Source organism: Echinicola soli (assembly GCF_006575665.1).
Classification (GTDB): Bacteria; Bacteroidota; Bacteroidia; order Cytophagales; family Cyclobacteriaceae; genus Echinicola; species Echinicola soli.
The window spans coordinates 1,855,317-1,970,659 of the sequence record NZ_CP041253.1; the positions used below are offsets into that span (position 1 = coordinate 1,855,317).

Sequence of the window (115,343 nt, forward strand, 5' to 3'; positions counted from 1 at the left end):
GACATTTTTGACCACCTCTTTTTTACGCTTTTTGATCATATAGGCGGCCGTTTCCCCCATGACTTTGAAGTCGGTGGACATGACGGTAATACCCAGCAGTTCTTTTAAAGGCGTATCGTTATAGGAGATGACGCCTACGTCTTCCCCCAGTAAGTATTCTTCATCCCGAATCTGTCTCATAAGGTTGACCAAGTCATTTTCTTCGATGAGGATGTAGGCATCATTGGGGCTCAGTTCCATTTCAGGGTAGATGGTGTTGATGATCTCAAATTCCAGTCCAAATTCTACACAAAATTTCTTGAATCCCTGCTTGATTTCTTTGGGATAGGGGTAAATGACATTGTCAGGATAGACCAAAATCAGGGTGTCGTACTTTTGCAGACGAGCTTGTCCTTCTTTCAGTGCTTTATAAATGTCCATTTTAAAATCCTGATAAATGGAAGCCACTTCATCCCCGAGGTCAGGCATGTAGTTATCCATGATGATGAGCTTATCAGGAGAGATTTTTCGAAGGGCATCGATTACATCTTGGTTATAGTTATTGTGGTGTAAATCGTCGTCCTTAAAGTGGGGCATCACTACATAGTAGTCATAGGCGCCGGTATTTTCATTGAGCAGGTTCAGTAGGCTTTTGGGATCACAATGATAGATATGGAGATCTACTTGTGCGTCAGCACCCAGGCTATTGACAAATGAATTGTAAATGCGAAGTTTGTAATTGGACAACTTGTTCAGCAAGAAAAGCACCTTTACCTGGGATTGGGACACGTTTCTGGCAACATAATACCCTTTACCTTTTACAGAAACAATGATCTTCTTTTTCTTAAGAAGATTATAGGCTTTTTCTACGGTATCCCGTGAGAGATAATACTCTTCACTTATTTCATTGATGGAAGGGATCTTTTCACCCACAGATAGGCTGCCTTTTTCAATGTCCTCAATGATGGAATTGACGATTTGCTGGTATTTCGGAATCCTGGACTCCGAATCAATACGGATGGATGTTGGAGCTTCGATCATTTTGGGGGTTAGGTCGTTTGCGCAATCGATTGTAATATAATTAGAACTTGCTATACCAAGCAAGTGCCGTTAAATATTTTATGTGTACGGTAGGGGATTTTTGTCGGTGTTTCAGCATTTGTTGGTTTGAAACATTATCTTTTCGTTGTTTAAACCCTTTTTTTAAAGAAATATAATTTGGGAAGTATTCTATAGAAATTTAGTGATTTTATTGTAAAGAAGAAAGGAAACTGATTTTTTAGAAACCGTTTGCTGTAAATATAAGCTGATAAATTAAGGGATTTATAATACTATTTTGTACAATCGATTGCGCATTTTATCCCTTACTTTACCCAGTGATGGAATCCCCACATTAAAATTTTTGTAGTGAAAAGTTAATTGTAATTTAGTGCGCTTTAAATTGTGCTCATTATTAGTGACCAATATTTTGATTTTGGCGATCAACTACTTTTTACCAATGCTTTATGGCAAATGTAAATACGAATGAACCTATCAGACTTTGAAATAAGAAGTAGCTTTCCAAAAGGAATAACTTTTAAATATCCATGGCGTGCTTACCAGCAGCGAGTTTTGGATGAGCTGGAGACCCACCTTGCCGATGATCACCTGCATATCATTGCCCCGCCGGGCTCAGGGAAAACAGTACTGGGATTGGAGGTGGCACTGCGTATCAATAAACCTACCTTGATTTTGGCGCCGACCATTGCTATCAGAGACCAGTGGATCCAGCGGTTTTGTGAACTTTTTCTCCAGGTAAAGACTGCACCGGAGTGGATTTCCGCTGATATCAAGGAACCTTCCTTCCTCACTGTGGCTACTTATCAGGCTTTGCACGCAGTATGTCGCCATGAAGAGCCGTTCGGACAACTTGATAACGGCAAGCGCTTAACCGCAACTGGTGAGGAGGTCGATGAGATCACTTCCTTTATCAGTAAACTGCAAAAACAACAGCTAGGGACCATCATGGTAGATGAAGCCCATCACTTAAAAAATGCCTGGTGGGAATCGATCGATTGCATAAAACAGCACCTCGACCCGACCATTGTGGGATTGACTGCCACTCCTCCTTATGATGTATCACCGGGAGAATGGCAACGTTATATTTCCTTAAACGGTCCAGTGGATGCAGAAATCACCGTACCGGAGTTGATTGCCGAAAACACCCTGTGCGCGCATCAGGATTTTGTATATTACTCTCTCCCCTCTCCACTGGAAAGCCAGAAGATCTTTGCCTACAGAAAACAGGTCAAGGCCTTGTATCAAGAGCTAAAAGGAGAGGAGATGCTGGTTAATGCCCTCCGTAACCATGCTGTGTTTCAGGCTCCAGAAGACAATCTGGAATGGATTTATAGCAATCTACCTCACTACTCTGCCCTTTTGGTCTTTCTCCATGCAGCAGGAGAGGAAATCCCCGAAATCCACCGGGAGGTGATCGGTGTAAAAGACTTGGTCTTACCTGCGCTGGATTTTAATTGGATGGCACTACTGTTGGATTTTTACTTGTTTAAAGGTATCGAGGATTTCCCCTTGCAGGAATCTTACAGAGAGGAATTGGCCCACCGACTAAGGAGGGCAGGTGTGCTTGAGAAGAAAACAATCAGCTTCTGGCACAGCGACAAGATCAATCGCTATCTGAGCAGAAGCTTAAGTAAACTCACCAGTATACAGCAGATCGTGGAGTTTGAGCAGCAGCAGCTAGGAGATGGACTCAGAATGGTGATCCTTACGGATTATATCCGAAAGGAATTTCTTCCCAATCGGCCTATCAATGACCTGGAACTCAATAGAATTGGAGTAATGCCCATATTCGAAATACTCAGAAGGAAGGCGCAAATTCCCGCCAAGATGGCAGTTTTGACAGGGTCACTGGTGATTATTCCTCGAGCAGCATTAGAGCCACTTCAGCGATTGGCTGCTGTTGATGGAGAAGACAATATTTACTTTTCAGCGTTGCCGTATGACTCGGGGTTTTTGGAAGTAACGGTCAGTACTGGCATACGGCACCGGCTTGTCCACTGGATGACCGAGTTGTTTCAGCAGGGACATGTATCACTCCTTGTCGGTACAAAAGCTTTGCTGGGAGAAGGCTGGGACGCACCTGCGATCAATTCCCTGATCATGGCGAGTTTTGTCGGCTCTTTTGTACTTTCCAATCAAATGCGAGGAAGAGCAATTAGAAAAGGAAAACAAGAACCAGAGAAGACCAGTAATATCTGGCATTTGGCCTGCCTGGATCCTTCTGATGAAGCAGGAGGAGCTGATATGTACGTGCTAAGAAGGCGGTTCAAAACCTTCGTGGGAGTCTCTTCAGAAGCACCGGTTACTATTCAAAATGGCCTGGACAGACTGGGTATGCCAGCCGAAATCAACAGCTTGGAGCAGGCCATGGAAATGAATGCGTTTGTAATGGGTCAAGCCAAAGATAGGAACCTGTTATCGGAAAAGTGGTTGGATGCCATAAAGAATGGACATGTGCTCGTGGAGGACATAAAAATCCCCTTTCCAAAGAACCAAACCTACAAACAGACCAAATCCCTATATTATAACCGGACTATAAAGGCGTTTGCAGGGTTGTTCTTGTCTGCTCTGGGAAGTTTTGGGATTCAGGCCATTTTTGGAATGACGAAGGTGTCCAGATACATTTTTACTATAGTGGATTTAAAGGATTGCCTTTTGGGGCTCGGGGTAGTGGCTATGATTATTTTTGGTCGTTTCAGCTATAAAATGGGGCGTATGTACGTAAAGTATCGTGACATTGGTAAGGATGTGCACAAAATCGCTGAGGCTCTGCTTATTGCTTTGCTCAAAGCAAAATTCATTCGCTCGGACAAGGACTCTCTTCGTGTCATTTCTGATGTAGATGCAGCGGGAACCATTTACTGCCATCTGGAAGGAGGAAGTACATTCGAAAAGTCTCTGTTTATAAAATCCCTACAGGAAATTATAGAACAAATCGATAATCCGAGGTACTTGATCATAAGAAAAAGCTTCTTCTTAAAGTTGCTTGCCCAGCGCGACTACCATGCTGTACCTGAGGCCTTGGGAAGAAATAAGCAATTTGCTCAAATTTTTGAAGCAGAGTGGAGAAGATCTGTCGGTGATTGTGAACTAGTATATACAAGGTCGCTGGATGGCCGTAAAAGCCTCTTAAGAGCCAGGATGAGCTCGTTGGCATCGGAGTTTGAGCAAAAACCAGAACGGATAATGATATGGAAGTGATTGTAAAACAGTGTTATCCAAGTAATCATGCCATGACCTTGAGCCATGGCATGATTACAATCAATGGCAGAAGATCCCCCATCGACCGATAGAAAGGGAGCTATTACTCAAAACACCTCCAGCTCCACTGGCCCTTCCAGTCCGGACGGCATCACTTCCCATGTGGACGCGTCAAAAGGCTTGTAGTTGATGTTTACAAAATTGATTTCATGGTAATTTCTCCATTCTAAGCCTTTTTGGTCCATGTAGCGGATCCTATTGGCCATCAGGTTGGCTATTTGGATTTTTATTTCATTTTTTCCGTCCTTCAGGAATTTTCCTATGCGAAGTTGATAAGGGATACTCCAGGCATAGCCAGCTTCTTGACCGTTGATCCAGATCTTGGCACTTTCATGGACCTTTCCGAGTTTCAGTAGGTAGTGTTTGCCTTCAGCTTTTTGTAGGTCAAATGTGGTGCTGTAAGTGGCCTGTCCTGAAAACTGATCGGCTTTGTCGTCGCCTTTGGCCGTCCAAGGTTGGATGGTTTCGAAGGTCTGGTCTTGAGGAAGTTCCGGTCCACCAGCGTTAAAATGAAGCTTCCATGGCCCTTTGACAGGAATGGTTTTGGCTGCTTTGGTACGGTAAACCCAGGGGGCAGCAGCAGTAGCTTCCGCTGCTGAAGCTTGAAGAAGCAGGCTTTCTCCGGACTCCAAGTGTACTTTGACGACGGTTTTGCCCTCCTGGCGATGGCTTTTTGCCAATCCGCTTTCTCCCGTGAGCGGGTTCATCAGGAATATAGAAGAAGCCCTAACGTTCAGTGTGATTTCTTTATTGATGGTGTTGGCCGTGTGGTTGACCAGAAAGTAATACTTGTCATTGCCAACGGCCCGGCGGATAAATTGGAGACCGCTGTCTGCGAGGGATTCTCTTTCGATGGATTCGCTTTCCAGCGCTTGTCTGACGTTTGCATTGAGGATTACCTTGCCCTTTCCAGTGGCGGCTTCCCCTTGATCATTAAACTGAAGCTGATTCCAAGCGTCGGCCAGCTGCTTTTCTCTTTTTTCCACTTCAAAATGTCCCGGAACATGCTCGGGCACCGCTTCAAAGATCACCGTGGCACCTTCTTTGGCCAGCTGGATGGCCGCTTCCAAGGTTTGGACAGGGAAGTACTCCATTTTAGGGATCAGCAGTGCTTTGGCCGGAGAGGCTTCACCATGGGTAAGGATTTTCCCTTCTTGTACTTTGGCGTCACGGATGAGTTTATCGGATGCAAAGTCAAGCGCAAAGCCTTGTTTCATCAGCTCAGTAGTCTGTTCATAAAAAGCAGTTGGATGCAGCCAATCGTCGATATGGTGGACAGAAATCATTTTGAAAATATTGCCTTCTTCAGCCCATACATCATAGACAGGCCAGTAAACGATCAGCTCATTGTCAGGCTTCCCTGCCTGCAGGACAGATTGGCACCTGGCGATATAATCATTGAAGCTTCTGAAATGTGGCCAGAGGCTGTTTTGCTGGGTAAGGTTCAGGGAGGCGTAAAATAACCAACCTGGAAAATCAATGTCTTTAGGGGAATAAGTGACACCATGATAAAAAACATGGTTGATGCCAGCGAGGAAAGCTTGGTCCACCTCGGGCTTCATCTGAGAGAAGGAAGACTTGAAGTGTTCGCCCAGCCAGGTGAAGGTCTCGCAGGAGATCAGTGGCTTTCCGGCCAGGTGGCCTGCCGAGGAAGCAAACTTCAGCATGATCGGGTCGGGATCCACGTTTCGGATATCGGTACTGTCCCTTCTGAGCCCCGGTATCGGAAAATAGCTGGAACCAAAAGTCTCACATTCAGGGATGTCCACCGTTGCATACAGGTCTATCAGGTTGCCGGGGGAGCCATGGGCTTGGTTTTTGGTTTTCTTGCCCTTGCTGTGAGCCCATGCTGTCCAGTTTGCGGTAAAGTGCTCCAGGAGCAGTTCGTGGAGCGTCTGACGATAATCTGATTTGATACGTGCCACCTCTTCGTTGTTTTCTTTTCCAAGAAGCTGTGGCAAATAGGTTTTTAAGTCATAACCCCTTCGTTGCTGAAATTCCTCAAGGAAGCTCTTGGTGAAATTGGCACCATACACTTCAAAGCTGTCATTGTAAAAGGCCCTTATTCCGGGAATGTCCTCTCCAAAGGCTTTTGCGAAAACATCCAGGTAACTGTTAACTGCTTCTGTCGAAAAGTGATCCAAGGTATAGCCTTGTCCTCCAGGAGCGGCTCTTTTTACCTTTTGGCCTGTTTTGCCATTGTAGATGGCCATGATTTTCCAGTTTCCTTCTGCCTGCCAGTTCAGCTGCCCTTGAGCGGAGACTTGGCTGGTGATTTCTTCTACTTGTCCATTGTCGCCATAAGCCATGACAGCGATAAGCTCAGGACTGAGTTCAGGTCGTTTTTCATCCTCCCAAGTAAGGTCTTGTGAGAAAGTCCCTTGTCCACTATAGTCAAATTCCTTCGTGACCAATTTGGATGCAGCATGGCCGGGGTTGACAAATGGCCCTCCAAAAGGCCAGCCGGTTCCTTGGGTCAGGTCCACTTGCATGTCAAGGCTGTCCGATACATTGATGGTATACTTGAGCATTTCAAGCCATTCGTCAGACAGAAATTCCAGGTAGCGGTCTTCATGACCTTTTGCCCCATAGATGGGGGCGATTTCTACTCCGCCCAGTCCTGCATCTGCGTATTCATGCATCAGGTAGTTGAGGTTTTCCTTATCCACGGCATTGCCCATCCACCACCATCTTGTCCAGGGCTTGGACTGGTTGGTGATGGCTGGCCAGCTGTTCGGCGTTATGGTGGGTTTATTGGCGGCTTCTTCAGAAGGAGCCTGACATGAAATGGCCAGCATACAGGCCGCTGGTATTAGAAGTTTTAAAGTAAGTTTCATTGGTTATAATTGCTGATTGAAATATTGGGCATCCGTTCACCTTTTTCAGGTCGCAAAGGATTGAGAGCAAATGTTAACGATTCCTGCAGTACCATGAAGTGTTACAAGGTGAAAACCTCTTTTAGTGGAACACTTACCGGCGATTGGTCGGGATTGGTTTCCATAATGTCAGCCATGTATGCCCACCATTTTTGAACGATTTTGGTATTGCCCAAATCTTGGGAAGAACTGTTGCCGGCTACAGTTTGTACCGCAAAGAGGGTGGAGGTTTCCTGGTCCAGGTAAATGCTGTAATCCTGCACGCCACTGTCCTTTAGCAAGGTCACCAGTTCAGGCCATATTTCACGGTGCCGTTTTTCATATTCTGCCTCATATCCAGGCAGTAGTTTCATTTTAAAGGCAAGTTGTTTTGTCATTTTTTAAGCGGAATTAGTGTCCCAACTCCTAAGAAACATAATAATGCTGAAATAACTGTTATGATCTGACGGGTATAGGATACAGAGGAGAGATGTGACTGGTGGTGTTAAAACAAAAAAAGATCATGAGCAGTCCAAGGTTTTGCTGGACAGGATCAGTACCCTGGTAGGAAAATAGTTTCGATAGTTTGTTAGGTGTAGGATTTTAAGCTGGTTTGTTGGTTGGTTTTTATTTTGTCAAATGATTTATATGGTGGTTTTTTAATTTTTTAATCGAAGGTGCAGAACAATCATTCAAACGTTTGAAAAGAAGGGTTTACGGGATACTACAGCACAAGCATCAAGGACTTTTCCATTACTTTAGAAGAACAGGGAGTGATTTTCATCGAAATAGTAGGTATTGTGTTTTTACCTGGCAAATCGGTGAGAAAGTGCTCTTAATGGTGAAAGGTGGCTTTTTTGATAAAAGCTGATGTAATGAAAAGATCGGTAAATGAACGTTTGCCGGTATAAAAAACCCTAAAAAATAACCGATGAAAAGACAATTAACCCTTAAGAATCCATGGCAAAAGCGTGCACTTTTGTTCATGTCCATGGCCTACGGTGCTGTGGCGAATGCGGAGGAAATCCCCTTTCCTTCAGGTCATCTGGTCAATGATGATTTAGAAATCACTATTAACAATCTGGAAAAAGAAATTACAGGTACAGTAATCTCCAGTGAAGACAATCTGCCACTGCCTGGTGTGAGTATTCTGCTAAAAGGCACCGGGCGGGGCACCGTTACGGATATTGACGGCAGGTTTACCCTGGAAGTACCCGATGAGGGAGCTGTCTTGACGTTTAGCTCCATTGGATTTGAAACGCAGGAGATCACGGTTGGAAGCCAGACTACCCTGAATGTAACACTCCAGGTGGACATGCAGCAGCTGGGAGAAGTAGTGGTAGTTGGTTACGGTACTCAGAAAAAAGCAAATATTACTGGAGCCATTGCCCAGATGGAACCAGAGAATTTGACGGAGCGGCCCATTCAGCGGGTAGATCAGGCCTTGGTGGGTCAGATGGCTGGTGTAAGGGTGAAGCAGACGACAGGAGTGCCTGGCCAGGGATTTGATATTCAGATCCGAGGAGTGGGCTCCATTACGGCCAATAGCCAACCCTTGTATGTGATTGATGGGTTTCCACTGGAGGCAGCAGGAGGAAATCCCATGGATAATATCAGTCCTAATGATATCGAATCCATCCAAGTGCTAAAAGATGCTGCAGCAGCAGCGATCTACGGATCCCGTGCAGCGAACGGTGTGGTGATGATCAATACGAAAAGCGGTAAATCAGGCAAAGCACAGATCAGTTTAAACTCCTATGTAGGGGTTAACGAAACGGTTAAGAAGCTGGACGTGCTGGGGCCCACCGAGTGGATCGACCGGGCCACCGAGATGATCAATACGCAGTGGGAGCAGTCTGGCGAAGGCCGCAGCGCAGCGCAAAGCCTGGAAGAAAGGGAAGCCATCCTGGGTGGTTTTGATCGAAACTATATGTATGACGAGCGGTGGATGATGGAGGGCTACCCGGGGCTGATGCTGGTGGATTGGCAGGATCACCTTTTCCGTAAAGGGATAGTGCAGAACTACCAACTCAATGCATCCGGAGGAAACGAGAGCGTAAAATACTTTATTTCTGGGGATTACCTTGATCAGGAAGGGATTGCAGTAGGCTTGGACTATAAGCGTTATTCTGCCCGTGCCAATGTGGAGGTGCAGGCGAGTAATAAACTCAAATTTGGCTTGAACCTGAATCCTTCTTATTCCGCCTTGAATGACCCGGGTGTGGAAGGAAAGGATGCCATTACACATACTACTGTGGGCATGGCACCGGTGGTGGAGGCTGATGCCGGCCTCAATACAGGTGTAGGAGATACTCCGCTTTACACCTGGGCAAGTTCACGCTTAAGCCCGATTGCCTATGCCAAGGGGAGATTAAACGAAACGACGATTTTCAGAAATTTGGCCACAGCCTATGGACAGTACGATTTTATCGAGGGACTGGCCTTCAAGACCACGCTAAACGTGGACAATGTAGACCAGCAAAATAAAAACTACACGCCTGCACCGGTTACGCGAAACAAGCAGACAACGGGCGGTTTTAATGGCTACAGGAAATTAACTTTTGTCAATGAAAACACCTTGACCTTTGACAGGTCTTTTGACGAGGTACACAACCTGAATGCGGTCATCGGTATGTCGTACAATTTCAATAAGCGAAATACCTATACCATGGGAGGGAATTTTGATGTGGAAGGCATCACTACCCTCAATGCTGCAGTAATCAATGCGGGAAGTACGAATACCACCGAAACACAAAGCACTTTGCTTTCTTATTTTGGCCGTGTGCAGTACGATTACAAAGGGAAATACCTGATATCGGCTTCTGCCAGAAGGGACGGTTCTTCCCGTTTTGGCGATGAGACCAAGTGGGGCTTTTTCCCTTCCGTATCCTTGGGTTGGAGGCTTTCTGATGAAGAATTCATGAAAGACATGTCCTTGATCAGCGACCTGAAAATAAGAGGTAGCTGGGGTCTTTCAGGCAACAATGGCATAGGGGATTATTCACATATCGCCACTTTGGATTTTGCCAATTACTCTTATGGAGGAGCGCTGAACAATGGGTTGATTCCCGGTAACTTCCCCAATCCTGGACTGGGCTGGGAAGAGTCCGAAATGATGAACGTAGGATTGGACTTAGGTGTACTCCAAAACAGGATTTATGCTTCCTTCGATTACTATACCAGAAAGAACACCAACCTGTTATTGAACATTCCTGTGCCCTCTGCTACAGGATTTACCACGGCACTGACCAATATCGGAGAAGTGATGAACAAAGGCTGGGAACTGGAATTGACCTCAAGGAATATCACAGGGCAATTTGAGTGGACGACCAATGTCAACCTCAGTCATAACAATAATGAGGTAAGACAGCTCGGACCAAACAACACCCCTATTTTGGGCGGAAGCTTTGATATCAACCACCGCATTACCATGGTGGGGCAGCCGATGAATACGTTGTTCCTGGTGCAGAATATTGGCATCCTGACGCAAGAGGAGATTGATAATGGTGCGGCCTTATATGGCAACCAGGAAGAAGGGGATCCACAGTATCTGGATGCTAATAATGATGGGGTCATTGATCCTGATGATAGGATTTTGTCCGGTAATCCCAATCCGGATTATATCTGGGGCATTACCAATAATTTCCGGTACAAGGGCTTTGACCTGAACATCCTGGTTCAAGGCCAATGGGGAGGGTTGATTTATTCCACTTTTGGCCGTGCGATGGACCGTCCAGGTATGGGCTATGTGGAAAATACCCTTGGAAGACACCGCAACAGATGGCGGTCTCCTGAAAACCCTGGTGATGGTGAGACCGGAAAAGCCGTGTCCAGCTTTGGCCGGATCAAAAATACCGACTGGCTGTATCCGTCTGATTACTGGAGAATCAGGAATATTACGCTGGGCTATGACCTGGGCAGGATCATTGCCAACGAAAAATTGCTTTCCGGAGCAAGGGTTTATATGACAGCGGAGAACTTCTTTGGTGGGGACAAGTACACTGGTGGATTTAACCCCGAGGCGGTAAATAGCGACGGGGATGATTATGGTGCATTTCCACTGTCCAAATCAATTGTGTTTGGTGTCAACCTGAAGTTTTAACCCAAAATAACAAGAACAATGAAAAAGTTGAATAAACTATATATCACGCTGATTGGTTTGGCCACTGGAGCAATGGTTTCCTGTGAAAGCAAGCTGGACCAGTCGCCCATATCTTCTATCGGCTCAAATGCCTTTTATCAGAATGAATCAGATTTCCTGAAAGGACTTACAGGTGCTTACAATGGGCTGAATTCCTATCCGATTAATCATTTTGAATTGAGTGAAGTCCGCTCGGATAATATCTATTCCCCCGGTACCGCAGGCGTTAGGGATTACAACCTGATCAATAATTTTAATACGAATCTAGCGACAGCGGGGATTATGAATTCCACTTGGAATGGCCTGTACAATAATATTATGCGCGCCAATACCATTTTGGACAACCTAAGCCCTGATGTGCTTCCGGATGAGGCGGTGAGGAGTAGAATTGAGGCCGAGGCGAAGTTTCTGAGAGGTTTGTACTACTTTGATCTGATCAGGTTTTACGGTAAAGTCCCGCTTTTTGACCGACCGGTGACACCATTGGAAGCATTGGAAATTCCACGCAGTCCTGTAGCGGATGTTTATGGGCTGATCATTTCAGATTTGGAATTTGCGGTTGGCAATTTGCCGGATGAATATACCAGTGCAGGCGATTTGGGACGTGCCACTTCACATGCAGCCAGAGGCATGCTGGCCAGGGTATACATGACCCGTTCTGGTACACAGCTGCATCCTGATGGCCCCGTTCTTGGTACAAACGAATGGAGTCAAGCGTTGACCCTGCTCAACGAGGTAATTAACAGTGGCCAGTTTGATTTAGTGGATAGCTATGAAGATATATTTGCTTATGACAATGAAAACAATGAGGAGATCATTTTTGATATCCAGTTTTTGAGTGGTGGACTCGGCGTAGGCGGTGAGTATGTGCAGTATCACTATCCAGAAGCGTTTGCCCGTTCCAATGGGATTCCTTTTGCAGGCGGGACCTTCCCGGATGCCCCCAAGACTGTTTCGGCAGACCTGATGGGGTCTTATGAAACCAATGATGTGAGAGATGATTTCTCGGTTTGGATAAATTACACCGATGCCAATGGCAATACCGTTCAGGATAGGTTTATCAAAAAGTATCTTGATTTGGACAACTTGGGCGTAGACCGCTTTGACTTTGAGCTGAACTATCCCGTCATCCGCTATGCAGATATCCTGTTGATGAAAGCGGAAGCCCTGAGCAAAAGTGGCGGTTCCCAAGCAGAAATCGATGAGATTGTCAATGACATCCGGGAGCGTGCTGGTGTCAGCACCACGCTTACCAACGTTACCTATGAGCAAATCATGGAAGAACGAAGGAGGGAGTTTGTCGGAGAAGGCCTGAGATGGCATGACCTTGTGCGCTCGGGAATGGCCATCGATGTGATGCTGGACTGGATCGAAATGGATGATTCGGGCAACAAGATTTCTACTGACATCACCTCAGACGACCTGATCTACGCCGTTCCGATCAACCAACTGGATGTGAAGGAAGGGCTGTATGAGCAGAATCCCGGCTATTAGGAGTACAAAGTATAAGGTACGAGGTAAGAAGACAGTATCAAGTAGCTAGATGCAAGTAGCAAGATGTCTCTTCCTCTCCGCCGCGGAGGGGAGGTTAGGTTGTATTGGAGTGAAAAACAATAATTAATCCGGTCTACACTAATCATGGATGTATACATGTAAAGTGGAAGAGGGGATTATTATGAAAGCCATCCGTTAAAGACGGGTGGCTTTTTAATGAATAGATTAAAATAGCACATTTATGAAACGAAGGGATTTTCTGGGATATACAGCAATGGTGCCGGTTATGGGGCTTTTTCCATCGTCATTGGAACCACTGCTCCGTCGGGATCCAGAATCAGCATTTGCCAGCCGGCTGGAGCCATTACACCGTTTATTGGAGACAGAAGGATATTATGTATGGGGCACAAGCCCCATCTATGATGCGGTCGGAAAAGTCCACGTGTTCTATTCACGCTGGAAGGCGGAGTACGGTATGGGTGGATGGATCCATCAGTCGGAAATTGCCCATGCAGTGGCCGATCAGCCGGAAGGGCCGTATACTTTTCAGGAGGTGGTGCTTTCTCCAAGAGGAGGGAATCACTGGGATGCGACTACCTGCCATAATCCGCATATCAAGGAAGTGGGAGGAAAGTATTATCTCTTTTACATGGGCAATCACAATAAACGTACAAATACCAAGCGGATTGGATTGGCCACAGCAGATTCCCTGGATGGCCCCTGGAAACGGCCGGATGAGCCGCTCTTGGAAGCGGGAGAAGAAGGGAGCTGGGACGATCATTGTACCACCAATCCTTCCTTTGTACAGCATTCTGACGGCCGCTGTTTTCTCTATTACAAATCTTGGAACACGTACGAATACGAGCATTATACTGATCCTAAAATCCGGGGCAATAGAAAATACGGCTTGGCGATAGCCGATCAGCCGGAAGGGCCATACCGTAAATATGATGGAAATCCGATCATCAATTATGCCGATAAAGGAGACAATATACAGGCTGAAGACGGCTTTGTCTGGTACCAAGACGGCAAGTTCCGGATGCTGATGCGAGACATGGGGATTTATAACCATCAGTATGGATTATACCTAGAGTCCGAAGACGGGATTCATTTCAGTGATCCGCCGGAGATTGCTTATTATGAGACCGACCATTATTTCAGCCAACCACCAAAACCTGGCCATTTGTCAAAATATGGCCGGTTTGAACGGCCACAGATTCTCTTTAAGGACAATAAGCCTGACTACCTCTTTTTGGCCAGTCAGGGCGGGAAGTTCATGACTTCAAGTACCTATCTCTTCAACATAAAAAGCTAAACCATCATGCATCAGTTAAGGACTGACAAAGCATTATTTACATTACTGCTCATCTGCTTTTTTATAGGCGGTATCCATCAGGTGATGGGACAGGGATATTGGCACGACATCCCCAGAAAGCTGCGTTACTCGCCAAGTGGGCAGGATTTTGTGATCGAAAATGGCGAGCGTAGGTTTAACCGTGCCCTATACGGCTATCATTCTGACTTTCGCACAGAAGCGGGCGACCAGCCACTGTTTTCCTTTTATTTGCCCGGTATGGGTGGGCATTTTAGACTCGGTGTCCAAGTAGGTGATCAATCCAAATGGCTGCATGAGTCATCGCAAGTGAAGGCTAGTTATAGTGCAGGCATGATGAAGTATTCCATCACCGATCAGCTATTGGGAAATGGCGTGATCAGCATTAAGGTAATGCCATTGCGTGAGCAGGAAGGGGCAATTTTTAAAGTTGAATCGGAAGGGCTGCCAGCAACAGCCGAATTGATCTGGGTGTATGGTGGCGTCACCGGCAAGCGGTTTCGAAGGATGGGTGATCTTGGTGCCGATCCACCATCTGTATTTGACCTGACGGTAGAAAAGTGCCAGGGCAATGAAATAATGGTGAATGGCCAGAATGAGTTGGAGTTATTTTATGGTGAGACCAAAGATGGTGCTCCACGGCCAAAGATGCTGGGGTCTTTTCCTTTGAATGCCGAAATCCGTTCCGCTGCACCTCAAATGATGGACCGCCCAGCTGCCCTTTGGGATTCAACGGTGGAGGATGCACCTGTTTTGGTAGGCAAGGTGCCTGCAGGGAATACTCCCCATTACTTTGCGATCTACAGGCCCGGTTTTCAGGATTTGCCTTATCAAGGATTAGCAGAAGCCTATTCACAAGCAGATGGGGCAAGAAAGCAGCTGGCCAATCGCATCCAAGTGAAAACTCCTGATCCCTACATCAATACTGTGGGTGGAGCATTGGGCATAGCAGCAGATGCGATTTATGATGCGCCAGCTTATGTGCACGGTGCGGTGGCGTGGCGGATGCCCTTGCCGGGATGGAGGGGCGCCTATGTGGCCGACTGGATGGGCTGGCATGATCGTGCCAAGACCCACTTTGATGGTTACCTGGCGTCGCAATATTTGGAACCGTATGGAAGTAGAAATGATCCAGATACTGCTAAACATTTGGCTCGTCAAGTGGAGAAAACGGGTAAATCTATCTTTAATCGAGGCTATATCAGCCGACGTCCCGGGGAGCCGTCTTCACCGCATCACTATGATATGAACCAAGTGTTTTTTGACCAGTTGGTCCGTCATTTTGATTGGACAGGAGATGTGCGTTATCTGAAAAAAGTATGGCCTTCCATTGAGCGGCATTTGGCCTGGGAAAAAAGGAATTTTGATCCAGACGGTGATGGGCTTTATAACGCCTATGCGAGTATCTGGGCAAGTGATGCACTTCAGTACAATAGCGGAGGCGTGGCCCATGCATCGGCCTATAATTATTTTGCCAATAAGAAAGCAGCAGAGCTGGCATCGTTTATTGGTGAAGATGGTGAAAAGTATGAAGCCGAGGCAGGTCGCATCCTCCGGGCAATGAATGAGACGCTTTGGTTACCAGGTGGTTGGTATGCAGAATACAAAGATCTTTTGGGACCAAGGAATGTACATCCGCAAGCAGGTGTGTGGTCCATTTATCACACCATTGACAGTGAAGTGCCGGATCCTTTTCAGGCCTGGCAGATGACCCGATATGTGGATACGCAAATTCCACATATCCCCTTGGCAGCAGATGGCCTGAACGAAGGGGAATACCACACTCTTTCGACCACCAATTGGATGCCTTACACGTGGTCGGTAAATAACGTGGCCTTGGCAGAAGTGCTGCACACAAGTTTGGCCTATTGGCAAGCGGGAAATACCAATGAAGCGTTCAGGTTATGGAAAAGTGCCCTGCTGGAAAGTATGTACTTGGGCGGCAGTCCCGGGAATTTTCAGCAGCTGTCCTTTTTGGATGCAATGAGAAGTGAGCTTTACCGTGACTTTGCGGATGCAGTGGGCATGGGGGGCAGATCGTTGATAGAAGGGCTGTTTGGGGTAAAACCGGACTTGATGAACAAGCGATTGGAGATCAAACCAGGCTTTCCTGCCGAATGGGAATATGCTTCCCTTAGCACACCAGATGTGGGAATTGACTTCAGGCAAAAGGACGAAGTGGATCACTATGAAATCACTAATCGGTTTGGAAAAGAGGTTGTATTGGAATTGGTCGTAAGGGCAAAATCAGCGGGGATCGAAGCGGTAAAGGTCAATGGCAAACCTGTAGAATGGAAGCTTTTGGAAAATCAGGTGGGCAAGCCTGCCGTTTTGATCAAAACACCTTTGGGAGAAAATAGTCGCATTTCGATAGCATGGCAAGGAGAGGCATTGAAGGCCTTGCGATTTCCCAAGGAGGTCACCGTTGGTGAAAGCTTGATCATGGAATGGAATGACGCTGAAGTGCTGAAATTACATGATCCGGAGCAATTGTTTACGGCCAATGAAATAGTAGATGGTGGATTTGAGGCCAGTGTAGGCAGCCAAATTGGGGACAAGACCTTCTTCGCCAAACTGAAGCAAGGAGAAATGACCTGGTGGGAGCCCATCGCCGTTAAGGTGTTGCCAAGGTTAGAAATTACGGCAGCCGACAATCAATCTCCTTCGGCATTGGCATTTTCGGTCTCGAATCACCAAGAGGAAGAAATGCCAGTTTCCATTGTGGTGAATGGAAAGGCCTGGAAAGCGCAAGTTAACCTGGTTTCGAATAAGGCGCAGGAATTTACCATCCAAGACCTTTCCCTGCTCCAAACGGGCACTAATGAAGTGGCAGTCTACGATGGAGAAACCCTTTTGGCCCAGCAAATGGTGATCAATTGGGAATTGGATGCTTTAGCAAAAAACCTTGAGACGGTGGATATTTCTTCGGCGATGAATGATAAGGTGACCGCAATTTTCAGGAACGAATACCTAAGTCCCAGGTCCCCGTATCCGACTTTGCAAATACCAGTTCAGGGCATGGGCGATTGGGCATCGTTTGGCGCATATATGGACATTGATGACCGTGGTTTGCGTAAGCTGGCCGGGGAAAAAGGGCGGTTTGCACTTCCCCAGGGAATTCCTTTCGCCACTTCCGGTGACAGCAGTGAAAATAATATCCTGTTTACCGCGCTTTGGGACAATTACCCGGACGGTGTGCGGGTGCCTTTGTCCGGGAAGGCCAGTCATGCTTATCTATTGATGGCTGGATCCACCAACCACATGCAGAGCAGAATGGAAAACGGCCAAGTTGTCATCCATTATAAAGACGACAGCAAGGATGTCCTGTCACTGCGCAATCCTGAAAGTTGGTGGCCGATCGAGCAGGATTATTTTATTGATGATCATGCATTTGAAATAGGAGTTCCGAGGCCTGTCAGAGTACACCTGAAAACGGGCAAGATCAGCCGCAAGGTCCATGACAATTATGAAGCAATTGATCACTTTACCGAATACGCCATTGATGGCGGTGCCGCTACTGTGTTGGATTTGCCCTTGGATCCTGAAAAAGAGCTGGATCATCTGGAGGTAAAAGCGACGACGATCGAAGTGGTGATCGGTTTGATGGCGGTTACGTTGGAAAGGGAGTGAAGGAGTATTAAGTAGTGAGTAGTGAGACTTGAGACAAATTCCTCTCCGCCGCAGCAGGGGAGGTTAGGTGGGGTAGATTGGAGCAGACAAGTACAATTCGTTATGCATGGTTGTAGCTCTCGCTAAAGCAAAAGTCCGGGGAGTTTGAAAGGAATCGGTCTAAAATCCCATCTAGGGAAAGAGCAGTTATTACAGATCAGTCACGAACATAAGGAGGTTGGATTATTTAAGCCCTCTGAGATGGATATCTTAAAAATGCCCGCAGGTTATAAAAATTCCATACGTAAGGGGCTGGAAAAATTATCCACTATTGACTTCCGCTAACCTGCCAATTTTCCAATTTTCCAATCTTTAAATCTTTCAATTTATAATAGCCACGGAAGAAGCTAGTTATTGCAATAACCCACAAACATTAAAACCTTCAACCCCTAAAGCCTTCCAAACTAAGGTTCTATATGGAATACTGTAGTTAGATTATCCACGGGACTGTCCCACTTGTGCGGATAGATCAGGGGAATAGTTTTGTTCCTACGGCACAAAGTGCCCCGGAGGCAACCTGATTTTACCAAGCTTTAATGCTTGGCGGCATTGGCCAGGACTCCCTTCTCACTATTTTAGCCGACAGAAGTGTAAGCAGGGATGCTCCGTTAGGAGCATTAGCTTGGTAACAGAAATTGGATACAGTATCCTAACAGTGCCGTAGGTACTGACCATGGGCAAGGAAAACATATATGATTATCGACTGCATCAGGAGCATGGGCACCCAAATTCATCCTTCCACGCGATGCTTCGATCTCCATAATCCGCTAGCACTCAGTTTGCGCATAGTAAATCATATAGAACCCAAACTAATAACTAACCAACTGGTGTTGTAATAACAATCCCAGCTTGGTCAGGGCGGTGGCAGTTTGCTCGTTCCAGTCCAGACCGAAGCTCAGACGAAGGCAGTTTTTGTATTGGTCGCGCAGGGTAAACATTCTTCCCGGTGCATATTTGATGCCCAGGTTTAGGGCAGGTTCATAGAGCTGCGAGGTATCTATCCGTGGATCCAGTTCGATCCAGAGCAAAAAGCCACCATTAGGGAAAGTGGTTTTGGTGTTTTCCGGGAAATATTCCTGAATGACCTGTAGATATTTGAGCAGGTTATGGTGCAGGGCTACTCTTAGCTGTCGAAGGTGATTGTCGTAGCGGCCCTTGTCCATAAATCTGGCCACCACTTCATGGGAAAGTGAGGAGCTGGAAACATTATGGTAGAGCTTGCTTTTGAGGATTCTATCCGTGTATTTTCCAGCAGCGATCCATCCCACGCGATAGCCGGGAGCCAAGGTTTTGGATACCGAGCTGCACCACAGGACGATTCCTTTTTGGTCGAAGCTTTTGCAGGGAAGAGGCCTTTCTGTGCCAAAAAACACATCTCCGTAAAGGTCTTCTTCGATGAGGGGCACTTGATGGGAAGTACAGATTTTTACCAAGGCCCTTTTGCTTTGTACAGACATGTTATAGCCCAGCGGATTGCTGAAATTACTGACCACGATGACTGCCGCGATGTCGATTTTTTTCATTGTCTTTTTGACTTCTTCTATGTCCAGCCCGTAATTGCTGTGTGTAGGCATTTCTATAACATGCAGGCCCAAGCTTTTGGCCAGCTGTATTGTGCCAAAGTAAACGGGGCTTTCCGTGATGATGCGGTCACCTTTTTTGGTGATAGCCATCATTGCTAAGGCCAAGGCGTTCATACAGCCGTTGGTGGTGATCAAGTCGTCAGGAGAAAGGCCGTTTTCCCAGAGTGAAGTACGCTGGGCCACCTGTCGGCGAAGGTAAGGGTTGCCCATAATGGGTTCATAATGAACGCAGGCATCTGTCAGGTCCAGCATGGTTTCTCGAACGATTTTCTTTAGCCGGGCGATGGGGAGCATCTTTGAGGAAGGTACGCCGATTGAGAAATTGGTGATAGGATCATGTTGGTCATTTTCCCCATAGACCTGTTGGATGGTATCCTCGATATTCCCAGGTCCTTCCTTCGTCGTTGGTCGGTAAACGACCGGAGTTTGGACGTTTTGGTTTGGCGAGAAGGTGACAAAGTATCCACGCTTGGGACGCGCTTCCACCAGCCCCTTGGCTTCCAGTAGGTACATGGTTTGGAGCACGGTGCTGATGCTCATGCTGGTCTCACGGTGGAGCTGCCGCACGGAAGGAAGACGTTCACCAAATTGATATGCCCCGTTTTTGATTTGCTTTTCGAGCTCCTTGGCGAGTTTTTCGTAGAGATTCATCTTTTAGAAGTGAGACTTGAGGTATGAGACAATTAGACTAGAGGAATGAAGTTTTTATTTTAATTAGTTGGAGCTTGAGTTCGACTATATAATCTATTTCAAACCGTCATGGCGAGCGGAATGATAGTGGGGCGAAGCAATCTTTTGATATGATAAAAAGATTGCTTCGTCCTATCGTCCCTGCTTTTGGTACCAGACAGGCCTGTTTGGCTGTAGACAAGCTTGCAATGACGCTCAATGACATGTTTCGCATCCTTTGGGGTAAGGGATAATCGAAGTGCATCAAGGTCCCTGTCCAGTCTACTTTACAAAGACGTTTTTTTATAATCCAACTGAGTTTCTTACCATATCCACATACCACATTCCAAATGCAGCGTCCATATACCTTGTACTTTATAGCCGACACCATCCCTTTGCGCTAATTTTTATCTGTTATGGTCAAAATTACAAAAACTGTAACTGTAATGGTTGGTTTAGGTTCTTTAATTTTGAGAAAAATCAATATAATAACCTGAAATAAGGCGGGTATGGAAATCAAAAAACAGCTAAAATCCCAATGTTCAATCGAACAGTTTAATTTTGACCAGTTTCAGTTTGGTGTGGAAGCCACCGATCATATGCTGGTTGCCAAGTACAGTGATGGAAAATGGCATTCAGCCGCCATTCATCCGTATGTAAAACTGACCTTGTCTCCATTGGCGATGTGCCTGCACTATGGGCAGACGGTCTTTGAAGGCCTAAAAGCATATCGGCAAAGTGATGATACGATCAGTGTGTTCCGTCTTGACCGCCACTACGAGAGGATAAACCAGTCCCTGGGTAGGATGGCCATGCCAGAATTGCCCAAGGAGCTTTTTGAGAATGGAATCAAGGAGTTGGTTGAGGTGGAGCAAGATTGGATCAGGGGAGGTGAAGGAAATTCACTTTATATTCGCCCTTTTGTGATTGCGACAGAGGAGCGATTGGGTGTCAGCATCTCCACAGATTATTTGTTTGTGGTGGTATGTACGCCGATGGCCGCCTATTACTCGAAGCCACTGAAGGTAAAAGTGGAAAAGCACTATACCCGCGCCGCCTCAGGAGGTGTAGGAGCAGCCAAAAATGGCGGGAATTATGGGGCGGCATATTACCCGGCAAAGTTAGCACAACAAGAGGGGTTTGATCAGGTGATCTGGACCGACAGCCGTGACCATGAATATGTGGAAGAATCAGGGACGATGAACTTGATGTTTATCATTGATGGAGTGTTGTTGACGCCACCGGCAGGAGAAACGATTTTGGCAGGTGTGACGAGGGATTCCTTATTGCAAATCGCGAGGGATTTGGGCTGGCAAGTGGAAGAAAGGTCGATCAGCTTAAGTGAGCTGCAAGAAGCTTTTGAATCAGGAAAGAAAGTGGAGGCTTTTGGAGGAGGAACGGCCGCCGTGGTGGCCCCTTTGGAGCTTATCCATTTGGAAGGAAAGGACTACCTGCCTTATGTGGCAGACGATGCCCGGATGTTTCAGTTAAAGGAGAAACTGACCGCTATCCGCTTAGGGAAAGAAAAAGATCCTTATGCCTGGAATTCGATACTGGAGAAAGCGTTGGCGAAGTAATGGTTATTTCTGAAAGAGATGGATAAAAGTCCAAATACTTTTGGGAGTTTGGGTCTAAGTCACCAGACTTAGACCATTTATTTTTTTGAATCCACAAAAATAAATGTGCCTGCTTAGGTGATATTTGGTTAGATTGTGACACATGACAATGTACACCATGGCAATTGAGTATGAAGAAGTTATTGAAGACCAGCAAAGGCAGGGAGGAATTTTTCCTGAAGATGTATTATGAGTCATTTCCAGATGTCGCCCGCTATGTGAGTAAGAGGGGAGGTTCGATGGAGGATGCAAAGGATGTCTTTCAGGACAGTCTGATGATCTATTACGAACAGTTGGTAGCAGGAAAAAAGGTGCACGAGGATGGGGGATATCTCTTTGGTGTAGCCAGGCATCATTGGTACAAGCGTTTTCGTGAAGCCTCAACTTTAGCACTTGGAAAAGATGAAATAGCGTTGTCGCAGGTAGCGGACTTTGAACAGGTCAATACAGATGAGCGCCTGCAACTTATGAGCTTTCTTAAATCGGCAGGTGAAAAATGCATGGATATGTTAAAGGCATTTTATTACGATCGGCTTTCAATGGATGAACTTGCCCAGCGTTACGGATATCGAACCAAGAGATCTGCGACGGTTCAGAAATTTAAATGCCTGGAAAAAGTAAGGGATCAAGTAAAAGAAAAATCATTGACCTATGAGGACTTCGCTACGTGAAATCAAAGAACTGGAAAATTTTATCATGGGAGTGCCCTCTCCGGAAGAGCGGCTCCTAGTGGAAGCTAAGGTGCAATTGGATACTTCCATGACTCAGAAGATTCGGTGTCAAAAATCAGCTTATCAGCTGGTGCGTGACTACGGAAGGGAGAAGTTAAGGGAGGAAATACGAAAAGTCGAGTTTGAGCTTTTCGACACACCCAGACACCAAGGTTTTAGAAAAAGGATTGTTAACCTCTTTAAAAGATAACGGATGATTTCAGCAAATGCTTCACAGGTCGTCCCCATGGTGATCGACCAGAACGATTATAATGGAAGGGCTTATGATATCTATAGTTTATTGCTCAAGGAGCGAATCATTTTTCTAGGCAGTGCCATCAATGACCAAGTGGCCAATTTGGTGGTGGCCCAGCTACTTTTCTTGAACAGTCAGGACACCAAAAAGCCAATTAGTCTGTATATCCAGAGTCCTGGTGGTAGCGTCTATGCGGGGATGGCGATTTATGATACTATACAGATGATTTCTGCACCGGTGATCACGCTGGCAGTGGGATTTACAGGTAGTATGGCGACGGCTTTGCTTACGAGTGGAGCCAAGGGCAAACGTCAGGCGCTTTCCCATGCGACCGTCCATATGCACCCCACCAGCGGAGGATCCAAAGGTTATACGGAGGATGTCAGGATAGCCACTAGGGAGCAAGAGCGGCTGCAGGTCCAGCTCTTTCATATCATTGGCAATAACACCGGTCACAGCTGGCGGGAAATCGAAGAGCTTTTTCTCCGGGACCGTTATATGAGTGCACCGGAAGCTAAGGAATATGGCTTGGTGGATGAGGTGCTGGGCAATACGACAGATATTGTCCAATTAAAAGACATGCCTTTTGGGGTGAAGTTTTATGGGGATTGATAGAGGAAATGTTCTTTTGGGAGTTGTGGGCTCAGTCGGAAGCATTAGATCATATTTGAGTAGCCTTTTTAATTTGTGCATCTGTCGCTTATTTTAAGTTGAACTCCCGAAATTCTTTATCGACTCTGCGAGAAAATGCCTTGTATACAAAAAAAGCCAAAGAAATTAATCCTTCGACTTTTTAAAATCTTCCAATATTTCAATGTTCTAATCTTCCAATAAATATCCTTTCAAGTCACAGTTTTCCAGTTCTTTGATGCCCTTGACCACGGCTTTGGCGTTGTACTCGGCGCCTTTCTGTATGGTGTGGGTGTGGTCGGTGTCGTTGAAGAAATTGGCCTTGACATGGTCTTCTCCCAGTGCGTCATAGCCATCTGCAATGATACTGTTCAGGTCGATAAAATAAGCTTTTCTGGCTTCTGCGGCCTGCTTTGCCCATAGACCATAACTGTCATTGGCACGGTTTACCTTGCCTTCTTTCCAGTTATTTCTTGGGATTAGCGAACAGACGATTGGTGTAGCACCTGCTGCTTTGGTGGCAGTGACCATTTGCTTGAGGTACTGGCCATAGCTGTATACGGTTTCGTACTTCTCGGTGATGGGGTTATAGATTTCTTCTGCTTCTGTACCGGCACTACGGATGGTGCCCCTTGCGCGATGGCTGTCATCCAGCGGACTGCTGTCGTTGTGGCCAAACTGCATGATGACATAATCACCGGGTTCCAGTTGCTTCCGGACGTTTTCCCACAGGCCATAGGTTTGGTAGGTACGGCTGCTGGTACCTCCGAGGGCATGGTTTTGGACTTTGATCTTACCAAGGTCAAAGTAAGGAGCCATGTAATCGCCCCAGCCCCAAAGTCCTCCGGCGCCATCGCCTTGGCCGTTTTTGACAGTGGAGTCACCGATAAGATACAGGGTCGGCTTGTCTTTGGAGAGATAGGCTTTTAGTTCGCAATCTTCCAGTGATTTGATGCCTTGGACGGCTGACCAGGCATTGATGCGCGCACCTGCTTCATTGGTATGGGTATGGTCTTTTTCGAAAAGTGATGGAACGACATTGGGACCCCACTCGTCATACTGATCAGCGACGAGGCTGTTGAGGTCCACGAAATGCGCGCCTGTTTTACGGGCAATTTCTTTTGCCCACTTGCCATAATCTTGGTTGGCACGTTCCACTTCTCCGTCTTGGAATTTATTTCTGGGAATCATCGAGCAGATGATAGGTGTGGCTCCTTTAGCTTTGGCTTCAGCAACAAACTTTTTCAGGTACCAGCCATAGGTATGTACGGTTTCTTCCGTACCGTCAGGCCATGTGAGTTGGACGGTTTCATCACCAGTGCCACGAAGTACTCCCCTGTAGCCGGCCCTTGTCGTATCGGGCTTGCTGCCTTCATTGTGGCCAAACTGCATCATGACAAAATCACCGGGCTTCAGTTCATCCAATACCCGCTGCCATCGGCCTTCCTTGACAAATGTCCGCGTGCTCCTGCCGGCCATGGCCTGGTTGCTTACTTCCAGTTTGCTGCTATCAAAGAAATCATCGATAAAGGTTCCCCAGCCCCACTGTCCTGGGCCACCATCTCCTCGGCTATTGCGGACCGTGCTGTCTCCGATGATGTACAGGGTGTGCTTTTCTTCTTTTGGCGTAAAGGCCAGCAGCATGGTGATCAGTGCAATGACTGCTGAGAGTCCATATTTTACGTTTTTCATGGTTTAAATATCCTTTGATTTGGGTTGGTAATATTGGCTGATCGATACCGCCAAAAGATAAATCTACATAATTGCCCCTAAAATCCTGTACTGTAGTATGGGGGAGTGGAAGTATGATGCAAAAAGTATGAAGCGGAATCAGAAGAAGCATGGTGCCCGCTGTCGGATGCTGGATATCCGGTCGGATGAAATGCCCTATAACTAATAGACAGAAGTGCCTCTTTTAGTCCGCCGTAGGTGGACAAGCTTGGTAACAACAGCAAAAATGGATTCCGGTTCCAATATACCGTAGGTACATACACATTGGAGCAAATAGTCCGCTAAACTGGCAGAAAGCCGTGGACAGGGAATAGTGGAAACCAAATCACTCCTTTGGCAAAGGTTTGCATAGCCATATTCCCCTACAGTACAGCACAGAAATTTTTTGGTAATGCTTAATTTTATATTTTTAACATCAGTCATTTTAAAAAAGACCCAAATTTTACCAAATAATTTATGAACGTTCGACAAATACTCAAGCCAGGAATGATCGGGGCATTGGGCCTCGCCATAGCCTGTTCTCCTCAAACCGAGCAAGACAAAGCCAGCACTGAGCCCAAGGAAGTGCTTACCGATACCAACACGCCATTGCATCTTTTGCAGCCTGATTATCCTGTGCCTTATGGCTTCCCGGAAGAAAAGGAAGTGAAAGCGGTGATCGACCGGGTATATGAATACCTCGATTCGACTACTCCTACGGAAATCTTGACTGGGGAAAACGGGTCGGCTATAGCTGATTTTAGCAAAGTGGATGGAAATAGTGTTTTGAAGCAAGGGGATTTCAGGTTGTTGAGCTATGAATGGGGTGTAACCTATTCTTCGATGCTGCTGGCAGGGGAAGTTACAGGAGATGAGCGTTACACGGATTATACCAAGAAAAGAGTGAAATTCATTGCCGACCTTTATCCACATTTCAAACAGGTGGAAGGAAAGGATCATGCCTTGCATTCGGTATTGTACCCGGGCGCCTTGGATGACGCTGGAGCGCTTTGTGCTTCCTTTATCAAAACCTCCATGACGGGAGTAGATACTGACGTGCGTCCTGTGGTGGACAATTTTATGAACTATATCATGAATGGCCAGTTCCGCTTGGAAGATGGGACCTTGGCCAGAAACCGGCCGTTGAAAAATACGCTTTGGCTTGACGACCTTTATATGAGTGTGCCGGCGATTGTACAAATGGGTAAACTGACCGGAGAGCAAAAGTATTTCGACGAGGCAGTTCGTCAGATCAAGCTGTTTTCTGGACGGATGTTCAATGAAGAGAAGGGCCTTTATATGCACGGTTGGGTGCAGGGAATGGAAGAACATCCACAATTCCACTGGGGACGTGCGAATGGTTGGGCGATCCTGACCAAAGTAGAGGTGCTTAATGCCTTGCCTGAAGATCATCCAGGTAGACCGTTTGTTTTGGATCTCTTACAGAAGCACATCAAGGGATTGGCCAAATTACAGTCTGGGTCAGGTTTTTGGCATCAATTGCTCGACAAGGATGATTCCTATCTGGAAACTTCCGCAACGGCGATTTATACCTACTGCATAGCAAGGGCCGTAAACCAAGGCTGGGTGGATGATCAGGCGTATGCGCCGATGACCTTATTGGCTTGGAATGCCGTGAGTACCAAAGTGAATGACAAGGGCCAGGTAGAAGGTACTTGCGTGGGTACTGGAATGGGTTTTGACCCGGCATTTTATTACCACCGTCCGATCAATCCGTATGCGGCCCATGGTTATGGCCCTGTCATCGCTGCGGGGGCTGAAGTCATCAGAATGCTTCAAATGCATGACTTTGAAATCAATGATAGCTCAGTCCAGTTGCTCGATGAGTCTTCAAAAGGCTAATCCAACATACTAATAACTAACTGTAACCAAAGCCCCGTCACCTAAGCGGGGTTTTGGTATAGCGGGGATTTGTGGAGAAAGAAGTGATAGACCTCTTTTTTTCTTTTTAAGTGATTTTTCAGGAAGTACTCATTTTTATTCTCTTGATTGTTATCAGGTAATTTTTATTTAGTTATCAAATACACCCCATGTTGCAATCATTTCCTTACCATTAGTGAGAAGGATCATTCGTACCTTCAAATTACGATCAAACCAATAAACCCATTTCCTATGAACAAGTTATTTTCCATACTGCTGTTATTGCTTTTAGGCTGCAATTCCAGTTCAAATGGCAGTCCCGCTTCTGAGCCCACTAAGAAGGATAAAATCAGCTCACTTTCAGTGGATGGTACACAACTGGTAGATGAACAAGGAGAGCCCATCATGCTACGTGGTGTGAGTTTTGGGTGGCATAATTGGTGGCCGCGATTTTATAATGCCAGCGCGGTAAAATGGCTCAAGGAGGATTGGAATGCAAATGTGGTCAGGGCGGCTATGGGAGTGGAGCCAGAGGGAGCCTATTTGGATAATCCCGATTGGGCTATCGAAAAAGTAGAAGCAGTAGTAGAAGGGGCCATCGAATCGGGGATTTATGTGATCATCGACTGGCATAGCCACCATATCCATTTGGATGAAGCCAAAGTATTTTTCAGAAAAATGGCAAAAAAGTACGGCGAGCATCCTAATGTAATCTATGAGATTTACAACGAACCAGCATCAGATACTTGGGAAGAGGTAAAAACATACAGTGAGGAAGTGATCAAAGTGATCAGGGAGATTGATCCCGATAACTTGATTTTGGTGGGCTCTCCTCACTGGGATCAGGACGTACACTTGGCTGCTGATGACCCCATTGAGGGAGTGGACAATCTGATGTATACCCTACATTTTTATGCGGCCACGCACAAGAGCTTTTTAAGAGACCGTGCAGATTATGCACTAGAGAAGGGGCTTCCCCTTTTTATATCAGAGTGTGCATCAATGGAAGCTTCTGGGAATGGTGCAATTGATATGGAATCTTGGAAGGCTTGGCACACTTGGATGGAGAAGAATGGCCTAAGTTGGCTTACCTGGTCTGTTTCAGACAAAGATGAAACCTGCTCCATGCTGGAGCCATCAGCTTCATCTGGTGGCAATTGGCAGGAAGCTGACTTAAAAGAATGGGCGGTACTTACCAAAAAATATCTTCATGAGAGTGATAAATAGAAACGCAAGTCAACTAAATCCAATATTATTAAGTGTTAATTTTACATTTTAAACATTCATCTTTAAATTGCTTCTGATTTTAGGAATTTGGTTCATGAATATATGAAGTGATTTTTTCAGTAAATCATTGAAATTCGCACAGTCAAACCTATTACATAAACCCCTGATTAAACATACCTCCTGTCCGGAAGTCCGGACAGGAGGTTTTTGATTTATAATAGAGGAGTTGTAGTGGAGAAATAAGGGTTTATTCCAAAGGGATTTTAATAGGAGCCATACATTTTTGCTAAAACCTGATTTATGCAAATTGTGCATTGTTCCAAAATGGGTTTTGTACCTACAGCACATGGCCAGCGGCAATATGATGGTTTTGGTTACCAGGCTTGTCCACCTATGACGGGCCATTCCGTAGGCATGAACGTTTGGGGTTTATCTGGGGACCAATTTAAACTGTCCACGGGTTTCACTGCATGCCCCGTTCATCGGGGGATTGACACGAAGGAAAGTATTCCAAGAAGGCTCTTGAAAGTACCCATTTACTATATTTTGGGAGTATTTAAAGCCGAAAAACCCGTAATAATTAGTGTAATTAGTGGACCAAAATATCATTCTCCCCAAACTTTTCCGCTTGATCCGCTTAACGTCCAATTATTAACAGGATTCATAGTGGCCCCCTTAAAAGTTCCCAGTTTATAGGTGTATGCAGGACACTTCATAACAGTTGGCCGAGAGCTCCATAATGGTATTTTCAGAAACGGGCTGTGATGTTTTGGGTTTTTGGTTTAATAGTAGAATAAGATTTTAGGTTCGGTATGATTTACTGATTTTATATTTTTTGTTGCGTTTTATAGCGTATTTTTTACCAGTATAGTACAGCACAAGGATTTTTTTAGCCAAGGGTACATTCGTCTTCAACTTGCCCAAAACGGGCTGAATGGTGATTTAACATTCACATGCGCAGGAAGTGTCCATTTCCTGTGGAGTTAGAAACGTTTTTAATCAATAAACATACAATGAGAAAAAAGCAAACCCCAAAAAACCGCATCAACACCAAAAAGTGGGCGTTGATGGCAATGGCTTTTGGAGCTGTGGGAGTGAGTGGAGCATGGTCGTCCCATGCCCAGGCTTCCAGTGCTTCAAGAAGCCTGGAGATGAGCGTTGATCAGATGGATAAGACCATCACGGGCACAGTAACCGCTGCGGCTACTGGAGAAACCCTGCCTGGAGTCAATATCCTGATCAAAGGTACTGGTTCCGGTACAGTGACAGACTTGGACGGTAAGTTTACATTAGATGTTCCAAGTGATGAGACAGTGTTGGTTGTGAGCTCCATCGGTTATGTAAAACAAGAGATCACGGTGGGTTCTCGTACAGCGATCGACATCGCCTTGGAAGAAGACCTTCAGCAACTCGGCGAAGTGGTCGTGGTGGGGTATGGTACCCAAAAGAAGAGTGACATTACCGGGGCTATTTCACAGGTGTCTTCAGAAGAACTGAAAGCGACGCCGATCCAAAATGCCCTTCAAGGGATCCAGGGGCGTGCGGCAGGTGTGGACATCGCCAGTAACGCCCGTCCAGGGGAAGTAGGCGCCATTAGGATTAGAGGTAGCCGCTCCATTGCTGGTGGCAATGATCCGTTGTATGTATTGGATGGAGTGCCGTTGCAGTCTGGGGGGATTGAAATGCTCAATCCCAATGACATCGAGTCCATCGAGGTGCTGAAAGATGCCTCCGCTTCGGCTATTTATGGATCGAGAGCTGCCAATGGGGTGGTGTTGATTACCACCAAAAAAGGTAAGGACGGCCGTGCACAGATTAATTTTGATGCGTCCATGATGGTGCAGAATTTAAGAAATCTGGCCGACTATTATGATGCTCCCGGTTATGCTGATTACAGACGAGATGCAGCCCGTGGCGCAGGAGGTTACAGTACAGCCTATCCCAATCCAGAAGATGATTTTGACTTTTTTGGGGCCGATGCCACAGCGTGGAACAATATCGCGAATGGCTATGATTGGGTGGACAGGGAAAACCTAATTCCTGCCATGCGTCCTACTACTGCTGCTGAGCAGGAAATGTGGGGCGTTTCGGAGGTCCCTGTCTATGATCCCAGCAGACTACAGACGACTGACTGGACGGATTACGTGGAGCAGACGGGGATTACCCAGAATTATAACCTTAGCTCCAACTGGGGAAATGAAAAAACCAAGGCATTTATCTCTGGTGGCTACCTAGATCAGACCGGTACCAACGTCGGTCAAGATTACAAGCGGTACAATGCATTGGTAAACCTTGAAATTCAGGCAGTGGATTGGTTGAAGCTGGGAGGCTCTATCAATGCCAGTTACAGCATCCAGAATTACGGTTATTCAGCTGGGGGCTCCAGAGGTAGTCGTACGATTTTTGAAGCAGCACTGGGTCAATTGCCTTACGCCAAACCGTATGATGCCAATGGCAACTATATATTTAACCCGGGAGGGGATCCGAACATCGTCAATCCCATTCAGGATGGTGAGTATGTGATCAACGAGCGGACAACGTTGCGAGCATTCGGTAGCTTCTTTGCGGAGGCCAAATTGGCCGAGGGCTTACGGATAAAAACCATCTTTGGCCCTGATATCAGAAACTATCGAAATGGTCAGTTCCAAGCGGCTCAGTCCAGTTTGCGTGGAGGGGGATCCGCTTCATCGACCAATTATGCAAGATTGAGCCAAAGCCAGGCTTTTTCCTGGACATGGGAAAACTTGGTTTACTATGACAAAACTTTTGGTGATCATACCTTGAATGCCACTTTCTTACAGAGCTCCTCTTATTGGAAAAGTGAAAATTCTGACATGACCGCTTCAGACCTTCCTTATGACAGCCAGTTGTGGTACAATCTCGGTTCTACTAACCGGGGATCACTGGACGGCTGGGGATCTGGCTTTTCACAATATACCCTGATGTCTTATATGGCGAGGTTTAACTATTCCTTCAAAGATAAGTACCTGTTGACTTTGACAGGGCGTTCGGATGGAGCTTCTGTATTGAGTGAAGGAAACAAATGGGATTTCTTCCCTTCTTTCTCCTTGGGTTGGAAAATCCACGATGAGGGCTTTATGTCAGGTGTGAACTGGGTAAACCAATTGAAACTGCGTATAGGCATGGGTACAGTGGGGAACCAGGCCGTGTCACCGTACAATACCGCCGGTGGTTTGGTGCAGGTACCTTATGTCTTCGGCAGTGATCCTGCCAATGGCTACGTGACCGGTAATCCGAAAGGTTCATCGCAGGGAGCCCTTCCCAACAGGAACCTGGGTTGGGAAAAAACCAGACAGTGGAACTTCGGTTTGGACTTTGGGCTGTGGAAAGATCGCTTGTATGGTAGTATCGAATACTATAATGCCGACACCTATGATCTCCTGCTGGAGAAGACGCCAAACTCCGTGACTGGATACAGCAACATCACCGTCAATGCCGGTAAGACCCGAAACAAAGGGGTGGAGCTGACCTTGTCTTCTGTCAACATCGACAAGAGCGATTTTAGTTGGATCACCGATTTCACCTTTTCCAGTAACAGGACCGAAATCGTAGAATTGGAAAATGGCAAAGTAGATGATGTGAGCAACCAGTGGTTTATTGGTCAGCCCATTAGTGTTTTTTATGACTATAATAAAATTGGGGTATGGCAACAATCCGATGCCGATTTGCTAGAGCAATACAGTGAAAACGGCTCTGATTACGAGCCAGGCGATATCCGGGTACAAGACGTCAATGGTGATAATCGAATAGATCCCAATAATGATAGGGTGATCCTTGGCCAGACTGCGCCCAAATGGACGGGTGGCATCACCAATACCTTTAACTATAAGAACTTTGAACTATCGGCATTTGTCTATGCACGATGGGGTAATTTGGTTCAAGGTGGTGCGGTGGACATGTCCGGAAGATATGCCTCCAGAATCATCGATTACTGGACACCAACCAATCCTACCAATGCCTATCCACGGGCGGATTACAATAACGGGGGGCAGCCCATCCATTACAGTGCGATGAACTACCAAGATGGATCATTTGTGAAAGTTCGCTTTATCTCACTGGGTTATACGTTCCCACAAGACATTATCGGCAAATGGGGTATGAGCAATTTGAAGCTGTACACACAAGTACAGAATCCATTCCTGTTTTCAAAAACAGACTTCATCGATCCGGACAGCAGCTATCAGATCGGCGGCTCCAATCCAAGTGCATCCAGCATTACCACAAGGAGTTTTGTGTTTGGTCTGAACATGACTTTCTAAACCCCTAAAACCTGAATATTATGAAAAAGAATATCTTAATCATAGCGCTGGCAGCCGGTAGCCTCTTCTCTTGTCAGGATTTCCTGCAGGAAGAAATGGTCGCTACCCTGACCCAGGAGAGGTACAATTCGCCTGAAGGAATTGAAGAATTGGTTAATGGTGCCTATGAAGGGCTCCGCTTTCACCATAACTACGAGTGGTCTTATGCATTGACCAACTACGGTACGGATGAATTTACCAATGGTGGTGGTGTAAACCACGTGATGTATAATACGTACACCGGCCTGCTCAACTCCGCAGAGAGCTCGGATTTACGTCCGCTATGGGACAATATGTACGCACAGATCAACGTCTGCAATATTGGTGTCCAGAATATTCCCGAGGTATATACTGATCCCAACTCAGCGATTATCAGGGATACCCATATGGGCGAGGTGTTGTTTTTGAGAGGATTTAATTACCTGAAGTTGGTGGAGCAATTTGGAGCGGTACCGATGAAGCTGACACCTACAGAAGGCGACGAAGCCAATTTTCCTCGTGCTACCGTGGCAGAAAACATGGCCCAGATTATCAGTGACCTGAGAAGGGCAGAGCAGCTGTTGCCTGCTACAGCTTCGCAGGTAGGGAGGATTACCCAATCGGCCGCCCAGCATTACCTGGCCAAGGCCTACCTTTTCAGGGCCAGTGAGCGAAACGCAGAAATTACCCAGGCAAATGACCTGGACAGCGCAGCTTACTTTGCCGATGAGGTGATCAATAATTCCGGCCGAACGCTGGCACCCGACTATCAGGATATCTTCGAATATACAGCAGTAAATGGTCCCAATGAAAGCTTGTCGGAGATTATCCTTTCTTCCCAGTTTGATGATAACCAAGCATTGCTGGGCAGATATGGAAACCAGACCCACATGTACTTCCTGTCCATTTACCGTAACTTCCCTGGCATGACCAGGGATTTGGAAAATGGCCGTGAGTTTGATCGGTTGAAGCCTACTGATTTTGCACTGGACAATTTTGACCGTGTCAATGACTCCAGGTTTTATAAGAGTATCAAGACATCTTATATCGCTTCGTTGAGCAGCGAGAACATCCCTGAGTGGACAGCGGCCAATGCACCAAGTCCTGAATTGGTAGGACAACCAAAATTTGCCCAAGGGGATACAGCGATTATCTACTTAATCAATGAAGCCAACGATCAACGATTTACAGATGAATACAAGGATTCATTCGCGCCTTTGATGCTGGTAAGGAATACGCCAGACGGCACGGATTGGGGCTTGAGTACCTATCCGTCCCTTTCCAAGTACCTGGATCCTTTCCGTACCAATTTTAACGATGCCAAAGGTACACGAGATGGGATTTTGGCCAGACTTTCTGAGACGTATCTTATTGCGGCTGAGGCTTATGGTCGCATGGAGAATTACGGCCAGGCACTCCAGTACATCAATGAGGTAAGGCAAAGAGCAGCTTATCAGGCAGGTGAGGAAAGAGGCAGGGTGTATCATCTTGCTGAGGAAGTGCCTTATGAGGAAAATGGCAGTACTGCGGAAGATATGATCGCGACAGAAGCGGCGTTTACGCCCGGGACGCCAGAAGCTGCCACTGAAATCTACCCTGAAGGAGTAGGATCCAAGGCAGACATGTTTGTGCACTTTATTCTGAATGAGCGAGCCAGGGAGTTGTTGGGTGAATTTCACCGATGGGTGGACCTTTCCCGTACAGGTACATTGCTCCAGCGTGCCAGGGCATTTAATCCAGAAGCGGCTCCTAATATTACTGATCGACATATCTTGAGGCCAGTCCCCCAGAGTTATCTGGATGCGCTGATCATCGATGGCCAGCCATTAACTGCCGCTGAAAAAGATGCCATGCAGAATCCAGGATACTAGGAAAAGTTAAAATGGATTTTATCCATGTAAAAACCAGTTCCCATTGGGGAGCTGGTTTTTTTATGTTCAAATCAAACAACTTTTTATTTATCAGCGGTTTATAAGAATCTCTGTATTTTTCCTTTTATATACATTTTGGGACAAATCAATGTTTTTAGACTTGATATTATCCTTCTTTGAACTGTCTAACCGACAGGTTATGCCCATAAAATATTGGAGGGAAGGTTCTTTGGTGCCAATCGTTAAAACCACACTGTTTTACGGGCTTTTTATCTGAATTTTTTATTTACCATTAATATTTCGATAACCTCAAAATCCATTCGTATGAAAAAATTGACCTTAATTACGGCAATCGTTACAGGAGGCATGTTTTCCTGTCAGGATTATTTGGACGATCCGGCTCCTGGCGGAAGCCATGACACTCCTGATGGTATCCACTCTCTCGTACGGGGAGCTTATAAGGACTTAAGATTTCACCATATCGGGGAATGGTCCTATGCCCTGAACGTTTATGGGACCGACTTATTCCGAAATACTGGCAGGTATGGGGATCCTAGTGAAAATCACGGTCTTTTTGACGAATATACCGAGGCTCTAAATCCTACTGAAAGTAATATTCTTTTGCCTTTTTGGGATAACATGTATCGGCAGATCAACCAATGTAACAAGGGAATAGCAAAAATCCCTGAGGTATTTGACCAACCAGAGAATGCTGCTGCTGGAGATAAGTATATGGGCGAGCTACTATTTATAAGGGCGTTTAACTATTTGGAATTGGTGGAGCAATTTGGCGGGGTGCCCTTGCAGCTGGAGCATGTTTCAGGAGATGATGTAATTGCTCCCAGAGCAGAGGTGGCTGAGAATTTACGTGCCATCATCCATGATTTACGCCGTGCTGAATCCCTGTTGCCGGATATGATCCATTCAAATAAAATCACCAAATCTGCTGCTCAGCATTTTTTGGCCAAGGCATATCTTTTCAGGGCGAGTGAAAGAAACGCTGAGATTACCGAAGTTACGGATTTGGACAGTGCAGCCTATTATGCGGAGCAAGTGATCAACTTTTCAGGAAGGACACTGGCACCTGATTTTAATGATCTCTTTGAATACACCGCCGTCAATGGCCCTAACGAAAGCCTTTCTGAGATTATCTTAGCATCAGATTTTGATGATAGTGACGAATTGTCCGGCAACCAGACACATATGTATTTCCTGAATGATTATACCAAATATCCTGGCATGAGCCTGAACCTCCAAGATGGTCTTCCAAAAAGTCGTATAAGGACTACCATCTATGCACTGGAAAATTTCAGGGGGTCAAGAGATACGAGACTATACAAATCCTTTCAGACCGCTTATATTGCCAATGAACAAAGCGAAGAAATTCCTACATGGAGAGAAGAAAATGCACCACGTCCCGAGTTAGTGGGGACACCGAAATTTGATTTGGGAGATACTGCTGTTTTTATGGTTCCGACCAGACAGGATTTTTATGCCGATGCGGGGGCTTCTTATCAAGATTATAAAGATTCGTTTGCACCGTTGGTGTTATTTAGATGGATGAACATTGATGCAGACATTTGGCAATCTGACTGGAACCATGATGTGTTCATTTCATTGACCAAATACAGGGATCCAATGCGAGCTAGTCCTGATGATACGGAAGGAACCAAAGATGGGATTTTGGCCAGACTCGCAGAGACGTACTTGATTGCAGCAGAGGCTTATGGCCGCAAAGGAGAGTATGGCAAAGCAGTGGAGTATATCAACGTGGTGAGACGAAGGGCTGCGTATAAAGAAGGAGAAGATCGGTACGGTTTCAGGTATCTTATAGAGCCGGTAAGGGAGTTTGATAAACGAGCTTCAGGTATGTCTATTACTGAGGATGTATTTAATCCAAAAACAACAGAATCCAACACGCAAATATACCCTACTAGAAGTTCTTATTTTGTGGAAGACCGATTCATACACTTTATTCTTAATGAGCGCGCCAGGGAATTGATGGGTGAGTTTCACCGCTGGGTGGACCTTTCCCGGACAGCTACTTTGGAAGTACGTGTCCACCGTTTTTACAGAAACTCCATGCGGAGAAACTTAGTGCCCGAAATCCACCAGCTTCGACCTATTCCACAAAGCTACCTGGATGAATTGAAAGTTGACGGAGTGCCTTTGACCCCTGAGGAAAAATCAGCTATGCAAAATCCAGGTTATTGAGTGTTGCGAACAGCTTCGCCTAATGCTGAGCGAAAGATAAGGGTAGGCTCCTCGGGTTCGGTGTACAGGTACAGGCTCCAAACCGCCTCTAAGCTGCTTGGGTTAAATGCCCGGCAATTCGGCTGAAGGAGATCAAGAAGAAAGATGGAGGATTCGTCCAAAGCAGCCTTGCCACCTTCGCTCACTGGTAGATCAGAGCTAAATCAACTACTTACGTGAAGATAATAAGAGTCGTATGAAGCGAGCGCTTCTCGTACGGTTCTGTGAGAATCTCGGGCTGAGATGCCCGGATTTACTCGACGATCGTTTAATGTGGCGTTACTATTTGTCTAAAGCTGGCTTCTTTCGGGGCCAGTTTTTTATCATTTGGAGCCATGAGGAACATAGGGTTTTTGAACCATTGTTGTCCGGTAAACCCGGATATTAGTTAAATTCAATTTTCAACTTCCTGATTATAAAGTGGTTATTTGGTTTTCGTCAGGGGCAAGCCCCCCTCATCTCAGGGAACAGTGTGTTTTGATTTTTCAAAATATCTTCTTGTATGATGGCTCTCCAGCTTCCTTCCGGATCCTCCAGGAACCTATACAAGCTGATATAATTCATTAATTGCTGTCTGACCAGGGATACCAAGTTGGAGAAAGCCCATTTCCTTTTGACCTGGCTTTTGATCAAGGTCAAAAGGAGATTGGCCAACATGGCCGACCATATCTGTATTTCTATGGCATTTTCATTGTCGCCCAAGAAGTACTTTAAAGGGAAGTTCTGCTTAAGCTGTTTGAATAATAGCTCTATCTGCCAGCGTCTTTTATAGATGAGTGCTATCTTCTCTGCTGCCATCTCAAAATTATTGGTAATCAACTCAAACAGGCGTTCACTTTTGCTGTCCCAATAGGCTATTCTCCTGGAACGGTGCTCCTGTTGCTTGTTCTTGCCATATCGTAAGATGATTTCTTCATCCTTGAGTACTCCGGAATCTGCCTGATCAGGAATATTAAACTCCTTTCGGGCCTGATAGACAGCATTGTCTTTTAACCTGGTCACATACCATATCCCGCTTTCGGTCAGGACCTCATATTTTCCATAATCCACATATCCCTTATCAAAAGTGATGATAGAGCCCCCGGGCAGGTTGAAAACCTCATCCAGGAAGGTATGGTCATGTCGGACAGCCGCACTGTAACGGACAAGATAAGGAACATGGTCACTCGCCCTGATGATGGTGTGCGCCTTAATACCTCCTTTCTTTTTGCCCGTTTTCGGGTTCCTGCCTACTCCCTTGAGAATATCCTTGAACAGACTAATGGTGGTAGAATCCATAATATAGAGCCTCTTCATATCAGCATCCTTCAACCGGCTGTCCGTTAAACTGTCACCATGCCTTTGGTACACACTCATGTATATATCGGCGAACACATCGCTCACACGTCGTTTGTTGGCTTCTGATAACGTACTCCGCCTTACCACATAGTTCAGACCCAAATGGGCCAATTTATGGGCATTGGCCAACAAACCGACAAGTGTCTCACGAATGGAATGATAGCCCTCAAATGCTACAAACAGCATTACTATCAAGTGGTTATAAGTCGTGAACTTCTTCACATAACGCTCCGCATTATGCCTGCGGGCTATCTCTCTTACCTCCCCCTTGTCAATGAACTTTATTAACTGATTGAATATCGGCTGTCCGCTAAAATTACTACTTTTGCCCATGGCTTAACTTTTTTGTGTCGTAACTCAAAAGTAGCCACAATGGGCTGGTTCAGCAATGGACTGGCCCTCTTTCATTTATTTTTTACCGGACACCAATGTTTTTGAACATAACGTACCCCAAAAGTGACGCTTACCGATGATGGGTACCAGCAGTGGTTTTTGGAAAGCCTGAACTTAAATGTATTCTTTTCAGTATAACACAGAACACTTTTTCCATGAAGCCATAGTACCTTTACCAAAGGATTGGGCGTACGGTTTTCTGGCGTCTTTTCAATATGCTAACGTAAGCGTTAATACAAATGGGTTTATTTTAACGTTTGAAATGGGAGTGTTTTGAACGTTTGAAAGCCCCGGGAATTTCCCTGGGGCTTTTTGCTTTTTTTCATTGGTGTCCGAGTAAAGATTTTGCTTTGGACGGAAATTCGTTAAAATCCCCTAAAAGGGACTTTCTGATTTCCCCTTCAGAGGACGGGATAGTTTTATGTAATCGAAAAATTTTTTCTCTTTTCGTTTAAACCTACTTTTTCAGCGTATGTGAAATTTAGTCAGACGCAGTAGCTTTTTTTAATGTTTTTTACGACAAAGGCCCGGAGGCACAAGGATTGATCGGGGGCATGCAATCGGTACCTTTATTTACAAAGAGCTTAGTGGCTTGGTGACTTCGTGGTGACAAACCAAATCATTCTTCAGAAATAGCAGTTGATTCAGAATGTTCAGATCAGGTTTTTCTTAAAGAAATCAATGGTCCTTTCCCATGCCAGTTTAGCCGCTTCTTCATCGTATCGTGGAGTGGTATCATTGTGGAAGCCGTGGTTGGCATTTGGGTAAAAGTAGGCTGAGTAGGCCTTTTTATTTTTCTTGAGGGCCTTTTCATAGCCTTCCCATCCGGTATTGATCCGTTCATCCAGTTCGGCATAGTGAAGCATCAATGGGGCATTGATTTGGGATACCAGCTCCAGCGGAGGCTGGCTGCCATAAAAAGGAACTGCCGCTTTGAGTTCAGGCACCTTTACGGCCATCATGTTGGATATCCAGCCTCCAAAACAGAAGCCTACCACGCCGATATTTCCGGTACATTCATCACTTGAACGGAGATAGTCAAATGCCGCGATAAAATCCTCCAGCATCTCATTCCGGTCCCGCTGTCGCTGCAGGGCCCTACCCTCATCGTCATTGCCCGGATAGCCTCCCAAAGGAGTGAGTGCGTCCGGTGCGATGCTGATAAATCCGGCTTTGGCAGCTCTTCTGCCCACGTCAGCAATATAGGGATTAAGCCCACGGTTCTCATGGACGATGACTATTCCCGGTAGTTTTCCCTTGGGATTAACTGGACGGGAGAGCTGGGCAGAAATTTTACCGCCACCTTGGGGAGAGGTATAAGTAATGGTTTCCGTTTTTACGGCGGGATCATCTTGCTTGACTTGAATATTGTCCAGATAATTGGGCATCAAAAAACTGGTCAATGAAGAGAGTGTGATTCCTCCGACCGCGTACACGGAAAGTTTTTCTAAAAAATCACGACGTTCCAGCTTATTGTGGGCATAAGCGTCATAAAGATCAAAAACTTCTTGTTTGATATCTTTCTTGCTGAGCTTTTTCATGTTGGGTGAAGGATGGTTGAAGATGTAAGTTTTTTATAGTGAAATTGGAAAGTGGTGATTAAGTTACGTAAAAATCCATTTAGTCAAAAGAATTGATGACTATGAAGGTTGTGACTGCCAGTGTTTTACTCTGTTTTATACCGAACAGGCCTGTTAGGCACCATACGAACCTTACTTGAAGGATGCTTTGATGGTCATATTGTAATTCCTTTATTGGGGCAGCGGCCTGTCACAATATTGGTTGTATACAATGTAGCCCCATACTCATGACGAATATACTATCATCTTCCGTATCATCTTTCTCTTGGTTTTCTGCTTATCAATTTTTGTAAGGTTTGCTCGTGTCGATGGCAATTGAGTTTTTGGCTTCATCGGGGTCGATGTATTGTGCTAAGTCACTGAGTGAAATGACGTGATAGTGATTGTCCTTCAGGTAATCCAGGTACCCACTAAAGAGCGAAGGCGGGGTATTTACCCACGGGTGCTCGATGTCGGGTACACCGTGAATGGTCAGGATGACGATTTTACCCGCTTTTGCTTCCTGCAATGCAGCCATGATTTCGTCTTTATTGTCTTCTTTGGTAGCCCAGCTGGGAAGGAGGTAGGGATGGTCTTTGAATGGATCGTAAGCCCGTTTTCCACCTGCCCGGGCAAAATCATAACCTTTTTCTTCCAACACCTCAAAGCAGGTTTTACTGATGTCATAAGCCGGGTAGGCAAAGCTTTTGGGAATGGGGATTCCCAATGAATCACATTTGTCCTCAATATAGGCAAGCTGTGCGGTGGTCTGTTGTCTGTTCAGTTCATTGACGTGGGCATGGGAACGGGTATGATTCGCCACTTCAAAGCCCATTTGATCCAATGCCCTGATTTGACGCCAGTTCATGTATTTGGTGCTGTCAGAAAAATTGGGGGGAAACTCACAGACAAAAAATGTCGCTCCAAAGCCATACGCTTTCAGTAATGGTGCCACCACCGAATAGTGGCTGGCAGGAGCGTCATCAAAGGTCAATACGACCAATTTGTCCGGAATGGGCCTTTTCAGGATTTGGGAATAGCCGGTAAATGAGATAAGGCAAAATAGCAACAGAAAGGTTTTTTTCATGGTTATATGGGTATTAGGTAGGCAAAGAGCCCTGATGTTTATTTCAAGTGTGCTTTAATCCAGTCCAAGATCACCCTCCTGGTTTTTTCGGATACCCAATGTTCATTGATTGGTGTGATATACGCTTCTTTTTCTGTATCCAAGGCATTATACACGATATAGCTGGTCGTGGGTGGACAGACATTGTCATTATAGCCCCAGGTCATGAATACGGGCACATCGATCAATTTGGCAAAATTCACTACATCGTAATATTCCAGCGTTTTGAGTTTTTCGGGGGTGTTCATCCCTTCATAATACTTGAACAAATGGGGATATCCACCAGCTCTTCCTGCTTTGTAACCGGCCATATCGCTGAGGGCGGGATGATTGGCCGCACATGCGGTGATCCGGTCATCCAGTCCGGCAGTGATCAGTGCCAAAGCACCGCCCTGACTGCCTCCTTGGGCGATCAGGTTTTTACCGTCCCACTTGGGAAGTGAGATGAGAAAATCCAGTGCCCGCACACAAGAAAGGTACACCTTCTTCATATAATAACTGTCCCTGTCGTCAAGTCCGTTGACCAGATAGCTGTTGTTGCCATGGCCAAAGGAGCGGCTGATCTCTTTATAGGTTTTGGCATCCAGGTCCGGGCGGATACCATGGATTTCCATATCAAAACGGATCACACCGCTTTCTGCATAGAAATAATGCTTCATGGGATCCATGGGTTTGATCCCTGCGCCCGGTGGGGCAAAGACGACCGGGAATTTCCCTTCTTTTTTTGGAATGGTCAGGTACCCGTAGACCTGCTGACCTTTTTTATACGCCTGAAGTTTGACCAGGTAGCAATCCACTAAACCGTTGGAATATTCCGGTACAAATACTTTTTCCACCTCCATGGGAGTGCTGGTCGCTTCTTCCTTAGCCTTATCCCAAAAGGCTTCAAAGTCATCCGGAAACGAAGTGTAAGGCGTTAATTTCTCCGGCTCAAACCCTACCTTCACATGGTGCTTGTATGTCTGCCCATGAAGTTTTACGGTGAGCCAACAGTCCCTAAAACCTGGCTCAGAGGAAGTGCCCATAGAGACCCTTCCTTTGCCGTTTTTCAGGGTTATGCTTCCTTCGGTGTCGGGATCGAGCATTTCAGGACCCACTGCATAGTGTACTTCGACATTATCCACTGGAATGCCAAATTCATAAAGTGATATGGCTACCTCCGCTTCTTCATCGAGGGCATAGAGCCAGTCACTGTGATCAGGTTCGGTGACCCAGAGAATATTGCTTCGGGAAGGATAGTTTTGGGCGGCGGCAGAAAAGATGACCAAAATGGTAAAAAGGATAGAAAGGACGGTTTTCATGGGCTTTTGGTTGGGTTGGTCATGGAAATATAAAAAAGTCACCCTTATCGTACAAAGAGTGACTTTTTCATTCAGAATTATGGTGTTTAAAATTAATACAGAAAGGCTTAATCTACTAACTTATATACTTCCGTAGCGGCAAGGAGAAAGCATCCCAATCCATAGTCTTCGAAATCAGGTTTACTGGTGTAGGTTACCGGTTGGCCGTCTTTGGGCTCTTTGCCGGTGCCTTGAAGGTAGCCCAAAAAACCGTTGTCATGGATAGCTTCCGAGGAGATCGCATTCCAAGCTTTGGTAATGGCCGGCATGTACACTTCTTTTTCCAGAAGGCCATTATTTACACCCCAGGCCATACCGTAAAGGAATAAGGCGGTGCCGGAAGTCTCTTTTCCTTCAAAGTGTGTCGGGTCATGCAAGCTGACGTTCCAGAAACCATCTGTACGCTGCACGGTCAAAACGGCTTTTAGCATACGTTGCAGCATTTGCACATATTCGAAGCGGTGCGGGTCATCAGCCGGTAAGAATTCCAGGGTACGTACCATGGCGGCCACTACCCAGCCATTACCACGGGACCAGTAGCAATCATTGCCATTGGGCTCCTTGTAGGGAGGACGAAAATCACTGTCTCTCCACCAAAGGTCATCTGCAGGGTTAAAGAGTCCTTGGGTTACTTTGGTATCCATATACATTTCGTACATGCGCTCTGAGTACTTCTTGTCTCCGGTAAGGTTGGTCAATTGGGCAAACACCGGCATGGCCATTTGCAGGGCATCGATCCAGTCCCAATCGTTGATTTTGTACGTATCCAGCATGGCGTCGATGGATGCCTGGATATGCTCGATCCGCTCAGGCTTTTGATCCATTTCATAAAGCATGATATAGGTTTGTCCGGCACAGTGGTTATCTGCATGGCGTGTTTGGGTGCCATTTCTCAGGTCCCAGCTATGCGATTCTCCCCATTCTACTGCGTAGTCATAATAGGCTTGGTCCTGTTTCAGCGTATAAAGTGCCATCAGTCCTTCATAATAAACGGCCCGGGTCCAGAGATTACTGGACCGTTCCCTGTTGGTGATGACGGTTTTGCCCGGATCAGGCCATTTTTCCATAAAGTACTTATTGGTAAGTACCATCTGATCCATGACCTCTTCTTTGGAGGGAAGCTCTTGGGCTTTTGAGACACTTGCCAAAAGCATGATGGCGGCAAGCAAGGCGGTTATTCGTCGGAATTGCATTTTTTTAGATTATGATTTATGATTTTAAGAAAATCGTGAAAGCGTCAATGAAGGTACCAAAAAGATATCTTCAAAAATTTGTGCAGGCCTTTCCTGCTAACCTGAGTTCGACCATAAAATCGATGTCAATCCGTCATTGCGCACCCTTTTCAACCGCACAACCGTCCTCAGTGCCCTGTTTGGCTCCAGACAGGCCTGCTTGGCTCCAGATAGGCCTGTTTGGCTCCAGACAGGCTCGTAGTGACGGTTTTTAAAATCAAACTCATGTTACTGGTCAAATATAACCATGATGAAGGATTTTAGTATGCTGATATGTACTGCCATTGATTACTGGAATCTTCCTAAGGTCGCTCACGACATCATAGGTGCTTTTTGACAGGTTTCTATGATCATGGCTTCCATCCCAATGTGCATTTTCCAACCGCGTAGAATTTTTGGCCGTCGACGATACTCATGGCGGTATAGATTACCGTAAAAGTACCGTCCTCTTCTTCAATGATACACAGCGGTGTTCGCATGGCATGGTCTCCGTCTTCAGCCCAAATGTTATCTTCTGACTGGACTTTGAGCCGGATTTCCGGGCCCCAGTGGATGCCGTCTTCTGATATACTGTAGCCGATTTCCTGATCCCCAAATGTATCAAATACCGTCAGGAACCTGCCGTTACCCATTTTGGTTACCTGTGGATTTTCCATAAATTCATCCACTATTGGGACTGGGTTAAATCCTTCCGGCATTCTTGTCCATGGTCCGCTAAGTTTCGAGGCAAAAGCCAGTCCTGTGGGCCAAGGCCCCCGGGGAGTGTGGTTGTGACCGTCATAAAAAGCATACCAGGTATTTCCTGCTTTGTAGGGATTAAAGGTAGCCACTGCTTGCTCCCCTTCCCATTGCTGGGAATTTTCGTCTTGCTGCATAATGATGCCCATATCCGCATAGGGCCCGGCAATACCTCCCTTACCGGGGATGACCGATTTTGCCCGCCAGATTTTACCTTCGTAATCATAGCCTTTCAATTCACCTTTAGCTTCATCCCCGCCACGATAGGCCACATAAAAAATATTCCAGGCATTTTCTTCTTCATTAAACTCTACACCCGTGACCCATACTTCAGAAAGGGGATTGGACGGAGATCTTCCCGGAATGCTTTCTTTTATCGTCACCCGACGGGACCAGTGGATGGCATCTTCGCTGGTCCAGTATGCAATGCGCATGTCCCGGTGTGGGCGTTCGAACATTTCATTGACAAACATGTGGTACTTTCCGTCGATTTTCACGACCTGACCGGTTTCAAATCCTGATTGATTGTCGCTGGCGATTACATCAGGGTGGCTTGGGCCAATGACGGGGTCTTGGTATGCCTCCAAAAGTCCTAGACGATTAGAAGAGGTGTCTTGGGGTGATGAAAAATGATGGGATAATGTGACAGCAAGGACATCTTCCTTCTTCATGATGATACTGGATAAAATAATGGCCAGGCTTATGAAATTTATTTTCCAAAAAGTCTTTTGTTTCTCCATTGGTAAGATGAGGTTGTCTTGGGTTAAAATGATCTATTTAAGAAGTGTTAAAATATAAAAAGCAAGTAACTGCAGTATCCTGTAATATGCTGCTATAGATCTGTAGCGTAAAATACCCTCATACAGCCTTACAGATATTGCTGGTAATTTACATAACTTTCCGTCAGGTCAAATCGTTACCGAGTGCCATGAAAAAACTATCCCTGTTCTGTTCGTTGCTTTTGTTGTTTTTTTGCCATCCTCTATGGGCAAATATCCTTTCCCCTTATAACGTCAGGGATTATGGTGCAGTGGGGGATGGTAAAACATTGGATACCGAAGCGATCAACCAGGCGATCGAAGCAGCCGCTGCGGCAGGTGGGGGAACGGTGTTTTTTCCTGCCGGAAAGTATCTTTCTTATTCGATCCGGTTAAAAAGCAATATTTCTTTATTCCTGGATCATGGCAGTACCCTTATTGCAGCGGGAGAGGGAGATAAAGGTAGGTACGATGATCCAGAAGCTGGCCCGGGCAATAAGTACCAGGATTTTGGTCACAGCCACTGGAAAAACTCCTTGATTTGGGGAATTGGACTGGATAATGTGGCGATTTTGGGAACTGGGATGATTGATGGAAAGGGCCTAAGCCGTGGTTTCTATAGCACTAACAAGCACTGGGAAAATATTGGGGTGGATGCCCGGCCATATATGTGGGACGGTGGTGCTAACAAGGCCATAGCGCTAAAGCTCTGCAAAAATGTCACGTTAAAGGATTTTACCATTGTGCGTGGAGGGCACTTTGGAATACTGGCTACCGGTGTGGATAACCTGACCATCGATAACTTGAAGATGGACACCAATCGGGATGGGATGGACATCGACTGCTGCAGGCATGTGACCATTTCCAACTGCAAGATCAATACGCCAAATGATGATGCCATCTGCCTGAAAAGTTCTTATGCCCTGGGAGAAGCCCGGGCTACGGAGGATGTGGTGATTACCAATTGTCAGGTGAGCGGGTATGATCTGGGAACCTTTATCGATGGGACATACCAGACCGAGGAAGCCGATCAGGTGCCTGACCAAGAAGGGCCTACTGGACGGATTAAAATGGGCACCGAATCCAATGGTGGGTTTAAAAACATCACCATCAGTAATTGCGTCTTTAAACACTGTAGGGGGCTGGCACTGGAAACGGTCGATGGGGCACTCCTGGAAGATATCGTGATCAATAATATTACAATGCGTGATGTGACCAATTCACCGTTTTTTCTGAGGTTGGGAGCACGTATGCGAGGGCCTGATAATGCCAAGGTGGGTAGGCTCCGTCGCGTCAACATCAGTAATGTTAATGTTTACAATGCCGATTCCCGTTTTTCTTCTATCATCAGTGGTTTGCCAGGACATCCGATTGAAGAGGTAAGCCTGAGCAATATCCGCATTTGGTATCGTCCACTGCCTGAAGAGGAGGAAAAGAACATCCAGCAGGAAGTGCCCGAGTACAAAGAGGCTTATCCTGAGCCACAGAAATTTGGTGTCCTCCCCTCTTATGGGTTCTTTATAAGGCATGTGAGAAGCATCGCTATGCATAATGTCCGGGTACATGTTTTGGGAGAGGAAAGACGTACTGCGATTTACTTTGGAGATGTAATAGGTGCCGAGCTACGGGACATAACTTTAGACGTACCGAGCACCGGTGATAAAGTGGTGTCGGAAAATTCCGAACACCTTGATATCCACTATAGCAAAGAGGCAAAGGGAAGAGAAAAGAAGAATGAGTAGAGCCGTTAGATGGTAGGATGTCCTGCGAAGGAGGCCCTATGGGCTGTCAGTACAGTTTGTTAAGGCAGATAGCTATAGCATCTTAAAGGGATATCTTCGTTCGGGATAAGTCAGTTTATAGTTTGGTGGGCAAGGGTTTATGCAGATAATCAACCATTGAGAAATTAAGAGACTTAAGGTGGTCTAGATTTTCTGTTCTTTTCATCAATGGAAATGCGTAGCATTCATAAAGAACTTTTGAAAGCAATTTTACACCTGAATAAAAGAACATAAAATAACATGACCCTTACAATGTTGGGTTGGGTGAAACATTGCGAATACACATAAATATTAAAGTGTTTATTTTACATTTTAAAATTATCCCTCTATATTTCGGGTGTCACAAAGAAATATCCCCTAAATTAGGTATAAGCCTGTTTCAGTTTTCTGAATCGTGAACAACCGATCAAAATTTTTTTGTATTCAGTACAGTATAGTACAGTATAATATTCTCTGTTAAATCCATTAGTTTTAGTTTAATAAGTATTATAACTACAATCGCCATTAGATTTTTATGGTGACTGGTTTTTTATTGGTTTATTCCAATTAGGGGTTTATAATAAATTCAGAAAACCGGCCTTTATTTTAAGGCTGGTTTTTTCCACTGCAAATTAAAATTTATGGATGCATTTTCTTCAGATGGAAGGTGCTCGGGGAAGATTATATCCTGATTTTTTTGAGTGACTTTCTTCAAAGAATTTGCTGCTTTACTATGCTTTTTTTACGAAAACGATTCCGTTAATAATTTTATTAAATTAAGAAATTTAATTCTGTATTTTATTACTTTTGAAGTGTTAGATATAATTATATTATGTCTTTTGAAAAATAAAATGATGGTATGCATATAGGTTTTTGTCCTGTTTTATTGACTCAGATGACAGCGAGAAAGCCTGATCAACCGCAATGATAACCGAGTAAAACTTAGCGTTTCGTAATGATGAGAATTTCTAAACTAATAGCGTTGTTTTTGGTGAGTTGGGCACTGCTGTTACAGTCTTCCCACGCCCAAAGATCAACTTATAATTTTAATCCGGGATGGAAAGTAAAAGTGGGTGATCCAGTGCAAGCAGCTACTGCAAAATTCAATGACAGTGACTGGCAAAAGGTTACCCTTCCATACGCTTGGAACGAGGATGAAGTATTCAAAGTGGATATCCATGATCTGACTACTGGGGTAGCCTGGTACAGAAAGAGTTTTGTATTACCAAAGGGAGCCGAACAACAAAAAGTGTTTTTGGAATTTGAAGGAGTACGGCAGGGCGCTGAATTTTACGTAAACGGACAGCATATCGGCCGGCATGAAAACGGTGCCATGGCCGTAGGGTTTGACCTGACCGCTGTACTCAAACCGGCACCAGCGGAAAATGTCATTGCTGTCAGAACGGACAATGACTGGGATTACCGGGAAAAATCTACGAATACCAAATATCAGTGGAGCGACCGTAATTTTAATGTAAATTATGGAGGTATTCCCAAAAATGTCTACCTGCATATCACCGATAAGTTATACCAAACCCTTCCGTTATACTCAAACCTTGGCACCACGGGAGTTTATGTATATGCTCAAAACATCAACATTGCCGAAAAGTCCGCTGAAATAACTGCTGAGGCACAGGTCAGGAATGAATATCCCGTATCCAAATCATTTCAATATGTAGTGTCCATAAAAGATATGGAAGGCAAGGAGATAAAATCCTTTGAAGGCTGGGAGACCACCCTTTCTCCTGGACAAACCGCGACGGTCAAGGCCAGTGAACGAGTAGAAAAACTTCATTTTTGGAGCTGGGGATATGGTTATCTGTATGATGTGTACACTACGCTGATGGTAGATGGAGTGCCTGTGGATCAGGTAAAGACCACTACCGGATTTAGAAAAACCGCTTTTAAAGAAGGGATGGTGTACCTCAATGACCGTGTGCTGCAGATGAAAGGCTATGCGCAGCGAACCAGTAACGAATGGCCGGGAGTCGGCATGTCGGTGCCGGCATGGATCAGTGACTACAGTAATAGCCTTATGGTAAAAGGGAATGCCAACCTGGTGCGATGGATGCATATCACTCCTTGGAAGCAGGATGTGGAGTCCAGTGACCGGGTGGGGTTGATACAGGCCATGCCTGCCGGAGATGCGGAAGGCGACGTGCAGGGTGTGCGATGGGAACAGCGTAAAAACCTCATGAGAGATGCCATTATCTATAACCGCAATAATCCCAGTATTTTATTTTATGAATGTGGCAACGACAATATCAGTGAGTCCCACATGAGTGAGATGAAACAGATTAGGGATAGGTATGACCCTTATGGGGGAAGGGCGATCGGCAGCCGTGAGATGTTGGACAGCAAGGTGGCAGAATATGGGGGAGAGATGCTTTACATCAACAAAAGTGCGGATCAACCCATGTGGGCTACCGAATATTCACGGGATGAAGGACTCCGTAAGTACTGGGATGAGTACACGCCTCCTTACCACAAAGACGGTGATGGGCCGCCCTACAAAGGTAAAGATGCCAGTTCATATAACCACAATCAGGATTCTCATGCCATTGAAGACATTGTCCGGTGGTATGACTACTACCGCGAACGGCCCGGAACCGGAAAACGGGTAAGCTCTGGAGGTGTCAATATTGTGTTTTCAGATACCCAGACCCATTACCGTGGAGCAGAAAATTACCGCAGAAGCGGGGAGGTAGATCCAATGCGTATCCCAAAAGACGGGTATTATGCCCATCAGGTGATGTGGGATGGATGGGTAGACCCTGAAAAACCGCGGACACATATTATCGGACACTGGAACTATGAGAAAGAGGTAGTAAAAGATATTTATGTGGTTTCCAATGCACAGGAAGTAGCGTTATTTGTGAATGACAAATCCCTAGGGAAAGGGAAGCAGACTCATCGCTTCCTTTTCACTTTCCCTGATGTGGCCTGGGAAGCAGGAAGTATCAGGGCGGTAAGTTATGATGAAAATGGAGATAAGATCAGTGAGGATGAGATCATTACATCCGGTAAACCGCATGCTCTGAAATTGTCCCTGATGCAGCACCCTGAAGGTATGCGGGCTGATGGACATGACCTGGCCCTGGTACAGGTAGAAGTAGTGGATGAAGAGGGCAGACGCTGTCCTACGGCACTGGATATGATCAACTTCTCATTGGAGGGGCCTGCTGAATGGCGGGGCGGTATCGCCCAGGGACCCGATAATTACGTTTTTTCCGAAAATTTGCCTGTGGAAGGTGGTGTAAACCGGGTTTTTGTGCGGTCTACCGACAAGGCCGGGAAGATCAGCTTAAAAGCAGTGGCGAAAGGATTAAAACCGGACACTATCGATTGGACTTCACGACCGTTTGAGGTAGAGAACGGGCTGGCCAAGACCTTACCGGGAGAAGATCTCCCTTCCTATCTGGACAGAGGACCGACGCCCAGCGGGCCTTCGTATCGTCTGTCCAGGGTTCCTGTGGCAGTACGCACTGCCAAAGCGCAGGTCAACAGCGATGAGGTGAAAAAATCCTATGATGACAATGAGCTTTCCAGTTGGGAAAATGACGGGGCACTTTCCACCGGATGGATAGAATATGAGCTGGAGAGAGAGGCGGAAATCAGTGAAATCACGATGAAACTAAGCAACTGGCGTAATCGAAGTTATCCTATTTCAGTCAGTATAGACGGTAGGGAAGTCTATTCGGGCAATACTGAAAAAAGCCTGGGCTACGTGACCCTCGAATTTCCGCCAACCAAAGGAAAAAAAGTATTGATAAAATTGATCGGAGCCAATATTGACGGGGATGCTTTCGGTATCGTGGAAATCACGGGCAAGATAGAGCCTTCCGGTGAAGAGAAGAAAACCAAAGGATCTCTGGATATTGTAGAGATAGAATTTTATGAAAAAGCAGAATAACAGTTTATGATCATAAGTCAATTATCAATATTAAAATATGATAAAGCAATACTGACTGAATTTTAATTAACAACAACCAATATAACCAAATGCTTATGAATCTTTTTACAATTACCGCTCCCGGACCGGGGGGTGGCCGGGGGATTCTCATCCCTCTTCGGAAAAAAACGCTGGCCATAGCATGGACATTTGTAGTATGTTTTTTGAATGTATCGGAAGTTGCAGCCCAAAGGCCGATGGAGTTTTTGGACCGGGGGCTTATAGCGCTGGAAAAAAGTGATGGTGTTTATCTTTCCTGGAGAATGCTGGGAACTGATCCCGATAGCATTGGCTTTAACCTTTACCGGAACGGTGAAAAAATCAACACCGAACCGATTACCGAATCCACAAACTATGAGGACAGTGAAGGAACAGTAGAGGATGTTTATAAGGTGGAAACCCTACATTCCGGTGGTCCGGAGCAATCCGGTGAAGTAGAAGTGTGGAGCCTTAAGCCAGCTTATCGAAATCCTGGTAGACCTAGTTTACCGCATAAGAAAATCCCATTACCAGCTCCTCCCGTTGTGGATACCATATCATACATACCAGGGGATATGAGCGTTGGGGATCTAGATGGCGATGGGAAATATGAATTGGTTTTTGAATGGGAACCGGATGGCGTTTCCATCAATTCGTTCTTAGAAGCCATTGATTTGGAGGGAAACAGCTTGTGGAGGATTGAATGTGGTCCTAACACCACCAAGAACAAGCTGAATATCATGGTGTATGATCTTGACATGGACGGAAAAGCGGAAGTAGCCCTTAAAACCGGCCCGGGTACGAAGGATGGTACAGGAACTTACCTAAGCACCGGACCGGCGGGAAGTGACGATGACTCCTATATTATACCACGGCCTTCAGGACGGATGATGGGAGGCCCTACTTATTTGACGGTTTTTAATGGAGCGTCTGGTGCAGAAATGGCCACGGTGGATTATTTTCCCCAAATAGGGGATTCCAATGACTGGGGGGATGACTATGGTCATAGAGCCAGTTCTCTGAAAACCGCTGTGCTGTATGATCAAGCACTGGGGCCTATTCTTGTCAGTACAAGAGGAATTTATGAAAAAATCGCGATGGGTGCCTATACATGGGACGGTATGAACCTGAATCAGGTTTGGACATTTGATACGAATGATCCGGGTAATGAGGATTATGCTGGACAGGGAAACCACAGTGTAGGGGTCGGAGATGTTGATGGGGATGGCTCTGATGAACTAATGTACGGAGCCATGGCGATTGACAATGATGGGACCGGTCTTTATACTACTGGGAGAGGTCATGGCGATTCCCACCACCTGACAGACCACATGCCCGATCGTCCGGGGTTGGAATATTTCCAGGGGCATGAAAATGACACTTATGGCATTTCCATGCGGGATGCAGGAACCGGGGAGATCATTTGGGAAGTGCTCAGTTCATCAGATGTGGGACGTGCATGGGCCGCAGATGCGGATCCCGGTTACCGGGGCTCAGAAGTAGTGGCCATTGGTTTTCCCAACTATGATGCCCAGGGCAATGAAATCCCAACCAATTATAATGCCTATAACCAGCCGGTGTATTTTGACGGGGATGTGCAACGTGAGCGAAGGGGCGGAGCAAATGTCAATGGTGACTCGAGAATATTTACAGGTTGGTACTACGGGGCATCGACGATTCATGGTTCAAAAAATGATGCCAATCTGGTGGCAGATATATTAGGGGATTGGAGAGAGGAAATTATCCTCAGGAATGGAAATAATGAAGAGCTGCTTGTTTTCTCCACTTGGATTCCTACAGAAAGGAAAAATCCGACCTTGATGCATGATCCCCTTTATAGGATGAATATCGTGGTGCAAAGTATCGGCTATAACCAACCTGCCCATACAGGCTATTACTTTGCTGATGGTTATCCCGAACATGACATTTACATGGTAGGGGTGAAAGACTGTAACGGAGTAGTGGACGGTACAGCTTATATGGACGAATGCGGGACTTGTGTAGGCGGGGATACGGGACTGCAGCCCTGTATGACCCTGACAATGGAAAGTGAGGCTTCCTGCTATAAAAGCGCCATGTTCGACGACCGTTTTGAAGGGTATTCAGATCAGGGGTATTTGATTATGGACAAAAAGACCAATGGAAAAATAGCCTCCTCCATCAATACCTCCATGTCCCAGGAGGTTGAGGTGACCATCCGTTACGCAAATGGCAGCGGGCAATACCTTTCATCTGATTTGATCATGAATAACAGTACCCGTCAGCTTTCCTATACACCGGCCGCTAGCTGGGAAGATTGGCAGGAACTCCATTTGACGCTTACGTTGGAAGAAGGTGAAAATATCCTGGAAATAAAGAAAATGGATGGGTTAGGGCGTGCCAATATCGATTTTATCCAAATCACCGGAGTGGATTTAGAGGCGACAGACTGTAAAAAAATAAAACTGGCCGAAGCCGAAGAGGATTTTGTGGTCTATCCAAACCCAGCCACAGACTATTTTAGCATCAAAGGCTTCAAGTCATATCACTATATCATATATGACCTGAACCAAAATATCCATGAAGATGGGGAAGGCAACCAGAATTCCAAGCTGGGTGAGCAGCTAAGTCCAGGAGAATATTTGATTACCCTTGAAGTGGAGGGGGAAAATTATAGCAGAAGGATCAGAAAGGAATAATAGATTTTGGTTTAAATAGGTTATGGGAGGGCTTCGTTACGGAGTTCTCCCTTTTTTTGATCCATTGGAAAACTGGTCGTTTCAGTTTTTCCCTACATCCGTCAGCCTGTCCCGAAGGATTTTGGGAGGACAGGCTATAACGGGTCAAGCGAAAAAGTTGGAGGGATTAGGCTTGGTTTCGATAGCACGCAGATGGTTCAGATTAATAAGATTTGCGCTGATTTTTTTAAAATTGGAAAGCCAAGAGAAGATAAACCAAGACTTGAAATGGCGTTATATCCATAGCCCTGGGCTACGCCTATGGTAAACAGTCTAGCAAACCGATGTAGGTTTTAGCATCGATCACCTGACCAATGCCCACAAATTTACACTAAAACCCGATCCACGCCAGTGGAGCATTATTCCCATAATCAACAGGAAAAAGGAATTTTAAAAAAAAAGTAGATTGAAATTTATTTGCTCTCAGAAACATGGCTTGATCCGCAAGCAAGCAGGCCAGTCTTTCGTTGGATAGATCAGAAACAGGACAATGAGTATAAGCTTAGTAGTCAGGGTAAGTGCCTTTCCGAAATCTCAAGTCTAACATCTAAAAATCTGATGTGATAGCCGAACGCAGTTGTTGAATTGCTTTGGCGTAACGCAATCCCAGTTTATGTGCAGAGGGAGTGTCAAAATGTAAACGGTCCCCTTTATCAGTAAGGCCTTCAGCAGAAACCACGGCAGTAAAAGGGAGGGAATCAGGTAGCTGCTTGAGGACTGAATTGATATGGTCTTCCCGGTTAAAGTAGCCGATTTCACCAGCTATAAAGGGCAGGTTAGGGGCATTGAGGTCCCTGCGTAGATTGGTGATCAATGTTTTTAGGTTTTCAAAGTAACTGGCTGCCTTTTCAGGATCATTGTCCGATTCCCCCTGATGCCATAGGATTCCTTTGAGCACCCCTGTTTTTGTGGCTGTCTTTGCCCTGAAGATGGCTTCATCATAAGGAAAATGGTCAAGATATTTAGTCCCTGGTGCCCAAACACGGATGGGGGAACCGCCCCAGGCACAAGGGATCAGGCCAATTCGTTGGTCAGGGTACTTTTCTAGCATAGCCTTGGCAAAATTAAGACCGGGACCTACCCCCGCCATAGGTTTGTCAAAATGCAGAGGATCTATTGCCGGAACCCATTGATTATTGCTATCTAGCATCAGTATTCTTGGGTCGGACGAGCTTATTGTAGTATCCAGTGGGCCTCTTCCCGCCATATTGGATTGACCGATAAGGAGGTAGAGATCCAGCGAGCTGTCCTGTTTTGTAGAAGATGTTTGGCTTTGAACCTTGAATGAGAAGAAAAAAAGACCAAAACACAATACTACCAGGATCAGAGAGTCAGAATATCGTTTCATAGGCTTCTAATTATTTCAAATAATCGTCTTGGACGATTATACTCTGGGGCAGATGAATATACAATATTCATGTACCACGGATACTGTGGAAAATTCGTTATTTTGTAGAATAATCTGGCTTGGACAATATCTTTTTGTACTAGGAAAAACAGAATCCGTGATGTCGACTCTGGTTGGTTCTCATATCACTCTTATTTTAATATGATTTCTTTATTGTTTTTTGCCACAAGGCTCTAAGCTGTTTGTCTTCTATGAAATTTGAAATCTGCTATAGAACACTTCGTGTCTTGGGGACGTTGTGACGGCATGCCAAAATGAATGGAAACCTTACCTCTTCCCCCAGAAATATTGCTTGATCAGTGTTTTTCAGTAAGCCAGGCAGGGATAAAAAAATAAAGTCTCCGTGGCAGTGGCCGGTGCTGAGATTCAATGGATGTTAATGAGCACATTGAACGTGTTAAATCCCAAGCTGCCGATCCCAAACCATGGAGACATTACTGATGTAATTAACCCTAAGCTTAGTTTCTTACTAAACTGAAATAAAGTTCGCTAATTTCCAGTTATTGAGCTTATCATTATCGTTCAAAAACCTATCATATTTGAATAAAAAACTGATAACATTTTGTTTTAATTTTTTGGTAATCAGTTGTTTATGTTTTATTTCTTTTTTCTTTGATATATTGGCTTGGGGATACTCCAAAATGTTTGATAAAGGCACGGGAAAAATTATTGGGCAGATTATATCCTACCTTATAGGCAGTTTCTGAGACATTAAATTCACCACTGAGCAGTAATGAGGAAGCTTTTTCCATTCGGAAGCTAGTGATGAATTCCGCCGCTGACTTATCAGTAAGCCCTTTGATTTTTCGGTAAAATTGGGGGCGGCTCATGTTCAGTTTTCGAGCGAGGGAATCGACATCCAGGTCTTCAGATTCCAGATTGGCTTCAATATACTGGCGGGCATTTTCCAAGAAGCTTTTGTCCAAAGGGTTGGACATGAATTCTCCAAAATCTTCGGCGGTTCCTGTCGTGAATTTAGCCTGCAGATGCCTACGCTGGTCGAGCAGGTTTTTGACCCTGGCCATGAGGACCTGAGTACTGAACGGCTTGGTGACATAGGAGTCCGCTCCAGTTCCATAGGCTTCGGTTTTAGCTTCGTTTGATTGCCTTGCCGTTAGGAGAATGATGGGGATGTGGCTGGTACGCATGTCTGCTTTGAGCTGTTGGCAAAGCTGGAGGCCGTTCATATCAGGCATCATGACATCACTGATGATCAAATCCGGGATTTCATCAAAGGCTTTGGACATGCCTTCCTTTCCATTGGAGGCAGTGCTGATGGCGTACTGGCTCCCAAAATGCATTTCGATATAGCTTCTGATTTCTTTATTATCGTCCACTATTAGGAGTAAAGGAGCATTTTGAATTGATGAAGGCTGGTTTGGCGGCAGGACATTTGGCTTATCGGGAATAGCAGATGGAGACCAATCAACAGGTTTTGGTGTCGCTGAAGTATTATTCGATGCAGAAGCGGGTGCATCAGGGAGGAAAAAACCAAGGTTTGTGCCTTTTCCAAGACTGCTTTCTAGGGACATTTTACCTCCGTGGAGTGCTACCAGCTCTTTGGTAAGGGCAAGGCCAATTCCCGACCCTTCTGATTTGGCTTTTCCGTTTTTTACCTGATAGAAGATACCAAAGATTTTTTCTTGCTCTTCTTTGGGAATACCGGGACCCGAGTCCCTTACTTCTATAAAAATTCCTTTCTTTGAGTGCTCGCTAGGCCGGATGGCCACGAGGACTTTTCCCGGGCTTGGTGTAAATTTCAAGGCATTGGACAGGAGGTTATTCAGCACCATGGTGATTTTATCCTGGTCAAAGGGAATCGGGTGGGAAGAAATGGGCGTTTCCATACTAAGTGCAATACCTTGCTTTTCAGCCAGGTGTTCGAAGGAAGCAACTGTTTTTTTTACAAAGGCGATGATATCGCTTTGTTGCAGGTTTAGCTGGAGTTTCCCTGCCTCTAACTTCCGGAAATCCAGGAGCTGGTTGATGAGCATAAGAAGTTGCTGGGCATTATCGCGCATGAGCTGGTAGTAGTACTCTGCGAGCTGTTTTTTAGGTTTTTCGTGGATCAGTTGTTCCAGCGGATCCATGATCAGTGTCAGTGGTGTCCTGAATTCATGTGATATTTCGGTAAAGAATTGGAGTTTTGACTGGTGGATGGCCTCCTTTTTTCGCAGCTGGATTTTGGAATCCAAGTAGCGGTATACCAGCCATATCACACATCCTGCTGCTAGCAAATAGAGGCAAATGGCCCACCAGCTTAGCCACCAAGGGCTTAGCATAATGATGCTCAAAGTAGCGGGAGATTCACTCCATAAACCGTCACTATTGGCACCCAAGACCTTGAAAGTGTACTCTCCAGCGGGCAGGTTGGCATAGGAAGCGATTCTTCTGGTGGCATCGGTGGTAATCCATTCTTCGTCGTACCCTTCAAGTTTGTACTTGTACATATTGCTTGAGGGATTAGTGAAGTGAATGGCCGCAAATTCCACTTGAAAGGATTTGTCCCACCAGGTAAGGGTGATTTCATCAGTGGCCTGCAATGAACTTTTCAGAATGGTGCGGTCCCGCACCTTGGTGCCGATGTTGAGCTCTTGGTGCATTACACTGAGCCTTGTTAGCACCATTTTGGGTGGATTGGGATTGGTTTTGATATGGGAGGGAATGAAGGTCGTCAGGCCATTGGAGCCGCCAAAGTATAACTTGTTGTCGGATGGATTTTTAAAGACAGAACTGGGTTTGAATTCGTTTCCCTGGAGGCCATCTTTTCTGTTGAAATGTTGGATTTTCTGGGTGCCTAGGTCTAGCCTGGAAAGTCCTTTGGTATGGCTGGCCCAGATGGAATTATCCCCATCAAAAGCCACTGCCATTATAAGGTTGTCGATGAGGCCGTTTTTGGTGGTGTAGTGCTGAACGGTTTTTTCGGAAGGCCGGATACAATTTAGTCCTGCATCAGAGCCGGCCCAGATATTGCCATTATGGTCTTCAGTCAGCGAGTAGATACGATTGCTCAGCAGGCTTTTGTTATGGGGGCTTTCATGGGTATAGTTGGTGATTTTTATGTTATGAAGACCGGCAGAAAGATTTTCGATACAGCTTACTCCGCCTTCTTCAGTGGCTGCCCAAAGCCGGTTCTTTTGATCCATCAATAGGTCCATGATTTGATTGCCAGCCAACCCATCTGAGGCATAAAGGCAATGAAATTGGTCTTTGGATTGATCATATTTGGCGATGCCATAAAAGGTGCCCACCCAGATAGAGCCGTTTTGGTCCTCCGTGATGGCAAAGACACTGGGATGGCACATGTCCATGGTGCATTGCGTGAAAGTTTTCTTTTTTGCGTCATAATAAAACAGTCCCTTTTTGGTGCCGACCCATACCGTTCCTTTTGAATCACAAAAAAGAGATCTTATCCTAAGGTCAGGGAGGTTTTTGCTGTCCGCATAGGTGTAGCTTGCCGTATTTCCATTAGGTGACAGGATGCTGATTCCTTGGTTCTCTGAACCTATCCATAGTTTCCCTGATTTATCCAGGCAAATGGCACGGACGACATTGTCTATAAGCCCTTCCCCACGCCGACCCTTATAAAAGTTCCTGAATGCTTTGTCATACAAATCAGCATGGTCCACACCACCGGACTGTGTTCCTACCCATAGATGTCCACTGTCGTCCAAATATACATCTTTGACGAGGTTGTCAGAGAGCGACATGGGATCACGGATTTCGGCTTGGTAGATAAGGGTATCGTTGGTTTTCTTATTGATTTGTATCAGGCCATTAGCGGATGTTTGCCACTCAAATCGCTGGTTGTAAGCATATTTGGTGTGATATACGTAACGCTTTTTAAGTTTTTCCCTGAGGTAATCGGGTACCTGTTCTTCTTTGGGTTTTTGGAAGGTTTCTGTTTTATAATTGTATTTAAAAAGTTCGCCGCGGGGCTCTACCTCGACCCAGATATTCTCGAGCGAATCAGTGATGATGCCACTGATGCGGTTGTCAGAAAGGGCGGTGCTGTCCTTTTCGTTTGCACGAAAGACCCGGACATTGTACCCATCATATCGTACCGCACCACCCCAAGTGCCAAACCACATAAAGCCATATTTGTCTTTGGCGATAGAATATACCGAATTCTGCGGGAGACCATTGTCGACGGTGAGCTGGTCAAATTTTAAGTGGAGTTGTTGCCCGTAAGCTTCTTCTGCTGGAAACCGCCACAGCAGAACATAGAGGATGAGGAGGTATGTATAAGACGCCTTGGGCATTGCGCTTAGGTTGTAGTTAGTGCCTGAGCGAAAATAGCGTAATTTTCGCTTTTTTACTATGGATATAGGCTTTGTTTGCTTTTCGGTTTGACCCTTATAGCCAATAACGGTAATTCTTTACATCCTGACCTCCTACTGTTTTAATCCCGGTCGACCGGGACCAAAGGCCGGATAATGGAGCTGCCGTGATTATTTCGAATAGATAGATGCTGCAAATATTATATCGCAATAATGATAGAATCATTTCTTTCATAACAGTGCATAACGGTTTTGGTTTTATTTAATTATAAATTGATTTGAAATATAGCATTATATATCAATGAGCTGTAAATGAGGGATGCTCATAAAATGAAATAGAAACACCAGTGGTTATTGAAATATATGATAACCACTGGTGTTTAAAGCGTTAAAATCCAATTCAATCCCAAAATAATCGATTATGAAAAAGAATTATGGAAATTTAAAGTGTTTAGCGATTCTAGTGTTATCGTTCATACTTATCACATCTTGTAAGGAGGATGATATGGAGCCGGTTAATCCAACAGCAGGCTTCACCACGGCTACGAATGAATTGATAGCCACATTTACTAACTCATCAGAAAATGTCACTTCCTATTCTTGGAATTTCGGTGATGGCAATACCTCAACAGATGAGAGTCCAAGTCATACTTATGAGGCCGCCGGGATTTATACTGTTGTATTAACGGCTAAAGGTGCAAACGGAAAAATAGTAGAAGCCGACAAGGATATAACAATCATTGAAAATCTAAAAGCTGATTACGATTTTGAAAGTGAATATCTGACCGTAAACTTTACGAACGCATCCGAAAATTCTGTTTCTTATTCGTGGGATTTTGGGGACGGTAACACTTCCACTGAGGAGAACCCAATCCATGTATACGAGGATGGAGGGACTTATGAAGTCATTCTATACAGTACTGCCCAAGGAGGGACAACTGTCCAAACGACTAAAGAGGTGACCGTAGTTGGGCCACCAATGGCGAATTATACTTTTGATGACGAAGGCCTGACCGTGAATTTTGCCAATACATCTGAAAATGTAGCTACTTATTCATGGGACTTTGGAGATGGTAGTACCTCAACCGATGAAAATCCAACACATACTTATTCAGCGGCGGGAACTTATACAGTTGTGTTAACGGCCACCGATGAAGAAGGAGTAGTAGTTGTAAGCAGCCAAGAAGTTACTGTAGAAGTGCCAGTGGATACCTCACTATATTCGATTGTGTTCATAACAGATGATTCCAATGATGATGCACAGATTGAGTGGTTACGAGAAAAGGGCTTTAATGTTAGCATCTATTATAACGCTGCCCTTAGCAGTGCTCCTCAAGAGGATATTGATATGCTGAATGCTGCAGATTTGGTTATCATTGGACGTAGTGGTAACTCCGGCGACTTTGATGGAAGTGATAAAGCAGCTTGGAATGCATTAACGGCACCCCAAATACTGAATTCCCAATGGGCAGCCAGAAATAATCGTCTGAACTGGTTTGATAATAATGGAAATCCTGCGGCCTTTAACCCAACTGGAGGAGAAATCGTAACGGCCCAAGTTTTTGAGACAGGCGATGAAGTTTTTGATGATGTTACAATAGAGGAGGGTAATTATCTTTCATGGCTCAATCCTCCTGCAAATTTACTTTATGTAAATACAGCGCCCAATGGGGAAGTCTTGGCCACAACTGCGCCGGGTAGTGGAGGTAATGAAGAAGGCGGGGCAATGTTATTTGTCCGTTTTGCAGCCGGTATCGAGTTCTATTCAGGTGCTGGGGAATCACCCGCAGGGACTAGGACTTACTTTGGTTTTGGTGCTGATGAGGGCGGAGTGTCCTATTACTGGCAGCTTACGGATGAAGCTAAGTCGGTGTATTTTGAGGAAATCCTCAGGTTGGTGTTATTGTAAACCAGTTATAATGCTGATATCAGCCGAAAGACTTGCCAGATTTACCTGATGGCAACCAATGTTTAAATAAAAAACCAGCTGCGCAATTATTTTTTGCAGCTGGTTTTTTTATTTTCAGTATCCATAGCTATGTCCGTAAGAGGGCAAGTAGAGGGACAAGTGTGGGGTATGAATCCCTTTATTTTAATGTTATTTCTTTTTTCGCCACGAAGGCCCGAAGTCACAAAGTGAATTGGTCGGGAGGTGTCGTGCAGTCAGCACCTTTGTTTCCACAAAAAAAACTTAGTGGCTTGATTATCAAAAGGTGGGTGCACAGCTGATGTACCTACGGCACATATTAGGTTTACTGTAATCTTATTCGTTACCAAGCTAGCCCACCTGACGGCGGGTCAGACCAATTGGCGTTGATATGCCGTTTAATAGAAAAGAACTAACCCTTTATGCCACCCGTACTTTAACAAGTGTTGAGCTAAAAACTCACTGCTCGCGGTTCCGCAGTACCGCTGTCGGAACAACATGTGGCCTGCTTTTTTGCCACGAAGGCTCGAAGTCACAAAGTAGATTTGTCGGGAGGTGTCGTGCAGTCAGCATCTTCGTTTCCCCAAAAAAAGTAGTGCCTTGGTGCCTTTGTGGCTTACTATTAATCCGCCATTAAAATAGTGGAGGAACCGGAAAGCCGACTAGCTGAAATTCCCTCTATTGCGGGCTATGTGGTTAACGTCAAATCATTTCCCAAGGCATCGCTCCAGTAGGTGGTGTTGAGCTAAAAACTCACTGCTCTCGGTTCCGCAGCACAACCGTCGGAACAACATGTGGCCTGCTTTTTCGCCACGAAGGCCCGAAGTCACAAAGTGAATTGGTCAGGAGGTGTCGTGCAGTCAGCACCTTTGTTTCCCCAAAAAACGTAGTGTTTTGGTGTTTTTGTGGCGGTATACCAAAATGAATGGAACCCTTACCTTGCCCCTGGAAATATTGCTTGATCCGAATTAGGCTGCAATAAAGAAGGTAAAGAATTAACAGAAAGCCCTTGGCAAATTTTTTTCAAACGCCTGAGATGCCAAATTAATTTTCTTACAGGCATTATGCAAAAAAAGTATTGTTTTAAGCAAAAATATATGTTTTGCCTGGAAGAGGAGAAATAGCTCCATAAAACCGTTTTAGAAGCCAGTAAGATGCGATTTTTTGTGTTTACGGAATCGATTCCGCTTTGACGTAAACAATACTATATTATTGTGTAATCTAATGATTTCTTTGCATGTCGATGGTCATATCTTAATTTTTGTACCAGTACGGATCATAACACTTTACGGGTTTTAGTTTTATAAATTTCGATTAAACCTTTATGGGTAAAAGTTTATAAAAGTCTTTTTTCTTTTTTGCGAAAGAAAATAAATAAGACAAATGAAGCTTTGCTGAAAGGAGTTGATTAACCATAAAACCTCAAATAATCTATGAACAATTTTACAAAACTGCTTTTTGCGTGTTTTTGCTTGTCAGGGGTTTTCCTATTTGGATGTAAGGAAGAATTCGATGACTACTACGCCCGTCCGGAAGGACTGGAGGGGCCGGTCTACCAGATGCTTTCCGATTCCGTCCGTTTCCGGGGAGACTTTGACCATTACCTGGCACTGGTGGACAGGGCAGGTTACAAGCAGACCCTCAGCTCAGCGGGCTATTGGACCGTGTTCGCTCCCAATGACGAAGCCTTTGAGCAATATTTTCAAGATAATGGTCTCAGCGGTATCGACGATATCCCCGACGAGAAGGCCTATGAAATCGTCACCTATTCCCTTGTGTACAATGCTTATTCTCTTCGAGAACTGGGATATTATCAGAGAGGTCCTGGAAATGACACCTTGTCTGCATCATTTCGGAGAAAAACAGCTTTTTACAAAGGGGTTTACAAGGATGAAATTTACGGAGACCAGTTGGATGTGGTAGATGCAAACAGAAATGGTTTTGATACATACGAACTCAACAATAACAACAATAAATATTTACCTTATTTTCTTCAACATTACCTTGATGTAAGGGATATTCCTGCTGAGGATATTGAAAGTTTTTACAATCGTCCTTTCACTGGGGCGCAGGTAGCTGGGGCAAATGTCGTGCAGAGTGATATTGCTGCAGAAAATGGCATGATCCATACGTTGGACAAGGTGATAGAGCCCATGCCCAGTATAAATGACTATTTAAAAGGAAAGCCGCAATACAGCTTGTTCAAGTCTATTTTAGAGATGGAATTTAGAGATGAGCAGAATAATACTGCTGTAAGTTATAATGCAGTGGCCTATCCTGAACTTACAGAGCGTTTTGCTCCCGTATATGACCTCTCGGGACCTGTTTATGTCAAGTCATTTACAGATACCTATGCGTTTGCCCCTAACAATGAGAATTTTCTCAATGGAGGTAACGATGCCCAATCGGATAGTTGGTCACTTTTTGTGCCTGAAAATGATGCTTTACAGCAGTTTTTGGATGAAGTACTACTGACGCATTATGGTGAACTGGCAAATGTGCCCGATCAGATCCTTTATGATTTTGTTAATATGCACATGTGGCAGGCAGCCATTTGGCCAAGCCAGTTTGATCTGACCACAAACCTACTAAACGAATCTGCCAGATTCGACCCAGAGACCGATGTGACCGAGAGAAAGGTATTGAGTAACGGATTGTTTTATGGGACCAATAAGGTACAGGAGGGGAATTTCTTCTTCACCGTATACAGCATTCCTTACCTGAACCCTGCATACAGTATCATGTTGCAACTATTGGATTCCTATCGGTTTACCATTTCCGACCCTGGGCAAAGTTTTGCTATGGTGTTGATGTCCAATGAGCAACTTAATGAAGCTGGTTTTGAATATGATCCTGGAGCTAGAGACCCTTGGACTTATAATGGTGAACCAGCCCAAGCCTATGAACGATTGAACAGGATGCTGGAATTGAGCATCATCAAATTGGGAAGTCAGGATGAGCTGCAGGATTTGTCTGGTTCCGGGATTTTGGAGACTATTGGTGGTGAGTATATCCGCTATGAAAACGGTGAGTTCTTTGCTTCCGGTAATGTGGAAAGTGGTGAAACTGCCGCTGTTCTGGAGGATGAGACCTACGAGGCAAGTAATGGAAGGGATTTTTATGTGGATGGATTGCTTGCCTACACTGAAAAGGCTTTGACGGAAATTATTTTTGAAAACCCGAATTTTACGCGGTTTTCAGAATACCTCGCCAATTCAAGTATCTATGATCCCAACGCCCTGGCCATTGAGGGCGTATCGCCGGGAATGTTTATGACAGTTTTGGCCCCCTCTGATGAGGCTATTCAAGAAGCCATCGATAATGGGGTGCTGCCTGCTGATCCTTATACAGGAGATGCTGGCGAAAGAGAAGCCATCGCTAACTTTTTAAAATACCATTTGGTGCCGCGGAACACCATCGTTCCAGACGGTAAAAAGATAGTCGACCCAGATGGTGAGGATTTCAATACTCTCTACGCAACGGTGGAAGGTGAAGTCAAAAAGGTGCAGATCGATAATAGTGCCAATGGATTTCAGCCTCCCTATACCATGACGGTTACCGATGAGATAGGTAATGTGGCCAATGTGAGCATTCCCAACAGCAATGTGTTGGCCAGCTATGCCGTGATCCATCAGATCGACAGAGTTTTAGAGACGAACTAACCCCACTAACCTAGCATTTCTTATGGAGAATTTTACAAACAGACTTATATGCCTTGTCTTGGGACTGCTCTTGGTCGGTACCACCGCATGGGGCCAGCAGCCACAGACCACAACCCTGGAAATCGTGAAAGGACAGGTGCTGGACAAGGATGATCGGATGCCCATTATTGGGGCTACTGTAGTGGAGATCGACAGTGATGAACGGACCCTTGCCGGTGTGGCCACTGATGTGAACGGGAATTTCTCGTTAAGGGTCAGGAGCAAGCAAAACCGTATACGGATTTCCTTTATTGGTTATAAAACAGTTACCCTTCCGATTAACGGCCAATCCGAGATCAATGTAAACCTTGAGTTTGCGGTCAGTGACCTGGATGTGGCAGAGGTGACCGCAGAGAAGATGATCGATCAGGGGATGTTCCAGATCGATGAGCGTGACCTTACCTCATCCTCGACAAGGGTGGATGCCGAACTGTTGGAGGAAATGTCTGCCCTATCCATTGACCAGGCCTTGCAAGGAAGAATGGCCGGCGTGGATATTGTGTCCAATTCCGGTGATCCGGGTGCCGGGATGTCCATCAGGATACGAGGTACTACTTCTATCAATGGCTCGTCAGAACCACTGATCGTGGTGGATGGGATTCCTTTCCAAACCAATACCTCATCATTTGACTTTGCCAATGCCAATGAGCAAGAATATGCGCAGTTGCTGAACGTGGCACCGGCAGATATCGAGTCCATCACGGTTTTACGGGATGCGGCAGCCACGGCACTGTGGGGATCCAGGGGTTCCAATGGTGTGCTGGTGATCACCACCAAACGAGGAAGCAAAGGAAAGCCTACCATTACCTACTCTTTTCGAGGGGCCATGACCCAGCAACCGGACCAGATCCCGATGCTGAGCGGGGACCAATACTCTACGTTGATCGCAGAGGGGTATATGAACAGTTTCGGTGTACCGCTGAATATTGACCAGAACAAGGAGTTTTCCTACGATCCTAGAGATCCCTACTACTTTTATAATTACGGAAACAACACCGACTGGATCAACGAGATCACGCAGTTGGGCTATATGTTTGATCATAATCTGGCCCTATCCGGTGGTGGTGAGAAAACGCGATATCGGGTATCGGTCAATAAAAACAATTCTGTCGGTACCACGGTAGGAACAGGCTTTGACAGGCTTGCTACACGGATCAGTTTGGACTATAATGTATCTAGCAAGATCCGCGTAAGAACGGACCTGGCCTACACCAATTCCAAGACTGATAGGAATTGGGTAAATGGTACCAGCGGTAGCAGGGATTTGATTAGGAGCATAGCTTATGAAAAAATGCCCAATATGTCACCATTTGAGTATGACGCATATGGTAACCTGACACCGAACTATTTCTCACCGGAATTCAATATCCAAGGAGCTTTTTCCGGAACCTATAATCCCTTGGCCATGGCCGAAGAAGCTACCAATACGACAGAGAGTAACCGGATCATTCCGAAGTTTACCCTTCAGTATTATATCAGGGAGGACCTCATGTTCCAATCCGATGTGGCCTTTGATATCAACAATACGCAGAGAAGGTCGTTTTTGCCCCAAGTAGCAACAGGGCTGCCGTTAAGTAACCAAAACGTTAACAGGGCTGAGGGCAATGATTCGGACTTTTTGGTTACCCAGACGTTTAACAAACTTTACTATACCCCGGAACTGGGCGAGGACCACAGTCTGATGGCGATGCTGTTGGCCACGACCTATGAGGGAAGGAGTGACGGCTTCAACGTCGTTACCACCAATGCTGCATCTTCCAATCTTCAGGTACCCTCAACTATTAATAGGGACGACAATATCGGACTTGGTTCCGGGACAAGTATTTCCCGTTCCCTTGGTCTTGTGGCCAATGCCCAGTACGGATATAAGGACAGGTACATTATCAATGCCTCCATTAGAAGAGACGGGAGCTCCAAATTCGGAGCTAACCACCGATGGGGAACCTTTCCCAGTATCTCCGGTAGATGGAGGGTATCCGGTGAGCCGTTTATGCAGGACCTTACTTGGCTGAATGAATTCAGTTTGAGGGCCAGTTACGGAGAGAGTGGCAATACACCAAGACAGGATTATGTGCACTTCAGTACCTTCTCTAACCTGAACTGGAATTATCTCGGAGAGACAGGCGTGGTGCCGAACAGCTTGGAGCTGACCAATTTTAAATGGGAAAATGTGGCACAGACCAATCTTGGTTTTAACCTTGAAGTGATCGATAACCGTGTCATTTTAGGATTTGATTGGTACCTCAAGCGTACCTCAGACTTGTTTTTAGACAACTTGCGCATTCCGAGTACCACTGGTTTTTCTAGCGTAAATATGAACATTGGTACGATGGACAACAGGGGCTGGGAGCTGTCTGTTTTTACGACGCCTTACCGTTCAGGGGATTGGCAGGTAAATTTTGATTTTAACATTGCCCGTAACAAGAACATCGTACAGTCCATATCTGAGCTGTACCAGACTGATAACCTGGAATCAATGGAGTCCAATGGCAACTATTTCGTGACCATTCAAGAAGGCAATCCATTGGGATCTTTTTATGGCTTTAGGTACCAAGGTGTCTATACCGATGGGGAAGCCACTATCGCCAGGGATGCCAGTGGCAATGTCATCACAGGACCTAACGGGGATCCCGTCCAAATGGTCTTTAACTACCCCAACAATGGATATGAATTCCAGCCGGGAGATGCCATGTACGAGGACATCAACAATGACGGAAATATTGATTACAAGGACATCGTTTGGCTGGGCGATGCCAATCCCAAACTGACCGGTGGCTTTGGTCCGAGGATCAGCTATAAGAACCTTCAGGTGTCCGGATATTTTAACTTCCGCTACGGCGTGGATATCGTCAACAGAGCCAGGATGACCACCGAAAACATGTATGGCTACGAAAACCAGAATACCGCAGTGCTCAACAGGTGGAGAAAGCCGGGAGACCAGACCGATATGCCGCGGGCATTGATACGGACAGGTTATAACTGGCTTGGCTCAGACCGCTATGTGGAGGATGGCTCATTCCTGAGGTTCAGGACACTGACGGTGCGTTACACTATGCCAAGGACTTTCCTTGACAGGACCAATTTGGGAGACCTCAGTTTTTACCTGACAGCAGAAAACCTGTTTACCTGGACGGGCTATACGGGACAGGATCCGGAAGTAGGCCTGACCAGTTCCAGTGCCAATAGGCTTTTCCAGATCGGATATGATGATGCACGGACGCCACCCACGCAAACCTATACTTTGGGCATTAACGTGCGGTTCTAATTTGACCATTAAAAAGATAGAAAGATGTTAAAGAAATATATATCCTATACGTTCCTTGCGCTGATGATCGTGGCAGGAACCGGCTGTGACAACTGGCTGGACCAACGGCCCCAAAATGGTGTAGTCAAGCAGGACTTTTGGAAGACCAAAGAACAAGTGCACTCGGCATTGATGGGAGCCTATGCTTCCCTGAATGGGAGTTACCGGGGAGACCATCCGACCGAGTTGATGTTTTTGTGGGGTGAACTTCGCGGTTATATGGTAGGACTTAACTCCGGGGCAGACTTTAACGACACCCAGATCATTTTCGGCAATATCCTGCCGACCAACCGCATTGCCGACTGGAGCCCGTTTTACGGCACCATCAACCTTTGTAGTAATGTGATCGATAATGGCCCCGGAGCACTGGAGACCGACCAGACTTTTCAAGAAGCCGATTTGAATAATTATGTTGCTGAGGCAAGGGCATTGAGGGCATTAATGTATTTCTATTTGGTAAGGACATTTGGAGAAGTTCCGTTGATTACCGAGGCCATTGACAGTGACTCTGATCCCCTGACGGCCCCCAAATCTTCCGGGCAGGAAGTACTGGATTTTATTGTCCGGGAACTGGAGCTGGCAGAAAGTAATATTTACGAGCAACATGAAAATTTGGCAGCCAGTAAAGGAAGGATAACCCGCTACGCGGTAAATGCCCTTCAGGCGGATGTGTACCTCTGGATGGAAGATTATGAAGCAGCCGCAGCCGCTGCAGATAAGGTACTTGAAGGGCCCTATGCCTTGGTTCCCCAGGATAGCTGGTTTCAGGAGATTTTTGTCAATGGGAATTCTACGGAAAGTATTTTCGAGATCCAGTACCAGGCCCCACAGTCCAATCCCTTTTTCAATATGTTCAGTACTACTCAGGGAAGAAGATTTCTTGCTTATCCTTCGGTACTTGAGAAAACCTATGGTTTCAATCCCGATTTTCCTGAAGAAATTGATTTAAGGAGTATAGACGCTACTTTAAAGTCAAGTGGTGAAATCTGGAAGTATATTGGTCTAAATCAAAATCAAAGGCGTGAAGTGACCGATTCATACGCCAATTGGATCGTTTACCGGTTGGCCGATGTGATGCTGATGAAAGCCGAAGCCCTTTCCCAGATCGGGAGAGGAGAAGAAGCTTTGGAAATAGTATATGAAATAAGAGAAAGGGGAGGAGCGATTGTTAGAACGGATGAAACTCCTGTTTCAAGTGATGCAAACGGTATAGTCAGATTTATTATTGCAGAACGTTCCAGGGAACTAGCTTTTGAAGGCAAGAGATGGTTTGATTTACTTCGAGTATCAAAAATGAATAACTATGAAAATTTAGATGTGCTATTACAGGCAGCGATTGATAATGCACCTGAAACCAATCTAAATTCTATTTTGAACCAGCTCCGGGATACGCGCAGCCATTACCTGCCCATATACTTTCTGGAATTGAGTTCCAATCCACTTTTGGAGCAAAACCCTTATTACCTGAAATAAACCTAAAATACGATGAAGACATTCAAAATCATAGCAAACTGGAGTAGCGGTGCCTTATGGGCGATGCTGGTGATCTGTATAGGAATGGCAGGATGTGAGTTTGATCCACCTTCCAATATCAATATCACCGATGATACCAATATCAGTGGTTACCTGAGGCAAAATCCAGATGAGTTTTCCAGCCTTTCCCACATATTGGAAATTTCCAATACCGAGGGCTTTTTAGGGACATATGGAACATATACGTTTTTCGCTCCTGACAATGAAGCCGTAGAGGGGTATTTACAGGAAAACGGACTTAGTATGGACGGGCTTACTGAAGAAGATGCAAAGGATATAGTCCGGTACCATTTATTGACGGATACCATTTCTACTGCTGGTTTTACGGACGGGAAATTGCCCATTGCCACCGAATATGGTAAATATCTTATTACCGGTGCGGAATATGAGGATGGGGAAACCTTTATCCGGGTAAACAGACAGGCGAATATTACCGAAAGCAATGTGAAATTGGGAAATGGGATTCTCCATGAAATCGATAATGTGCTTTCCCCTCCGACCAAGACCATGGCGCAGTGGCTGGAGGAAAACCAGCAATATTCCATTTTTTCACAAGCACTGAAAGAAACTGGCTGGTACGATATCCTCAACCAGGAGGAAGAAGGGCAGTGGTACACTGTTTTGGCTGAATCGGACGAAACGTTAGCTGAAGCCGGTTATGAGAGTTACCAGGCCTTGGAGGACCGTTATTCCAATACAGGGGATCCCACCAATCCTTCGGACAGTTTGAATTTATTCGTTTCCTACCATATCCTTCCGGATATCAAATATATAGCAGACCTCGTAACGGCGACTGCACATGAAACGGAAGCTCCCCAGGAAGTGGTAACCATAAAGTTGAATGGTACAGAAGTCCTGGTCAATGATGATGTGTTCTTTGGCGTGCACGAGCCAGGTTCTCCCATTATCCGGGAAGCCAGTGATTTTTCGGTGACCAATGGGGTAGTGCACAGCGTAGAAGATCATTTTGGTATTAAACTTAGAGCACCAGTGCCAGTTTATTGGGATGTAGCAGATCAAGCTGAATTGCGACAAATGACCACAGTTTTCAGGGTTCCAGGGGCTCCGAAATATACATTTAAATTGGGTGAACTGTCGAAAATGTCTTGGGAAGGGAATTATGTGGATAACGAAGTGGTATATAATCCACCTGCTCTTAATGAACAATATTTTGTAAATGGAGATTTTATTGATTTTGGAGTAGCCTCCAATCGACTTACTAAACTCCATATTACAACACCGGTTCTTGTAAAAGGAAGGTATAAACTATGGGTGTGTTATCGAGCAAGAGGGAGCTATGGAACCCAAGCAAAAGTTACCCTGAATGATGAAGATATTCCTGGATCAAGGCTTTTGGATACAAGAGAGTACTTTCCCGCCGGACTTGACGATGTTGATGAAGCGGAAGCTAGGGGCTGGAAGAAATATACTGCTTTGACCAATTCGAGGAATTGGGTAGGTAGATTGATTGGAACGCTTGACGTTCAAACAACGGGGGAACAAACCATATCTTTTGAAAGAGTGGCAGGTGGAACAGATGGTTTTTGGATGGATATGCTTCATTTTATTCCTGATGATATGGAGCAACAATGGCCAAAATTTAATATTGATGGAGAGATGGTCTATCCCGAGGATTGATTTGTGTTAATTAAAAATGAAAAAAATGAAAATAAAATATAAATATCTCCTAGTGGTTTTATTATTTGGGATGCTGTCCTGTAAAGATCAGTGGGATGAACACAATGAAGCACCAGCTGAACTAAACCTTGATCTGGTCCAGCTGATGCAGACAGACCCCGAACTGAGCACCTTTGTGGAAATGGTCGAGAAAGTCGGATTGGACAAACAGATTGCTTCGGGAGCCTATACCGTTTGGGCTCCCAGTAATATGGCACTTCAAGGGCTTCCGGAGAGCATTAGCGGCAATGCTGATGCCCTGAAACTGTTTGTTCAAAATCATGTCGGCTATCAGGAACATATGAGCTATGAGGCTGAGGAGACCTCCATCAGGATAAAGATGCTCAATGGGAAGGTCAATGTCCTGAACCAAACGAGTATCACTTCTGTGGATCAGAGCGCGGGTTTTGAATATGCTGATAAATTGGCGAAAAATGGAGTGCTCAACAAGGTCGATGCTTACCTAGCTCCTAAGAGAAATGTTTGGCAAATCGTTAGGGAAAACAGCACGAACCCTGTGAGCCAGTTGGTGATGGGCATGGCTGTGACCGATACCCTGACCAATGAGACGACAAATTACTTTCAGTACGATGTGGCTGACCTGAGTATCGAAGACAGTACTTATACATTTTTCCTGCTGAGTGATGAGGCTTATGCGACTTTTAAAGGAGAAATGGAGCCTTATTTCAAGGATACGCTTCCTGAGACCGAGATCCTGTCACGACCATTGTCACTGGGGCTTTCCAAAGACTTGGTGTTTACGACAGCCTATTATGACGATGTGCCCGATACCATCCTTTCAGTGGACAGTGTCAAAGTGGCCTTTCATCCTGATCAGGTACTGGAAAAGATCAATGCCTCCAATGGGGTGGTATATATCTTGGAAGGATATGATTATAAGCTATCTGATAAAATCCCAGAGATCAAAATCGAAGGAGAATTTTACGATGGATTGAGTGATGGTTCCGGGCCGGTAAATGTTAGGGCGAAATCCTGGGCTTCCAACGAACGTGACCTACTGGTGATCAACAGTGGGATTTCTGGATACAATGTTGCCTACCGGGTTCCTCAAGCACATTCTACCAAATATGATATTTATTGGAGGGCGGTAAACGATGATTACATTCCCCGAACCAATGAACAGCGGATCGCAATTGACTCAGTGGCGAACGATTTATTTGGTTATCATGCGGTGGTGCCCAATACCTATGAGGAGGTCTTTGTGGGACAGCACGAAGTGCAGAATTATGGAGACCTCAGGCTGTTGCTGACCTCATATACCAGTACGAGTAACGATTGGAATAGCATGGTGCTGGATTATATACGTTTGGTTCCGGTATTTGAATAAACCCAAAACAAGAAACGATGAAGCGAAAAAATATACAGAAATTTTGTACAGCGGTGCTGGCATTGCAAATGGGGTTTGCCGGTAGCTTATGGGCGCAGGAGGTAGAAGAGGTCAAGGTTCAGCCCAACCAGCAGATGGAATACCTGATCGAAGAGGTCGCGGGTAAAGTGGTGTCCAAAAGGACAGGAGAATCCTTGGAGGGAGTTGCTGTATCCTACAAAGACCTATCTTCGACTTTTACCAATTCGGCAGGCGAATTCAAATTGATGGTGCCTTCTTCTTCGGTGACCGTAGCCTTAAGAATTGGTGATAGACTTATCAAAGAATATCCCCTAAATGGAAGGACTACGGTTGACGTGGAATTAAGCGATCTGGAACTCGCCGGGGCGGGAAAGCAATTTGTCCAAATGGCATATGGGGAACGTCCTTCAGCTCAAGTAACTGGTGCCATGAGTGCTGTTGACCTGACCGAATCGTGGAAAAACAAGGCAAATATGCCTGAAACTTCCATTCAGGGCACTGCTGCCGGGGTCAACATGATCCGGAGATCAGGTACTCCGGGGATGGGGGCAGATGTATTCATCAGGGGGCTAGGATCCCTGAATGCCAAGACTCAGCCTTTGGTGGTTGTGGATGGAATGATCTATGACATGAATGAGTATGATGGCTCTATCATTGAAGGGTATACCTCAAACCCGCTTTCCTTTATTGACATCAAGGACATCGATAAGGTGACTTTCATTAAGGACGGGGGGAGTATTTATGGTACCAAGGGAGCAAATGGTGTGATACTGATCACCACAACCAGGGCAAAAGACCTGACCACCAAAATTGATTTTTATACCTATGGTGGAGTGAATATAAAACCAAAGAACCTTCCGGTAATGGAGGCGGGTGAATTCCGCCCCTATTTTACACAGATGTTAGCCAGTAGCGGTTTACACGCCAATGAAGTTATCAATTATCGGTACTTGAACGATGATCCTGATACCTTGGGCTACTATAATTACCACAATAATACTGACTGGCAGAATCAGGTGATGAACACCACTTATGATCAGAATTACTTTGTCAAAGTGACGGGGGGAGATAATATTGCCAGTTATGCGCTCTCTGTGGGACACCTGAAAAGCGAAAGTGTGATGAAGGGAGATGATTTTTCCCGTACCAATATGCGGTTCAATGCTGATTTTCAAATTACCGAAAAGCTGACGGCAGGTACAAATGTGTCTTTTTCCTATGCAGTGAACAATCTCCATAAATATGGATATGGTGTAGAAAATATCAGTCCATTGAACCTGGGGCTAATAAAGGCTCCTTTTCTGGCTCCCAATATTTATGATGAAGCAGGGGTGCTATCTCCCAATTTATATGATGTGGACAGCATGGGAATCAGTAATCCCAGTGCTGTGGTGGAGAACATGCAAGGTGAAAATAGACGTTACCGGTTTTTTGGCTCCTATAATGCTAGATATGAATTTAACGATCATTTCAGCATACAGTCGTTATTTGGCCTGACCATTGACAAGAACCGGGAATCTTTCTTCATACCGGATCTCGGGACCCCTGAGGAAGAGGGAACCAATGCCCTGGTGAGAAACCAGATAGGCGGGCAGGTGTCGCGTGTATTTAGCTCATATAGTGATTCCCGTTTTGATTACACGAATACGTTTGGGTTTGCCCATAACCTTAACGTGGGCCTTGGATTCCGGTATAATAAGAATAAGTTGGAAGAGGACAGTGGTTACGCTTTTAACTCTGGCACGGATGACCTGATCACCTTAGGTTCTGGTGTGGTTACCCTGAATGAGTCCTATGCCAATGTCGGAGACTGGATTTGGATGAGCTATTATGCTGATGTCACCTACAATTTTCTCGAAAAGTATTATCTGGATGTGACCATGTCCGTGGATGGATCTTCGCGGTTTGGAAAAGATGCTGAAGGCGGAATAGGCCTGTTTGGCCATCGGTTTGGTGTTTTTCCATCCGTAAAAGGAGCTTGGTTGGTTTCTTCCGAAGACTTTATGCGTAACAGTCCTTTGGATTTGCTGAAATTAAGGTTGAGCTATAGCCAAACTGGTAATGATGGTATTGGAGACTATAGGTATTTACAGACTTACCAAGGAAGTAATGTCATTGCGAACCAAGGACTAGTAAGGGCCAATCTTGCCAACACGGCCATACAGTGGGAAACGAACACAAAATTGAATGCAGGTGTGGATCTGGCCACGGCAAATAGCATTTTTGCATTTAGTGTGGATATTTACCAAAACACGGTCAGTGATATGCTGACCTATCAACCATTGAAGACCACGATCGGGCTGGACTATTTCTTGGCCAATGGTGGTGAAATGGTCAATACCGGTGTGGACTTGGGGCTCTCTGCCAGAGTCCTTGACCAGGATGTAAAACTGACCTTGGCCGCACAAGTGGGCACCTATAAAAATGAAGTAAAGGAATTGCCATACGATCAGCGCACCACCCAAGTGGCAGGAGGTGAAGTGATCACCAAGGTGGGCGAGTCAGCTTCCATGTTTTACGGCTATCAGACCGAGGGCGTGTACAGCACTTCGGAAGAAGCCAGTACAGCAGGACTTATGACGACTTTGCCGGACGGTACATTGGAAGCATTTGGCGCAGGTGATGTGAAGTTTGTGGATCAAAACAATGATAATGTCATCGACGAAAATGACAGGACGATCATTGGTGATCCAAATCCAGATTTTTATGGTGGTTTTTCGGCCCATGCAGAATATAAGCGGTTTACCTTTGATGCAGCCTTTTCCTTTAGCGTTGGAAACGATCTCTATAACTATGTAAGACAGCAAATGGAAAGCATGTCTGGTTATGAAAATCAACTGACAAGTGTCAGAAACAGGTGGCGGACTGAAGGCCAGCAAACCAATATGCCCCGCTTGGCCTATGGTGATCCCATGGGCAACAGCCGCTTTTCCGATCGCTGGGTCGAAGATGGTTCTTATCTCCGACTGAAGACCCTCAGTGTGAATTATGCAATACCCGTCGATGGCAAGATCGTGAAGAAGATTGATGTGTATGCTTCGGGCCAAAACCTCTTGACCATTACCAATTATCTGGGCCATGACCCGGAGTTTAGCTATACCAGTAGCGTGTTTGGACAAGGGGTAGACATGGGGCTTCCCCCACAGTTTGCAAGTGTAATGTTGGGGCTTAAAATTGGGCTGTAATCATGGGAAATTTATCAAGAATTCTAAATGGAGGAAACATGAAATTGAAACATATTCCTGTTAAAAAATATTTGGGTATGGCATTGTTGGGACTTGGGCTCTGCTCATGTTCGGGAATGCTGGAAGTGGAACCTGTCACTGAGCTGAACAAAGACAACTATTATCAAAATGAATTTGATGCGGATGCCGCCGTGATCGGTGTGTATGGCGAATTTCTGAAGCTGGCAGAGTACTATGTCGTGCTTAATGAAGTAAGGGCCGACCTGATGGAGCCTACATTTATGGCAGATCAAAGTCTGATTGATCTAAGTAACCATAGCGTAGTAGCATCCGATGATAATAAATATGCTGATCCCAAGCCTTTTTATAGGGTGATTTTGAACTGCAATGAGGTATTGGAAGGGTTGCGGAAAATGCGGGATGAAAATAGGATTACCGAAGAGCAGTTTAGCCAGCGGTATTCCGATGTCGGAGCGGTAAGGTCTTGGGTTTATCTCCAGTTGGGCATCCATTTCGGAGAAGTACCCTATGTGACTGAGAGCATAGTATCCATTAATGATGTCAATAACCCTGCATTGTTCCCGCAACTGGCCTTGCCCGAATTGATTGATGAGCTCATCAAATTTATGGAGAGTCTTCCCTATCTTGATAGATATCCATCTAATATCGGATTGGTAGGCACATCCAATGGATATGATGTCAGCAGGTTTTTTATACCCAAAAGGGGACTATTAGGAGAACTGTATTTGTGGAATGGTAATTACACGCAAGCAGCGGAAATGTACCGTTACATTATGGAAACGGCGTCAAGAGATTTTTCTGCAGGAGGAGAATATTATAATAACCTAAGAATAGGATGGGGGGGGTCAGGTGATTTTGATATGCGGTATGATAAAGAAAACGATATCAGAACATTGGTAAATTCTCCCAGTGCAGGTTGGAAACATATATTCGGTATTGGGTCAGGAGAACGATATGAAAAACAAGTGTGGACTTGGGTGATACATTATGATAGTGATTTTGCTCCTGAATATCCTTTTGTCCGTCTTTTTTCAAATTCCGGTAGAGGAGAGTACCAATTAATGCCATCCAAATCCATTTTGGAAATGTGGAAAAGCGAGACGCAATGGAATGATTTTGAGTTTGATGCCAGAGGGATGTTGTCCACTGAAAACTGGGGAACGACAGATCCAGAGATAGGGAAATACACGGTACGGTATGATCCGGTTACGGAACCTTTGAAAGAAGGAGGTAAATGGTTCTTGGAGAGAGCGGCTTCTGTCCATTTGAAATTTGCCGAAGCAGCCAATCGTGATGATTTGGACAGTATTAGTAAACTGTCAAGGGCTTTAATAAACGAAGGCATTCCTGGTGCTTATCGTCCTGAGGACTTTTCAGGAGACGATGTTACCGAAATTATGAATACCCTGTTTTACCCTTATCCCTACGATTTTGATGGCAGACAGGGTAATTTCCCCTACTATCGCGGGCCTTGGTACCGTCATATTGGAATAAGAGGAAGAGCTTATTTACCTCCGAAACAATTACCGGAAGAAATCACATCAGAACAAGAAGAAAAAGAGTGGACAGAAGACCTTATCATCGATGAAATGGCCAAAGAACTGGCCTTTGAAGGTCATCGCTGGCCACAATTGTTGCGGATTGCGATGCGTAGAAACGATCCATCGGTTTTGGCCGACAGGGTCTATGATAAAATGTCCAAGTCCAATAACCCGGAAACGGTAGGCAGAGCAGCAGGTGTAAGGGCAAAATTAATGGCCGGTGACTGGTTTTTACCTTTTCATTGGGAGGAGTAGAAGGCTCAGGCAGAAAGTGGTGAGTATGAAAGCCTGATGAGGTTGTTTTATCGCCCAAGAATCCCTTTTGGGATAAGCTGTCATTCCGACGAAGGAGGAATCTCTCTCATACAACAGATACTGATTGACGAGATAGCCTCTTAATACTAAAGGTTAAGTAAAATGAAAAACATAAAAATGTATACAAAATAAATATAAATATTTTGCGCGCTCGTTTGTACTGTAAGTGGAAAGCGTTATATTAAGCCAATATTAACAATCGCCCCAAAAAGATGAAAAAGTTCGTTAATCTAAGAGGAAAATCCGGCCTTAGCTGGAAGGTTAAGTTACTGGTTTATTTGGCTACGATATTACTGTGTGTCTTGGCGGCAAATTTCCGTCCCGAGATACAACACTTTACAGGAAATCATCAAGATATGAATGTTGAAATTTCCACCATTGAAGAATAAACCATGTTAACCAACTTATTAAAAAACGGCAAGGTACTACACCTTGCCGTTCTACTTTCATTCACTTGTATTTCATTTTCCACATCTGCCCAAAACCTACGGCAGATGGAAGCCCTGGACAGGGGGCTAGTGGCTATACCCACTGAAGAGGGAGGGAACTTTGTCAGCTGGCGGGTGCTTGGCACAGAACCGGAAGATATCAGCTTTAACCTTTACCGGGTTACGGCATCAGATGATCATAAAAAACTTAATCCCATCCCATTGACCAAGTCCAGCAGTTTTTTGGATAAAGCAGCTACCGGAAAGGATGTTTCCTATGAAGTAAGAGCTGTCATTGATGGCGAAGAGCAGCAAGGAACAAACCCTGCCGCTGTATGGAAAGAAGACTACCTGTCTATCTCCCTCCAAACCCCCGAAGGCTATATGCCCAATGATGCTTCCGTGGGGGACCTGAATGGAGACGGTCAATACGAAATCGTCCTGCATCAGGCGGGCAAAACACACGATAATTCCCATAAGGGCTTAACTGACCCGCCTATCCTGCAGGCCTACACGCTAGAGGGAGAAATGCTATGGGAAATCAATTTGGGCAAGAACATCAGAGATGGTGCCCACTACACGCAGTTTATGGTCTACGACCTGGATGGCGACGGCAAGGCAGAGGTGGCCTGTAAAACCGCAGATGGCACCACTGACGGCGTAGGGAGTGTAATAGGAGATCCGGAAGCCGATTGGCGTAATGCAGATGGCTATATACTGGAAGGACCGGAATTCCTGACGATTTTTGATGGCCAAACGGGCAAAGCATTGGCGACCACTGATTATATTCCTGCAAGATATCCCGGAAAATTACACCCCACCACAGAAGAACTCAAATCCCTTTGGGGTGATGGCTATGGCAATCGTATGGATCGGTTTCTGGCAGGGATTGCCTATCTGGACGGGGAGCGGCCGAGCCTGATCATGACACGGGGATATTATACCCGGTCAGTCCTTGCTGCCTGGAACTGGCGGGATGGGGAATTGACCGAAGTGTGGACCTTTGACAGTGAAGATGGGGATCCTGACCATAAAGCCTATAGCGGCCAGGGGTACCACAGCCTTTCCGTAGGAGATATTGATGAAGACGGCAAAGATGAGATTGTCTTTGGTGCCATGGCCATTGATGATGATGGTACCGGCATTTACAGCACAGGTTTGGGGCATGGAGATGCACTTCACCTATCAGATATCGATCCGGAGCGTCCGGGGATGGAGGTCTTTGGCATTCATGAACATGCCAGGCACGAGCATGGAACGAATTTACGAGACGCAGCTACCGGCGAGATCATTTGGTCTTACCCTTCCCCTGATGTTGGACGTGGTTTGGCCATCGATATAGATCCGCGGTACCAAGGGTACGAATGCTGGGCTTCAGGAGATGGGCTGCATGGCCTCTGGAATGTAAAAGGTGAAATGATTTCCGAAAACAAACCCCGCTCCTGCAATATGGGCATCTGGTGGGACGGCGACCTGTTGCGTGAAATACTCAATGGAGTGGATATCGACAAATGGGATTTTGAGAATGCGCAGTCCGAACGGATATTTACCGGTGAGGATTTCAAAATGGCTAAAAACAACGGCACCAAATCCAATCCGGCACTTTGTGCGGATATCTTTGGAGACTGGCGGGAAGAGTTGATTGGAAGGACAGCTGATGGAAGTGAATTGAGAATTTTCAGCACAACTATCCCTACGGAATACCGCTTTTATACGTTGATGCATGATCCAGTGTATCGCCTGAGCATTGCCTGGCAGAACGTGGCGTATAACCAGCCGGCCCACACGGGATTTTACCTGGGAGCCGGCATGGCCAAACCGCCAAAGCCAAGGATTCGTACTAAGTAGCTGGTTTTAAGTATCAAGAAATGAGACTTGAGACTTAAGAAATTCCTCCCCGCCGCGGCGGAAGAAATCCGAAATTCGCTTAGCTTAATAACATTGGGGGAGGCCAGGAGAGGTAGATCGTAGAAAAGAGCAAAGTAAAAATGCAGATAGCAAAAATATAAGGTTGAGTCGGGAGACACAGTCTTAGCGTTGTCCTGCCGTCTCTGACGCGGGACAATGCTAAGACCTGGTCGTTACCGGTTCTCTGCCCCAGCACTATCGTACATTGAGTCTCTGACTCAATAAAGCCCCCAATCTTCCAATTTTACAATCTTCTAATTCTAAACAGACCATGACAGACCAGAAGAGTTTGGTCATCAATTATGCGTACTTTAAACCTGAAATATGCATTAGCCTATTTATTACGACCTGAAACTACTTTAAAATCAGACGCTTTGCTTTAGTTTTCAACATTACCATAGCGGTGCTATGTTTCTGTCTCCAAACTAACTGATTTTCTTGCATTTTCAGGCCTCATTACAATTCCTAATGCATAATCCAAATTAAACCGGAATTTAAACAAAACAGACATCATGAAACATTCTTTTTGGTTCGTTGGCTCGGCGGTTTTATTGGCTTGTGCCTGTAGTCCTGCACGGAAGGAGGAAAAACCGTTGCAATTCACCGTTAACAATCAAGTGTCTCTGGCATTGACCGATAAGCCAGTGGCGATCAAAAAGGGAGATATTCCTGGTTTGGAAGCGCATGGGGGTAAATTGCCCTTGGTCATTGCAGCAGGAGATACCATTGCTTCCCAGTGGGATGATACAGATGGTGATGGAAAGTGGGACGAGTTGTTTTTTGTCACTGACCTGGGAGCAAACGACTCCAAAACATTTACCCTGGGCTGGGCTGAGGAGGCACCTGAATTTACGCCTCGTACCAGTGTGCGATTTGGTAAGCGTGAAGGAGCCGACATCCCGGTACATCCGGCATTGGGCGATACCCTTCCGGCAGATGGGCTCCCAAAGAGCGTAGGCTATCAGCCCTATCAAACGGACGGTCCTAGCTGGGAAAATGATAAAGTAGGTTTCAGACACTATTTTGATGGCCGAAATGCCAAAGACCTCTTTGGCAAGAAAACATCAGCCATGAGCCCGGAAGATGTCGGCATCAATGCGGATGGGGCGGTAGAAGATAACTACCACGTAATGCACGACTGGGGCAGGGACATCCTGGCCGTTGGGAATTCGGTCGGCCTGGGTGGTGTATCCCTGATGATAGCTGATGAGCCAGCCAGATTGGGCGTCACCGTAGATGATGCAATCAATAATGTAGAAGAAAGTATTTTCCAGATCGTAAAGGAAGGCCCTGTCCGTTCTGTAATCCAGTACAACTATAACAACTGGCAAACCCATGACCGCAGCTATGATGTACAGGAAGTAAGCACCATTTGGCCGGGCATGTATGCCTATAAAAATGCCGTTTCGGTAGATGGCCTTCAAGGAGACGAGACCCTGTTGGTCGGCTTGGTCAATATCAATAATGACCATGAACTGAGTGAAATAGAAGTAAATGACGAGTGGGTGGTATTGCTTACCCATGATCAGCAGAGTTATGAAAAGGAATGGTGGCTGGGCATGGCACTGATCCTGCCAAAATCAGTCTATCAGGGCTATACAGAAGCACCGCAAGAAGGTCCGCTTTCCAAAACGTATTTGGCAAAGGTTTCTATTGAAGAAGGCAAATCCGTGGAATATTTCGCCGCTGCCGGATGGGAGCTGTCCGACGAGCAGTTTTCCGACAGGCAATATTTTACCGATTACATCACCAATCTGGTGGAACAACTCAGTGCCGAGGTTAGGGTGAATTGGGAGGAGTAAAACAGGGCTGTTTGCAATGGACGACTAAATCGAACAAAATCTGCATAACGCATTAAAATGGTTATTAAATGAAAAGATTATGCTTGATGATCATCACTGGAGGTGTATTGGCTTCCTGTGGAAGTTCCGGTAATAAAGCAACCACCAGCGAAGCAGTTTCCGAGACAGAAGAGGTGTTGGTAGAAGAAGTTTTTTCCAAGTCGCTGGACAGTAATAGGTGGAAGGTGGAAATGGATGATCAGCCCAATTCCTCAGTGACCGTGAAGGACGGAAAACTGGTCCTGGACACCAAGGGAGGTGTGACGGTTTGGCTGAATCAAAAGCTGGAGGGCAATATTGAGATCACCTATAAACGGCAAGTGGTTATGGCGGATGGCACCAATGACCGGTTATCTGATCTAAACCAGTTTTGGATGGCTACCGATCCACGGAACGGCAACCTGTTTACGCGAAGTGGCAAGTTCGAAGAGTACGATTCCCTGAGCATGTATTATGTGGGTTTTGGAGGGAATTATAACGAAACGACCCGTTTTCGCGAATACCAGGGAAATGGTGAAAAAACATTGCTCTTTGACCTCGATGATGAAGATCACCTGCTAAAGCCGGATCATTGGTATACGATCAAGATCCGAGTGGAAAATGGCCTGGTGAGCTATTGGGTGGACGGAGAGAAATTCTTCGAGTACCAGGATGAGACACCACTCACGGAAGGTTATTTTGGCTTCAGGTCTACTTGGTCCAGACATGAGATTGATGATTTGAAGATAATTAGTATTGAGTCTTGAGATGTGAGACACTAGATATGAGAAAAAGGAGTAAAGATAAAAGAGTAAAGAAGCATAATGCTAATCGGGATTTGCAATAACCTCAGTTTGATTATAAAACCGTCACTGCGGGCCTGTCTGGTGTCAAACAGGCCTGTCTGGTGTCAAACAGGCCTGTCTGGAGCCAAGCAGGGCTTAGAGGGCGTGCATCAGAAAAGGGTTCGCAATAGCCTGTCCCGATACTTTCGGGGACGTTTTTGATGCTGATTATAAGTCGAAACGCAGGTTAATAATATGAGTCAATGCTGAGTATTTTCTCTTCTATTAGATTTAATGAATGGTAAATATTCATAAAATATCGATAAAAAATTTGTGTAATTCGTGGACTTCCTTTTCGACTATTTTATCATTGGCGCAATTGTGCACAACTATATAATCAATCTTTAAATATACCAATTTTCAAATTCCCAATCTTTCAATATTACAATAAAACCCTTTAACCCATAACGATGAAAAACTACTCCCTTTCGAGAAGAAATTTTGTTAAGCAATCTGCCGTGCTTTCTGGTGGACTTTATATGGCTCCACACTTGGCTTCTGCGTTTGAAGATCAAGAAAGCATGCCCCTTGAACCCGTTGAACTTGCGTGGCTTGAAAACCCTGGCAACGCGCAATTTGGAGGAGTGACGATGGGGGTGCCCTGGCCAAAAGGGCAGTTAAAGCAAAGTGAGTTTCTACTGACAAATAGTGCTGGAAAACAAATACCTGTCCAAAGCTGGCCATTGGCTTTCTGGCCGGATGGCTCTATCAAGTGGGCCGGGCATGCCATTCCCCAAGCGGATGAAATGGGCAGTGATTGGAAACTGATGCCAGGAAAGGGTATAAGGCCCAGTAAGGAAGTAAAGGTGGAAGAAACGGCTGATATGATCAAAATCGACACAGGAATAATGCAGTGTCAGATCGATAAAAAAGGCCCAAACCTGCTGAAAAGTATCCGGAGAAATGGCCGGGAAGGCCTCAAAAATGGCCGCCTGGTATTGATGAAGCAAGATGGGATTTTGGGAGAAAAGGCAAGCATCAGCACTTCACTTTTTGAAGGTGAAATCTACCAGGTGACCGTAGAGCAAAATGGACCAGTAAGAGCAGTGGTTAAGTTGGAAGGGAAGCATGCAGCTCCGGGTGAGGACGCCTGGCTGCCATTTGTAATCCGGTTTTACTTTTATGCCGGAGGGGCATCCATTCGCACCATGCACACCATTGTATTTGACGGTGAGGAGGAAAAGGATTTTATCAAAGGCCTGGGGCTACGTTTTGATGTGCCCATGGAGGATGAATTATATGATCGTCATATCCGGTTTGCGGGAAAAGGAGAAGGGGTTTTTGGCGAAGCTGTCCGCGGACTGACCGGACTGCGGAGAGATGCAGGAGAAGCAGTCAGGGAAGCGCAGGTCCAAGGGAAAAAGACTCCTCCCCAATCGACATTTCCGGAGAGTGTCCGTTCCCGCTTGCATTATATTCCTGCCTTTGGAGATTATACCCTGTCACAAACCAGTTCGGATGCTTTTGCCATTAGAAAACGGACAGCATCAGGTCATGCTTGGCTGAAATCGGGCTTTGGCGACCGCAGCAGGGGAACGGGCTATGTCGGTGGCCCCGCAGGCGGAGTGGCTTTTGGTATCCGAAACTTTTGGCAGAGCTATCCTGCCCAGCTCGACATCAGAAATGCCCAAACAGAAAATGTCGAAGTGACCATGTGGCTTTGGGCGCCGGATGCACCGGCCATGGATTTGCGCTTTTACCATGATGGCATGGGCCAAGATACCTACGAGAAGCAGCTGGATGCGCTGAACATTACCTATGAAGATTATGAGCCCGGATTTGGTACGGCTAAAGGCGTGGCCAGAACGAGCGAAATGCAACTTTGGGTAATGGAGAAAACGCCAAGCCATGAAGCATTCAACGCCTTGGCCAATGGGGTGGAAACCCCACCACAACTGGTAGCATCGCCTGAATATCTCCATCAGATGGGTGTTTTTGGTAAGATATGGGATCTGCCAGATCAAAGCTCAACGAAGAAAGCAAAGATTGAAGAATACCTCAATGATTACTTTGAATTTTATAAGGGTCAGGTAGATGATCACCGATGGTATGGCTTCTGGGATTATGGTGATGTGATGCACAGCTATGATTATGACCGCCACACCTGGCGCTATGATGTGGGCGGATTTGCCTGGGACAATTCGGAGCTTTCGACCGATCTTTGGCTTTGGTATTATTTTTTGAGAACAGGCAGGTCGGATGTATTTCGAATGGCAGAAGCCATGACCCGGCACACCGGAGAAGTGGACGTGCATCATTTGGGCAAGTTTGCACCACTGGGAAGCCGGCATAATGTGATGCACTGGGGTTGTAGTGCCAAGCAGCTTCGGATTTCCACAGCCGCCAATAGGCGTTTTTACTACTACCTCACGGCCGATGAGCGTGTAGGAGACCTGATGAAGGAGCAAATCAATGCCGTGGCCACACTCAAGGAGATCCCGCCTACCAGAAAAGTAAGCAGCAAATCCTTGTGGGAAACCGATGATGATCCCAACCATGTTTACGCCGGATTTGGCACGGATTACAGTGCGATTGCGGCTGCTTGGCTTACGGAGTGGGAGCGTACAGGCGATGATAAGATTAAAACGAAGCTTATGAACAGCATGCGTACCATCGCGGCACAGCCAAAAGGCTTCTTTACGGGTGGTAGCCGCTTGGATTTGCGTACGGGTAAATTTGAGATACAAGACCGACAGCGGGCAACAGCATCGCATTTGAGTGCTGTTTTTGGCTTAATGGAAATTTGTGCCGAGTTGGTCGAAAATATTGATATGCCAGCCTTCAAGACCGCTTGGCTACAATATTGTGAGCTGTACAATGCCTCTGGTGAGGAGCAGGAGAAGGTGCTGGGCAACAGCCTCGGGGGACTTAACCTTGGACAGGGACACAGTCGTCTCACCGCTTATGCTGCCCAGCAAAAGAATGATGCCCAGCTGGCCGCAAGGGCCTGGAGGGAGTTTTTTGGCGGTGCTGCTGGATATCGTTTTGAGAAACCCGAAATATATCAGGTCGAAGGTGCGGAAATACTCCATCCCGTGGAAGAAGGCCACATCTCTACCAATGCCACCGCTCAATGGGGACTGGCTGCAATCCAGTGTTTAGGGTTGGTAGGAAGTTATTTGGAGGAGTAGGAGGTTGGAAGGTGAGAACGTTTGAAATGTTTAAAAAGGTTGGTTGGATTATTAAGGCAGGTCAGGTCCAAGTCCAGAGAGATGGACCTGACCTTGTCCGTTGTCTCCAGCTTTATCGGGAGCCATAACTGTCCAGTGCAGCCTTACTAAATACCACATACTGCATTGTACTTCATGACTCGTACTGCCTTGTTAAACCCCACCCTCACAGCAGCATACAGTTATTTGTGCATAAATCCTTAGTTTTCGCTGAATTTCATCAAAAACAATAGACCGACCATGCGTAGTTTACTCTTTTTGGCAGCATCTCTTTTATTATTTACAAACCTGACAGCCCAGACCTACAGATTTGATTTTGGCAATGGTCCGGTGGCTAATGGCTATGAACAGGTGCTCCCCGATATGAAGTACAACGCGGAAAGAGGTTTCGGCTTTTTGGAGGGCAGACAGCCAGAGTCGGTGGACAGAAAAGGAAGTGCGCTTAGAGGAGATCTGATCTCCAGCGATGAACCATTCTTCTTTACCGTAGATGTACCAGAGGGCAATTATGATGTAGAGGTGATTTTGGGGGATAAGGAGGGGACTTCATCCACGACCATTCGTGTGGAGAATCGCCGATTGATGCTAGAAAAGACAGATACCAAAATAGGAGAACAGGTAAAAGAGCTGTTTTCGGTGCATGTTCGGTATCCTGAAATTGCCGGTACCGATAAAAAAGTCAAGCTAAAGTCACGCGAACTGGCCTATTTTCATTGGGACCACCAGCTGACCATTGAATTCAACGGAGATGCGCCCAAAGTGGCTGCTGTCAAAATTAAGCCCAACACCAAAGCATCAACTGTTTTTTTGGCCGGAAACAGCACCGTAGTGGATCAGGCGAACGAACCCTGGGCGGCATGGGGACAGATGTTCCCGGCCTTTTTTAAACCGGGCAAGGTGGTGATTGCGAACCACGCCGAATCAGGTGAGACGCTAAAGGCCTTTAAAGGGGCGAGAAGATTGGAGAATGTGCTCAGCTTGATGAAGCCGGGGGATTACCTGTTTATCGAATTTGCCCATAACGACCAGAAGCCGGGTGGCAGTCACGTGGAGCCTTTTACATCCTATCAGGAAATGATTCGTGAATATGCTGCGGCCGCTAGGGCAAAGGGGGGCATTCCTGTTTTGGTAACCTCGATGCATAGAAGAAGATTTGACGAGAATGGAAGGATCATCAATACACTTGATGACTATCCCGAAGCCATGCGGCAGTTGGCCAAAGAAGATGGTATGGCTTTGATCGACCTGAATGCCATGAGCAAGACCCTGTACGAAGCCTGGGGAGTGGAAGCCTCCAAAAAAGCCTTTGTGCATTTTCCGGCAGGGACTTTTGAAGGGCAGACGGAAGATTTTGCCGACAATACCCACTTCAGCACTTATGGCGCTTACCAACTGGCCAGCTGTGTAGTGGAAGGACTGAAGCAAACTGATCTAAAGCTGAAAAATTACCTTAGAAAAGATGCCCCATCCTATGATCCGTCCAATCCACCGACCTTCGAGGATTTTTACTGGCCACTAAGTCCAAAGGTATCGGTAATCAAGCCAGACGGCAATTGAGTGGCAAGATGTAAGTATCAAGTAGTGAGATATGAGATGTGAGACAATTTGTCCCTCCCCTTGCAGGGGAAGTTAGGTGGGGTAGATTGGAGCAGACAAGCACAATTCGTCATGTTTGGTCACAGCTCTCGTTATAGCAAAAATGAGCAAAAGTCCGGAAGAGCTTGAAAGAAATTGGTCTAAAATTCCATCTGGGGATGGACCAGTTATTACTATGTTTGACAATGAAATCTAATAATTCATCCGGTCAACTATAATCAGGGATGTACAAGAGATAAATTGTTCCTCCCCCGCCGCAGCGGGGAGGAACATAAGTGGATTCTGTCACAAGTCTATCATCTAAAATTTCACATCTATTTTAAGTGTACAAAAAACATTTAATTATTTTTTCTTATATTGAGCTCTATTAGTCTCAAGTAGAGGCAGCAGATTTTAAATTTAGATCTAATTATAACCTAAACCCATGAACAAATTTAAACCCCTGATGCTTGGGATGGCCATGTCATTATTGCCATTCGTTACCCAGGCTCAAAATGAACCTACCGTTTTAGAGGTAAACCTCAATGAAAAGACTGCTGATATTTCCCCGGACATGTGGGGACTGTTTTTTGAGGATATCAACTTTGCCGCTGATGGTGGCCTTTATGCCGAAATGATCAAAAACTACTCCTTTGAGTTTGAGAATCCCATGATGGGCTGGAGAAGAGTGGAAGATCAAGGTGCCAAAGGCTATGTATTTAACCGCAATCACGATGCTGAAGGAGCCAACGATAAATACCTGCGCATGCAGCGGCTAAACAGTGAAGGAAACTTCGGGATGCACAATGAAGGCTTCCGTGGCATGGCAGTGAAAGAAGGTTTGCAATATACACTTACCTTTATTGCCAAAGTGGCCAAAGGGGAAAACCTAAAAGTGACAGCCAAATTTTTGGATAAAGAAGAGTTGATCGGAAAAGGCTCCGTCAGTGGATTTACCGATGAGTGGGCCGAATATGAAATTGTGGTGACAGCGGACAAAACGCTGGATGGTGTGAACTTTCAGTTTTTGTTGGAAGGTGAGGGGGAGCTGGATGTGGACATGATCAGTATGTTTCCCGAAGACACCTGGAAGGGCCGAAAGAGAGGCTTGAGAAAAGACCTGGTACAGCTATTGGCAGATATGAATCCTGGTTTTTTACGTTTTCCGGGAGGATGTATCGTAGAAGGTTTTGACCTGGAAAACCGCTACCAGTGGAAGAAGACCATCGGCGAGATGGAAGACCGGGAAGTGATGAAAAACCGTTGGAATATCGAGTTTGCCCACCGTACCACACCGGATTATTATCAGTCTTTTGGTATCGGGTTTTTTGAATATTTTCAACTTTCAGAAGATATCGGAGCAGAGCCTCTTCCTATCCTAAGCTGCGGATTGGCTTGCCAATTTAATACCGGGGAACAAGTACCGATCGGTGCCCTTGACCAATATGTTAATGACGCTCTGGACTTGATTGAATTTGCCAATGGCCCGGTGGATAGTAAGTGGGGAGCCAAAAGAGCTGAAATGGGACATCCTGAGCCATTTGATCTGAAATATATAGGGGTAGGAAACGAAAACTGGGGACCGCAGTACATCGAAAGGGCCAAGGTGTTTGAAAAAGCCATCCAAGCGGCCTATCCGGAAATAACGATCGTGTCTACCTCAGGTCCTTTCCCAGATGGGCGTGAATTTGAATACTTATGGGGAGAACTGAAAAAAATGGATGCCGAATTGGTGGATGAACACTACTATAGGCCACCATCCTGGTTCCGCGAAAATGCCAGAAGATACGATGATTATGACCGTAACGGCCCGAAAGTCTTTGCCGGTGAATATGCTGCGCACAGTACCACGGTAAGCGAAGACTTTAAGCGCAATAACTGGGAAGCTGCTTTGTCGGAAGCGGCCTTCATGACTGGACTGGAGCGAAATGCCGACATTGTACGCTTGGCCTCCTATGCACCGCTTTTCGCCCATGTGGACGGCTGGCAGTGGAATCCGGATATGATCTGGTTTGATAATTTACGTTCTTATGGAACGACCAACTATCACGTTCAAAAGCTGTTCTCTACCAATCCAGGAACAGCAGTGGTGTCCATCACCGCGGATGGTAAGAGCTTGGCAGGAGAAGGCAGTCTGTATGCTTCCGCTACAATCGACGAAAGCACCAATGAATTGATCTTTAAAGTGGTCAATACTTCTCCTGAAGCTAAAAAAATCACCATTGAGCTGGATGGAAAATACAAAGGCAATGGAGAAGGAAGCCTTCTGGAAATGGCCAATGATGATCTGGAAGCCTATAATTCCCTGGATAATCCAATGGCTGTCAGCCCAAAAACAAAGGCATTCGAAGTCACCAAGAAAACCATCGAACTGGAACTCAAAGGCCAGTCAGTGAACGTCGGAAAAGTGAAATTGGATAAGTAATAATAAGTCCACGGATTTCACTGATTAGCACTGATGTAGAAAAAAAATCAATGTGAATCGATGAAATTCGTGGACATTTTTAAAGTACAATTCGTTTTACCTCTAATGATCTTTGACCAAAATTAATCAGGAGTCCGAGTTTAAAGCCAGTCACTTTTAAGTAGTTCAAGACTTGGGCATCATGATCTGAGGACAACTCAGTAAGTGCTTTTATTTCTACGATTATCTTATTAAAGCATACAAAGTCAGCGATGTAGAACTTCGATAAAACCGACCCGTTGTGTCGTATTTTTAGAGATTCTTGAGCTTTTAAAGGGATTTTTCTGTTTAGCAATTCTAAATGCAGTGCTTCTTGGTATACAGCTTCCAAAAACCATTGCCAAGCTCTTTATGTACATCCATAGCAGCTCCTATTATTTCATATGTATTTGATTGGTAAAGTAGTTTCATCTATTCACTTAATTAAGTCTTGTGAAAAATTATCACATCTAAAAATATAAAAAATATGCAAATACGGGTAACCAGTGGATTTCGACTTGCATTGATGAGCAGTTTCAGTTACTTGATAGACCTTCCTGTGTGACATTACTAATTACCAAGCACAAGCTTTCCGTGCCAATACATCCGTGTAATCCGTGGACTTTGACGGGAAGGTACAGGATAGCAGCTTGTCCCGTTCTATCTAACTTGTTCGTGATACTGGGGATCCCCAGTGGTTTTTGTTGGACAAGTAACCCAAAATTAATACATATCATGAATAAGAAATACCTTTGGATATACTGCTTATCCTGTTTGCCGATAGTGTTTTCCTGTGCGGGGGAAAAGCAAAAAGAGACTTGGAGGGATGGGATCGTCGTGGATGAATTTATCTATGAAGAAGCACCTTACCCATCTTGTCATGCGTCTACTATCGCGGAGACACCGGATGGATTGGTGGCTGCTTGGTTTGGTGGCACCCATGAAAGGAACCCTGATGTAGGCATCTGGGTCAGCCACAGGAAAGACGGTAAGTGGACCGAATCCGTGGAAGTCGCCAATGGTGTGGTCAATGACACTTTGCGCTATCCCACTTGGAACCCAGTGCTTTATCAGGTGCCGGATGGAGTGCTTCAACTGTACTACAAAGTAGGTCCCCATCCTTCCAAGTGGTGGGGTATGCTGATCACTTCTATTGATGGAGGCCATACATGGTCTGAACCTAAAGTACTTCCTGACAGTGCCATAGGGCCAGTGAAGAACAAGCCTGTGTTATTGGATAATGGTGACTTGATTGCTCCTTCGAGCACCGAAGGAGATGGCTGGAATATCCATTTTGAAGTGACTTCGGACTTTGGCAAGACCTGGGAAAATGTAGGACCCATTGCCCGTGGTGAGGACGATATCAATGCCATCCAGCCCAGTGTGCTGGACCATGGTAGTGGAAAGCTTCAGGTTTTAGCCAGAACACGCAACAGGGCGATAGGGACCTCTTGGTCTGAAGACTATGGAGAGACCTGGACACCAATGGAGAAGTCCAATTTACCCAATAACAATTCAGGAACGGATGCAGTGACCTTGGAAGATGGTCGTCACCTTTTAGTGTATAATCACGTGCTTCCTCCAGGTGAAAAGGCTAAAGGACCGAGAACTCCCCTTAATGTTTCCATATCAGAAGATGGTATCCACTGGAATGCATCCTTGATCCTGGAAGATTCTGAAATCAGTCAATACTCTTATCCTTCCATCATTCAGTCGTCCGATGGAATGGTGCACATTGTGTACACATGGAGACGTGAGCGGATCAAATACGTAAAAATCGATCCCAGCAAAATGACGTCTTTACCCATCAAAGATGGCCAATGGCCAAAACTTCCAAAAGAGAACACCACAATGGAGGAAGCGGCTACGGAGTAAAAGCATCCAGTAGCAAGGCGCAAGTAAGCGCTACAAAGTAGATGGTCTTTTGTAGCTGGGGACTGCTTGATTTATAATCTTTCAATTTTCAAATATTCCAATTAACCAATTTTAAGTTGTGAACACCACATCCAATAATAGAAGAAATTTCATCAAATCCCTGGCCGTCATTGGTTCGGGGATTTTGTCAGGTCAAGCACTTTCTGCCTGTTCTTCCAGTCGTGGAATGGCAGGGACGGGGAAAGTGCGGTACAAAATAGCGGTCTGTGACTGGATGATTCTGAAACGCCAAAAACTCAGTGCTTTTGCTTTGGCCAATGAAATCAATGCCGATGGTATTGAGCTGGACATGGGTGGTCTGGGCAATCGGGATACGTTTGACAGTAAGTTGGGCGATCCAGCAGTGAGGAGGCAGTTTTTGGAAGAAGCCAAAAAGCAAGGGGTAGGGATCAGTTCTATCGCAATGTCCGGCTTTTATGCCCAGTCTTTTGCGGAGCGTCCCACTGTACCCCTTATGGTGCAAGATACCGTGGACACCATGGAAGGAATGGGCGTAAAAGTAGCCTATTTGCCGTTAGGAGTACAGGGAGACCTGGTAAAGCATCCTGAGCTTCGTCCGGCCATTGTGGAAAGGCTGAAAATGGCTGGTGCCAAAGCACAAGAAATCGGTGGTGTCATTGCAGTAGAAACTGCTCTGGATGCGGCTGGGGAGGTAACATTGCTGAAAGAAGTGGATTCTCCGGGGGTGAAAATCTCTTATAACTTCGCCAATGCCATTAAGAACGGGAAAGATATTCCGAGTGAACTGAAAACATTGGGTGCAGATAACATTGCCCAGATCCATTGCTCCAATACCGATGGGGAACTGATCGAAAACGATCCTGCGCTGGATATGCCGGCCATCAAGAAAACCCTGGACAAGATGGGCTGGTCCGGCTGGCTGATCATCGAACGGTCCCGGGATACAGATGATGTCCACAATGTCCGCGCGAATTACGGTGGTAATGTAGCCTATATGAAGTCAGTATTTCAAGATTGACATTTACTTTATCCGTCATTGGAAATGGAGAGAAGCGTAATGAGGTAATCTTGTGTACCGGGGAAAAGATTGCTTCGTTCCCGATACTAACTTAGTATGACGTAATCGACCTGAAAACTTACGATGCTGTTCCTGATCTTATATCAGGAACTATCATTAAGGAGGATTTCTCCCCCCTTACAATTACCCAAAAACTAACCGAAATGAAATTATTGACTCCCATTCTACTCTTGCTTTTAATTGTTGCCTGTCAGCAGCAAAAGGAGCAAATCACCATTCTCATTTCCGAAAATGCATCTAATAGGACGAATTTTGGAGCCGAAAAGCTGATCAAGACACTGGAAGCTTCTGGCGCCTACACCGTACAGCTGGAGAAGCTTGGTAGTGCTGATTCCAAAGGGAAAACCATTGTCATCGGTGAACAGAATGATCCTGCTCTGACTCAGTGGAAGCAGGAGTACTCGTGGAATGCTCCTCAAGAAGAACTTGCTGAAAAAGAGGCTTTTCAGATCAGTAATGCAGATGGGAATGTCCTTCTGGTAGAAGGGGTAGATCCTTCTGGGACGCTGTATGGTGCCGATGAGCTGGGCGATCAGCTTAAGGAGACAGGTGAAATTGATTTTCAGCAACAGCTTACGGATGGACCGGAGATGGTGCTTCGCGGAGCTTGTATCGGTTTACAAAAGACTTCCTATTTACCAGGAAGGGGTGTGTATGAATATCCGTACACACCGGAAAATTTCCCTTGGTTTTATGATAAGGAGCATTGGATAGATTATTTGGACATGCTGGTGGAAAACCGCATGAACTCTCTCTACCTATGGAATGGTCATCCTTTCGCCTCACTGGTGAGGTTGGAGGATTATCCATTTGCCGTGGAAGTGGATGACGAAACCTTCAAGAAAAACGAGGAAATGTTTCGTTTTATCACGGAGGAAGCTGATAAGCGTGGGATTTGGGTGATCCAGATGTTTTATAACATCATCGTGTCCAAGCCTTTTGCAGAACACTATGGCATCGAGACCCAGGACCGCAGTCGCCCGATCATTCCGTATATTGCAGATTACACCCAGAAGTCCATTGCCGCTTTTATTGAAAAATACCCCAATGTAGGCCTTTTGGTCGCCTTAGGGGAAGCCATGTCAGGAGAAGAAAACGATGTGCAATGGTTTACTGAAACGATCATCCCCGGCGTAAAGGATGGGTTGCAGGCATTGGGACGGACCGATGAGCCACCGATCATTTTGAGGGCCCACGATACCAATGCCCCTTTGGTGATGGAGAAGGCATTGCCGCTTTACAAAAATCTTTATACCACCCATAAGTACAACGGTGAATCCCTGACGACTTACGAGCCAAGGGGCCCCTGGACCGAAATCCACCGTAGCCTCAGTTCAAAAGGTAATATTCATATTTCAAACGTGCACATTTTGGCTAATTTGGAACCATTCCGTTACGGTTCACCGGATTTTATCCAAAAAAGTATTCAGGCCATGCACGATACCCATGGCGCCAATGCGCTCCACCTCTATCCGCAGGCCTCCTATTGGGACTGGCCTTATACGGCGGATAAGACCAAAAGCGGGGAGCGCTTGCTACAGATTGACAGAGATTGGATGTGGTATAAGGCTTGGGGACGCTATGCCTGGGACGGCAGGAGAGACCGGGAAGAGGAAATTGCCTATTGGAGTGAAGTGCTTGGAGAAGAGTATGATGGCGGTAAAGAGGCCGGTCGCCAGATCTTGACCGCCTATGAAGAAACGGGTGAAATAGCACCTAAGTTATTAAGGAAATTTGGCATTACCGAAGGCAACCGCCAGACCTTGCTGTTGGGGATGTTTGGCAGCCAGTTGGTCAATCCGTACAAATGGCGTGTCTATCCCGGCTTCCATTCTTCCTGTGGGCCATTGGGAGAAATCCTGATCGAATACGCCGAAAAGGAGCAAAACGGAACGCCACATGAAGGAGAGATCCCGCCGCAGCTCATAGAGGAAGTGGTAGCGCACGGTCGCAAGGCGGTGGAGGCCATTGACGCTGCTGCTCCTTCTGTAAAAGCCAATGAAGAGGAATTTGCGCGGTTGCGGAATGATGTCCATAGCTATAACGTGTTTGCCCAATTTTTCTCCGAAAAGGTAAAGGCCGCCATGGAGGTATTGGAGTTTAAGTATTCCGGCGATGTAGCAGATCTGGAAGAGGCTTTGCCCCACTTGGAGAAAAGTGTAGCCCATTTCAGGGACTTGGTGGAGCTGACGAAAGATGCCTACCTCTATGCCAATAGCATGCAAACATCCATGCGGAGGATTCCGATAGGAGGAGATGAAGGCAACAACAAACACTGGACTGAGCTGCTTCCGCACTATGAAAAAGAGTTGGCCAGTTTCAAGAGAAATATTGCTTTACTGAAGAACTCCGAGGACGGACAGCGGCCGGACATGAATGTGGCTCCATGGAAAACAGTGGATGTGGACTTAGGCTTGGATGCTGCCCGGTTTTCGGTGAACGAAAGCCAGAAGGTGTTTACAGACGATCCTGGCAAAATCATTCAGCTGGCCGATGAACTCAAAAACCTCAAGGGATGGATGCTGTCTTCAGAAAAACTGGACGAAGAAGGTATCACCCTGGAGTTCAGCAATGATCAGCCGATAAAATTGGTATTGGGGTATTTCAACACTGGAGACAAACACTTTTTGACACCGCCGACACTGGAAACCAATGCCATGGGCAATATGCGCGGAGAAGCGGAAGTCCAGCTGGCCAATGCCCTGCAAATTGAAGGTTTGCCACCAGTGAATGTCCATACTTATGAATTTGAAGCAGGTGAAAATACATTGACCCTGGAAGATGGGAAAGTGCTTTTTCTAGGGGCGATCGATGCCGGTCAGGAAATTACTTCAAGGGATGTAGGGCTGATAGATGATGAGCAGAAAGTGGCAGTGGACTGGGTATTTTATTAGAAGATACTGGACTTGAGATAGGAGAAAAGAGTAAAGGAAAAATGCAGATAGCAAAAATATAAGGTTGAGTCGGGAGACTCAGTCATTGTGCACCCGCGTCAGAGACGGCGGAACAACGTTAAGAGGCAGTTGTGCCAGGTCACTGCCCCGGTACTAAGAAATATTGAGTCCCTGCTTGGGCACAGCCCTCGTCATAACCAATAAACTAGACTTGAGATAGGAGAAAAGAGCTTGCTGTATCTCGCTCGCTCTCCGCCGCGGTGGGGAAGTCAGATGGGGTTGACTTGAAGTAAAGAGGAACCCTAGGGGATTTGTAATCCTCAAAAACAATATCATAAAATGAAAAAGATAAGCATTTGTATCACATCTGTAATGATCCTTTTTTTAGGATGTGTCTTCTCTGGAAAGGCCCAGGAAGTTCGGAAAGAGATTTCGCTGAACCAAGGGTGGAAAACCATTGCTTCCGGAGTGGCACCATTGCAAGAAGAGGGATTTGAAGAAGCTGGTTTTGATGCTGGCGACTGGCTTACCGTCGATGTGCCACACAATTGGGATCAATACGAAGGCTTCCGGCGAATGAAGCACGGCAATCGTCATGGTGCCGCTTGGTATCGAAAGGTTTTTAGCCCCCTTCCTGAAAATGAAGGAAAGCGGCACTTTTTGTTTTTTGAAGGAGTAGGCTCTTATGCTACTGTTTGGGTGAATGGTCAGGTTGTGGGCAAGCACGATGGCGGCAGGACCACTTTTACTTTGGATATTACCGATGCCCTACATTTTGGAGAGGAGAATGCCATTGCCGTAAAGGCTGATCATCCGGCATGGATAGCGGATTTACCTTGGGTATGTGGTGGCTGCTCTGGTGAGTGGGGCTTTTCGGAAGGTTCACAGCCCATGGGCATCTTCAGGCCAGTGACACTGGTGGTGACGGATCCTGTTCGCGTCGAACCTTTTGGTGTACATATCTGGAATGATGAAGAAATCTCTGCAGAATCAGCCAGGCTGCATTTGACCACAGAGCTCAAGAATTATGGTGCCTCCACCAAAGAGGTAAAAGTCGTCAACCGGTTTTTGGATGCCAAAGGGAATGAAGTAGATCGGCAGGAAAACCAGGTTTTATTGGCACCGGGAAAGTTGGATACGATCCGCCAAACATCAGCAATTATCAAGCAACCCAAGCTTTGGTCACCTGCCAATCCCTACCTCTATACCATGGAAACCGAGGTGTATGAAGGGGGACGTTTGATTGATAAAATAAGCACTCCTTATGGCATCCGCTGGATCAGTTGGCCTGCGGGTCGAAAAGATGGGGATCATCGTTTTTTTATTAACGGGAAGCCGTTATTTGTCAACGGGATTTGTGAATACGAGCACCTGATGGGAATGAGCCATGCCTTTACCGACGAGCAGGTAGCCTCTCGGGTAGATCAGATGCTGGCGGCTGGGTTCAATGCCTTCCGCGATGCCCATCAGCCCCATAATCTCAAGTACCATGAAGCTTGGGACCGGCAGGGGATCCTTTTTTGGACGCAGTTTTCAGCACACATCTGGTACGACACTCCTGAGTTTAAAGCGAATTTAAAAAAACTATTGCGTGATTGGGTAAAGGAGCGGCGCAACAGCCCATCGGTGGTGCTTTGGGGACTTCAGAATGAAAGTACCATTCCTAAGGCATTTGCAGAAGAGTGTACCCAGATCATCCGTGAAATGGATCCTTCCACTTCTTCCCAGCGACTGGTCACTACCTGTAATGGCGGAGAAGGTACCGACTGGAATGTCATCCAAAACTGGTCAGGAACCTATGGTGGTGATCCCCAGCAATACGGGGAGGAACTTAGCGAGCAAATCCTGAACGGGGAGTATGGCGCGTGGAGGACCTTGGACTTGCATACAGAAGGGCCATTTGACCAAAAGGGAGCCTACAGCGAGGACCGTTTTTACCAACTAATGCAAATTAAGGTACGGGAAGCAGATGAGCATAAGGACAGCCTGGCAGGTCAATTTCATTGGTTGTTCAATTCTCATGAAAACCCAGGCAGGATTCAAAACGGGGAAGGCTTTAGGGACATTGACAGGGTAGGACCGGTCAATTATAAAGGTTTGGTCACGCCATGGGAGGAGCCTACCGACGCTTATTACATGTACCGTTCTGAATATGCTCCCGCGGTTACTGAACCGATGGTGTACCTCGTCAGCCATACGTGGCCGGATCGCTGGATTAGTCCGGGGATCAAAGACAGCTTGGTGGTGTTTTCCAATTGTGAAGAAGTGGAGTTGTTTAATGCTGTAAACGGCATCTCCCTGGGAAAAAAATCCAATCCCGGAATGGGAAGCAATTTCCAATGGAACCAAGTAAATATCCGATATAATGTTTTGAAGGCAGTAGGCTATATGGATGGACAGGCAGTGGCAGAAGACATCATTGTTTTGAACCATTTCCCCAAAGCACCTGACTTTAGCGAGCTGCAAGAAAATACTGACCTGCTAAATGCCCAAAATGGCTATCATTACCTCTACCGGGTAAATGCCGGTGGTACGGATTATATCGACCAAAACGGACAGCGCTGGCAGGCCGATGTTCATCGCAGGGATGATCATTCCTGGGGATCGCTGTCATGGACGGATGATTTTGAGCATTTACCAGCTTTTTATGCCAGCCAGCGGAGAACATTCGATCCAGTTGGCGGTACGGCAGACTGGGGTTTGTTTCAGACTTTCCGGTACGGTAAGCATAAGTTGCGATATGAATTTCCACTACCGGATGGCGAATACCTGGTGGAGCTTTATTTTGTAGAACCCTGGTATGGCACAGGAGGCGGTTTGGATTGCAGTGGTTGGCGGGACTTTGATGTAGCCATCAGTGGAGATACAGTTCTACGAAACCTGGATATCTGGAAGGAAGCAGGCCACGACCAAGCTCTTAAAAAAACGGTCACCGGCAAAGCAAAAGAAGGTCTGCTGACCATTAGCTTTCCGAAAGTAACTACGGGACAGGCTGTGATTTCGGCGATTGCCATTGCCGGAAAAAAGGAGGGGGTACCAATTGCTCCGCCATCGGCAAAGACGATTACCGCTTTTGAATCTACGGCATCCACGGCCAAGGTGCAATCCTGGCTGGACACCGGACAGCCCCAATATACGGACGCTTCCACCGCTTTCAGTCAATTGCCCTACCGGCTTTATGGAGCAGACTGGATACAATTTCCTGTCGGGGCAAGTGAAGTGACTGGGAGTTTTTCCGCTTTACTCGCATCTAATGTGTATGTGCTGATGGACAGTGCAGCGACTTCGCTGCCGGATTGGATGGAAAATTTCACCCTAACAGGGGACCAGGCCTCCAATAGCAGAGAAGACCGTTTTAATGTCTACCAAAAGGCGTTGGAAAAAGGGGAGAAATTTACTTTTGGTGAAAATGGAAAATGTCCAACAGGCAAAGCGGCGATGTACAGCCTGGTATTGGTGCCGCATTATGAAATGGGAGAAGGGGAAGAGCAACGTCCAGTAGAAACACAAGAGGCAGAAACGGCCAGCATCGAAGGGGAGACGACGACTGGTAACTTTAAGGAAAGTGATTATATAGCCTTTGAGGGTGAAAACAGCTTCTCGTGGGAAGTCAATCCGGGTTTGGCAGGAACCTTCCTTATCCGGTTTCGGTATATGAATAATGATGATCATCCCAAAAAGGTAAGACTGCAAATTACCGCTTCCAATGGGGTAGTGATGCGGGACGATTTGATTCGGTTTCCAGTAGCCGATGTGAAATGGAAAATCCTGAATACTACCTCTGGTGGGCAGCTAAATGCCGGAAAATACACCATTAAGATTTCAGGAGAGAATTTGGTGGGATTGTGGCTAGATCGTGCGGAGTTTCAATGACGGGTCCATGATCAATGGCTCCAGTTCATGAATTACACTAATTCTGCTTTGTCAAATTAAGGAAGTACCTTGGTGAGACCGGTTTAAGAAAAATGAGCAGGCCGTTAAGAAAATGAATTAGCTCGCGTCGTGGAACAGCGAGATCCATTCATTTTCAGGCCGGAGCAGTTTTCTTAAACTAAATTGGGTAACGTATTATCCTCACTGGAAAACTAGTCCTTCCCAATTTAAAGGTATCACCACCGGACTGGATTTTTGGTCCTTTTCCATTGATGAAAAGGACGGAAACACAATTTATTCAATTATGCTTGGCTACGTGTATGATTGCGGAGACTCATAAATTAAATTATCAAAACTTTCGAAAAATGCCAGCAGTATCCTATTTTACTAATATCTTTAAGATGACCGTTGGGTCACCTAACATAATACATATGCATAGAGTCAAGAGTTTTTTTCTACTACTTTTCGTTTTAGCGCTTTGCTGGAATTGTACTGCACCAGATGATAAAGAGCGTCAGGTGATTGATTTTAACAGCGGTTGGCATTTTCAGTTGGGAGATCATCCCAATGCCATCAGTGCAGATTTTGATGTGTCCAATTGGCGGGAGCTAAATCTTCCCCATGACTGGAGTATCGAAGGGGATTTCAGTGAGGATCATCCGACCAAGCCAGAGGGAGGCGCTTTGCCTGCAGGAATAGGCTGGTACAGAAAAGCTTTTAGGCTTCCCACAGAGGCAAAGGAACAAAGCATTTGGATTGAGTTTGATGGGGTTTATAGAAACGGAGAAGTATGGATCAATGGCCATCGGTTAGGGATTCGCCCAAACGGCTACAGCTCTTTCAAGTATGACCTAAGCGAATTTTTGAATTACGGGGACGATGTAAATGTTTTGGCCGTTCGTGTGGATAATTCCCAGCAGCCCAACTCCCGTTGGTATACTGGGTCGGGTATTTATAGAAATGTACGCTTGATTCGTACGGGGAAAGTCCATGTAGAACACTGGGGAACCTATGTCACCACTCCCGAAATCACTGACTCTTCGGCTTCTGTAAATATGGAAGTGATGGTGAAGAATGAGGGATTTAATGAACGGAACCTGACTGTCCGGTCGACCATCTTGGATGCTGAAGGAGAAGAAGTGGCCCAGGAGGAACATTCCCTTACGCTTGGTAATGGTGAAAGTACCGATATCATGCAGCACTTTACTGTTCCCTCTCCCAAATTATGGTCCACAGAACAGCCATATTTATATAAAGTGGTCACCCAGGTTTTTGCAGGAATGCAGCTAATGGATGATTATCAGACGCCGTTGGGGATTCGGTATTTTGAATTTGATGCTAAAGAAGGTTTTTCCTTAAATGGAAAGCCAATGAAAATCCTGGGTGTTTGTAACCACCACGATCTTGGGGCTTTGGGCGCGGCAGTGAATAAGCGAGCCATCGAACGACGATTGGAAATCCTAAAGGAAATGGGGGTAAATGCCATTAGAACAGCTCATAACCCGCCAGCTCCCGAACTGTTGGAGCTCTGCGATGAGATGGGGTTTATTGTGCAGGATGAGGCTTTTGATGTGTGGAAAAAGAAAAAGGTAGATGCGGATAGCCACCTCTTTTGGGAAGAATGGCACCGTAGGGACTTGGAAGATCTGATCCTTAGGGACAGAAACCACCCGTCCATCATGATGTGGAGTATTGGCAATGAGATCCGGGAGCAGTTTGACAGTACGGGAATTAGCATTACCAAGGAATTGGTTAGAATCGTAAAGAGTCTGGATACCACACGCGTAGTGACATGTGCCCTGACCGAGAATATTCCATCGAAGAATTTTATTTACCAATCCAAAGCACTTGACCTGTTAGGGTTTAACTACAAACATAAAGACCATAAAAAATTCCCAAAATGGTACCCGGGCGAAAAGCTCATTGCCACAGAAAACATGTCGGCATTGGCCACAAGAGGCCAATATGACTTTCCTTCCGATACCGTAATGCGTTGGCCACAGGCTCATGATAAGCCATTGGAAACGGGTAATGACGATTTGACGGTTTCCGCTTATGATCAGGTTTCCGCTTACTGGGGCAGCACCCACGAGGAAACCTGGAAATCCATCAAGGATCAGGACTTTATGGCCGGGCTTTTCGTATGGACGGGATTCGATTATCTGGGAGAGCCGATTCCTTATCCTTATCCAGCGAGAAGTTCTTACTTTGGCATAGTGGATTTGGCAGGGTTCCCCAAAGATTCCTACTACATGTACAAAAGTGAGTGGACTTCCGATACGGTGCTGCATGTTTTTCCCCACTGGAACTGGGAAGAGGGGCAAGAGGTGGATGTATGGGCCTATTATAACCAAGCCGATGAAGTGGAATTGTTCCTGAATGGAGAATCTCTGGGAACCAAGAAAAAAGTAGGTGATGACCTTCATGTGATGTGGCGCGTTCCATACGAACCGGGAACCCTCAGGGCAGTGTCCAGAAAAGACGGTAAAGCGATATTGGAAAAGAAAGTTTTCACTGCTGGTGATGCCCAAAAGGTAACGTTGAATCCAGATCGAAAAATCATCAAAGCAGATGGGAAAGATCTCTCCTTTATTACCGTGAACATCTGTGATATGGATGGAAATATGGTGCCCAATGCCAATAATATGGTCAATTTCGAAATCCAGGGAGAAGGAAAGATTATGGGCGTCGACAATGGCTATCAAGCTAGTCTGGAACCTTTTAAGGCTAATTACAGGAAAGCATTTAACGGTAAATGCCTGCTGATCGTCCAATCCACAGGTGAGGCAGGCAATATTTCTATTCGTGCCACCGCAGAGCACCTACAGCCAGGGGAGATTGTCTTGGAGACGGTGGATTGATGGGGTATGAAAGAAATATGAAATGAACGGTCCAAGTTTTCAAACTTGGACCTAAACTTCCAAAAATCTTCGGGCTTTCATATTAATCTAAAATCGATAGGAGTTTGGCCATTGGAATGATTTAAAATGACTATTGGTAATTTTACACGTAGTGGGACAATTACAAATTCGATTTCGAAAGTTAATGGACTGGATTTTTGGTCCTTTAGATCAATGAAAATGCGTAGCATTCATGAAGACCTATTGAAAGCAATTTTACACCTGAATAAAAGGACGGAAACACAATTTATTCAATTATGCTTGGCTACGTGTATGATTGCGGAGGCTCATATAATTTAATGCTAATCCCATAATGACTTTCGCATTTCTCTTTTTAATTCATAGAAACTCAGGTACATATTATGAGTAGTCCTAAATAGCATTGATCCAGCCTCTGCTTGGAGGAATGATAGCTTCCGGTTTTCTAGAGGGATCAATTATCCTCACGCTTCCTCAACTGATTTTGGTACTTGCCAGGAGTGATGCCCGTTCGGTGCGAAAATGTAGTGGTGAAATGTTGTAGGGATGAAAAGCCACAGTTATAGGCAATATCCGAAAGGTCCATTCCATTGGGATCCAGGATTTGGGCTTTGGCCTTTTCTATTTTGAGGTTGATGATAAAGCTGTTTGGGGGATATCCGGTGAGCCGCTTTACTTCATCGGTGAATTTAGTCTTTCCCATCCCAAAGTGGCTGGCCATATCTTCTACGCCCCATTTTTTGGTGAGGTCGCTTTGCACCAAAGCAGTCAGTTGCTCAATAAAATGATCATCTTCATCGATCTTTGATTTGCGGTGTTTCAGGTCACGGTACAGCTCGATCAGTAAATTTTCAATGAGATTTCCAATGACCTTCGCGTAACCCTCTCGTTGATGCTGCAGTTCTTCCTTTATTTCAGAAAAGTACTTTTTGAAAAACCGTGCTTTTCTGAGCACCATACCTTTTTCGGCGGCAATCATATTGCCAAGCTCTTCCTGGAAGTCCGTGGACAACTTGGACCAACTGCCAAGCTGCAATGGAGCCCCAGGAGAAAAAGCATCAGGCTTTATAATCAGCCAATTGATCTGTCCCATGTCCATTTTTCCTGCCGGGCTGCCATTCCAATGCCATGGAGCGGTAATGGATAAGTCATCGGGCAGCAGTTCCACAGAGCGATTTTCAATGACCCAGTCGTATTTACCACTTTCGATAAAGTGAATTTCGATACCGTCATTTAGGTGTGGACGCATATTTTCATCCATTCGGACTTTTGAAAATTTCATGCTGCCAAATTGGTTGATAAAAGGAAGAGATGTGATGGGGCCGGGATTTTCCTCGTGGTACCAAATACCTGATTCACCTGCTTTTGATCTTCCTGAGGGGTGATGTTCACTATCAGTCATTTATTATTGGCTGGGTTTATGTTAGATTATATTTTGGGTAATCGAAGATTTTTTCGATGGTTATTTTGCGTTTATTTGGAATAAAAGCAAATATAATGACCTTTTTATAAAATCGACCGTTGTTTTTATTTTTCTTCGGTTTTGCTTGATTCTGGTGATATTTACTAATAGCAATGTCGGATTATAAGTCCATTTTAATAACCCAAAATTTCCAAACTTATGAACACAAAATTACTCTTTGCCACCTTGGTGGTAGGAAGTGGCATGTTGCTCTCAAATGCCAATGCTACTGGAAATCCACCCTCTATTTCATATGGGACAGCGCGAATACAGCAAGATGCAGAAACTGTCCGCGGCACTATCCGGGATGCAGATAGTGGTGAGTTGATGCCTGGCGTAAACGTACGCCTAAAAAACACAAGTAAAGGTACTGTTACGGATATTGACGGTAAGTTTGAAATCGAAGTAGAAGGCCCACAAAGCGTCTTGGTTTTTTCATTTATTGGTTACGTTTCCCAAGAAGTAACTGTTGGCAATCAAGGTGTCATGGAAATATCACTTCATTCTGACCTGGAGAGCTTGGAAGAAGTGGTGGTTGTCGGTTATGGTACGCAGGTAAAGCGAAATGTCACAGGGTCAGTGAGCTCCGTGGAGGTGGATCAACTAGAAACCCAACCTAACACCAATATCGGCCAAGCTCTACGAGGAAGAGTGGCCGGAGTGCAGTTTACCGACAATGGCCGTCCAGGCCAAGGGGGGAACGTGCTTGTCCGGGGTCAACGTTCCATTACTGCTAGTAATGACCCATTGATAATTTTGGATGGGGCTTTTTTTAACGGTGAGCTGTCTGATATCAATCCGTCTGACGTCGCTTCTATGGAAGTATTGAAGGATGCAAGTGCTTCTGCGATTTATGGATCGAGGGCCGCCAACGGGGTGATCTTGATTACTTCCAAAAAGGGAACATCCGAAAAACCACTCATCAGAATCAATTCCTATGCAGGTGTGTCTGATTGGAGTTATAAAATGCCCCTCTATTCTCCTGACGAATACCTTCAGCGACGACTTGACTTCAGATCCCAAAACCAGCCTAATGATCCGATAGTGACTGTACGTGAGTTGCTAAGTGCAGAAGAAAGGGAAATGTATGATGCTGGAAGAACCGTAGATCCATGGGATGAGATTTCGCAGAATGCCTCGCAGAAATCCATTAACCTCAGCGTTTCTGGTCAGAGCGACAAAACCAATTATTTCATTTCGGGAAGTTATGTGGATGAGGAAGGACTGATTTATGGTGACCGAGCCAGTAGAATTTCCATGCGTTTAAACCTAACCAACGAAATCACTAGTTGGCTGAAAATTGGAGCAAATACCCAGTACGTACAGCGTGATCTTTCAGGTGTGGAAGCATCAGTTTTGAACGGCTATTGGCTAACCCCTTATGCCAAAATGTATTATGACGATGCCAAAACAGACCCGGTACCTTATCCTACAGGGGATAATCTGGTAAATAATCCTATGTTCAATGCGCTACTAATGGACAACGAGCAGATTTCCAATAATCTCATGGCCAATTTATTTGCGATCATTGATGTTCCATTCCTGGAAGGGCTAAGTTATCGGTTCAATTACAACCCAAACATTCGCTGGGACCACGATTATTCCTTTCAGCCGATTTATCAGAGAAATGGGATCAATAATCCCGGTACCGGTAGAAAGTACAATCAAAACCGGAAGAATTGGCAGTACGAAAATATCGTAACCTACACCAAGGAAATTAATGATCATGGTTTTGACGTCACATTGCTCTATGGTCGTAACCATGCTTTCAGAGAAGGGACCTTTGCAGAAGGTAGGGGATTTGTCAATGATGCGAATGGATGGCATAACCTTGAAATAGCGGAGACCCAGCAGATCGAAACAGAAGGGGCTCAGCAGGACGGGGTATCTTCTATGGCGCGATTGAATTATCGGTTCAAAAACCGCTATATGATTACACTTACCGCTAGAAGGGATGGTGCATCGGTATTTGGTGAAGATAAAAAATTCGGGACTTTTCCCTCTGTGGCTTTGGGCTGGGTGATGAGCGATGAAGCCTTTATGCTAAATCAGAAGACCATCGATATGCTGAAATTCCGGCTAAGTTATGGTGAAGTGGGTAACCAGGCTGTTTCGGCATACCGAGCATTGGATAGATCTAATTCCTTCCAATATGTTTTTGGCTCAGATACGTATACTGCCCTTTTCCCAAACCCGGAATATATGCCAAACCCAAGTTTGGGGTGGGAGACGACCGCTTCCTTTAATGCAGCGGTGGATTTTGAACTTTGGAAGGGGAGATTATCTGGTACGGCAGAATTTTATGATATGACCACCACGGATCTCCTGCTGGCGAGAAGTCTTCCAGCAATGACCGGATTCTGGTCCACCACTGCCAACTTGGGACAAACCAGCAACACTGGATTTGAATTGACCTTAAATGGCGGTATTATCCAGAAGAAGGACTTTTCTTGGAACAGTACCTTGACGTTTTCCACTAATAAAAACCGAATCGACCATCTGTACTATGCAGATTCTGACGGGGATGGACAGGAAGATGATGACCTTGGCAACAGGTGGTTTATCGGTCAACCCATTGGGGTGACCTATGATTATGCTTTTGATGGCATCTATCAAGAAGGAGATGAGATGCCAGATGGCTACCAAGCAGGATGGATAAGGGTAAAAGACCTGAACAATGATGACCAAATTACGCCCGAAGATAGAACCGTCCTAGGACAAACAGCTCCTAAATATCGCTTGGGCCTGAACAATCAATTCAATTATAAAAACTGGTCACTTTCTGTTTTTATCAATGCGATGACAGGTTGGGAAGCGCAGTTTAACCTGCTGGATGTAAGTACCCAAACCGGGAATAGCTATCCCGGCAGATCAGTGAATTTCCTCAATGCTGGTTACTGGACTCCCGAAAACCAGTCTAATGATCGACCGGGACTTACCTACACCAACCCGCTGGGAAGAGGATATTACCTCAGCAGGGATTTTGTAAGGATTCAGGATGCTACACTTGCCTATAGCTTCCCTGAGGTAATGTTGGAAAAATGGAGAATGTCAGGATTAAAAGTATATGTAAGTGGGAGAAACCTCGCCACCTTTACTGATTGGCTCGGCCCTGATCCTGAAAGTGGAAACAATACCATTACCAACCTGTATCCAACCCCACGAACTATAATAGCGGGACTAAATATCAGCTTTTAACATTGAGCCAATAGTCATGAAAAAAACAGCTAATAAATACATCAAAAAAGCAGCGCAACTATTGCTAGGAGCAAGTTTAGTGGGCGCGGTAATATCTTGCGAAAATGATTTCTTGGAAGAGAAACCACTGGACTTCTTGAATTCCGACGTGGTCCTGACCAATCCAGAGGGCTTTGAAAGTGCCATCACAGGACTTTATGAATCCGTAAGGCACCTTTACTTCCGAGAGGATGGTTCTAAGATGCAGGCAATGTACTATGGAACCGACGTCGCCACCACAGGAGACCGGTCATTGGCGGATTTTAAAGATTATGGGACTTGGCTTACCCCCACGCTTTATGCGGTGGACCATTACTGGAACTGGGGATACAGGAACTTGATGCCAAGGGCCAATACTATAATCCAATATGCAACGGAAACGGATTTTTGGGATAGCGAAGAGCAGCGAAATGCTGTCATAGCAGAAGCGAGGTTTTTCAGGGCTTACGCCTATAATTTCTTGGCAAATTTGTACGGTGATGTGCCCATTGTGGACCAGCTATATCGTGCTCCCAAAGCCGATTTTCAGCGCAGTCCAAGGAATGAAGTGTATGACTTTGCTAGACAGGACCTTGAATTTGCCGCACAGTGGCTTCCTAATGAGGCCAGTGTGGATGGTCGGGTGGCGAAGGCGGCAGCTTACCATTTGCTCGCTGAAGTGTACATCAGCCTTGGTGATTACAATGCGGCTATTGATGCGGCGACCAATGTTATCGATGACGGTAATTATGAGCTTATGAGAGAACGGTTTGGGAGCCGGGTGGATCAGCCGGGAGATGTCATTTCAGACCTCCATGCCCAAGATAACCAAAACCGATCCACTGGTAATACCGAAACGATCTGGAATCTCCAGTTTGAACCTCGATCCACCCCAGGAGGTACCGTCGAAAACAGTAAGTGGAAAGGAGTCACTTGGCTAAGGGCGTGGGGACCAAAATGGTGGGAGATCACCGATCCCAATGGGGAGCCAGGAATGGAGCTATCCGTAGACAGTCTTGGGCGTGGCGTAGCTTGGGTGAGACCGACCAATTACTATTCCTATGAAATATGGGAAAACGAAAGTGATGTGAGAAATTCTTCTTATAACATTCGCAGGACCTACTACTATAATAACCCGGAGTCTGAGTACTTTGGTCAGGAAGTGCAGTTAGATCCCAATAGATTGGATTCAATGGTTCAGTTTTACCCTATGCTCACCAAGATAGAGGGCACGGCTGAATACCTGGAAGGAGCTAATTATGGACGATCGTTTAAGGATGTCTATTTAATGCGACTGGCTGAAACCTACCTATTACGGGCGGAAGCCCATTTTCTAAATGGAAATGCAGATCTTGCCGCAGAAGACATCAACGAGGTACGTCTGAGGGCAAATGCCAATTCCATTACGGGAGCCGATGTTGATCTTGATTTTATATTGGATGAAAGGGCCCGGGAGCTTATCATTGAAGAAAATAGAAGGTTGACGCTTAATAGAATGGGGGAACTAGTAGAACGCACCAAAAGGTATAATCCTCAAAGTGGCCCCACCATTCAGGATTACCATGAGTTGTTTCCAATTCCACAGACTACCATTGATGCAAATATCGATGCGGACATGCCGCAGAATCCTGGGTATTTATAAGTGAAATTTATTACCAAAAAGCTTCTTGCAGCATCAGCTGTAAGAAGCCTTTTTATAAAATCGACCGTTGTTTTTATTTTTCTGGTGATCATCTTTTAAAACGGATATTGTAAGAGCAATGCAGCTGAAAGCTTTGTTCAATATTGACCTAATAGTAAAAGGTTTGGTGATAACAAATTGGGACAGGCAAAAGGCATTGAATCTATAACCCAAAATATTCCTATTTATGAACCCAAAATTACTCATAATGCTGGCAGGTGTCTGGTTAGGCATGCATGCTCCAGCAATTGGCACTGTTGCGGACACAGGGCCGATCCCCCATTCTTCATTTGTGTTTCCCGTGGACAAGACCATTCGCGGTGTGGTAAAAGATGCTGAAGATGGGCAGACCATCCCCGGTGTAAACGTGATGCTAAAAGGTACCCAAAACGGTACAGTCACTGATATGGATGGAGCCTTTCAGCTGACTGTTCCTGACGATGCCAGCACGTTGATGGTGTCGTTTGTTGGTTATTTGTCGAAAGAAGTTTCCATTGGCAATCAAGGCAATCTTGAAATTTTATTGGAGCAAGATGTTCAAAACCTGGATGAAGTCGTGGTGGTGGGCTATGGCACGGCCAGAAAGCGTGACCTTACTGGAGCCGTCAGTCGTGTAGGAGAAGAAGGATTCAACAAAGGGGTAAACGTGTCTCCAGACCAGCTGATCCAGGGGAAAGTCGCTGGAGTGGACATCATCAATAACAGTGGTGCTCCCGGAGGCCAAGTGACTTTTAGGATTCGTGGCACTTCCTCCGTGCGTTCAGGTAATCAGCCGCTTTTTGTGGTAGATGGTGTGCCCTTGGACGGCCGAAATACCAAACCCGGGGCGACAGCAGGTGAGCTGGGCAGTACGGAAGGTTCCAATCCGCTCAATTTTATCAATCCCAATGACATCGAATCGATCGATGTGCTGAAGGATGCTTCAGCCACGGCCATTTATGGCTCTAGGGGAGCAAATGGTGTGGTGATCATCACCACCAAAAAAGGAAAGTCCGGCGCTCCTAAGGTGACAGTGGACATGAGCACAGCGGTGAGTACCATGGTGCGCCGACCGGACATCATGGATGGCGATACATATCGTCAGGCATTGCAGCATAGGGGGATAGAAGGCAATAACGGAGGAGATGCCGTGGATGCTTTTGATGAGATCACCCAAACTGCCCTGACCAACAGACTTAACCTCAGTGTAAGCGGTGGTGGAGAAAAAAACAATTACCGTCTTTCGCTGGGATATCATGACCAAGAAGGTGTGGTAAAAGAATCAGGCTTAAAGAAATATACAGCGAGCTATACGACCAGTTACCGCTTCTTACCAGAGGACAGAGTGAAGCTGGACGTCAGCTTGATCGCGTCAAACACAGTGGAGCAGGGCGCTCCTATTGCTGAAAATTCGAATGTCAATGGCAGTTTGATTGGCAATGCGATCGAATGGAATCCCACGGTGCCTTTCCGGTATGCAGACGGGTCATTTGTTCAGCGAATATATAACCAGGAGGGGTATGAAGTTGCCGGATTGTCCACTAACCCAGCAGCACTTTTGGCTTATTATAACGACAAAAGCAATGTGACCAACATTTTGGGAAATGTGGCCCTTACGGTCAATATCATTGATGGCCTGGACTACCGATTTAGCATCGGCGTCAATCATGCCAAGGGCAACCGTACCGTGGACACTTCTGGTGAATTGTTTTTGAGCACCATTACGGATTTGGGCTTGGCCATTTCCAATAGCTCCACTTTGACCAGCCAGACGCTAAATCATACCCTTAACTATAAAAAGGACCTGGGAAAAGTGCATTTGAATGCCCTGCTGGGGTATGAGTTTCAGGATTATAAAAGTTATGTCAACAATATCTCGGCACGTGGCTTCACATCATTTGACGTTTTCGGAACGGATATTTTACAAAACCCTTCGCGTGAAAATGTAGGCGTAAGTTCCTTTCGTGACCCTACCAACCAGCTCCAATCATTCTTTGGTCGTGTCAACCTGAATTTCTCTGATCGATTTTTGTTGACGGGAACCATGCGGGCAGATGGTTCCACGAAGTTTGGTGAGAACAATAAGTACGGTTATTTTCCTTCGTTTGCTGGTGCCTGGGTGCTGAGCGAAGAGGGATTCTTGAAGTCCAGTAACCTCGTGGATAACCTTAAATTCAGAGTGGGGTGGGGCATTACCGGTAATCAGGAGTTCCCAGCGGGAGCTTCCCAAGAACGGTATGCTTTCGGAAATCAGCAAATTTCCCTGGTCAATGTGGCCAATCCAGACTTGAAATGGGAAACTACCGAAACAGTAAACATTGGCCTTGATTTTTCACTCTTCCGATCTAGGCTGATGGGGTCTTTGGAGTATTTTGACAAGGCGACCACTGACTTGTTGTTCCAGTTGCCGACCATTCAGCCGGCGCCGGCCGCCCAGTTTTGGACCAATGTGCCGGCTACTGTGAGAAACAGGGGAATGGAGCTGATGCTGAGCACTATTGTCGCGGATTCGGAAAAATTACTTTGGGAGGTGGGTATGAATGCCACCTATCTCTCCAATGAACTGACCAATTATGACGGAGCTCCCGTGTGGACTGGTCAAATCAATGGAAACGGACTCGGAGGGGGATCCAATTCCCAGCAGCTCGTTAATGACCATCCACTGAACGTATTTAAGATGCTCAGGTTTGAAGGTTTTGATGAAGATGGGGAGGCCCTCTATTCCGCCCAAGAAGAGTTTGTGGGCGATCCAAATCCCAACTTCCTGTTGGGTGTAAACACACGGCTGGACTATGGAAAGTTTGGTTTTAACATGAGCTTAAACGGAGCGTTTGGCCACCAGATTTATAACAACACCGCCAATGCATATTTGACGGCAGCCAATTTTGGCTTGGGAAGGAATTCATCGCCGGAAATTGGCCTGGGCAATGAAAGTCTTGCCAATGCCAATGTGGTTTCCACACGCTTCCTGGAAGAGGGAAATTTCCTAAGACTGCAAAACGCTTCTGTCAGCTATAACCTAGGGGGAATAGGGCAAGTAGTAAGTAATCTTCGCTTCTCACTCACTGGTCAAAACCTGTTTTTGATCACAAATTATAGCGGTTTTGACCCTGAAGTCAATACCAACCGGTCGGTGGACGGTGTTCCGTCGTATGGGATCGAATACGCACCTTATCCGAGAGCAAGGACGTTTCTGCTGGGGGTAAGTGCTTCCTTTTGAATAATTAAGGCATTAGATATGAGACAGAGAGACGTAAGAATGATCCTGCCCTAATAACCAATAACCCAAAAACCATGAAAAAACAATCCATAATATATACGCTGGCGTTGACCGCTTTATTTTCCTGCACGGATCTCGATGAGGAATTGCGTTCAGAGCTACCAAAAGACAAGGCAGAGGCCTTTCTAAAAGAAAATGTAGACTATAGCTCCTTGATGGAAACGGTTTATCGAGACTTTGATAGCCGATATATCCAGCATGCAGGCTGTGTATGGCTCTTCCAGGAGATCAGCGGGGATGCGGCCATTGTTCCTTCCCGTCCTTCCGGTTGGGACAACGGCGGAGTGTACCGCCAGCTGCATACGCATACCTGGGTACCGACCAATCCTTATATCCAATCCCTTTGGAGAGGCTTGAACAAAGGGATCTTCGATGCCACCAATGTGCTTTCCTTTGATCCATCGGCTGAGCTGGCTGCAGAGGCGAGGTTCCTCCGGGCATTTTTCATGTACTCGGTTTTGGACTTGTTTGATCAAGTGCCTTTCCGAGAACCAGGAGACGATCTGCTGGAACCTTCTACTGTACTTCGGGGCAAGGCGGCTGCAGATTTTATCATCGAGGAAGTAGAAGAGGTTCTTCCTGACCTAGTCGCTGATGGACCAGCCTACAGGGCTTCGCAGAATGCTGCCCATGGGCTTTTGGCAAAGCTATACCTGAACAAGGGCGTATATGAAAACCGTGAAGCACCTCAGTTTGCCACTTCGGATATGGATAAGGTGATCATGCATGTCGATGCCATTCAAGGTAAAAGCCTGGGTTTTTACTGGGACAGTTTTGTACCGGAAAATAACAGTACTTCTTCGGAATTAGTCTTTACGATCGAGGGATTGGGAGGAGTTAGGTCGCATTCGCTTTGGGTATGGTGGCACGCCATTTTTCCTACCGAGATGACACTTCCCAACGGTGGAGGCTGGAATGGCTTCTGCTCCACACCGGAAGTCTATGAGCTATTTGAGGAAAATGATGTCAGAAGATATTACGAGCACCCGTTGACGGAAGCCCACGGCTATAATGCAGGCTTTCTGACAGGACAGCAGACAGATGCTGAAGGAAACCCGTTGCCGGATGTGGTCTTTACCAAGGAGGTACCCAAGATTGTGGGAGCCACGCTTTGGAACGGCTATCGGCCAGTAAAATATATTCCCGATTATGAATATCCTGGAGCAGCAAACAATGATGTCGTATTGCTTCGCTATGCGGACCTTTTGCTGATGAAAGCCGAAGCTTTATGGCGCAATGGAGATAATGCCACTGCACTGGGAATCATTAACCAAGTAAGGGAAAGAAATAATATTGGCCCACTGGAGGAGGTGAATGCCCAAGTGCTATTGGACGAGAGGGGAAGAGAGCTGTTTTGGGAAGGTCATCGTAGACAGGATATGGTTCGTTTTGGAACATTCTTGGGTGAATGGACACTCAAGGAGGCCTCTGATCCGAAATACTTGATCTTTCCGATTCCACCTGCCGATGTGCTTTCCAATCCAAATTTGGATCAGAATCCTGGGTTCTGATTTTCTCGAATAGATGCGAAGAGCGCAAAGTGGTGACTTCGCTGATCCTGATAGGTTGATGATTGTGGTATGGGGTACGGATAACTTGACCCTTGTGTTATGTCACATCTACGTTGGCGCATTCCTGCCCCCCTATCTCCTAAAGGGGCAATCCTGTGCGCTGACATTCCCTTTAGGGGACCGAGGGGTGAGCGAAGAGGAGGAACAGCCTGCCCCACATGGATACCGGGGAGGACGTGGCAGGCTCATGTTTTGAAAACGAGATTGCCTCACTACGTTCGCAATGACGTTATAAGAAAATATTACCCAAAAATTTATAGTTGACTTAACCATAGTTAGCTCCAAAAGTACGACTACTTTCCATCCCGAAAGTGCAGGATAGTATTGAAAGTAGACAGCTGTAATATTAAATGATACAATCTAAGCTGGAAGGAGCTTTAAAAATTAATTGATAAAATGCATAAACGGAAATTAACCTTTTTATTCCTGTTGGCCTTTTTGACAGGGTTTATGGTGGACACAATGGCCATTGATATTTGGGTGTCAAAAAATGGGGATGATGCCCATGACGGAACAAAGGCAAGCCCATTGGCGACGGTACATATGGCTTTGCGAAAGGCCAGGGAACTGCGCCGGCTGGATGACCCTTCCATTGATGGAGGCATCCGCATCTTGGTAGGCGATGGTATTTACAGGTTCATGGATCCACTGCTGATACGACCAGAAGATGCCGGGACAGCAGATAGTCCTACTGTCATCATGCCGGCATCAGGAGCCCAGCCTATTTTCTCAGGAGGAACCAAGGTACTGAACTGGCAGAAAGCCGCCGACTTTCCAGAAGGACTTCCGGCAGCTGCCAAAGGCCAACTTTGGGTGGCAGATGTACCCGTAGTAGGCGGTCAGGAGGTGGAATTCCGCCAGCTTTGGATCAATGGCCAAAAAGCTAAACGGGCAACCAACCTATATGAAGGTGAACTGGAGAGGATCTTGTCCGTGGATAGTGCCCGGCAGGAAATGTGGATTCCCACGCCGGAATGGGACTTTAAAAACCTGGATCAATTGGAATTTGTGATCCACCAGTGGTGGGCCATTGCCAACCTGCGGGTAAAATCGGTGGAGGTGCAAGGAGAGAAGACCAAGTTGACCTTTCACCAACCGGAGAGTCAGATTGAGTTCCAGCATCCCTGGCCGGCTCCATTTATCGATGCAAAAAATGAATACAATGGTAACTCAGCCTTTTACTGGCAGGGAGCAGCTGAATTGCTTAGCCAGCCGGGCGAGTGGTATCATGACAAGAAATCAGAAAAGGTATATTACTGGCCAAAAGAGGACGAGAATATGGGTGAAGCAGAAGCCATAGTCCCTTTTCTGGAAACTATTGTCCGGATCATGGGGAATGCAGACCATCCAGTTCGTCATATTGGTTTTGAAGGGATTGCTTTCGAGCATGCTACTTGGCTGAGGCCTTCCCATCGTGGCCATGTGCCTTTGCAGGCAGGCTGGTATATTTTGGAGGCTTACAAACTAAAGAAACCAGGAACACCGGATAAGGCCAGCCTTGAAAACCAAGCGTGGACAGGCCGACAGCCAGCAGGGGTCGAAGTAAACTATGCCACTAATATTCATTTCGAAAGGTGCCGCTTTGAGCATATGGCAGCTACCGGTCTTGATTTGGTAGAAGGAGTGAGCGATAGTAAAGTCATCGGCAATGTGTTCAGGGATATTGGGGGAACAGGCATTCAGGCAGGTTTCTTTGG

Annotated in this window: 58 protein-coding genes (2 of these 58 cut by a window edge); 43 read left to right on the top strand and 15 right to left on the bottom strand. The window is 45.8% G+C overall.

The window, feature by feature from the left end:
• Positions 1–1,020: the 5' portion of a GntR family transcriptional regulator gene (locus FKX85_RS07720; protein WP_141614183.1), read on the bottom strand. 30 nt of this gene lie to the left of the window's left edge; 1,020 of the gene's 1,050 nt are visible here — the first part of the coding sequence; its start codon is at positions 1,018–1,020; the stop codon falls past the left edge of the window.
• A gap of 483 nt (positions 1,021–1,503) precedes the next feature.
• Between FKX85_RS07720 and FKX85_RS07725 the strand changes: the two genes are divergently transcribed.
• Positions 1,504–4,239, top strand: a complete 2,736-nt coding sequence (locus tag FKX85_RS07725) for a DEAD/DEAH box helicase family protein (RefSeq protein WP_141614184.1) — start codon at positions 1,504–1,506, stop codon at positions 4,237–4,239.
• A gap of 107 nt (positions 4,240–4,346) precedes the next feature.
• Here FKX85_RS07725 and FKX85_RS07730 read toward each other — a convergent pair whose 3' ends face one another.
• Both FKX85_RS07730 and rhaM read right to left on the bottom strand, forming a co-directional pair.
• Positions 4,347–7,136 carry a glycosyl hydrolase gene (locus FKX85_RS07730; protein ID WP_141614185.1) on the bottom strand — a complete coding sequence of 930 codons (2,790 nt, stop codon included), beginning with the start codon at positions 7,134–7,136 and terminating at the stop codon, positions 4,347–4,349.
• A 101-nt stretch (positions 7,137–7,237) separates the two neighbouring features.
• Entirely contained in the window at positions 7,238–7,552 is a 315-nt protein-coding gene (rhaM, locus tag FKX85_RS07735; protein ID WP_141614186.1) for an L-rhamnose mutarotase, read from the bottom strand.
• 533 nt (positions 7,553–8,085) lie between these two features.
• On the opposite strand from rhaM, the gene FKX85_RS07740 reads away from it, so the two are divergent.
• The 4 genes from FKX85_RS07740 (at position 8,086) to FKX85_RS07755 (ending at position 17,752) form a co-directional block, all read left to right on the top strand.
• Entirely contained in the window at positions 8,086–11,256 is a 3,171-nt protein-coding gene (locus tag FKX85_RS07740; protein WP_141614187.1) for a SusC/RagA family TonB-linked outer membrane protein, read from the top strand.
• Between the two features lie 18 nt (positions 11,257–11,274).
• Positions 11,275–12,789 (top strand): RagB/SusD family nutrient uptake outer membrane protein, encoded by a 1,515-nt coding sequence (locus FKX85_RS07745; protein ID WP_141614188.1) that lies wholly within the window; start codon positions 11,275–11,277, stop codon positions 12,787–12,789.
• Between the two features lie 241 nt (positions 12,790–13,030).
• Positions 13,031–14,104 carry a glycoside hydrolase family protein gene (locus FKX85_RS07750; RefSeq protein ID WP_141614189.1) on the top strand — a complete coding sequence of 358 codons (1,074 nt, stop codon included), beginning with the start codon at positions 13,031–13,033 and terminating at the stop codon, positions 14,102–14,104.
• Positions 14,105–14,110: 6 nt separating this feature from the next.
• Positions 14,111–17,752 (top strand): DUF4450 domain-containing protein, encoded by a 3,642-nt coding sequence (locus FKX85_RS07755; RefSeq protein WP_141614190.1) that lies wholly within the window; start codon positions 14,111–14,113, stop codon positions 17,750–17,752.
• An 848-nt stretch (positions 17,753–18,600) separates the two neighbouring features.
• Here the strand turns inward: FKX85_RS07755 and FKX85_RS07760 are convergent.
• Complete coding sequence (locus FKX85_RS07760) at positions 18,601–20,025, bottom strand: aminotransferase-like domain-containing protein (RefSeq protein ID WP_141614191.1); 1,425 nt, start codon at positions 20,023–20,025, stop codon at positions 18,601–18,603.
• Positions 20,026–20,174: 149 nt separating this feature from the next.
• On the opposite strand from FKX85_RS07760, the gene FKX85_RS21735 reads away from it, so the two are divergent.
• The 5 genes from FKX85_RS21735 (at position 20,175) to FKX85_RS07780 (ending at position 23,237) form a co-directional block, all read left to right on the top strand.
• A complete protein-coding gene (locus tag FKX85_RS21735; protein ID WP_262711626.1) occupies positions 20,175–20,297 on the top strand; it encodes a hypothetical protein in 123 nt (40 codons plus the stop codon).
• A 255-nt stretch (positions 20,298–20,552) separates the two neighbouring features.
• Positions 20,553–21,620: a branched-chain amino acid aminotransferase gene (locus FKX85_RS07765; protein ID WP_141614192.1), complete on the top strand. Its 1,068-nt coding sequence runs from the start codon at positions 20,553–20,555 to the stop codon at positions 21,618–21,620.
• Between the two features lie 170 nt (positions 21,621–21,790).
• Positions 21,791–22,330 carry an RNA polymerase sigma factor gene (locus tag FKX85_RS07770; RefSeq protein ID WP_141614193.1) on the top strand — a complete coding sequence of 180 codons (540 nt, stop codon included), beginning with the start codon at positions 21,791–21,793 and terminating at the stop codon, positions 22,328–22,330.
• Positions 22,311–22,580 (top strand): hypothetical protein, encoded by a 270-nt coding sequence (locus tag FKX85_RS07775; RefSeq protein ID WP_141614194.1) that lies wholly within the window; start codon positions 22,311–22,313, stop codon positions 22,578–22,580. The genes FKX85_RS07770 and FKX85_RS07775 overlap by 20 nt, the downstream gene beginning before the upstream one ends.
• 3 nt (positions 22,581–22,583) lie before the next feature.
• The gene (locus FKX85_RS07780) at positions 22,584–23,237 is read left to right on the top strand and encodes a ClpP family protease (RefSeq protein ID WP_141614195.1); all 654 of its coding nucleotides are present in this window, start codon (positions 22,584–22,586) and stop codon (positions 23,235–23,237) included.
• A gap of 207 nt (positions 23,238–23,444) precedes the next feature.
• Here FKX85_RS07780 and FKX85_RS07785 read toward each other — a convergent pair whose 3' ends face one another.
• Complete coding sequence (locus FKX85_RS07785; RefSeq protein WP_141614196.1) at positions 23,445–24,947, bottom strand: rhamnogalacturonan acetylesterase; 1,503 nt, start codon at positions 24,945–24,947, stop codon at positions 23,445–23,447.
• Between the two features lie 495 nt (positions 24,948–25,442).
• Between FKX85_RS07785 and FKX85_RS07790 the strand changes: the two genes are divergently transcribed.
• The 5 genes from FKX85_RS07790 (at position 25,443) to FKX85_RS07810 (ending at position 36,456) form a co-directional block, all read left to right on the top strand.
• Positions 25,443–26,828, top strand: a complete 1,386-nt coding sequence (locus tag FKX85_RS07790) for a glycoside hydrolase family 88/105 protein (RefSeq protein WP_229239796.1) — start codon at positions 25,443–25,445, stop codon at positions 26,826–26,828.
• 270 nt (positions 26,829–27,098) lie between these two features.
• Positions 27,099–28,073 carry a glycoside hydrolase family 5 protein gene (locus tag FKX85_RS07795; protein ID WP_141614197.1) on the top strand — a complete coding sequence of 325 codons (975 nt, stop codon included), beginning with the start codon at positions 27,099–27,101 and terminating at the stop codon, positions 28,071–28,073.
• A gap of 1,013 nt (positions 28,074–29,086) precedes the next feature.
• Entirely contained in the window at positions 29,087–32,353 is a 3,267-nt protein-coding gene (locus tag FKX85_RS07800) for a SusC/RagA family TonB-linked outer membrane protein (protein ID WP_141614198.1), read from the top strand.
• A 20-nt stretch (positions 32,354–32,373) separates the two neighbouring features.
• Complete coding sequence (locus FKX85_RS07805; protein WP_141614199.1) at positions 32,374–34,242, top strand: RagB/SusD family nutrient uptake outer membrane protein; 1,869 nt, start codon at positions 32,374–32,376, stop codon at positions 34,240–34,242.
• A gap of 324 nt (positions 34,243–34,566) precedes the next feature.
• Complete coding sequence (locus FKX85_RS07810; RefSeq protein ID WP_141614200.1) at positions 34,567–36,456, top strand: RagB/SusD family nutrient uptake outer membrane protein; 1,890 nt, start codon at positions 34,567–34,569, stop codon at positions 36,454–36,456.
• Between the two features lie 477 nt (positions 36,457–36,933).
• On the opposite strand, the gene FKX85_RS07815 is transcribed toward FKX85_RS07810, so the two are convergent.
• The 6 genes from FKX85_RS07815 to FKX85_RS07840 form a co-directional block, all read right to left on the bottom strand.
• A complete protein-coding gene (locus FKX85_RS07815; RefSeq protein ID WP_141614201.1) occupies positions 36,934–38,166 on the bottom strand; it encodes an IS4 family transposase in 1,233 nt (410 codons plus the stop codon).
• Between the two features lie 713 nt (positions 38,167–38,879).
• The gene (locus tag FKX85_RS07820; protein WP_141614202.1) at positions 38,880–39,767 is read right to left on the bottom strand and encodes a dienelactone hydrolase family protein; all 888 of its coding nucleotides are present in this window, start codon (positions 39,765–39,767) and stop codon (positions 38,880–38,882) included.
• A 319-nt stretch (positions 39,768–40,086) separates the two neighbouring features.
• A complete protein-coding gene (locus FKX85_RS07825; RefSeq protein ID WP_141614203.1) occupies positions 40,087–40,872 on the bottom strand; it encodes a polysaccharide deacetylase family protein in 786 nt (261 codons plus the stop codon).
• 38 nt (positions 40,873–40,910) lie between these two features.
• Positions 40,911–42,212 carry an acetylxylan esterase gene (locus tag FKX85_RS07830; protein ID WP_141614204.1) on the bottom strand — a complete coding sequence of 434 codons (1,302 nt, stop codon included), beginning with the start codon at positions 42,210–42,212 and terminating at the stop codon, positions 40,911–40,913.
• Between the two features lie 107 nt (positions 42,213–42,319).
• Entirely contained in the window at positions 42,320–43,444 is a 1,125-nt protein-coding gene (locus FKX85_RS07835) for a glycoside hydrolase family 88/105 protein (RefSeq protein WP_141614205.1), read from the bottom strand.
• Positions 43,445–43,833: 389 nt separating this feature from the next.
• Entirely contained in the window at positions 43,834–44,961 is a 1,128-nt protein-coding gene (locus FKX85_RS07840) for a glycoside hydrolase family protein (RefSeq protein WP_210416916.1), read from the bottom strand.
• A 188-nt stretch (positions 44,962–45,149) separates the two neighbouring features.
• Between FKX85_RS07840 and FKX85_RS07845 the strand changes: the two genes are divergently transcribed.
• The 3 genes from FKX85_RS07845 (at position 45,150) to FKX85_RS07855 (ending at position 53,348) form a co-directional block, all read left to right on the top strand.
• Positions 45,150–46,721: a rhamnogalacturonidase gene (locus FKX85_RS07845; protein ID WP_141614206.1), complete on the top strand. Its 1,572-nt coding sequence runs from the start codon at positions 45,150–45,152 to the stop codon at positions 46,719–46,721.
• 973 nt (positions 46,722–47,694) lie between these two features.
• Positions 47,695–50,652 carry a glycoside hydrolase family 2 protein gene (locus FKX85_RS07850; protein ID WP_229239797.1) on the top strand — a complete coding sequence of 986 codons (2,958 nt, stop codon included), beginning with the start codon at positions 47,695–47,697 and terminating at the stop codon, positions 50,650–50,652.
• 95 nt (positions 50,653–50,747) lie between these two features.
• Positions 50,748–53,348: a rhamnogalacturonan lyase family protein gene (locus FKX85_RS07855; RefSeq protein ID WP_141614207.1), complete on the top strand. Its 2,601-nt coding sequence runs from the start codon at positions 50,748–50,750 to the stop codon at positions 53,346–53,348.
• Positions 53,349–53,934: 586 nt separating this feature from the next.
• Here the strand turns inward: FKX85_RS07855 and FKX85_RS07860 are convergent.
• Together FKX85_RS07860 and FKX85_RS07865 are read right to left on the bottom strand one after the other, a co-directional pair.
• The gene (locus FKX85_RS07860; protein WP_141614208.1) at positions 53,935–54,735 is read right to left on the bottom strand and encodes a sialate O-acetylesterase; all 801 of its coding nucleotides are present in this window, start codon (positions 54,733–54,735) and stop codon (positions 53,935–53,937) included.
• Positions 54,736–55,385: 650 nt separating this feature from the next.
• A complete protein-coding gene (locus FKX85_RS07865) occupies positions 55,386–59,057 on the bottom strand; it encodes a hybrid sensor histidine kinase/response regulator transcription factor (RefSeq protein ID WP_141614209.1) in 3,672 nt (1,223 codons plus the stop codon).
• Positions 59,058–59,496: 439 nt separating this feature from the next.
• Between FKX85_RS07865 and FKX85_RS21805 the strand changes: the two genes are divergently transcribed.
• The 14 genes from FKX85_RS21805 to FKX85_RS07935 all read left to right on the top strand — a co-directional run bounded on the left by FKX85_RS21805 (position 59,497) and on the right by FKX85_RS07935 (position 89,819).
• The gene (locus tag FKX85_RS21805) at positions 59,497–60,984 is read left to right on the top strand and encodes a PKD domain-containing protein (RefSeq protein WP_141614210.1); all 1,488 of its coding nucleotides are present in this window, start codon (positions 59,497–59,499) and stop codon (positions 60,982–60,984) included.
• Between the two features lie 1,451 nt (positions 60,985–62,435).
• Complete coding sequence (locus tag FKX85_RS07875) at positions 62,436–64,664, top strand: fasciclin domain-containing protein (protein ID WP_141614211.1); 2,229 nt, start codon at positions 62,436–62,438, stop codon at positions 64,662–64,664.
• Positions 64,665–64,686: 22 nt separating this feature from the next.
• Positions 64,687–67,968, top strand: coding sequence for a SusC/RagA family TonB-linked outer membrane protein (locus tag FKX85_RS07880; RefSeq protein WP_141614212.1), 3,282 nt, complete (start codon positions 64,687–64,689; stop codon positions 67,966–67,968).
• A gap of 24 nt (positions 67,969–67,992) precedes the next feature.
• Positions 67,993–69,480 carry a RagB/SusD family nutrient uptake outer membrane protein gene (locus FKX85_RS07885; protein ID WP_141614213.1) on the top strand — a complete coding sequence of 496 codons (1,488 nt, stop codon included), beginning with the start codon at positions 67,993–67,995 and terminating at the stop codon, positions 69,478–69,480.
• A gap of 12 nt (positions 69,481–69,492) precedes the next feature.
• On the top strand, positions 69,493–71,178 hold the full coding sequence (locus tag FKX85_RS07890; RefSeq protein ID WP_141614214.1) for a fasciclin domain-containing protein: 1,686 nt from the start codon (positions 69,493–69,495) through the stop codon (positions 71,176–71,178).
• 25 nt (positions 71,179–71,203) lie between these two features.
• Positions 71,204–72,565: a fasciclin domain-containing protein gene (locus FKX85_RS07895; RefSeq protein WP_141614215.1), complete on the top strand. Its 1,362-nt coding sequence runs from the start codon at positions 71,204–71,206 to the stop codon at positions 72,563–72,565.
• Positions 72,566–72,582: 17 nt separating this feature from the next.
• A complete protein-coding gene (locus FKX85_RS07900; protein WP_141614216.1) occupies positions 72,583–75,771 on the top strand; it encodes a SusC/RagA family TonB-linked outer membrane protein in 3,189 nt (1,062 codons plus the stop codon).
• Positions 75,772–75,809: 38 nt separating this feature from the next.
• Positions 75,810–77,588, top strand: coding sequence for a RagB/SusD family nutrient uptake outer membrane protein (locus FKX85_RS07905; RefSeq protein ID WP_141614217.1), 1,779 nt, complete (start codon positions 75,810–75,812; stop codon positions 77,586–77,588).
• Between the two features lie 452 nt (positions 77,589–78,040).
• Positions 78,041–79,924, top strand: a complete 1,884-nt coding sequence (locus FKX85_RS07910; RefSeq protein ID WP_141614218.1) for a rhamnogalacturonan lyase — start codon at positions 78,041–78,043, stop codon at positions 79,922–79,924.
• Between the two features lie 572 nt (positions 79,925–80,496).
• Positions 80,497–81,786 (top strand): DUF4861 domain-containing protein, encoded by a 1,290-nt coding sequence (locus FKX85_RS07915; RefSeq protein ID WP_141614219.1) that lies wholly within the window; start codon positions 80,497–80,499, stop codon positions 81,784–81,786.
• Between the two features lie 68 nt (positions 81,787–81,854).
• On the top strand, positions 81,855–82,571 hold the full coding sequence (locus tag FKX85_RS07920) for a DUF6250 domain-containing protein (RefSeq protein WP_141614220.1): 717 nt from the start codon (positions 81,855–81,857) through the stop codon (positions 82,569–82,571).
• Between the two features lie 488 nt (positions 82,572–83,059).
• A complete protein-coding gene (locus tag FKX85_RS07925) occupies positions 83,060–85,780 on the top strand; it encodes an exo-rhamnogalacturonan lyase family protein (RefSeq protein ID WP_141614221.1) in 2,721 nt (906 codons plus the stop codon).
• 279 nt (positions 85,781–86,059) lie between these two features.
• Entirely contained in the window at positions 86,060–87,376 is a 1,317-nt protein-coding gene (locus tag FKX85_RS07930) for a rhamnogalacturonan acetylesterase (protein ID WP_141614222.1), read from the top strand.
• 463 nt (positions 87,377–87,839) lie between these two features.
• On the top strand, positions 87,840–89,819 hold the full coding sequence (locus FKX85_RS07935; protein ID WP_141614223.1) for an alpha-L-arabinofuranosidase C-terminal domain-containing protein: 1,980 nt from the start codon (positions 87,840–87,842) through the stop codon (positions 89,817–89,819).
• A 79-nt stretch (positions 89,820–89,898) separates the two neighbouring features.
• On the opposite strand, the gene FKX85_RS21885 is transcribed toward FKX85_RS07935, so the two are convergent.
• Positions 89,899–90,189 (bottom strand): GxxExxY protein, encoded by a 291-nt coding sequence (locus FKX85_RS21885; protein WP_210416917.1) that lies wholly within the window; start codon positions 90,187–90,189, stop codon positions 89,899–89,901.
• A gap of 383 nt (positions 90,190–90,572) precedes the next feature.
• Here FKX85_RS21885 and FKX85_RS07945 point away from each other — a divergent pair, with 383 nt between their 5' ends.
• The 5 genes from FKX85_RS07945 to galB all read left to right on the top strand — a co-directional run bounded on the left by FKX85_RS07945 (position 90,573) and on the right by galB (position 102,439).
• Complete coding sequence (locus tag FKX85_RS07945; RefSeq protein WP_141614224.1) at positions 90,573–91,712, top strand: sialidase family protein; 1,140 nt, start codon at positions 90,573–90,575, stop codon at positions 91,710–91,712.
• A 118-nt stretch (positions 91,713–91,830) separates the two neighbouring features.
• The gene (locus FKX85_RS07950) at positions 91,831–92,751 is read left to right on the top strand and encodes a sugar phosphate isomerase/epimerase family protein (RefSeq protein WP_141614225.1); all 921 of its coding nucleotides are present in this window, start codon (positions 91,831–91,833) and stop codon (positions 92,749–92,751) included.
• 203 nt (positions 92,752–92,954) lie between these two features.
• Positions 92,955–95,705: an alpha-d-galacturonidase gene (locus tag FKX85_RS07955; RefSeq protein ID WP_141614226.1), complete on the top strand. Its 2,751-nt coding sequence runs from the start codon at positions 92,955–92,957 to the stop codon at positions 95,703–95,705.
• Between the two features lie 339 nt (positions 95,706–96,044).
• A complete protein-coding gene (locus FKX85_RS07960; protein WP_141614227.1) occupies positions 96,045–99,578 on the top strand; it encodes a malectin domain-containing carbohydrate-binding protein in 3,534 nt (1,177 codons plus the stop codon).
• Between the two features lie 431 nt (positions 99,579–100,009).
• Positions 100,010–102,439 carry a beta-galactosidase GalB gene (galB, locus tag FKX85_RS07965; RefSeq protein ID WP_141614228.1) on the top strand — a complete coding sequence of 810 codons (2,430 nt, stop codon included), beginning with the start codon at positions 100,010–100,012 and terminating at the stop codon, positions 102,437–102,439.
• A gap of 472 nt (positions 102,440–102,911) precedes the next feature.
• On the opposite strand, the gene FKX85_RS07970 is transcribed toward galB, so the two are convergent.
• Positions 102,912–103,859, bottom strand: coding sequence for a helix-turn-helix domain-containing protein (locus tag FKX85_RS07970; RefSeq protein ID WP_141614229.1), 948 nt, complete (start codon positions 103,857–103,859; stop codon positions 102,912–102,914).
• A gap of 219 nt (positions 103,860–104,078) precedes the next feature.
• Between FKX85_RS07970 and FKX85_RS07975 the strand changes: the two genes are divergently transcribed.
• The 6 genes from FKX85_RS07975 to FKX85_RS08000 all read left to right on the top strand — a co-directional run.
• Positions 104,079–107,117, top strand: a complete 3,039-nt coding sequence (locus FKX85_RS07975; protein WP_141614230.1) for a SusC/RagA family TonB-linked outer membrane protein — start codon at positions 104,079–104,081, stop codon at positions 107,115–107,117.
• A gap of 16 nt (positions 107,118–107,133) precedes the next feature.
• On the top strand, positions 107,134–108,777 hold the full coding sequence (locus FKX85_RS07980) for a RagB/SusD family nutrient uptake outer membrane protein (RefSeq protein ID WP_141614231.1): 1,644 nt from the start codon (positions 107,134–107,136) through the stop codon (positions 108,775–108,777).
• Positions 108,778–109,003: 226 nt separating this feature from the next.
• Positions 109,004–112,015, top strand: coding sequence for a SusC/RagA family TonB-linked outer membrane protein (locus tag FKX85_RS07985; protein WP_141614232.1), 3,012 nt, complete (start codon positions 109,004–109,006; stop codon positions 112,013–112,015).
• A gap of 74 nt (positions 112,016–112,089) precedes the next feature.
• Positions 112,090–113,586, top strand: a complete 1,497-nt coding sequence (locus tag FKX85_RS07990; RefSeq protein WP_141614233.1) for a RagB/SusD family nutrient uptake outer membrane protein — start codon at positions 112,090–112,092, stop codon at positions 113,584–113,586.
• Positions 113,587–113,599: 13 nt separating this feature from the next.
• The gene (locus FKX85_RS07995) at positions 113,600–113,842 is read left to right on the top strand and encodes a hypothetical protein (protein WP_141614234.1); all 243 of its coding nucleotides are present in this window, start codon (positions 113,600–113,602) and stop codon (positions 113,840–113,842) included.
• A 200-nt stretch (positions 113,843–114,042) separates the two neighbouring features.
• A protein-coding gene (locus tag FKX85_RS08000) for a right-handed parallel beta-helix repeat-containing protein (protein ID WP_141614235.1) crosses the window boundary here: on the top strand, positions 114,043–115,343 show its 5' portion. The gene runs 580 nt beyond the window's last position; the window shows 1,301 of its 1,881 coding nt (coding positions 1–1,301); its start codon is at positions 114,043–114,045; its stop codon lies beyond the right edge, outside the window.

Coding starts and splice junctions, on each gene's coding strand:
- FKX85_RS07915 (WP_141614219.1), top strand. CDS start 80,497: ATGAAACATTCTTTTTGGTTCGTTGGCTCGGCGGTTTTATTGGCTTGT.
- FKX85_RS07745 (WP_141614188.1), top strand. CDS start 11,275: ATGAAAAAGTTGAATAAACTATATATCACGCTGATTGGTTTGGCCACT.
- FKX85_RS07750 (WP_141614189.1), top strand. CDS start 13,031: ATGAAACGAAGGGATTTTCTGGGATATACAGCAATGGTGCCGGTTATG.
- FKX85_RS07975 (WP_141614230.1), top strand. CDS start 104,079: ATGAACACAAAATTACTCTTTGCCACCTTGGTGGTAGGAAGTGGCATG.
- FKX85_RS07970 (WP_141614229.1), bottom strand. CDS start 103,859: ATGACTGATAGTGAACATCACCCCTCAGGAAGATCAAAAGCAGGTGAA.
- FKX85_RS07980 (WP_141614231.1), top strand. CDS start 107,134: ATGAAAAAAACAGCTAATAAATACATCAAAAAAGCAGCGCAACTATTG.
- FKX85_RS07925 (WP_141614221.1), top strand. CDS start 83,060: ATGAAAAACTACTCCCTTTCGAGAAGAAATTTTGTTAAGCAATCTGCC.
- FKX85_RS07960 (WP_141614227.1), top strand. CDS start 96,045: ATGAAAAAGATAAGCATTTGTATCACATCTGTAATGATCCTTTTTTTA.
- FKX85_RS07910 (WP_141614218.1), top strand. CDS start 78,041: ATGTTAACCAACTTATTAAAAAACGGCAAGGTACTACACCTTGCCGTT.
- FKX85_RS07830 (WP_141614204.1), bottom strand. CDS start 42,212: ATGAAAACCGTCCTTTCTATCCTTTTTACCATTTTGGTCATCTTTTCT.
- FKX85_RS07895 (WP_141614215.1), top strand. CDS start 71,204: ATGAAAATAAAATATAAATATCTCCTAGTGGTTTTATTATTTGGGATG.
- FKX85_RS07840 (WP_210416916.1), bottom strand. CDS start 44,961: ATGGAGAAACAAAAGACTTTTTGGAAAATAAATTTCATAAGCCTGGCC.
- FKX85_RS07935 (WP_141614223.1), top strand. CDS start 87,840: ATGAACAAATTTAAACCCCTGATGCTTGGGATGGCCATGTCATTATTG.
- FKX85_RS07930 (WP_141614222.1), top strand. CDS start 86,060: ATGCGTAGTTTACTCTTTTTGGCAGCATCTCTTTTATTATTTACAAAC.
- FKX85_RS07790 (WP_229239796.1), top strand. CDS start 25,443: ATGAACGTTCGACAAATACTCAAGCCAGGAATGATCGGGGCATTGGGC.
- FKX85_RS07800 (WP_141614198.1), top strand. CDS start 29,087: ATGAGAAAAAAGCAAACCCCAAAAAACCGCATCAACACCAAAAAGTGG.
- rhaM (WP_141614186.1), bottom strand. CDS start 7,552: ATGACAAAACAACTTGCCTTTAAAATGAAACTACTGCCTGGATATGAG.
- FKX85_RS07795 (WP_141614197.1), top strand. CDS start 27,099: ATGAACAAGTTATTTTCCATACTGCTGTTATTGCTTTTAGGCTGCAAT.
- FKX85_RS21735 (WP_262711626.1), top strand. CDS start 20,175: ATGATAAAAAGATTGCTTCGTCCTATCGTCCCTGCTTTTGGTACCAGA.
- FKX85_RS07815 (WP_141614201.1), bottom strand. CDS start 38,166: ATGGGCAAAAGTAGTAATTTTAGCGGACAGCCGATATTCAATCAGTTA.
- FKX85_RS07995 (WP_141614234.1), top strand. CDS start 113,600: ATGCGAAGAGCGCAAAGTGGTGACTTCGCTGATCCTGATAGGTTGATG.
- FKX85_RS07835 (WP_141614205.1), bottom strand. CDS start 43,444: ATGCAATTCCGACGAATAACCGCCTTGCTTGCCGCCATCATGCTTTTG.
- FKX85_RS07755 (WP_141614190.1), top strand. CDS start 14,111: ATGCATCAGTTAAGGACTGACAAAGCATTATTTACATTACTGCTCATC.
- FKX85_RS07850 (WP_229239797.1), top strand. CDS start 47,695: ATGATGAGAATTTCTAAACTAATAGCGTTGTTTTTGGTGAGTTGGGCA.
- FKX85_RS07990 (WP_141614233.1), top strand. CDS start 112,090: ATGAAAAAACAATCCATAATATATACGCTGGCGTTGACCGCTTTATTT.
- FKX85_RS07885 (WP_141614213.1), top strand. CDS start 67,993: ATGTTAAAGAAATATATATCCTATACGTTCCTTGCGCTGATGATCGTG.
- FKX85_RS07985 (WP_141614232.1), top strand. CDS start 109,004: ATGAACCCAAAATTACTCATAATGCTGGCAGGTGTCTGGTTAGGCATG.
- galB (WP_141614228.1), top strand. CDS start 100,010: ATGCATAGAGTCAAGAGTTTTTTTCTACTACTTTTCGTTTTAGCGCTT.
- FKX85_RS07955 (WP_141614226.1), top strand. CDS start 92,955: ATGAAATTATTGACTCCCATTCTACTCTTGCTTTTAATTGTTGCCTGT.
- FKX85_RS07785 (WP_141614196.1), bottom strand. CDS start 24,947: ATGAAAAACGTAAAATATGGACTCTCAGCAGTCATTGCACTGATCACC.
- FKX85_RS07740 (WP_141614187.1), top strand. CDS start 8,086: ATGAAAAGACAATTAACCCTTAAGAATCCATGGCAAAAGCGTGCACTT.
- FKX85_RS07900 (WP_141614216.1), top strand. CDS start 72,583: ATGAAGCGAAAAAATATACAGAAATTTTGTACAGCGGTGCTGGCATTG.
- FKX85_RS07865 (WP_141614209.1), bottom strand. CDS start 59,057: ATGCCCAAGGCGTCTTATACATACCTCCTCATCCTCTATGTTCTGCTG.
- FKX85_RS07880 (WP_141614212.1), top strand. CDS start 64,687: ATGGAGAATTTTACAAACAGACTTATATGCCTTGTCTTGGGACTGCTC.
- FKX85_RS07770 (WP_141614193.1), top strand. CDS start 21,791: ATGAAGAAGTTATTGAAGACCAGCAAAGGCAGGGAGGAATTTTTCCTG.
- FKX85_RS07905 (WP_141614217.1), top strand. CDS start 75,810: ATGAAATTGAAACATATTCCTGTTAAAAAATATTTGGGTATGGCATTG.
- FKX85_RS07945 (WP_141614224.1), top strand. CDS start 90,573: ATGAATAAGAAATACCTTTGGATATACTGCTTATCCTGTTTGCCGATA.
- FKX85_RS07820 (WP_141614202.1), bottom strand. CDS start 39,767: ATGAAAAAGCTCAGCAAGAAAGATATCAAACAAGAAGTTTTTGATCTT.
- FKX85_RS07920 (WP_141614220.1), top strand. CDS start 81,855: ATGAAAAGATTATGCTTGATGATCATCACTGGAGGTGTATTGGCTTCC.
- FKX85_RS07860 (WP_141614208.1), bottom strand. CDS start 54,735: ATGAAACGATATTCTGACTCTCTGATCCTGGTAGTATTGTGTTTTGGT.
- FKX85_RS21805 (WP_141614210.1), top strand. CDS start 59,497: ATGAAAAAGAATTATGGAAATTTAAAGTGTTTAGCGATTCTAGTGTTA.
- FKX85_RS07760 (WP_141614191.1), bottom strand. CDS start 20,025: ATGAATCTCTACGAAAAACTCGCCAAGGAGCTCGAAAAGCAAATCAAA.
- FKX85_RS07810 (WP_141614200.1), top strand. CDS start 34,567: ATGAAAAAATTGACCTTAATTACGGCAATCGTTACAGGAGGCATGTTT.
- FKX85_RS07825 (WP_141614203.1), bottom strand. CDS start 40,872: ATGAAAAAAACCTTTCTGTTGCTATTTTGCCTTATCTCATTTACCGGC.
- FKX85_RS07805 (WP_141614199.1), top strand. CDS start 32,374: ATGAAAAAGAATATCTTAATCATAGCGCTGGCAGCCGGTAGCCTCTTC.
- FKX85_RS07780 (WP_141614195.1), top strand. CDS start 22,584: ATGATTTCAGCAAATGCTTCACAGGTCGTCCCCATGGTGATCGACCAG.
- FKX85_RS07775 (WP_141614194.1), top strand. CDS start 22,311: ATGAGGACTTCGCTACGTGAAATCAAAGAACTGGAAAATTTTATCATG.
- FKX85_RS07890 (WP_141614214.1), top strand. CDS start 69,493: ATGAAGACATTCAAAATCATAGCAAACTGGAGTAGCGGTGCCTTATGG.
- FKX85_RS07765 (WP_141614192.1), top strand. CDS start 20,553: ATGGAAATCAAAAAACAGCTAAAATCCCAATGTTCAATCGAACAGTTT.
- FKX85_RS07725 (WP_141614184.1), top strand. CDS start 1,504: ATGAACCTATCAGACTTTGAAATAAGAAGTAGCTTTCCAAAAGGAATA.
- FKX85_RS07855 (WP_141614207.1), top strand. CDS start 50,748: ATGAATCTTTTTACAATTACCGCTCCCGGACCGGGGGGTGGCCGGGGG.
- FKX85_RS07845 (WP_141614206.1), top strand. CDS start 45,150: ATGAAAAAACTATCCCTGTTCTGTTCGTTGCTTTTGTTGTTTTTTTGC.
- FKX85_RS07875 (WP_141614211.1), top strand. CDS start 62,436: ATGAACAATTTTACAAAACTGCTTTTTGCGTGTTTTTGCTTGTCAGGG.
- FKX85_RS07730 (WP_141614185.1), bottom strand. CDS start 7,136: ATGAAACTTACTTTAAAACTTCTAATACCAGCGGCCTGTATGCTGGCC.